Raw genomic sequence first — 80,942 nt, 5'->3', positions numbered from 1 at the left:
CCCCCCCCCCCCCCCCTCCTGCTCTCCCGAAGGAGTCGGCGGGACCCATGCTCAGCCATCATGGGTCCCGCCGTGGCACAGACCGGTGCGTCAACGCTGCAGCCCTCAGCTCGCTTACTCGGTCTGGCTGGTTCATCGCTCGTAGCGATGAACCCACTCTAGGCGAGGCTCACCTAACTAAGCAAGTCCTAATTTATGTGGCATGTCTTACGACGCGTCGTCGTAGCAATCTGCGCCTTCCCGGGTAGAATTCAAGGAATGGCGGCATTGGGAGATCTCGAACGCGCGGTGATGGACCACCTGTGGGCGTCCACCGAACCGCAGACGGTGCGCCAGGTCCACGACGCCCTGTCCCGGGACAGGGAACTCGCGTACACGACGGTGATGACCGTCCTGCAGCGTCTCGCGAAGAAGAAGTTGGTCACGCAGTTGCGCACCGATCGCGCGCACCGGTACACGGCGACTTTCGGCCGGGAGGAACTGGTGGCGGATCTCATGTTCGACGCACTTGCGCAGGCGGAGAACTCGCGTGAGGCGGCACTCGTGCACTTCGTAGAGCGTGTCGGTGCCGACGAGGCCGATGCACTACGCCGGGCGCTCGCCGATCTGGAGGCCGCCCATCCCGACGATCACAGCGGCCGACGCTGATCGCTTCGATAGTCTCGAAGCGTGTCTGCTGTCGTCTTCGGCCTCCTGGCCCTGCTACTCGCGTGGCCGGTGCCGATGTGGCTGTCGCGAGCGAAGTGGGCGATCCGCGCACCGCGTGCCGCGCTCGTTCTCTGGCAGTCCATAGCACTGGCCGCGGTCCTGTCGGCGTTCAGTTGCGGACTCGTCATCGCGAGTCGGCTGTTGGTCCCCGGCCCCGATGGACGCCCCACCACAGACCCGATCGCCGAGATCCGTGAGCTGGGGCTCGTGCCGTGGCTGATATCGGTGGCCGTCTTCGCGCTCACGCTGGTGATCGGCGCGCGTCTCATAGCGACCACGATCGGCGTCGCCGTTCGAACGCGCCGCCGGCGGGCGCACCACCGCACCGTCGTCGACATGTTGTGTCACGTCAACGAGGGCGACCCGCGGACCGCTGCGGCGGACCTACGTGTCCTCGCAGTCGATGAACCACTCGCCTACTGCCTCCCCGGGCTGCGGCACCGCGTCGTGCTCAGCGAGGGCACCCTCGCGCAGCTCACGCACGAGGAGCTCTCTGCGGTGCTCGCCCACGAGCGGGCGCACCTGCGCGCCCGCCACGATCTCGTGCTCGAAGCATTCACCGCCGTACACCACGCGTTCCCGCAGGTGGTCCGGTACACCAAGGCCCTCGACTCCGTGCGGCTGCTCATCGAGTTGCTCGCCGACGACCACGCCGTGTCCGCAACCGGCCCCCGCCCGCTGGCCCGCGCGCTGGTGACCTGCGCGGGCGGCTCCGCGCCCCGCGGCGCGCTCGCCGTCGGCGGGACCGGCACGCTACTGCGCGTCGAGCGCCTGCGCCAGGACCGCTCGTCGGCGCTGTTCAACGCCGGGGTCTACCTGGTGGCCGGCGCGATCCTCGTGATCCCCACGGTGTCCGTCGCCGTCCCGTGGCTGACCGAGCTGCACGCATTGCTGGCGGGCCGCTGACGCGTTCACGAGGTCTGGATCACCAGGTCGTTCGCCGCCTTGTCGTGCCAGCCCTGCATGCGCCCCGAGTTGTCCATGAGCGGCGACAGGAAGACCAGGAGTTGGCCCACGCCGCAGAAGAACGATCCGAGGTAGGGGATCAACTGGCGGATGAACGCCCGGCCCAGGCCGATCGGCCGCCCCGTCGCCTGGTCGACCACCTTCAGCCGCAACGCCATCTTGCCCAGCGTCGCCCCCACGAGGCCGATCATCAGCCACTCGTACAACAGCCCGAACAGGCCCGCGAGGAGCATGATCCCGAACAAGGCGACGTAGCCGGCGCTGTTTCCGCCCGTACAACTCGTCTCGTAGGTGTTCGGATCGGTCGTACACGTCGGCGCGGACGAGAACACCGCCGCGAACGCGACGCCGAAGCACACCGCGTACACGACGGCATAGATCACCGCGTCGATCAGCCGCGCGAGGAAACGCTGCCCGAAGCCGGCGACCCGAACGTTGCCCAGACCGGGAATCGCGACGAAGCCGGAGTCGGCCTGCGGTATGAAACCAGCCGGCGGCTGGCCGAGCCCGCCGCCGTACTGCTGGCCGAACCCGCCGCCGTACTGCTGGCCGGCCTGCGGCGCCTGACCGTACGGCGGCAGCGGCTGCCCGTACTGGTAGGGCCCGGCCCCGCCCGACCCGAACCCGCCGGTCTCCCCTCGGCCGTAGTCCTGCCGCGGATCGACGCCGTGCCCGGCGCCATGTGGACTCGGTGGGACCCGGTTCGGGTCGTATGGATCGGTCATGACAGTTCCTCCCCCAGCACTGTGACAATCGCATCACGGACCATATACCCACTAGACTCGCGCTACGTGCAGTTCATCGGCGACAACAGCCCGACCCACGACCTGACGTACGACGATGTCTTCCTGGTCCCGAACCGCTCCGACGTGAGTTCCCGATTCGACGTGGACCTGTCCACCGTCGACGGGACGGGCACCACCATTCCAATCGTCGTCGCCAACATGACCGCTGTGGCGGGACGTCGGATGGCCGAGACCGTCGCGCGGCGGGGCGGCATAGTCGTTCTCCCGCAGGACCTGCCCCTCGCGGCGGCCGCGGACACGATCGCCTACGTCAAGAGCCGCGACCTCGTCGCCGACACTCCGCTCACACTCGGGCCCGACGATTCGGTGAGCGACGCCCTGGCGCTGCTGCCCAAGCGCGCGCACGACACCGTCGTGATCGTCGACGACGGGCGCCCGGTGGGCGTTGTCAGCACCTCGGACTGCGCGGACGTAGATCGGTTCGCGCGGCTGCGGGACGTCATGCACACGTCGTTCGTCTGGGCACCGTCGGGCACCGCGCCGCGGGACGTCTTCACCCTGCTGGAGGAGGGGCGCGCGAGCGTGGCGATCCTCGTGGACGGCGACGGTGCACTGCACGGCCTGCTTACCCGCACCGGCACCGTCCGGGCCGGGATCTACTCCCCTGCCGTCGACCCGCGTGGCCGCCTGCGGATAGCCGCCGCGGTCGGCATCAACGGCGACGTGCGAGCGAAGGCGACTGCGCTCGCCGAGGCCGGGGCCGACGTGCTCGTCGTCGATACGGCGCACGGACACCAGGAGAGGATGTTCGACGCACTCGAGCAGGTCGCGGCCGCCGACCTCGGACTCCCGATCGCCGCGGGCAACGTGGTATCGGCGGCCGGCACACGCGACCTCGTGAACGCGGGCGCGAGCATCGTCAAGGTAGGTGTGGGCCCCGGCGCCATGTGCACGACCCGCATGATGACCGGCGTCGGCCGACCGCAGTTCTCCGCCGTGGCCGAGTGCTCGGAAGAGGCGCGCGCACTCGGCGCGCACGTGTGGGCGGACGGCGGCGTCCGGCACCCGCGGGACGTCGCCCTCGCTCTGGCGGCCGGCGCCGCCAACGTGATGGTCGGATCCTGGTTCGCCGGGACGTACGAATCCCCCGGCGACATGAAGTACGCCACCGACGGTTCGGCGTACAAGGAGAGCTTCGGCATGGCGAGCAAGCGCGCGGTCGCCGCGCGCACCGCGAACGAAGGCGCTTTCGACCGCGCCCGCAAGGCTCTGTTCGAGGAGGGGATCTCCAGCTCGCGGATTCGCATCGACCCCGAGGCACCGAGCGTCGAGGACCTGCTCGACCACATCTGTTCCGGGGTGCGGTCGGCCGCCACATACGCGGGCGCGCGGACCCTCGAGGAACTGCACGAGCGCGCGACTCTGGGGATCCAGAGCGCGGCAGGCTTCGCGGAGGGCCGACCGCTGCCGACCGGATGGTGACGGTTCGACCGGTATGATCGGCGATGTCTCGGACGGCGCATGTGGCCGCCCGGCCTGCCGCCGACCGCCCCTCGACCCCTCAAGGACCTTGACCCGAATACGCAACGCGACCGCATCGGTGGTCGTCGATGGTTAGCGCGCTCCTCACCGCCGCCGCGGTGATCGGCTTCGTCGCCCTGACCCTCGGCACCGCGGTGTTCGTCGCAGCCGAGTTCTCCCTGACCGCTCTCGAGAAGCCCGCCATCAGCGCGGACGTCCGCGACCGCGGCGACCGCCGCTCGCGGCAGGTACAGCACGCCCACGGAACACTGTCGTTCCAGCTCTCCGGCGCCCAACTGGGCATCACCATCACGACGCTGATCACCGGCTATATCGCGGAGCCCGTACTCGCGAAGTTCCTGCGGCCCGTGCTCGAGTGGATGTCGCTGCCGTCCGGTGCCGTGGCTGCCCTGACCCTGATCCTCGCCCTGGTGATCGCGACCTCACTGTCGATGGTGCTCGGCGAGCTCGCGCCCAAGAACCTCGCCATCGCCCGCCCGCTCGCGACCGCGCGCGCCACCGCCGGCATGCAGGCCGCCTTCTCGGCAGTGTTCCGCTGGGCGATCACCTTCCTGAACTCGAGCGCCAACTCGCTCGTGCGCCGTCTCGGCATGGAGCCGGCAGAGGAGCTCAGCTCCGCGCGGTCCGCACAGGAGCTCGAGGCGCTCGTCCGGAACTCGGCGGCACACGGGTCGATCGACGCGACCACGGCCGAGTTGGTCGGCCGCTCGCTGACCTTCGGCTCCCGCACCGCCGAGGACATCATGACGCCACGCCAGCGCGTCCGTACGCTCGAGGTCGGGGATACCGTGGACGATCTGATGGCCCTGTCCATCGAGACGGGCTTCTCCCGATTCCCCGTCGTCGACGGAGACCTGGACGACACTCTCGGCTTCGTCCACGTCAAAGAGGCGCTCAAGGTACCGCCGGCGAGCCGAGCGCACACCACGATGCGTGTCCTGTGCGGCCCGGCACCGGTGGTGCCCGCGTCCCTGGACGGCGACTCGCTCATGGATCAGCTGCGGGCCAACGGCCTACAGGTCGCCCTGGTAGTCGACGAGTACGGCGGCTCGGCGGGCATCGTCACCGTCGAGGACCTCATAGAGGAGATCGTCGGCGACGTACGCGACGAGCACGACGACGAGATGGCCGATGTGCAGACCACCGACGGCGGCTACCTGTGCTCCGGGCTGCTGCGCATCGACGAGGTCGAGGACTCGACCGGCTACCGCGCCCCAGAGGGCGACTACGACACGCTCGGCGGACTGGTGATGTATCTCCTCGGCCGCATCCCCGACGTCGGCGACACAGTCGAGCTGCCTGAGCATGCCGTCGACGCCGAGGGCGGCCAGGACGCGGCCCCCTGGGTCGCCCGCGTAGCCCGGATGGACGGCCGCCGAGTAGACCTCGTCGAGCTCGCCCGCGCGCAGGCCGAGGGCCCGCCGCGCCCGGCCGAGGAAGGGGCCGACGGATGACGGGCAATCTGCTGGGCGTGCTGCTCACCGTGGTCCTGCTGATCGCGAACGCCTTCTTCGTCGCGGCCGAGTTCGCGCTGATCTCCGCGCGCAAGGACCGCCTCGAAGCCCTTTACGAACAGGGCAAGCACCGTGCGAAGTCCGTGATGGAGGCGTCGGAGAAGCTCTCACTGATGCTCGCCGGTTGCCAGCTGGGCATCACCATCGCCTCGCTGCTGCTCGGCAAGGTGGGCGAGCCCGCCATCGCGCATCTACTGGAGGCGCCGCTGCATCTCGCGCACGTGCCACACGCTCTGCTGCACCCGATCTCCTTCACCGTGTCGCTGGCGCTGGTCGTCGTGCTGCACATCCTGCTCGGCGAGATGGTGCCGAAGAACATCGCGCTCGCCGGTCCGGAGACGGCGGCGATGCTGCTGACGCCGATCCTCCAGGCCTGGTGCCGCGTCGCCCGGCCGCTCATCGCGCTGTACAACTGGCTCGCCAGCCTCGTTCTGCGTGCGCTGCGCATCGAACCGAAGGACGAGCTGGACGCCACCGTCTCGGCGCGCGAGTTGTCGGCGCTGATCGAGGAGTCCGCAGGCGAGGGCCTCCTCGACGAGGAGGAGCAGACGCGGCTGACACGGGCGCTGCGCACCTCCCGCAAGACGGTGCGCGACGTCGCCATCGCCCTTCCGCAGATCCGCGGGCTGCAGACCGAGCGCGGCCCCGACGGCACGGCCGGGCCGACGCTGGGGGCCATCGAGGCGGCTGTAGCCGACACCGGCTTCTCCCGTTACCCCGTGCGCGGCGCGGGCGGCGCTTTCACCGGGTACCTGCACGTCAAAGACGTGCTCCCGGAGATCATGGACTCCGCGGTCGGCCCGGACACCGTCATCGGGGCCGCACGGATCCGCCCGCTGCCGGTGATTGACGGCTCCATGTCACTCGATCATGCGACGGCGTTCATGCGCCGCCACGGCAGCCATCTATCGGCCGTATCCGACGAGCACGGGCGCACCGTAGGGATCGTCGCGCTCGAGGACCTCGTCGAGGAGTTCGTCGGAACCGTACGGGACGGGACGCACCGCGTGTGAGCCCGCGGGCCACGGTGTCGGAAACGCAGCTGCTGGACCGGGAGCTGTGGCGGGAGCGAGCGCGAGCGCACCGGGCCCGGCTCGCGCCTTTCGTCGACGCGCACCTCGAGCGGTGCAGGCGAGGCGAGAAGCATCCCGTGTGGGATTTCCTGTTCACCTACTACGGGCTGCGGCCGGGGCAGCTACTCCGCTGGCATCCCGGCTTCGGCGTGGCTCTCGCGGGCGGCGCCGACGAGTACGGCTCGGCCCGCGGCTATGCCGTCGACGGGGACTCCGCATCCGTCGACACCGCGTGGTGCGCCCGGCGCCGGGACTTCGTCGAATACCTCGAGCGGCTACTTGCCGCCACGGCCTCGCGGCCCGCCGCGCTGGGCTGCTTCGGCCTGCACGAGTGGGCGATGGTCTACCGCGCGCGCGACGTACGTCATCCGGTCCCGCTGCGGCTCGGGCCGGCCGGTGCCGACGCCGTCGTCGACGCGGGATCACTGCGATGCACGCACTACGACGCGTACCGGTTCTTCACGTCCGACGCGGCGCCGAAGAACCTCCTGCCGCTGTCGCGCGAATCGCAGGTCGACTCGGAGCAACCGGGCTGCCTGCATGCCGGCATGGACCTCTACAAGTGGGCGTTCAAGCTGCTGCCGGGCGCACCGTCGGAGCTGGTGGCGGACGCGTTCGATCTGGCGCGCGACGCCCGCGAGCTGGACATGCGGGCAAGTCCATACGACCTCACGGAACACGGCTTCGAACCCGTTCGCGTCGAGACCGCCGCGGGCCGCGCGGAGTACGTGCGCGCGCAGAGCGCACTAGCCGAGCGCGCTGCGCCCATCCGAGACCGCCTACTCGCGTTGTGCCGGACCTGGCCCGCATGACAAGCGGGTCTCACGCCGCGAAGTCGATGCGATCCACGATGTACTCGGCGATGGCCAGGGAACTCGTCGCCGCGGGCGACGGGGCGTTCCGAACGCTCGTCACCCGGGACGCGGAGTGGATCACGAAATCATCGACGAGGCTGCCGTCGGCGCCGAGTGCCTGCGCACGCAACCCGAGCCCGGCCCGCGCGACGTCGGCCGCGCCGATCTCCGGCACGTAGACCTGCGCGGCACGCATGTATGCGCGGACCGAGAGCACGCCCGCTGCCTCGGCGAACCCGGTACGCCAGTGCGTGCCGACGAACCGCCAGAAACCCGGCCATCGCAGGGTGTCGAGGACGTCGGCCGCACCGACGGATGCCCGGCCGTAGCGGCGGCGGCTCAGCGCGAGGAACGCGTTCGGCCCGACCTCGAGCGTGCCGTCGACGCGCCGCGTGAAGTGCACTCCGAGGAACGGATAGCGCGGATCCGGCACGGGGTAGACCATGCCGCGCACGAGTTCCTGCTTCGCCGGGTCGACACGCATGTACTCGCCGCGGAACGGGACGATCCGCGGGTCTGCGGGGCCGCCCGCGAGACGGCCGAGTCGGTCCGATTCGAGCCCGCCGCACAGCACCACCCGGCCGACGGCGCGCGGCTCACCACCGGCAGTCTGGAGCTCGACCCCGCCGTGCGCCCGTCGCAGGCCCGTCACCTCGGTCTGCAGCAGCACGTCACCGCCCTGGGCCCGAACCCCGTCGGCGAGCGCACGGCACACCGCAGGGTAGTCGGTGATCGCGGTGTGCGGCGAGTGCAGGGCAGCGAGACCCGTTGCGTGCGGCTCGATCTCGGTGATCGCGGAGACGTCGACGCGGCGCAGTCCGGGGACCCCGTTGGCGGTGGCCTTGCGCTCCAATTCGTCGAGGCGTGGCAACTCGGCGCTGTCGACGGCCACCACGAGTTTGCCGCATCGCTCGTACGCGATGCGGTGCTCGGCACAGTAGTCGCGCAGCAGATCGCGGCCGCGCGTGCACAGCTGTGCCTTGAGGCTGCCCGGCGCGTAGTAGATTCCGGCGTGCACGACGCCGGAGTTGTGGCCCGTCTGGTGGCGGCCCACATCGTCCTCACGCTCGAACACCACCACCCGCGTGCCCGGGCGTCGCCGGATCACCTCTCGCGCCACCGCGAGCCCGACGATGCCGCCGCCTACGATCCCGACCGTCTCCACCCCGACTCCTAACCGATCAGCGCCAACGCCGTCCGCAACGCCCCGACCATCGGGTCGATCGATATCGTGGGATCGACCGCGCGCTGGATCCCCAAGCCGATCCCCGCACTGAGCAGCAGGTCGGCGATCTGGCCGAGCACCTCGTCGTCGACCGCGGCGTCGCTCTCCGTCCGCAGGCTGCGGAGCAGCTCGACCACGGCCGCGCGGGCGTCGTCGCGGAGCTCCGCGATCACGCGCGTCAGCGCGGCATCGCCCCGCGACAACGTGACGAATTCGAGTTCGAGCATCGTCCAGCCCACGTCACCGACAGTGCGCTCCAGCCACTCGCCCGCCGCCGCGACCCGGTCCTCGAGTGCGAGCTCGCCGCCGGTCAGGGCGGCGAGCTCGCCGATCTTGTCGTGGTGGATCTCATCGAGGACGGCGCGACACAGCGTCGGCTTGTCGGTGAAGTTGGAGTACACGGCCCCCTTGCTGTAACCGGCATGTTCGGCGATGTCCTCGAGACTCGCCGCGCCGTAGCCGACCTGGAGGAACCGCTCGCGTGCCGCATCGATCAGCTCCTGGCGTGTGCGGGCACGCTGCTCGGCACGGGTCAGACGGGACACCCCGCGATGCTACCGCCCCTGAGGGTGTTTACATACCGGAGGAACTCGAATACCGTCGGTATCCAGAATCGAGAAGGGTTGCATCACATGGGAATCTTCAGGCGTGGCGGCGAGCCACGGGACCTCAGCGGCACCGTCGTCGTGGTGACCGGCGGCGGACGCGGCATCGGCGCGGCCACCGCGGCGGCATTCGCCCGTCTGGGCGCCGACGTGTGGATCGGCGACGTCGATCCGGACGTCGCGGCCGCGACCGCCGAGAGGCTGCCACGGGCCCGTGCCGCCACCCTGGACGTGACGGACCGGGCCTCGTGGGCAGCGTTCCTCGACCAGGTAGGTGAGGTGGACGTCCTGGTGAACAACGCCGGCGTCATGCCGCTCGGCGCATTCGACGGGGAGGACGAGGCGACCCGCGACCTGATCCTCGACGTGAACGTGCGTGGCGTGCTGAACGGGATGCAGGCCGTCCTGCCGCAGATGATCGACCGCGGGCGCGGCCACATAGTCAACATCGCATCGATGGCCGGCATGATGCCGCTCCCCGGCATGGTCACCTACAACGCGAGCAAGTACGCCGCGCTCGGCGCCTCGCTCGCCGCCCGGCGCGAGTACGACGGCACGGGCGTGGCCGTGTGCGCGATCCTGCCCGCAGCGGTGCGGACGGAGCTGTCCAGCGGTGCGCAGCTCGGCGGCGGCCTGCCCACCGTCGACCCCGAGGACGTGGCCCGCGCCGTCGTGGGCACGCTGCGTACGCGCGCCGCGCGCACGTCCGTCCCTGGCTGGGTCGCGCCCGGCTGGGCCCTCGTCGAAGCTCTCGTGCCGGAGCCGGTCGAGAAGCTGGCACGGACGCTGCTCCGTGACCGTCGTGCCCTCTCCCTCGATGCCGATGCGCGCAGGGACTACACCGACCGCATCCACCGGCAGGCGCTCGCACACGATCCGGAGGCCGACCGGTGACGCGCGCCCTCGTCATCGGCTGCGGCGGCACCATCGGCGGAGCCTGGATCGTCGCCGCGCTGGCCGCACTCGCCGAGCGCCTCGACTGGGATCCGCGCGAGGCCGACATCCTGCAGGGCACATCCGCCGGTGCCGAACTGGTGGCGATGTTGTCGGGCGGATACGGCATCGACGACCTCGTGGCCATGCAGTCCGGCCGGACCGACGACGGGGTCCTCCGCCGGCACGTCGCCGACACGCCACCCAGCCTCCCCCGCGTTCCGTTTCCCGCGCCCATCGACCCGTCCACCCTCTGGCGCGGGGGCCGCGGGCACAGCCGACTCACGGGCATCGCGCCACGCGGCCGCGGCGACGCGGCATGGCTGCAGCGACTCGCCGAGGCGGTCGCCGGTCCCGACGGATGGCTCCCCCACCCCGGTGCGCGACTCGTCGCATACGATCCCCGCCGGCACGAACGCGTCGCGTTCGGTGCTCCCGGCGCGCCCGCGGCGACCGCCGGCGAGGCGCTGCGCGCGTCGTGGGCGATACCCGCGTGGATGCCGCCCGTACCGATCGACGGCAACCTGTACGTCGATGGCGGCGCCGCCTCCACGGCGTCGGTGGATCTCGTGCCGCCGGACGTCGACGAGGTCTTCGTTCTGGCTCCGATGGCATCGCGTCCGGGCGTGCGCGCCCCGGGCACCGGCGGGATCGCGGAGTATCACCTGCTGCGTAAGCCCATGTCCGCGTTGCTGTTCGACGAGGCCGAGGAGGTGCGGGCGCGCGGCGCCGCGGTCGTGACCATCACGCCGGACGCCGAGGACCTGCGCGGCCTGGGTTCGCACTTCATGGCCCGTGGCCGACGCGCGGACGCTTTCACCGCTGCGCGAAGCACCGCACCCGCGTCGGTCGCGCGGGCTCTCGCCGAGGCCGGGCTGTGAGCCGGGAGCCGCGCGTCGCGATCATCGGCGCCGGGATCTCCGGCATAGCGACGGCGTACACGCTGCGGCAGGCGGGGTTCACCGATGTGGTCGTGCTCGAGAAGGGCAGTGACGTCGGCGGCGTATGGCACTGGAATCGCTACCCCGGACTGACCTGCGACGTCCCGTCCCAGCTGTATCAGTTCTCGTTCGCGCCGAAGGCCGACTGGTCGCGGGTGTGGGCGTCCGGGCGCGAGATCCAGCGTTACCACCGTGACGTGTGTGACCGACTGGGGCTCTCCGAAAGGATCCGGCTGAACACGGAGGTGGTATCCGCCGAGTACGCCGACGGCACCTGGACGCTCACCGACCAGCGCGGCGAGCGCATCGTCGTCGACTTCCTGATCTGCGCGACCGGCGTGCTGCACAACCCCGCGATCCCCGACCTCCCCGGGCTCGGCGATTTCGCCGGCCGACTGGTGCACACGGCCCGCTGGGACGACGAGATCGTGACCGACGGCCGCAGGGTGGGCGTGATCGGTACCGGATCCACCGGCGTCCAGGTGGTGTCCGCGCTCGCCCCGGGAGCCCGTTCGGTCACGCACTTCGTGCGCTCGCCGCAGTGGATCCTCTGGGCACCCATGCGTATCCCGCAGCCGAGGATCGCCGGCAGGGTCCTACGCCGCGCTCCGCGGTTGCACAGCCGTGTCTACGACGCGTTCCTGCGCGCCTCGGGCATCCTCGCCGACATCGTCACGACGCCGTCGTGGCGCCGCCGCGCGGTGCAGGCGTACGCACGCCTGTCGCTGCGGCTGCAGGTCCGCGACCCGCGACTGCGCGAGATGCTCACGCCCGACTACCAGCCGCTGTGCAAGCGCCAGGTGGTCTCGGGCTCGTACTACAGGGCCCTCCAGCGAGCCGACACCGAGTTGGTCACCGACGGAATCGCGCAGGTCACCCCGACCGGCGTCACCACGGTCGACGGGCGCCACCACGAACTCGACGTGCTCGTCCTCGCCACGGGATTCCGTACGCACGACTACATGCGGCCCATGCACGTGGTCGGGCGCGACGGGCTGACACTCGACCAGGCCTGGACGTCCGGGCCGCGCGCATATCGCATGACGGCGATCCCAGGCTTCCCGAACCTGTTCACCGTGCTCGGACCGAACTCGCCGACCGGATCGATCTCGCTGCAGCACTCGGCCGAGCTCACGGCCCGCTACATCGCGCAGTGGCTGGAGCGCTTCCGGCGCGGTGAGGTCGACACTGTCGAGGTCACGGGCGCGGCCACAGAGCGGTTCCAGGAGCAGGTCGCCGGTGCGATGGGCCCGACGGTGTGGAACACGGGCTGCTCGTCCTGGTACCTCACCGAGGGCGGGGCGATCGACCTGTGGCCGTTCGACCGAGCGACGATGGAGCGCATGCTCGCAGCACCTGACGAGTCGGACTTCGAGACCCGCACCCGGCCCTTCGGGCAGGACGCGACACCGCCCGGGTTCGATCGACATACCCCCGGGTAACCTTGGTGTCGGCAGCTTCACTCAAGGAAGCGCGACGACGAAGGGGACTGAAATCATGGTCGAAACCGCCCGGACGTCCGTCAACGGCCTGCAGGTCGCGACGGTGCTCTACGACTTCATCAACAATGAGGCCCTCCCGGGCACGGGCGTAGACCAGGCGGCCTTCTGGACCGGTGCAGCGCAGCTCATCGAGGACCTCGCGCACCGCAATGCGGATCTGCTCGCCCGCCGCGACGACCTGCAGCGCCAGATCGACGAGTTCCACACCGAGAACCCGGGCCCCGTCGATCTCGAGGCGTACAAGCAGTTCCTCACCGATATCGGCTACCTGGTGCCGGAGCCGGACGACTTCCAGATCACCACGGACAACGTCGACACCGAGATCACCTCGACCGCGGGCCCGCAGCTCGTGGTCCCGATCCTCAATGCACGCTTCGCGATCAATGCCGCGAACGCGCGCTGGGGCTCGCTGTACGACGCCCTGTACGGCACCGACGCCATCCCGGAGACCGATGGGGCCGAGAAGGCGCCCGGCGGCAAGCCCGGTTACAACAAGGTCCGCGGCGACAAGGTCATCGCGTACGCGAAGGACTTCCTCGACCAGGCCGTGCCTCTCGAGCACGGGTCGCACGCCGACGTGACGAAGTACTCGGTCGAGGGCGGCGTCCTCCAGGCGACGGTCGACGGCCAGACCGTCGGGCTCGCTGACCCGACCGGGTACGCAGGTCGCATCGGCGACGAGGCATCCCCGTCGGCGATCCTGCTGCGCCACAACGGGCTTCACCTCGAGATCCAGATCGACCCGGAGTCGCCCATCGGCTCCACAGACAAGGCCGGAGTCAAGGACGTTCTGGTCGAGTCCGCGGTCACCACGATCATGGACCTCGAGGACTCCGTCGCCGCCGTCGACGCCGAGGACAAGGTGCTCGGCTACCGCAACTGGCTCGGGCTGAACAAGGGTGACCTCTCGGAGGAGGTCAGCAAGGGCGGCAAGACGTTCACGCGAGTCCTCAATCCCGATCGCACGTACGTCGCCGCGGACGGTTCGGAGCTCACGCTGCACGGCCGTTCGTTGCTGTTCGTCCGCAACGTCGGCCACCTGATGACCACGGACGCCGTGCTCGACGCCGAGGGTAAGGAGATCGGCGAGGGCATCCTCGACGCGATCGTCACCTCGCTCGCGGGTATCCACGGGCTCGGCACCGAGGGGCTGAGCAACTCCCGGACGGGGTCGATCTACATCGTGAAGCCGAAGATGCACGGCCCCGAGGAGGTCGCGTTCACCGTCGAGTTGTTCAGCCGCGTCGAGAAGCTGCTGGGCCTGCCGTCGGCCACACTCAAGGTGGGCATCATGGACGAGGAGCGACGCACGACCGTCAACCTCAAGGCGTCCATCGAGCAGGCACAGGACCGCGTGGTGTTCATCAACACCGGCTTCCTGGACCGCACGGGCGACGAGATCCACACGTCGATGCTCGCCGGCCCGGTGGTGCGCAAGGCGGAGATGAAGTCGCAGACGTGGATCAAGGCGTACGAGGACTCCAATGTCGATATCGGTCTGCACGCCGGGCTGCAGCACCACGCGCAGATCGGCAAGGGCATGTGGGCGATGCCGGACCTGATGGCGGACATGCTGGAGCAGAAGATCGGACAACCCGAGGCGGGCGCCACCACCGCGTGGGTCCCGTCGCCGACGGCCGCGACTCTGCACGCGCTGCATTACCACCTCGTCGACGTGTTCGAGGTGCAGAACGACATCGCCAAGCGCGACCCGGCATCGGTCGACGACATCCTCAGCATCCCGCTGGCCCCGAAGACCGACTGGTCGGACGAGGAGAAGCGCGAGGAACTGGACAACAACTGCCAGTCGATCCTCGGCTACGTGGTCCGCTGGATCGACCAGGGCGTCGGCTGCTCCAAGGTCCCGGACATCCACGACGTCGCGCTCATGGAGGACCGCGCCACCCTGCGCATCTCCAGCCAGCTGCTGGCGAACTGGCTGAAGCACGGGATCGTCACCGAGGACGAGGTCGTCGCGAGCCTCGAGCGGATGGCGCCCGTCGTCGACCAGCAGAACGCGGGCGACCCGGCCTACCGGCCGCTGGCCCCGGACTTCGACGGCAACATCGCCTTCCAAGCCGCGAAGGATCTGATCCTGCAGGGAACCAGGCAGCCGAACGGCTACACGGAGCCGATCCTGCACGCACGGCGTCGTGAGTTCAAGGCCTCAGGCGCCTGACGCGCAGCCCGCCGGGGCCGGGCCGTCGGGCGCGGTGCGCATCACGCCCGACGGTGACCGGCGCGACGCGTTCGCCGTCGAAGTCGACGGCACGCCGCAGAGCTACGTCGATCTGGGCGATCCGGCGAACCTCGTATTCGAGTACGTCCGCCGGATCGGCCATGTCGCGGATCTCGTCGCCCCGGCGGGTCGGCCGATCACCGCGGTGCATCTCGGGGGTGGCGGCATGACGCTCCCCCGGTACATCGCACACACCCGGCCCGGTTCACGACAGCAGGTGCTCGAGAACGACCGCGACCTGATCGCTGCCGTGCGCCGCGACCTTCCGTTCCCGCGCGGTGCGCAGATCCGCGTGCGCTGTGCCGACGCACGGTCTGCGGCCTCGGTCCTTCCCGGCGGAATGCTCGGCGCAGTCGAGCTGCTGGTCGTGGACGTCTTCGCGGGGGCGCGTACCCCGGCCGCGCTCACCACGGTCGAGTTCTTCACCTCCCTCGTCCCCCTACTCGCACCCGGCGCGGCCGTCGCCGTGAACAGCGCCGACGGTGCCGGCCTGCCTTTCGCACGGGCGATGGCCGCGACGGTGGCGCGTGCGCTCGGCCCCGTCGTCGTGCTCGCCGAGCCGGGAGTGCTCAAAGGCCGGCGGTTCGGCAACGTCGTCCTCGTGACCGGAGACGTGGATCAGCAGCAGCTCGCGCGGCGTGTCGCGGGCGACCCGTTCCCCGCGACGGCCCTCGGTGGCGCCCGGTTCGCGAGCGGCGCGCGGGTGCGTACCGACGCCGATGCGGGCGACTCACCCGCGCCTCCGACCGGCCTTTTCGGCTGAACCGTGGGGTAAGTTCGTCGCGATGGGTACACACAGATCGGCCACGAGCAGTCGACGGGTCGCTCCATGGGTGTGGGTGGCGGCCGCGATCGTGGCCGTCCTAGTGCTCGGTGTCATCGGCTACAGGTGGTTGGGCGGGGTGTCGGACCGTGAGGGGAAGACCGCCGCCGCGCAGTGCGTGCGGGGCGATCTCACGGTCCACGTCGCCGTCGATCCCGCCATCGACGAGCCGCTCGCCAAGACGGCCCTCGCATTCAACGCCACCCGGACGGTCGCCGACGACTACTGCGTCAAGATCGATGTCACGGGCGTACCCTCGACGACCGCGATGGCCGGTCTCGTCGGTACCTGGGACAAGCGCTACGGCGAGCGGCCCGCCCTGTGGGTGCCCTCGTCGTCCACCTGGGCGGCGCGGCTGAAGACCTCGAAGGCCACCGCTGTGGCCGGGAACCCGACTCCCCTCGTATCGTCACCCGTCGTGCTCGCCGTCCCGACCGATCTGAGGAAGCCTCTAGACGGCGTGCGATGGATCGACGTCCCAGGGCTGCAGGCGGCCGACGGGCTCGATTCGCGCGCCGAGGGCTGGGGAGCGCTGCGTATGGCGCTGCCGACCGGCGCCTCCAGTGACGGCACCTACCTCGCCGCGCAATCGATCGCAGCGGCTGTGACGCACACGTCCGCCGGCCCCATAGCCGACGCCGCGGCACGCGGCCCCCAGGTCGGAACGACGCTCGCGCGACTGGCGTCGGCCGCACCGACGCCGCGAGCTCCCACCGCCGACGCGGCGCTGACGGTGCTGGCCGGTGAGGGCGACGCGAAGGCGGGCCCCATCCACGCGGTTCCCGTCATCGAGCAGCAGCTCTTCGCATATCTGCAGACACATCCCGGTGCGAAGCTCGCGGCCGTGTCTCCGTCGGGCGCCACCGCGACTGCGACATATCCCGCCGTGGCGCTGGGCGACGGCGTGGACGAGGCGCACAGCCAAGCCGCCGCCGAGTTCGTGTCCTTCCTGGGAACCGGCGACCACGCGAAGGAACTCGCCGCCGCAGGATTCCGCGCTCCGAATCAGCCGACGCCGAGGGCCACGGATGCGGTGCCCTTCGGCCGCTTCGAGCCGCTGCCCACGCCGTCCGAGTCCGCGCTCACTGCTATCGCGGACGCCGTCACCGCCGAGTAGGCGACCGCCGGATCGGTAACGATCAGGCCTCGAACCGAAGAACCGTGTGACGCATGGGGCGCATGGTATCTACCGTGTCGCGCTATGAGACCCCTGAGCAGGGCACTCGCGACCGCATGCCTCGTCGCCTGCCTGGCGTGTACCTCCGCGCCGTCCGCGGGCGCCGCGCCGGCGTCGGGAACCACCGGGACCGGCCCACCCCTGCGTAGCTGGACACCCGCATTCCTCGCGAGCGTCTCGGCACCCGACGCCGCGCCGATCGGTACGAACGATTGGAGCTGCCGCCCGAGCGCGGCGCACCCGTACCCCGTGATCCTGATCCACGGCACGTGGGAGAACGCGCTGTCCACGTGGTCCGGCATGGCCCCCTGGCTGAAACGCGACGGCCACTGCGTCTACGCGATCGACTTCGGCAAGTCGAACCCCCTCGAGCAGGGCGGACCACTCACCATCACACCCGGCGCGTACGGCGCGCGCCCGATCGAGCGCTCCGCCAAGGAGGTCGCTGCATTCGTCCGGCAGGTGCTCGCGCACACCGGCGCTCGCAAGGCGGACCTGGTCGGCCACTCCCAGGGCGGCCTGCTGATCCGGCAGATGCTCCGCTTCGAGGGCCTCGCCGGGAGCACCGACAAGGTTGTAACGATCGCCGCGACCAATCACGGGACCACGATGGACGGACTCGGCGCCTTGGACCGTATCCTCCGCGACCGCCTCGGCATGGACCTCGACCCGGTCCTGAACCACGTGGTGGGTGTCTCGGGGGTACAGCAGATCTACGATTCGCCGCTGCTCCGGACCCTCGCGGCGGGCGGCGACACCGAGCCGGGTATCTCGTACACGGTGCTCGCGACGCGCTACGACGAGGTGTCGACACCGTACGACCGCACGTTCCTGACCGCGGGCCCCGGCGCGACGGTCGACAACGTCACCATCCAGGACGGCTGCCCGCAGGACCTGTCCGAGCACCTGAGCGTCGACTACTCGCCACGCGCCATCGACTGGGTGCGGCGCGCGCTCGACCACGCCCGGATGCCGCTCGCGTCCATCCGCTGCACGGCGACGGTGCCCTTCTTCGGCGACAGCGAGGCCCGCTGACGACCGCCCGCCGCCTGGGCGCTTACGCGAACGCTTCGATCGGCGGGCACGAGCAGACCAGATTGCGATCGCCGTACACCCCATCGATGCGCCGGACGGCCGGCCACACCTTCGCTCGCGCTCCACCGGACGGCAGACCCATGGGGTACACGGCGGTCTCACGCGAGTAGGGGTGATCCCAGTCCGCGACCAGGCACTCCGCCGTGTGCGGTGCGCCGCGCAGAGGGTTGTCGTCGACCGGCCACTCCCCCGATGCGACTCGATCGATCTCGGCCTTGATGGAGATCATCGCATCGCAGAAGTCGTCTATCTCGGCGAGCGACTCGCTCTCGGTCGGCTCCACCATGAGGGTGCCCGCCACCGGGAAGCTCATGGTCGGCGCGTGGAACCCGTAGTCCGCCAAGCGCTTCGCGACGTCATCGATGCTGACGCCCGTGGCCTTGGTGATGCCGCGGACGTCGAGGATGCACTCGTGCGCGACGCGGCCGTTGTCGCCCGTGTAGAGCACCGGGAAGTAGTCGTTCAGCCTCGCGGCGATGTAATTGGCCGACGCGATCGCCGTCAAGGTCGCACGCCGCAGACCATCGGCACCCATCATCCGGATGTACGCCCAGGTGATGGGAAGTATCGACGCGCTGCCATAGGGCGCCGCGCTGATCGTTGGGCCGTCTCCCAGTTCGGGCGCAAGCGGGTGGCCGGGAAGGAACGGCGCGAGGTGCTCGCGGACACCGATCGGGCCGATGCCCGGCCCGCCCCCGCCGTGCGGGATACAGAAGGTCTTGTGCAGGTTCAGGTGGCTGACGTCGCCTCCGAAACGGCCCGGACGGGCAAGTCCCACAAGGGCGTTCAGATTCGCGCCATCGACGTAGACCTGTCCGCCCGCGTCGTGCACGGCGGCGCAGATCTCGCGCACCTCATGCTCGTACACGCCGTGCGTCGATGGGTACGTGATCATGATCGCGGCGAGCTCGGCGGCGTGCGCGGCGATCTTCGCCTCGAGGTCCGCGGTGTCGACGTCCCCGTTCTCACGGCACGCCACCACGACCACCTTCAGCCCGGCCATCACCGCGGACGCGGCGTTGGTGCCGTGCGCGCTCGACGGGATGAGGCAGATCGTCCGGTGCTCGTCGCCGCGGGAGACGTGATATTCGCGGATGGCGAGCAGCCCGGCGTACTCTCCCTGGCTGCCCGCATTCGGTTGCAGCGACACCCGGTCGTAGCCGGTCACGCCGGTCAGCCAGGTCTCGAGATCGGCGACCAGAGCCCGGATCCCGACGGTGTCCGCAGCTGGCGCGAACGGGTGCAACCGGCTGAACGCCGGCCAGGTTATGGATTCCATCTCGGCCGTGGCGTTGAGCTTCATGGTGCAGGAACCGAGCGGGATCATGCTCCGGTCCAGCGCGATGTCCTTGTCCGAGAGGCGGCGGAGGTAACGCAGCATCTCCGTCTCGGTGCGGTAGCGGTGGAACGCCGGATGCGTGAGGAACTCGGACGTGCGGTCGCCGAACTCCGCGGAGAACGGGCGCGAGGGAGCCCCGAACGCATCCAGGACGACGGCAACGTCCTCGTCGGTCGTGGTCTCGTCGCACGCCACCGACACGTGGTCGGCGTCGACACGCCACAGGTTGTACCCCTTGGACTTCGCGGCGGACACGATCTCGTCTGCGCGCCCCGGGACGTTCGCGAGCACGGTGTCGAAGAAGTCGGCGTGCACCACCGCGTCTCCGAGGGCAGCCGCGATCCGGGCCGCGTGACCGTGTACACGGCCCGCGATCGCGGTGAGTCCCTCCGGGCCGTGGTACGAGGCGTACATCGCAGCGAGCACGGCCAGCAGGACCTGGGCGGTGCAGATGTTGGACGTGGCCTTCTCGCGCCGGATGTGCTGCTCGCGGGTCTGTAGCGCCAGACGGTAAGCGAGATCGCCGTCGGCGTCCTTGGAGACGCCCACGAGGCGACCGGGGATCTGCCGGGCGTGCTTCGTGTGCACGGCGAGATATCCGGCATGCGGGCCGCCGAAGCCGAGCGGCACGCCGAACCGCTGCGTCGTACCGAAGCAGGCGTCGGCCCCCTGCTCACCGGGCGGCGTGAGCAGCGTCATCGCAAGTAGGTCTGCGCCGACGGCGACGAGGGCACCGCGCTCGTGCGCCGCCTCGACGACCGCGGCGACGTCGGGGATCCGCCCCGAGGCGCCCGGGGTCTGCAGGACGACGCCGAAGAACTCGCCGTCGGGTAGGCCGCCCGCCAAGTCGGCGACGACGACCTCGATGCCGAGTGGCCGCGCACGTGTCCGGATCACCGCGAGGGTCTGGGGGAACACGTCGGCGTCCACCGCGACCCGGGGCGAGGACGACTTGGTGGCCCGGCGCAGCAGCGTCATCGCCTCGGCGGCGGCGGTCGCCTCGTCGAGCATGGAGCTGTTGGCGACCTCCATGCCGGTGAGGTCGGCGACCATGGTCTGGAAGTTGAGGAGCGCCTCGAGGCGTCCCTGGCTCACCTCCGGCTGATACGGCGTGTACGCGGTGTACCAGGCCGGGTTCTCGAGGATGTTCCGCACCAACACCGGCGGGGTGAGCGTGTCGTAGTAGCCGAGGCCGATCATCGACCGGTCGACGGTGTTGCGCGCCGCCAGCACAGCAAGCTCGGCGAGAGCCTCGTGCTCGGTCGCAGGGGCCGGCAGCACGCCGAGGCCGTTGTCTGTCGGATCGTCCAAGATCGCCGACGGCACCGCCGCGCGCGCGAGATCGTCCAGGCTGTCGACACCGATGACGCGCATGATCTGCTCGAGCTCGACGGTGTCGGGGCCGACGTGGCGGTCGGCGAAGGAATCAGTCACGGGTGACCTCCGGGGCGTCGTTGCCGGACGCACGCTACGCCCGGTACAGCCTCCCCCTCAGTCGCCGGGCGGCTCCAGAGACGCCCAACCCACGTGGTCCGGGTGCCTGAGAGATTGACGGAGAGGTGTTGCTCCTTCGGCGCCTGCGAGCCCTCGACGAGGCCCGCTGGGCTCTCCCACGCGGTGTTGCAGCGCAGGTGTGATTCTAACCCACTTCAACAGAACGGCCGTACCGTGAGTACCCGGACAGCGTCTGACGAACGCCGGGCAATCGATTCCTAGCCCGTGGCGCGGGCGCGGTTGCGGCGACGGTTGGCGAGCTCGTCCTCGGGCGCGGCGTCGGCGTGGCCACCGTCGGCGCGTTCACCCGGGAAGTCGGCGATGGTGCCGGTCAGCTCGCGCATGGCGCCGGAGACGGCGATACCGAATACACCCTGCCCGTGCTGGAGCAGGTCGACGACCTCCTCCGCGCTGGTGCACTCGTACACCGTGGTGCCGTCCGAGAAGAGGGTGATCCGGGCGAGATCCTCGACGCCACGCGAGCGCAGGTGATCGACGGCGACCCGGATGTTCTGCAGTGAGATGCCGGTGTCCAACAGGCGCTTGACGATCTTGAGGACGAGGACGTCCTTGAACGAGTAGAGCCGCTGGCTGCCCGATCCCGCGGCACCGCGGATGGACGGCACGACCAGCGACGTGCGTGCCCAGTAGTCGAGCTGGCGGTACGTGATGCCGGCGATCTGGCAGGCGCTCGGCCCGCGGTAGCCGAGCAGGTCGTCTGGAATCGCATCACCCGGGAAGAGACCGGGCGCGATGTCGTCCAGCGCGCCCTGCGTGCCCACCTCCGGCTTCGGCGAGGCGTGCTCACCGCCGGTGTGCGGCGCGCTGTTAGCCTGATCGGTCACTGGCGGTCTCCCTCTTCGCTCCATGCGCGTCCCCTCCAGGTTACGCGCCCGCCGGTCGGCCTGGTGGGCCGTTTCGCGGTGTCCGAGAAGAACGCTAAGCGGCCGGTCCGAGTGAATCAACGCGACACACCCAAAACTCTGAAGTTGAAGTTGAGGTTGACATCGAACCGTGACCTTCGACCGACAAGGAGACCGCCGACCGCCTCAGGGCTCGTCAGGCGCCTTGAAGTCGTCGGCCGAGATCGTGTCCAGGAACTCCTTGAACTTCTCGACCTCGTCGTCCGGCGCACTCTCCGGCTCATCGCCGCCGGACTCGTCCTCGTCGGGAAGTACCAGGCCCGCCTCGGCGAGCACCTGGTCCTCCGCGTAGATGGGAACCTCGAACCGAACGGCGACCGCAACCGAGTCCGACGGGCGAGCCGAGACCGTCACGTCGCCGTCGAGCACGAGATCGGCGTAGAAGGTGCCGTCCTGGAGGTCGGTGATACGAACCTCAGTGAGGTCTCGGCCCATGCCCTTGATCAGGTCGACGATCAGGTCATGTGTCAGCGGCCGGCGCGGCTCGACCCCCTGCAGACGCAGCGCGATGGCCGCCGCCTCACCCTGCCCGATCCAGATCGGCAGGTACCGCGACCCAGAGCTCTCACGGAGGAGAAGCACCGGATCGTTCTGCGGGGGATCCATCCGGATTCCCACCACACTCATCTCGATCATGAGAACCCGCCTCCTGCATGGTCGTTCGGAAGGTCTTCTCAGTCTACGCGCGCACCATCGCGCCGCATGTGAGGCACCCGGGCCGACACCTGGGCGGTCAGCGCACCGCGTCCTTGACGGCGGCCTTGACCAACTGCGTGTGGAACGCGACGGACAACGCCGCCAGCTCACGGATGAGTTCGGCGGCCCGCTCCGACGCGCCCTCGCCGCCCCTGGCGATCGGATTCGCGATCTGCGCGATGAGCCCTGCCTCGCGGTCGGCCGACGTCTTGAACGCGCGCAGGTGCCGCGCCTCGAAACCGTACTCGGCGAGCGACTTCGCGGCGACGACGAGTTGGACGGAGTCCTCGTCGAAGAACCCCGCCTTGCCAGGGGCCACGAGCGCAGAGCGCTCGAGCTCCCGCAGGAATGCGTCGTCGCAGCCCGCACGGTCGATCAGGTCGGCACGACTGATCCGGGTCTGCCGGCGCGCGAGGAAGTCCCCCGCAGACGCGGACGGCACCGACGCGAGCGAGCGGGGCGCGCGCGGCGCGGGCCCCTCGACGTGATCGCCCCGGTCGTGCGCCTCCAACTGCTCCTTGATGATCTTCAGGGGCAGGTAGTAGTCCCGCTGCGCAGTCAACACGTAGCGCAGCCGCTCGCAGTCCTTCGTCGAGAATCGACGGTAGCCCGACGGCGACCGTCCCGGTGTCACCAGCCCCTCGGATTCGAGGAACCGGATCTTCGAGATGGTGACGTCGGGAAACTCCGCGCGAAGCTGCTCGAGCACGCTCCCGATCGACATCGTCGCGGATTGCGGTTCCGGGCGCGGGGCCGTCACTGGGATCAGCCCGCGGCGTCCGGCTTGGCGGAGGTGTAGAACACCAGGCGGAACTTGCCGATCTGCACCTCGTCCCCGCCTGCCAGCGGTGCCGAGTCGACGGGCTCGCGATTGACGTACGTCCCGTTCAGGCTGCCGACGTCGACGACGGTGAATCCGCCCTCGACACTGCGGAATTCAGCGTGACGCCGACTCACGGTGACATCGTCGAGGAAGATGTCGCTGTCGGGGTGGCGCCCCGCCGACGTCGTCTCCTGGTCGAGCAGGAAACGCGAACCCGCGTTCGGGCCGCGCTTCACGACGAGCAGAGCCGAACCGGCCGGGAGATTCTCCGTGCCCGAAACCGGAGCGTCGCTCTCGGGGCCCCCCGAGGCGTCGAGCTCACGGATGATGTCGGCGCGGAACACCGAAGTGGTCTCTACGGGGGTTTCCTCGCGGCCCTTGTCGTTCTCGCTCACATCGCTCCTTTGTCTGTGGATTTCCCAAGTGAAGATCGCGTCGCCAGGCGCCCGTGGGCTACGGGCCCACGGTACCCCGCGGGGGCGATACTCGGCAGCGGGTTGTCCCCGCCGCCCTAGCTTCCGCTGGTCAGGGCCTTGTAGCCGTCGGCGTCCAGCAATTCGCCGATGGCGGCCTCGAGATCGTCCGGCGAAGCGGCTTCGACCTCGACGATCCAGCCCTCGCCGTACGGATCGGAGTTGATCAACTCGGGGCTCTGATCGAGCGACCCGTTGACGGCGACGACGACCCCGGTGAGCGGCGCGTAGATATCCGACACCGACTTCGTCGACTCGACCTCCGCGAAGGAGTCTCCCGACGACACGTCCGCATGGTCGTCGGGCAGCTGCACGAACACCACGTCGCCGAGCTGGTCCTGCGCGTAATCGGTGATACCGATCCGCACGACCGTGTCGCTCTTCTTCAGCAGCCACTCGTGATCGGGCGTGTACAGCAGTTCTTCAGGCGTGCTGGCGCTCAAGCGAACGGTCCTTTCCCCACGACGGCTGCCACGCGGCCCGCGGCTCGTCCCAACCTAGTGGTCAGCCGTGGCGGTCGGCAACACGGGTCGGCTCGGCTGCCGGCCCCGACCTACGACGCGACAAGGTGTCTCGATCACGCCCTTTCGGGACAGACTTCTCATACGGCCCACGGTTTGATTAGGCTCCCCTCAGATCTCCATTGATTCAGATCTCCATTGATGCAGGAAGGCGATACACCTTGTCCAGACACCTTCGTGTCCTCGTCGCGGCCGTTGCGGCCCTTGGGCTGCTCGCAGGCTGCGGCTCGTCGAACTCGGAGAGCGCTTCCGAGTCCTCGAACACGTCAGCCGTACGTACGGTCGCCACGGTCCAGGGCGAGGTCGCCGTACCGACCGCCCCGAAGCGCGTCGTCGTGCTCAACTACGCCCTGGCCGGGTACGCGTTCCACCTGGGCCTTCCGGTCACCGCCGTGACGGCGCTGGCGTCCGATCAAGACGGCGAACCGGCCGCGGCCTGGGCGGATCAAGCGAAGAAGGACGGGACGCAGATGCTCCGGTGGAACGCACAGGCGTTCAACATCGAGCAGATCACCGCTCTCAAGCCCGATCTCATCATCGCCGGCGGTTGGGGCCTGCCGTTCAAGCTCGCCACGGACGGCTACGCGAACCTGTCGAAGATCGCGCCGACCGTACTCGTCGACAAAGCGCTGACCGACTGGCGCGAACAGTTCCAGTTCCTCGCGGACAAGGCCCTCGGCAAGCCCGAGCTGTATCAAGACGCCGTGAAGGCGTACGAGGCGAAGGTCGCCGAGACCAAAGCCAAGATAACCCTCCCCGAGCTACCGGTCAGCTACGTCTCCATCAGCGGCGGCGCAGCCAATCCCAAGGCCTACGTGGCTATCGAGTCGACGGGGATCCCGAAGGAGTTGTCCGCCGTGGGCCTCACACCCGCCACGGTCTTCGCCGGGTCCGGGTTCAAGCCGTACACCGCCGGCGGTGACACCTTCAACGTGCCCGACGAGGACCTGAGCAGGGTGCTCGATCAGAAGACCGTCTTCGTGACGGGCTTCAACGCCGACAACATAACCCTCGACCAGCTGAAGGCCCGGCCCGCGTGGGCCTCCCTGCCTGCGTTCCAGAGCGGCGGCGCACACCTGCTGCCGTACTGGGTCAACCGTGCAGACTACGACCGGTCGCTCGACACCCTGGACGAGATCGCGAAGATCTTCCCCAAGAAGTAGCCGATCCGGCTCCTTCCGGCCCCGCGGCTCCGGTGGAACCGCGGGGTCAGAAGTGTGCGTGCACCTTCGGCATCCTGCGCACGACGAGCACCGTCTGGTACCAGTACAGGGCCAGGGTCCACAGGTACAGGCCCGTGCCCCAGACGAGGAACGCCCAGCCGAGCGGGTGCATGATCCGGCCGATCCAGTTGTCGAAGGTCCCGGCCAGCGCCATGGGCAGGCCGTACATCAGCGCGAACGTCGCGGCCTTCCCGAGGTACAGGACCGGCAGCGCGATGACACCGCGGCTACGCAGCAGCGGCACCGTCCCCGCAAGCACTACCTCCCGGCCGATCAGGACGGCGACCAGCCACCACGGGACGATGTCACGCATCCCCAGCGCGATCGGAATCGCGAGCATGTAGAGGCGATCGGCGAGCGGGTCCAGCAAGGCACCCAACCGGGACTGCTGATCCAGCAACCGGGCCAGTTTCCCGTCCAGCCAGTCCGTCGCCCCGGCCAGCATCAGCACCACGAGCGCCCATGCATCCTGGCGCGCCCACAGCAGCAGGACGAGGAACACCGGGATCCCGATCAACCGCAGAATGCTGAGCACGTTGGGGATCGTCCAGACCCGGTCGGACGGCTCTCCCCCTGCGCCCTCGCCGTCGGTCACCGGCTCACCCGAACCCGAGCATGCCCGAGAGGCCCTTCGACGCGAACGGGTTGTCGTGCACCATGTAGGTCCACGTCAGCGTCGTCCGGCCGAGGTCGCTCTTCTCCAGGTCGATCCCTTCTGTGGTGATCTCGGCCTCCGCAAGCGTCTCGCGGGCCTTCTCGTCCGCTTCGGCACGAAGCTTCCCGAACTCCTCGACGACCAGCCGGTGGAACTCGTCGAGCGGGTTCTGGCGGCCGAGCGCGCGCAGGTGGATCGTGGACTGGACCTCCGACACGAAGGCGAGGTGATCGGCCCACGCCCGGTCCAGATGGAACAGGTATGCCTCGCGGGCCGCGACCTCGAGCACATCGTCGGACACGCCGGCTGCCGTCAATTCCTCGTACCGCTCGGGCAAGCCCTTGCGGAACTCGTCGAACGCTGCATCGGTGGTCAGCAGCGCCGCCCGCCGGGCGACGACCAGATCGCGCTGCTGGTTCACGACCTGGTTGTACCGCCAGGTGTTGGCGTGGGTCTCGAGCATCGCCCCCTCGGCGACGCGCTGCGCCTGGTCGAGCATGTCCGCCGCTGCCCTGCCTCGCGGGAACTCGCCGGTCTCGGGGTCCGCGTTCGTCGGCGGCTTCTTCAGGGGCAGGTGCCGTTCGACGATCGGGTCCTCGACGCTCGCGAAGATCACCGACGTGCCGGGGTCGCCCTGGCGGCCGGCGCGCCCGCGCAACTGCTGATCGAGACGTTCGGTGTCGTGGAGGCCGGTGCCGACGACGCACAGCCCGCCGAGCTCTGCCACCTCGTCGTGCTCCTTGCTGTCGTCGCCCGCGGCACTGCCACCGAGTTTGATGTCGGTGCCGCGACCGGCCATCTGCGTCGACACCGTGACGGCACCGCGTGTACCCGCTTCGGCGATGATCCGCGCCTCCTCGGCGTCGTTCTTCGCGTTGAGCACGGTGGCCTCGACCCCTGCGATCTTGAGCATGTGTACCAGTTCCTCCGACTCGGCCACGTCATGCGTGCCGATGAGGACGGGCTGGCCGGTCTCGTGCACCTCGCGCACGTACTCGATGATCGCGGCGACCTTGTTGCCCTTGTTGTCATAGACGCGCATGGGCTGGTCGATCCGGATGTTCGGGGTATTCGGCGGGATCTGCGAGACCCCCAGATCGTAGAACTGGCGCAACTGCTCGCCCGCCGCGATCGCGGTACCCGTCATACCGCACACCGTCTGGTACCGCTGCAGCAGAGCCTGCACCGTGATGGTGTCGATGACCTCACCTGAATCCGTCTGCGCCAGGCCCTCTTTCGCTTCGACGGCGGCCTGCAGGCCATCCGGCCAGCGCTGGAGCTCGGCCACGCGTCCCCGCGAGGTGTTGATCAGCTTCACCGCACCGTCCCGCACGATGTAGTGGATGTCCTTCTCCACCAGGGAGTAGGCGTGCAGCGCTATGTTGACCTGCGGCAGGGTAGTGCCCACGTGCAGGTCGCTGTACAGGTCGATGCCGCCGAGTTCGCGCTCGACCAGCTTCGCCCCCTCGTCCGTGAGGAAGGCCGACTTCCCGTCGGTGTCGACCTCGTAGTGCTTGCCTTCGCGCAGGCGCGCGACGACCTCCATGATCGCGGCCTGCGGCACGTCACCCCTGACCGAGCCCGCCAGCACCAGCGGAATGAGCGCCTCGTCCACGAGAACCGAGTCCGCCTCGTCCACGATCGCGACGTCCGGCTTCGGAGACAGCAGATCCTCGGCGGTCGTCGCGAGCTGATCGCGGAGCACGTCGAAACCGATCTCGTTGACCGAGCCGTAGACCACGTCGCGGCCGTAGGCCTCGCGCCGCTCATCGCGTGTCGAGGACTCGGTGACGTAGCCGACCGTCACGTCGAGCAGGTCGAAGAACGGCCGCATCCATTCTGCATCTCGATACGCGAGGTAGTCGTTGGGCGAGATGACGTGGACCGTGCGACCGGACAGTGCGATACCCGCCGCCGCGATCGCGCCCGCGAGTGTCTTTCCCTCACCGGTCGCCATCTCGACGACGTCGCCCTCGAGGATGCGGTCGGCTCCCTGCAACTGCACGTCGAACGGCCGGAGACCGAGCGCGCGCTCCGCCGCCTCCCGCGCCAGCGCGAGGAATCTGCCGCGGTCGTCGCCCTTGGCCTGGTAGACGTCCAGCGCGACGGCGGCGTCGGCGAACTCGGCGTCGTCGAGGCCGTGTGCCCATTCGTCGAATGCCGACGAAGCCTCGACGAGGGCGACCGAGCGGGACTGGTTCCGGGACGCCTGCGCCCCCAGCATCTTCCAGAACTTGTTGTTGAACCTACCCACGTGCCCTCCGAATCGACCGGCCGTTCCAACCTCCGACGAGCGTACCGACCGGCTCCGCCACATTCGGCCCGCGGGCGCTGCCGGTGCGCCGCGGGGCGGTTATCCGCACTGTCCCGCCGGTAGCTCGGCCGCGTGGTCACGCACCCATCGCCCGATCCGGTTCAGCGTCTGCTGGCCCGCTTCGAACGACGCAGCGACCGTCCCGATCGACACACCGATCTCTCCGCGGTCGGTGCGGATCACGGCGAGTTGCCGGACCTGATAGCGGCCGTCCACCGTGGGCCCCCAGCCGCCCTTGACCTGCGCGCCGGGGAATACCGGCTGGACACCCCAGCGCTGGTTGGCGTCGACCTCGCCCATGAGCTTCAGGACGGTCTTCGCCTGCGGCATGCAGGGCAGGTGCGCGGCGAAGACCGCCTGGTCCTTGTAGGTCCAGTCGGTCTGGCCGAACGCGGTGTAGCCGGGCCGGGTCACCTCGGACTGCGTACCGGTCTCGGTGTCACCCCCGTCGTGCAGGACCCGGTCCACGGCCTGCGCGGCGGCGTCGCCGCCGCCGAACCGATCCCACAGAGCCTGGGCTGCGGCGTTGTCCGACGCTTCTATCGCGCGCTGGGACTGGGCCTGCGCGGAGGGCCCGAACCTCTGTAACGCCGCTATGACGAGCGGGACCTTGCTCGTGGACCAGGCCACATCGCCGTCGTCACCGAGGACGATCGCACGCTCACCCGTCGCCCCGCTGCCGACCGGCGCGAACGCCACTCCCACCGTCTCGCCCTGGGCCACCGTCGAGAACGCTTCCGAGAGCTTCGACGGGGGCGGCGGGGGTGGGACCGACACGGACGGTCTCGCAACCGACGGCAGAGTGTCCGACGGTGCGGTCGCCTGCGACGGCGACGCCGCGAGCGAAGGCTTCACCCGTCCGGTGTCGCCCACGGTGCAACCGGAGGATATGAGCGCCGTCCCGAGCAGTGCCACCGCCGGGATCAGCGAGCGACGGCGCATCTCAGCAGTGTCCGGCGGGCAGCTTCGACTGGTTGGCGCGCAGCCATGCGCCGATCCGGTCGAGTGCCTGAGTGCCTGCGGTATAGGACTTCGCCGTCGTGGACATCGCGATGGCGGTCTGGCCACGCCCCGTCTGCACGACGGCGATCTGCCGAACGAAGTAGGCGCCGTCCTTATCCTTCTCGTCGCCACTGGTCGGCATCCATCCGCCCTTCACAGCGGCACCCGGCAGGCTCGCAGCGCCCCATTGCTGCGTGGCGTCGACGCCCTTCATCAACGCGAGCACCGCCTGCCCCTGCGGGACGCAGGCGAGGCCCGCGGCGAAGTTCGACGCGTTCGCGTTGGTCCACGCGGTATCGCCCCACCCCTGGACGGGATCGACGACGGTAGCGCCGTCGCCCCCGGCTCGCAGGACCTTCTGCACCGACGCCGCAGCCTGCGATCCGCGTCCGAGCTTCACCCACAGCCGCTCCGCGGCGTCGTTGTCCGAGTGGACGATCGCCGCGGATACGTCCGCCTGCACCGATCGGCCGAACCTCTGGAGGGCGGCGACGGCCATGGGGACCTTCATCGTCGACCAGGCCGAACCGCCGGCCTCGTCGCCCAGGACCGTGCCGGCGCGTCCCCCGCCCGGCGCGATCGCCACCCCGACGGGCTCTCCCGCCGCCGTCCGGGCCGCCGCGAAACCGGCGGCTAGAGACTGGCCCTCCGGCGCTGCGGACGCAACCGCGGGAACGGCGGCTATCGGCGCCGCCAGCACGGCGGCGACGGACAATCCAACTGCGTTGCGAATCGATACCACGCCTACAAATGAACCATGAATCCGGCGCAGACGACACATGACGGGGCGATCCGGCGCGGCGCGAGCCCGGAATCGTTCGTCGCGGCTGCTCCCCGCGCAGTCCTGTCCGGTGGCCCGTCCGTCCGTTCCGGTGACACGCGACCCGCAGAACGTGGTACGCACGTGGGATGACGGATCTGACCCGGCTCTCCCCTGCCGACCGCCACTACGCCGTAGCCGGGCGCTTCCAGGAGGTCGCCGACGCGGTGACGGACTGGGACGCGCAGACACCCGTCGCCGAGTGGAAGGCCGGCGATGTGGTCGAGCACCTGGTGTCATGGGTCCCCGGCTTCCTAGAGGGCGGTGGGGTCGTCCTCGCCACCGTCACGGGGGATACGCATTCGGAACGGTTCCGGGACCTGACCCAGAAGATCCACGGTTTGTTGGTGGGACCCGACACACCGTTCTCCCACCCGATGGTCGGCGACATGCCGCTCTCGGCGGCGGTCGACAACATGTACACGGCCGACGTCTTCATGCACACGTGGGACCTCGCGCGATCGCAGGGCGTCGACCCGGAACTCGATCCCGCATACTCCGCTGCCCTGCGGACGGGGCTGCAGTCGATGGGCGACGCCCTGCGGCAGTCCGGCCAGTTCGGCGAAGCGGAGGTGCCTGTGCCGCCCGATGCCGGCGAGGTCGACAGACTCATCGGCCTGATCGGCCGGGACCCGAGCTGGACTCCGGCCTGACGCCCATGTCCCGCACGCACAGATTCTCGTCCCCGATCGATGCGGGTCCTGCGCGGGTCTACGCCGCGCTGACGCATGCATCGGAGCTCGCCCTCTGGCTCCCGCCCGCCGGGATGAAGGGGCGGTTCGAGCGGTTCGCAGCCGGTCAGGGGTTCCGGATGATCCTCGCCTACACCGATCCCGCCGAACGCGGCAAGGCGGGCGGAGGACGAGACGTCGTAGACGTGACGATCACGGAAGCCGTCGACGGAGCGAGGATCACGTGGGCGAGCGAATTCGAGTCGGACGACCCCGAGTACGCCGGGACGATGACGATGACGTGGGAACTCGAGCCCGACGGCGACCGCACGCGCCTCACGGTGACCGCCCGCGACGTGCCGCCCGGTATCAGCCAGGAGGATCACACCGAGGGCATGCGGACGTCGGTGATGCAGTTGAACGAGTACCTGTCCCGGGGATTCATCGGCTGAAGGTCGTCGCGCGCCCCGTTCGGGTAGCGTCACCCACGGGACGAGGGGAACTGTGATGGCGAAGTACTAGAAGCAGTTGCGGGGAGACTTCACGCACGTGCTCGATACGGTTCACCAGGGGGTGCTGTCGGGCAGCGCGTCGGCAAGCTACGAGGACGGCAGCGACATCACGGTCGGCGGAGTCCGCTGCGCCGTACGGGTGTATGAGCGCTACAGCTTCAGCGGCAGCAACCGGTTGAGCCTGACGCTGACGCTCCTGGCGTCGGCGGACGACCTCTACCTGTCGGCGATAACCTCGGGCGGCAGTCAGGCGGTCATGTTCAAGCTCAACACGTTCGGCGAGCAGGCGTTCCTCGACAAGGTCGTGAGAATCGTCGACCGCCTGTGACTTCTTATCAGGCGTCGACCCTGCGCCGCGTACGCCGCCAGAAGTGCGTGCGCATCGGCGGCCGCGGCGGCACCGGAATCAGCAGTTCCTGGAAGCGATTCGCGAAGCCGGCGACCGCGCGCTGCTCGTCGTCGAGCAGATTGCGAACGCCGCTCGACACCTCGATTCCGACGGGGGTCCCCGGTCCGATCGCCAGATCCTCCCAACACATGGGCAGGTTCTGAGCCAGGATCCGGCGGCGACCGACCACCACATATATGCGCGACGAGTACCTCGTGGTCTCCCACCGCAACAGATCCGCGCGGTCGGCGTCCAACACGCCGGAGGCCACGATCCTGTCGAGGTACATGATCAAACGGTAGACTGCGTCACCCGGACATTCTTGTCGGCGCCTCGAATTGCGGACGATTTGCCCGGAAAAGCCTTATTCTTCCGGCCCTGGTCCGAACTGCAAGCAGCGCACACGACACCACGGCGCCGCCGCCGAGTGCCGTCTGCCACGTGATCCGCTCCCCGAGTAGCACCATCGCCCAGCCGATCGTCAACACGGGCTGCACCAGCTGAACCTGACTGACGCGCGCCATAGGGCCGATCGCGAGCCCTCGGTACCAGGCGAAGAACCCGAGGAACATGCTGACGACTCCCAGGTAGGCGAAGGCGGACCAGGCCGCGACGCCCACATGCGGCATCTGTCCGTCGACCGACAGCCAGGTGAGCACCGACATGACGGGCGCCGACAGCACGAGCGCCCATGAGACGGTCTGCCAGGCGCCCAGCTCACGGGCGAGCAGTCCGCCCTCGGCGTAGCCGATCGCGGCCGCGAGCACGGCACCGAACAGCAGCAGATCGGCGGCGCCCACTCCCCCGAAGCCGCCCTGGACCACCGTGAAGGCGACTGCCGCACACGCGCCGCCGAGGGCGGCCGCCCAGAACAGCCGGCCCGGCCGCTCCCCGACGCGCAGCACGGCACACACGGCGGTCACCGCGGGCAGCAGGCCGATGACGACTGCACCGTGGCTCGCGGGCAGCGTTCGCAGAGCCACCGAGGTCAGCAACGGAAACCCGAGAACGACCCCGCAGGCGACCACCGCGACGCGCGACCACTGGTACCCGCGCGGGAACCGCTGCCGGGTGACGGACAATGCCAGCGTCGCGAGCACCGCGGCGACCACCGCACGGCCCGCACCCACGAACAACACCGGCATGGCGTCCGACCCGCCGCCCACAGCGACGCGGGTCAGGGGAACGGTCAAGGAGAAGGCCACGACACCGACGAATCCCCAGCCGACCCCTGTCGATAGCGGACTTGGCGCGCTTTCGATAGCGCTATCATCATGCTTCATGTCCGACGATAGCAGTACCCGGATCGTGGCGGACCTACGCCGCTGGATCGCCAGCGTGCCGCCAGGTACCCGGTTGCCATCGTCGCGGGAGCTGCGGCAGCGCCACCGCGCCGGTCCCGCTACCGTCCAGAAGGCGCTGCACGCCCTCGCCGCGCAAGGACTGGTGGAGTCCCGACCCGGCGTGGGGACCTTCACCCTTGCGATACGCACGCCACGCACCGTCGACTTCGGCTGGCAGACAACCGCTCTCGGAACGGCAGGCTTCCGCGACGGACATGGCCCCACGTCACTCGAGACGATCCCGAACTCCGTCATAGGGATGCACTCGGGTTATCCGTGCCGGGAGCTGCTCCCCGAGAAGCTGGTGCGCGCCGCCTTCGCGCGGGCAACGCGCGCCGAGAACCTGATGGGCCGGCCGCCGGTCGCGGGGCTGCCCGACCTGCAGTCCTGGTTCGCAACAGAGCTGGCCGGCGCCACTCCGGACGGGGTCGCCCCGGTATCGCCCAGCGATGTCGTCGTGATCCCCGGCAGCCAGAGCGGCCTTGTCACAGCGTTCCGTGCGCTCGCCGGCGCGGGGCGCCCGATACTCGTCGAGTCGCCCACGTATTGGGGCGCGATGCTCGCCGCCAGGCAGGCGGGCGTGCAGGTGGTGCCGGTGCCGAGCGGCCCCGCGGGCCCTTCCCCCGAGGCCGTCGCGGAGTCGCTCGGCCGCACCGGCGCCCGCGTCTTCTATGCTCAGCCCACGTTCGCGAATGCGACCGGGTGGCTGTGGCCGCGCGACCGCGCGGATGCCGTGCTCGACGCGGTCCGCGCGGCAGGCGCGTTCCTGATCGAGGACGACTGGGCGCACGACTTCGCGATCGACGCCGCGCCGCAGCCACTCGCCTCCCGCGACGACGCCGGCCACGTCGTCTACCTGCGCTCGCTCACGAAGTCGGTGGCGCCCGCTACGCGCGTCGCCGGCCTCGTCGCCCGCGGCCCCGCGCGCGATCGCATCCTGGCCGATCACGGGGCCGAGGCGCTGTATGTGAGTGGGATCCTGCAGACGGTGGCGCTCGACGTCGTGACGCAGCCCGCGTGGCGCACGCACCTGCGCCGTGTCACCGAGCAACTCCGGGGCCGGCGGGATCTGCTACTCGAAGCGCTGGTCCGGCACGCACCGCAGGCGCGCGTCGAGGCCGTGCCGCGCGGCGGTCTCAACGCGTGGGTCCGCCTGCCCGACGACGCCGTGGTCGCCGACGTCGTGGCGCGGTGCCGGGCCGATGGCCTCACGGTCGGCGACGGCGGCGAATGGTTTCCCGCGGAGCCCGCAGGCCGGTACGTACGGATGAACTACGCGGCGGCCGAACCGTCCCAGCTCGGGCGCGCTGCGGAGATCCTGGGCGCAGCGCTGCGGTGAGATATCAGGCTGCGGACCAGGATTCGCGCGCCACGCGCAGAAAGTTCCCGCCCAGAACGGCGGTGATCGCCGCGTCGTCCCAGCCCTGCCCGGCGAGGTGGGTGCCGAGCGTCACGAACACCTCCGGCGGCATCCACTGGATCGGCCCCCAACGCGTGTAGGACTCGTCGTACAGCTCGGGACTCGCGAGGATCGTCCGGACGAACTCCTCGTGGTCGAACGAGAAGTCGCTGCTGACTCCGACGTGGTCGACGCCGACGAGCTCTACCGCGTACTCGATGTGCCGCGTCATCGCCTCGAGGGTCGGCGTGTTGGGACCCAGGAAGATCCCGACGCCGGTGATCCCGACGACTCCCCCTGTCTCGGCGCACGCCCGAGCCTGGTCGTCGGTGATGTTGCGCGGGTGATCCCACACGGCACGCATACACGAGTGGCTGTACACGACGGGCCGCGTCGAGCTCTCGCACAGCCCCAGACCCGTGCGAATGCTGCAGTGCGACCCGTCGGGCACCATCCCCACGCGGTTCATCTCGGCCACCAGCTCGCGGCCCCACCGGGTAAGCCCACCGTCGTCGGCGTCGAGGCAGCCGGAACCGGCGGCGTTCGCATGGTTGTAGGACGGCAGCATCGTGCGGACCCCGAGGTCGAAGTACTCCTTGACCGCGTCCAGGCGGCCGCCGAGCGGCCCGGAGTCCTCGAGATCGAACGCGACCGCCATACACCCCGTCGCTGTGACCGCCTCGATGTCCGCAACGGTGCTGGCGAGCGCCAGCGACGGTGTGCGCGTGACCCGTTCGCGGAACTCCCGCAGCAACGCCATCGAGAACTCGTACGAATGCGGCGAGTACCCCACGTTCACCGATACGAAGCCGCGCTCGAGCGGCGCATATCGCTCCAACTCGGCGACGTCTGCGTCCAGGTCCAGAGCCAGGCACGTGTGCTGGTCCCACAGGAGCGTCATGGCTCGACCGTGCCACACGCGGCCGGGCCTGTCAGCAGTGCCCGCTGGGCAGCCTGGTCAGATTGGTCCTCAGCCACGCACCGACGCGGTCGAGCACGGCGGTGCCCGCGTCCATGGTGCGAGCCCGGGTACTCATCGCGATACCCGTCTGCCCCTTGGGGGTCTTCACCACCGCCAGCTGGCGCACGACGTAGCCGCCGTCGTCACCGGGGCTCCAACCGCCTTTGACGGCGACACCGTCGAGGTCGGCCACACCCCACCGCTGCGTGTCGTCGGTCTGCCGCATCAGCGACAGGACCGGTCCCGCGCCGCGGATGCAGGCCAGGTTCGCCGCGAAGACAGCCTGGTCGGCGTCGGTCCAGTCGGTGGCGCCCCAACCGTTGAGCGGGTCCGGCACGGTCGTGTCGTCGTTCCCGGCTCGCAGCACTTCACGGACCGCCGCGGAAGCATGGTATCCCCTGCCGAGGTCGGCCCAGAGCTCGTCCGCGGCGTCGTTGTCGGAATGCACGATCGCGTCCGACATATCGGATCGGAGATCCGACGGCAGGTCGTCCCCGTACTTGCGCTGCACCGTGACGGCGATCGGAACCTTGATGGTCGAGTAGGCGTCGCCACCGACATCGTCACCGAGGACCCTCGCCTTGGTACCACCGCCCGCTACGAACGCCACGCCCACGGGGGCGCCTGCGGCCCTACGTACCGACGCGAAGCTCGCCTCGAGCGACGAGGTGTGGACGGGGCGCACGACGGCGCGAGTGGGTGCAGCACGCCGGGTGGGGCGCGCCTTGGTCGGCGTCGAGCTCTCAGTGGTGGGCGCCGCACTCGTCGTGGGTGGGGCCGCGACCGGCGCCGGCTCGGAGGTCGGGTTCGGCATCGGGGCGAGCATGGCCACGAGGAACAGACCTACGACATTGAAAATCGGGAACACGTTCACTATGAAACATGGAACGAGCCGATATAGCACGTCAACGTGACGTTCGAAGACGAATCACCCGAATCTCGGCGCTTCACCACACGGGTCACGGATCCCGCCCCGTTGCCGGTCCCGTGTGGGACGCGCCGCGGACACCGAGGTCGTCTCGGAGGGCCGTGACCTCGTTGCGAAGGGCGCGGACCTCGTCGGCCAGCGCGCGCACCGTGGCCCGCGTCTCGTCCTGGTTGTCGGACGTCGACTCGACCTCGGCTACCAGCCAGGACGCGAACGTACCGGTCAGCACGCCCAACAGCGCCACGCCACCGAGCATCAGGCCGGCGGCGATGCATCTGCCCTCGATCGTGACCGGAACCCGGTCGCCGTAACCCACGGTGGTCATCGTGGTGATCGCCCACCACAGCCCGTCGCCAACGCTGCCGATCGTCGATCCTGGACGCCCACGCTCCGCCTCGGTGATCGCGAGCGACGACACGATCAGCAGCATCACTGCGCCGCCGACGGCATACGAGATGACCCGCCCGCGCAGGGTCGGCGCCCCGAGCCGGTGCACCACCGACAGCAGACCCACCACGCGCAGCAGGCGCAACGGGCGCGCAAGGGGCAGGATCAGCACGATCAGGTCGAAGACGTTGCCGCGCAGAAACTTCAGTCGATCGCTGCTGAGTGCGAGCCGCACGACGTAGTCCACGCCGAACGCCGCCCATACCGCCCACGTGACTGCGTCGCAGACCTCGTGCCAGTCATGAGATATCCGCGGGTTCACGATGGGCCATGCGTAGGCCACCAGGAAGACCAGCGACGCGACCATCAGGAGGATCTCGACGTGGTCGGTCCAGCGCTCGACACGATGCTCGGTCTCCACTGTCCCTCCCTGGCTTATCGGCCCCGATCCAGATCCTGCCACCATCGGTCGCCGCAGGCGCGCTATCGAGCGCCGGCCGCCCATCCCTCTTCCGGCCCCTTTATAGCCCCGACAATCCGCGATAACGGATACCTTCTGAAAGCGAACGATAGGGGCGTTCACCGTGGCAGGGAGGGGGAGATCACATCACAAAGCCCGCTCGCGAGATTTCGGAGCCGCATCGATCGGATTACAGTTCGTGAATATGCGCGGAGAGCTGTTTCTGGTGGGTGAGAAAGTCATGGCCGAGGGCCCGGCACGCGTCTGGAACGCGACCGTCCTCGGACGCCACACCGACGGCGCCGTCCGTGTTCGTTTCGAGGACGGCGATATCGCCCTCCTGGAACCCGATGCTCTGCTCGCCCGTCGGCGCCCGCACACCGAAGGCGCCCTGCGCGGCATCGACGCCGTCGGGGACGTCGTCGAGATGCCCCGCCGCACAGTGCTCGCCCGGCTCACCCGCCGGCGCCGTGCCGCCGGTCACTCGAGGGGGCACCGCCAGGCGGTCTCGCGTTCGGCCGACCGGAAACGCGCGCACCACGGCTGATACCGTCACGGACGGCCCGACCGGCCACCGGACGAGGCGCACCGTACCCGGCCCACGACAAGACGGTTGCTTCACGAGGAGGGCACGTCATGGCGTGGGTCGTTCTGGTTCTGTCGGGCTGCCTCGAAGCCGTGTGGGCGACGGCGCTGAGTCGCTCGGAAGGCTTCTCCCGCATAGGCCCGACGGCGTCGTTCGCGGTGGCCCTCGCCTTGAGCATGGCCGGGCTCGCATACGCGATGCGCACACTTCCGGTGGGCACGTCGTATGCCGTGTGGGTCGGCATCGGTGCGGCGCTCACCGTCGTCTACGCGATGGCGACGGGAGCAGAGTCCGCCACACTGATCAAGGGCCTGTGCATCGCGGCGATCGTCGCCGGCGTGATCGGGTTGAAGCTGGCGCACTAGCGCCGGCGGGCGTCAGAACCGGACGCGCCGGGGGTTCGCGGTGGCGCGACCGACCTGGTAGAGCAGTATCGGGACGACGAGGCAGAGCACGACGTTGATGACTCCCGTGGACACCCACATCTGCCAGCTCGTCGCGCCGCTGGCCAGCGGCCCCAGGGTTATCACCAGGCCCGCACCGGTCGCGATGAGCACGAAGAAGAGTCCCGGGCGCGGGGCGGACATGATGAGCAGGGCCAGTAGACCCGCTCCGACGAGGGTGAGGAACGCGGCGCCGACGATGGTCAGCGTGAGCGGCCGCTCGGCGGCGGCGAATGCGGGACTGTCTGCGAGACGGTACAGCCAGTTGAGAGCGGCCGTGGTCAGCCAAGCGGCGAGGCCGGCGACGACGGCCACCAGCAACGAGCCCATCACGAACTTCGGGATGTCGAGCGCGGGCGGCTGCTTCGGCTGCGCGGTCGGCGCGTAGCCCGGCTGCGCATGCCCCTGTGTGTACTGCTGCTGGGTGTAGGCATCGTCGTACCCCTGCTGGTACGCGTCGGCGGGGCCGAGGGCGCGCGTGCGGTCGTCGCGGGGGTCGTAGTAACTCATGGGCTCCTCGATCGTGCCGGGTTCGTCACGCCCCAGGGTAGACGCCACCACTCCCCGGCCCAACCGCGTGCGATGCGGCAGCATGGGCGCATGACCGACCACGATCCCGTCGAGTTCTGTTGCCTCCTCTGGGCGCGCCCCGGCGAGGAGGCGGGATTGCGCGCTTACGAGGACGCCGTGCTCGCGCTCGTCCCCGAACACGACGGTGCTGTGCTCGCCCGGGCCGCCGCTGCGGGCGAGGACGACCACCCCCACGAGACGCAGGTCTATCGGTTCGCGAGCCAGGCCGCACTCGACGGCTACCTGGCCGACCCGCGACGACAGGCTCTCACCCAGGAGCGCGACCGCGTCATCGCGCGCACCGAGCTGTTCCCCGTGCGGCTGCTGGCGTGACTGCGACGTTCTCGCCCGACGATGTCGTCGCCTACCGTCTGCGGGCGCACGGGCTGACGTCGCGGCTGGACGCCGGCGAGACCGCGCTCATCGATGCCGCCGGTCGGTGCGGCATCCAGAACAGCCCGCCGGGCGCAGCGCTCCTGGCGCTGCATGCCCGCGTCCGCGGCGTGACGGCCCACGGGCTCGACACAGCCGTGGGAGAGTCGAAGGCGCTGCTACAGACCTGGTCGATGCGCGGTGCGCCGTTCTACTTCCCGACCGCCGACGCGCCGGTCTTCACCGCGGGCGTGCTGCCGCCGACCGAACGCTCGATGCTGCACCTGATCAGGCCCGTCGCACGCCCACTCGCGGCTCTCGGCCTCACGCTCACCGACGCCGTCGGACTGGTCGGCGACCAACTGCACACCGTCCTCGCGGGACGCCGGCTTGCGATCGGCCCCCTCGGCGCGGAGCTGTGCGACCGCGTCGGCGACTCCCTGGCGCCGGCGCAACAGAGGATGTGGAGGTCCGAGGGGGCCTTCGCGCCCGGCCAACCACTGGGCGAGGCCGTTGTGCACTTCTGCGTCCGCATCCTGACCCTGCAGGGTGAGTTGTGCTTCGCGCCGCGCGCGGACGGCACTGCCCCCTTCGTCCTGGTCGACGAGTGGCTCGGCGCCCCTATCCGCATCACCGCACCGGAGATGTCGCGTGCCGAGCTGGTGCGCCGATACCTGCGCCGCTACGGGCCGTCGACCCGGGCCGACTTCGCGGCGTGGATCGGCGTCACCGCGGGCGATGCAGCCGACTGGTGGCGCCTCGTACAGGACGACCTGGTCCCGATCCGGTTCCGGGGGACGTCGTGGATGCTCTCCGAGGACGCCCACCTCCTCGGCTCCGCTCCGCTGCCCACGGGCGTCCGTCTGCTGCCGCCGCGTGATCCGTACACCCAGGCCAGGGACCGAGACACCCTGGTCGACCGGTCTCACGCGAAGCAGTTGTGGATGAACGTCGGCGAACCCGGAGCCGTACTCGCAGACGTTCGTATCGCCGGCGTTTGGCGACCGCGCAAGCGCGGCGCGCGCCTCGCCCTGACGATCACGCCGTTCGCAACCCTGTCCGCGCGTACACGGTCCGCACTCGAGGCCGAGGCCGAGTCGGTCGCGCCGCTACGCGGCGCTTCGGGCGCCTCGGTGTCCTACGACGACTGACCCGGGCCCGTCTCGGGGACGTCACCGCCGGTCCACCCAACGTTCACCGGCTTCGATCAGGTCGACGGCCCCCGCGGTCTCCCGCGCCACGAGCGCCGCGACGTGGTCGTGATCGGCCGCAGGAAGCGCGAGACGCAACGTGAGGCGATCACCGTAGACCGTGTCCAGCACCGTCACACCCGCGCCACGTAGCTCGTTCTCGATCCTGCCCGCACCGTCGTACGGGAGCTCGATCATCCACTCCCCCAGCAACTCCCGCCGCACCGTTCCGACCTCGTCGAGTGCTGTGCGCACCGCATCGGAGTACGCGCGCACCAGTCCGCCCGCACCGAGCAGGGTCCCTCCGAACCAGCGGACGACGACCGCGACGACGTCGGACACACCCTCGTCGGCATACCCGCGCAGCACCTGCAGCATGGGCGCGCCCGCCGTGCCCGAGGGCTCACCGTCGTCGTTCGACCGCTCGACGGTCCCGTGCGGCGGCCCGAGCACGAAAGCGGAGCAGTGATGCCGGGCATCCCAGAAGTCCCTTCGGGCCCGGTCGACGACCGCCCGTGCGGTCGCCTCGTCCTCGACGCGTCGCAGTAGGCACCGGAATCGGGACCGTTTGACCTCGATCTCGGCGTCGCCGTCGTGCGCGATGGTCCGGTACGCAGCTGGGGAGGGGTGCTCGGCGGGCATCCCGCGATTCTCCCCGAGGCCGGCCTGCGACCCGGCTCCCGCGCCACGCGCCGCATGGATGCCATCGGGCCCCATCAGCAAACGCGACGTGGCCGGGCGATTTCATTGCGGCCTAGGCCGTGGGGTAGTCTCGTACAGCACCGCGTGAGCGGAAGCCACGGGCTGTGGCGCAGCTTGGTAGCGCACTTGACTGGGGGTCAAGTGGTCGCAGGTTCAAATCCTGTCAGCCCGACACAGTGAAAACCCCTTCCGACCAGCTCGGAAGGGGTTTTCTTGTTCCTCGGGGTGGGTCGTCTACGTGGCGGATCAGCCGCCAGCTTGCCAAGAACTTGCCAACGGCCCGCAGCGTGCCGAGGTCAGTGCTTCTCGTTGCCGAAAGGCAGACATCCGTAGTGGTCGCAGAACGCCGCGATCATCGCCTTCTCGGTGGGCCTGGCGACCGCTACCGGCGTCTCGCGCCACGCGACGAGGAGGTCCGCGCTGTCGGCGAGTTGCCAGATGCCCTTCCCGCCGCTGTGCGCGGCGGAATGGCTCCCGGCCCCGTGATTTCGGTACTGGTATAGGCGGGAACGGATCGTCTTGGACTTGCCTATGTAGACGATGCGAGCGCCGTCTACCCACCGCGCTGCCAACACCTCGACCGGCCGCGTCGGATTCCGCCCCTTGTAGTGGCCTGCGGGCGAGACGTCGAGGAACCGAGGCGGGCTGTCGCCGGGGCGCACAACGACGTAGACCCCTGCGCCACGCGGCACCTCGGCGATGGACAGGTCTGCGAACGACACCCACCCCGAAAAGCCACTGAGATCGAGTTCGGGCGGCAGATCGCCGCCTGCCGTGTGGCCGTTCATCCGAACAGCGCCGATCCCGCGCGGCGGAGATCGTCTTCTTGAGCACGCGCGTAGTGCGCCAGCGCCACGGTTTCACTGTGGCCGCACCACGCGGCGGCGACGTGCAGCGGGACGTTCCGCGCGAGCATGGCCGACTCGGCCGACGCCCGTAGACCCTTGAGCGTGATCCGTCGCTGACCCGTCGCTGCCCGTAGCCGGTCGAACTCGGCCGAGTACCAGCCGGGGGAGATTGGCTCCCCGTCCTCGCGGACGGCCACGAGGCTGTGCCCCGACCACGGGACACCCACCGCCAGCGCCTCGCGCTTCTGCTGGACCTTGAAGCTGCGCAGCGCCTCGGCGAGGTCGTCCGGCAGTGGCAGAGTGCGATCGGAGCGTTTCGGGGCTTTGGTGCGCCCCTCGATCACCTCGGTGCCGACCGCGACCCGGCCGCGCACGACCGACAGCGTGCCCTGGTCGAGGTCGATCGCGGACCACCGCAGGCCCATCACCTCCGACCGGCGCAGGGCGTACATCGAGAGCAGCCAGAGCGCGTAGATCCGGCTCTCGGCGACCGAGGCGCGGAAGACCTCTACCTCGGCGGGTGACCAGGCGACGTGCGTTCGCGAGCCGCTGTTCTCGGCGGTGTGGTCGTCGTATTCATCCTTCGGTCGTTCGACCAGGGCGATGACGTTCCGAGGCAGTGCGCCCTGGTCGACGTAGGACTGCACCACGGCAGTGAGTGCTCGCAGCGTGGCGCGCGCGCTGATCGGCTTCACCCCACCGCGCGTACTCGCCGATTCCGGCGCAGCCGGTGCGTAGACGCCGCGCGATGGGCGGATCACGCGGCCCGAGCGGACCAGCCCCGCGAGCGCGGTGCTCACGTCATCCCCGGGCTGCGCGGCCTTGATCTCGCTCAGCGTGACCCCGGCGGGGTGCTCGGACACCAGTGCGGTGATCCGACCGGCGAGGGAGTCGGGCCGGTAGTGACGCGGTGAGGTCCGTCCTTCGGTGAGCATCCACTCGACAAGAGCATCGCCGTCGGCTTTCGTGAGCGCGGCGAGCTTCTTGCCGCCGAGGTAGCGCTGCGCGGCCTTGAGTGACTCCGCGTATCCGCGCAGCGTGACCTCGCGTACGCCGCGACGCCCTGCCAGCCACTCCTCGCACGCCTCGGACACGGTGAGGGTCGTCTGGCGGCTGAACCGGCCGGAGGCGACCTCGGCGCTGATCCTGCGGAACTCGGCGGTGGCGAGCTTCTTATTCGGGTAGGTGAACCGCTGGCGGTCACGTGTGCCGTCCGGCTTCGCGCCCACGTCGATCTGGAAGTAGTACGACACTGCGCCGGATTTGGCGGTGTGCTTGTTGATCGGCTCGGCGCGGCGGGTGCGCCTGGCAGCGGGTTCGGGGGTGTCGGTCATGGAGGTGTCCTCTTCGGTCGTGCGGTGGTGCGGTGGGGTCAGACGGTGAGGTCGCGCTGGCGCGGCCCCGGTTTCTTCGGCAGGTCGGCGGGGTCGATCAGCCCAGCGTCCTTGGCCGCGCGGATGATTCGGTCGGCGGTGGGCTTCGACACGTTCAGCTGCGACGCGATCGCCTCGCGCACCGACTTGCCCTCGGATACCGCAGCGCGGGCGATCCGGGCGGCGCGGACGACGCGATCGGGGACGTCCTCGACGGCCTCTGGTCTGGTGTGCGCTGCGGGGCCGTCGTCGGGGAACGCGAGCAGTCCACCGGCGCGGTGGTGCCAGTCGGCAGCGGAGTGGGCGAGCCTGCGCGCGGGGATAGACCGCAGCAGCGCGACGTCGACCGCGTGGCCGGGGTCGGGCTCGATCGTCAGCGCGGCGACGACCGGTCCGGTGTCGGTGGCCTCGACGCGCACCACGAACGTCGCCGGGTAGTCGTGCAACCGAATCCGCACGCGCGCTTCGGGATCGGGGGGCGTACCCGGGGCATGGTCCGGTTCACCGGGGCCGACCTCGACCACATCGCCACGCTGCGGGGCGGTCACCGGTCCCCCGCATACGTCGCCTCGGCGGTCGCTACTCTTCTCGACTTCATGATGATGACACTACAGGCTGGACACTAACCAATGCAACGAGCACATTAGAACACATGACCACCACTCAGCATGCCCATCCCGCCACCGACGCGGACGAACTCCGTTCCCGCGTATCGATTTCCGTGCCCCGAGCCGGGCAGATCCTCGGCGTCAGTCGCGCCACCGCCTACGCGCTCGTGGAGCGGGGCGAGGTCCCCTCGGTCCGTGTCGGCGGGCGCGTCCTCGTGCCCACGGCCGCCCTCCGCGCCCTGCTCGGAGTCGAGGACTAGACCGCACACAGCGGCGTCCGCCACATACAGAGAACGGCGCCGCTGCCACCCTCACCGGGTGGACAGCAGCGCCGTCACCAACCAACAGAGAAACGAGACACCACCACATGCCTCCCCTCAAGGATACCGCGACCGAGGCCGACCACGCGGAGGAGTTCTCCTCCGAGACCGGAATACGACGCGACCCCCGTCCCGATGCCGGCGAGGGCGACGACGAGGCGAGCCCGTTCGGCCCCGCTGCGCGGCCCGGCTTCCTGTCCGGCGCCCCCAGGCACGTCGAGGCCGTCCCGGGTGCGTACCTGGCCGAGGTGCTTCCGGATCTCACGGCTACAGCGAAGCGGCGGCTGCGGAATCTCGCTGCGCCGGTACGCGTGAGCGACCTCGTGGCCCTACGTCTCATGGAGGAATCCGAGCGCCCTACTCAGGAGGACGTCGACAAGGTCCGCCCGGCGGGGGCTCAGGGGTGGGGTATCACCAATGGGCGGCGTGAGTCGCGCGAGAACATCAGGCTCGCCCGGGCCGGGTTCGACACCCGTATGCGGGTGTCGCTGGTGGACCTGCTAGCCGACCCCGCACTGAGGCCGGAGTGGGATGCGCGCGCACGGGACCGCAACCGCGCGGCGCGCGGCGAGCGGTCTTACCGGGCACAACGGCCGACGACGTTCGCACTCGCGGACCTGCTCGCCCGCGGTGCCGACATGAAGGCGCTCGCGACCCTGCCCGCAGCCACCGAGACGACGAGGGCCGCTTCCGTCCTGTTGGTGGAGCGGTGGGACGCCGAGGACCGCAGGCGGGTGGATGCGGCGGCAGCGGAGACCGTCCGGCGTGAGAACCTGCCCGTCGGCGGCGAGACCGAGACCGTGGAGTTCACCAGCCTCACCGACCTCCTCGCCGAGCCCGACGTGGACGAGCCCTGCGCCATCGAGGGGCTCCTCGGGACAGACGGCAAGGCGCTCCTCGCCGCGCAGTACAAGGCGGGTAAGACCACGCTGACGTACAACCTGCTCCGCTCGCTCGCCGACGGCGCCCCCTTTCTGGGCAGGTTCTCCGTCACGCGGCCCGGCCGGCGTGTGGCACTGATTGACGACGAGATGTCGCGGGGGATGATGCGGGCCTGGCTGCGGCGGCAGGGAATCGAGAACACCGACGCCATCGGCCTGGTAGACCTGCGCGGCCGGATCGGCACGTTCGACCTCCTCACGCCCGAGGTGCGCGCAGAGTGGGTCGAGCGGCTACGCGGGTACGACATCGTGGTGTTCGACTGCCTGCGACCGGCCCTCGACGCCCTGGGGCTCTCCGAGGACAAGGAGGCCTCCCGGTTCCTGGTCATGTTCGACGCCGTGCTCCGCGACGCGGGTGTCGGTGAGGCCGTCGTCATCGACCACATGGGCCACGGCGGCGACAGGGCCCGCGGCGACTCCGCGAAACTCGGCTGGTCCGAGGAGAACTGGCGGCTGCTGCGCAAAGGCGAGGCAGACGACTCGCCGCGCACCTTCGCCTCCTTCGGCCGGGTCTCGAACGTCGCCGAAGGCGAGCTTCGCATCGACCCCGAGAACGATCACCTGGTGTACGTCTCGCCCGACGAGGCGCGCGCCGAGAACGGCGGGGAGAAGACGACTACGGCGACGAACTCCCTCCTGGAGCAGGTACGCCACAAGGTGACCGACCGCCCGCTGAATCACGGAGAGGCCGTGACCCACCTTGTGGGCCTCGGGTTCTCGCAGAAGGCGGCGCGGAGCCTGGTGGAAGAGCTGCTGATCAAAGGGGCCCTGGTCGAGCGGAGGCAAGGGCGTGCGCGCCTGCTGCACCTGGGGGTCGATCCGCTGGCGCCACCCGAGAACCTGGTCGACAACGTCCGTGCCGTGGCCGACGAGGCCGACCGGATCGCACAACGCGCCGCCGAGGAACGCGAGGCACAGAAGTCGGCGGAGCGGGAGCAGGCCCGGGACACGCTTATCGAGGAGGCCAAGAACATTCTCCGCCGTCACGACCCGATGACCATCGCCAAGTCGGAGCGGGTCTGCCGAGCCGAGAACCCCAACCTACCCACCGCGATCATCCGTATTGCCCGCGAGCGACTACGCAGCGAGCAGGGCTCCGACGACGCTGCCTGACTTCCCGGGCGCCCGGTCTGATCGGCTCGGAGCTACCGACCGCGCGGTGGATTGGGAACTGCCCGCAGTGCGAGGAATACGCCGCCCGCCATCAGCGGGAAGACGAACAACGGCGAGCCGAGTGCCCGCCCGAGCGGCGTCCCGATGGCCGCCTCTATCACCAGCCACAGCGTCGCGGCGACGAGGCATAAGGGCGGCGACCAGCTCGGAATCCGCGCCACAGTCGCCACCTCCTCACACCTGGGCTCCAGCTCGTTCGTCGCGGCCGACGTTACGTCAGCGGCACCTCGAACGCGAGTGTGCGAATCTCGAGATATAGTCGAACGTGTGAACGTTCGATCAGGTCCGGTGTGGTTCCGGCGGTGCGACCCGCCGACGCCGTGCCGGGTGTGGATCGACAAGGCGTTCCCGGCCATCGAGGGATGGCAGCGACCCGAGGGTGGACCGTGGCCGGAGCCGTCCGAGTTCATGCGCGACAAGGGGCTCCGCTGGGACCTCGCTCAGCCTTCACCGGGTCGGATCCATGGTTGGGCTGCGCTGTGGACCGGGGTCTGGCTCGCCGAGGTCGAGTTCACCCTGCGAACGGCCGACGGCGACGCGGTGCCATTGCGCGCGTGGGTGACTCACAACGCAGTGACGCCCGCCACCGGGCCGATGCCGCGCCGCAGGCGCCGCTCCTAGCCCCCGATGACCGACGGCCCTTCCCTGAGTACCCGGTCGTGGACCCGCAGCTCGCGGGCCGGGGTCGGCCTCCACGACCACGACCGTGTCCGCGACGGCGACCACGACCACGATGGCGGTGCCGACCCCGACCACGACCTGCGAGCTGCGGGACGTTCGACGGCGACCGCAGCTCTCCGTCCACGACCCCGCGGCGCCCCTCCGTCGAGGCCTTCTCACGGCCCCGGAGACCACCCTGTCCCCACGCCTCGCGGCCTCGGAATGTATCTGTCGCGGCAGGGGGTATCCGTTGGGGCCGTGACAGATACACCGGAACGGGCATCCGTTGCATCTGTCGAATCGCGTGACAGATAGAAAACACTCTCTGAACAGGTAATACATCGCTCCCCTCGATGTATCTGTCGCTATCTGTCAGACCTGTGACAGATAGCGACGTATGTATTCGTCAATCTGTCGCGCCCCTAGGGGGGCGACAGATGACGGATACGTTGGATCGACGGTTCGCCGAATACGCGGCCACGACCACCTCGGAGGCTGCGGAGGTGTAGATCGGTCGGATGAGGAGAAGGGCTGTCGTGGGTGTGGTCGGCGCCCACGTAACCGGTGCGATGGGGAGCCATGGCACGGACACCGCCACCGAAAGCTGTTGTTGGACAATGCCTACCATTGTAGGGGAAGTAGAACTGGTGCACCGTCATGAGGCAGGCTTGTGGCATGGCACCTGTTATGCCCACGGCTCAAAGCCGCGAACGTGCTGAACGGGCGAACACTCTGCGCGCTCGCGGCGATTCGTGGAATCAAATCGCACGGCAGCTTGGATACCGCAGCCACGGCGCAGCACAGTTGGCCGTGAAACGGCACAGGCAGCGGAATCCTCCGCCCACCGCCGACGAGGCCCTTGCTGACGTTCTCGAACGCCGCCGCTTCACAGTTCGCGCTCTGATCATTTCGTTGGCCCGGGCCCAGGCGGCGGGGGACGCCGCCGCAGTCGCAAGCCTGTCGCGTGCGATCACAGCGGCCGACGCCGAGACCAGCAAGTTGCACGGGCTGTACTCGCCGGAGCGGATGGATATCACCGTCGGCCGCAGTGCCGCCGAGCTGCGCGCTGCGACCCGCGACGCACAACTGCGGGCCCTGGAGGTACGACAGCAAGTGAGCGGCGGCATCCCTGTGGCGGCATCCGGTACCGAGCCCGCGCCGCTCGATGTGGAGGTCGAGGAATGAGTCGCCCGCTGACCACCGACTCCGACATCGTGAGAACCTCGTACGCGCTGCTCGATGAAGTCGACGCAGGAACCACGACGGCGGCGAACCTCGAGGCCGAGCTGGCCGAGACGATGCGCGCCGAGTTCGGCATTGTCGGCGGCGGATCCGACGACCCGCTGTGGTCGCTCCACCTCGACGTGGCACGCCAGTTCATTGCGGCCGGTGGCCTCACCTCGGCTGAGCTGCGCGAGTGGCTGTCCGTGCGATTGCGGGCCGAGAACGGTGGCGCCCGACCGGAGAACGCGGCGCCCGACGCCCCGGCGACCGACGTCGCGACATCGACCGACGGCGAGCCGGACGACCTAGACGGCCTGCCCGCGTCCGTGCTCACCGAAGCCGAGGCAGCAGCGGAGGCGGTCATCGAACGCTGGCGACGTACTGACACCACTGATCCGATGGAGGAACCATGAGCCTGCTTGCCCGCCTGCGCGCCCGAAGCGCGGCGCCGCACTCGGAGCCCGCCCTCGACGCGCCGGACCCGCAGCGGCGCACACGGCCCTCGAATGAGGTGTCTGTGCCCGATGCCCCTGTGTCGGTCAGGTCTATGGACCCGACAGCGGTGCGGAGCTTCGGCTCCCAGTTCCGCGTCCGCCGATCGCACGACGCCGTGTGTAGCGACCGCGCGGGCGTACACGGCAAGCTCGCCGGATCGCTGCGCCCAGATGACGCCGAGGCACGCGCTCAGCGTCATCTGGGCCGCGAAGTTCTGTTCGGTGAAGCGCCGTGACACAGACGATTTCGCGGCCGGTTGGCACGCTGTTGGCAACCCTGCCAGGTGATCGGCCTGCTACTCGCGCAGGTGAGGGATCGTCGCCGCAGCTCACAGGTGGTACATGCTCAGTGAGAACTACCCAGGACCACTTGATCCGGGATCAAGTTTCCACTGAATACGACCCGATTCGAAGCCGGTCGTGAGCACAGGCAAACAGTCGGCCGGCTCGGACTCGACGCGTACATACGTCGCCGTTCGTGCGCTGCGGACTGCACGCCGCCGTGTACCCGCACCGGGTCCGGCACAACTCGCCCGCCGCCTCGATCCGTCGTATCGGATCGTGCCCGCCACCGCCCTGCTGTCCGACCTCGCCGCGAGGTCCGTCCGCGAGCCCGACCGCCGCGACATCGTTTCGACACCACCTCGCGCTGGGAAGTCCCGACTACTCAGCATCTGGACTGTGGTGTGGGCACTGCACTCGGACCCTGATCGTGAAGTCCTGCTGACCTCGTACAGCGACGAGCTGGCGCAGTCGCACAGCCGCGAGGTCCGCGCCCTGATCCAGGAGCACGGTGCCGAGCTGGGACTCGCCATCGCCTCGGACAAGTCCTCGGTCGGGCGGTGGCGGATCGAGGGCCGACGCGGCGGACTACTTGCGGGTGGCATCAACAGCGGCGCTACAGGTTTCGGAGCGCACGTGCTCATCATCGATGATCCGATCAAGGACGCCGCCGAGGCGGACTCGGCCGCCCATCGCAAGCGCATCCTGAACGAGTTCCGCAGCACGTACTCGACCCGCGTCTATCCCGGCGGGTCCATTCTGTTGGTCCAAACTCGATGGCATGAAGCCGACCTCGCGGGCGCGTTGCTGGCCGACGAGCCAGAGCTGTGGAGCCGCGTCAACATCCCGGCCGTCGCCGAGGTCGGCATCCAGGATGCGCTGGGACGTGAGCCCGGCCAGGCGATGACCTCGGCCCTTGGATTCACTGCCGAGCACTTCGCCTCCGCGCGGCGTACCGCAGGTGAGAGGGCGTGGTGGTCTTTGTACATGGGCGAGCCGTCGTCGCCCGAGGGCGGGCTCGTCAAGCGGGAATGGTTCGATCAGTGGCGCATGGCGACGGCTCCCGTGGACCCGGTTCGCACCGTCGTCGCTGTCGATCCCGCCGACAGTGGACACGGCGACGATGCCGGAATCATCGCCGCGTCGGCCACCCGCGACGGCGTAGTGGCGCTGATCGCGGACCGCAGCGCGCCGATGACGAGCGACGCGTGGGCGCGCACCGCGCTGGAGCTGGCAGTGGAGGTCGGCGCATCGGAGGTCGCGGTCGAGGCGTTCGCGTCGCGCGAGACGTATCGCCGGATCATGCGCGAGGCGATCGAACGCCACCGCCGGAAGCACCCCGACACCGCGCCGATCAGGGTGTCGATGTGGCCCGAGAAGGGGCGCGGCGCGATGGGTGATGCGCTGGCCCGCAGCGGTGCGATGCTCCAGGCGTTCGAGACCGGCACGTGCCGGGTTGCTGGTCATCTTCCGAAGTTCGAGGAGCAGGCGCTGCGGTGGCAGCGGGGGCAGCACCAGCCGGACGGCCTCGCCGCCGCCGTGGTCGCCCACGATCTACTGGCCGCCGGCCAGGGCATGGTGCTCGGCCTGCCAACGAACGCGTCGGAGCGCGCGCGGATGCTGCGCCGCCGGATCACCGGCTGAGTGCCCCGGACGTGCGGCGAGGCTCGTTCTGCCGCAGGGACAGCGACTCCGTGCCGGGGGGCATGACGTTTGCGCACCGCCGGAATCGCTCGAAATACGTGGGTTGTCGGAAAATCGCACGGTGGGCATGTGATACAACTCACGTTCCTATCAAGACGATGGAGGAGGAGTCCGACATGTCCAACCCACCCCAGCAGCCCTACCCCTATCCGCCCCAGCAGCCCCCGCAACCACCGAAGAAGAAGCGGCGCAAGTGGCCGTGGGTACTGCTCGCGATCGTGGTCGTCATCGTCATCATCTCGGTCGCCTCGGGCGGCGGAGACAAGAAGGACGACACCACCACGAACGCGTCGGGCACCGTCGCGTCGGCAGCCCCGGAAGCGACCGGTGCGGCAGTCGCGCAGCCCACAACGAAGGCTGATACCGCAAAGGGCACCGTCGTCTACGAGGTCACAGCCGACAGCGGCGAGGCGAACAACATCACCTACTTCGGTGAGAACGCACAGCAGTCCCAGGCCAACGGCGTCGCCCTACCGTGGCGGTCCAAGCCGTTCAGCAAGTCGAAGACGACCATCAAGGGGGTCACCGCCCAGAACAGCGGCGACGGCACCATATCCTGCAAGATCATCGTGGACGGCAAGGTGCAGGCCGAGAACTCCTCCGAGGGGCAGTACGCGGTAGTGAGCTGCAACGGAAAGCTCTTCTAGCCCAACCGCACTCTGAGTCACGAGAGGCCACCAGACACTCGCCTGGTGGCCTCTCTGCATGTCTAACGCCTTGGATGCCCCGGCGACACACCGTGAAGCGGCACGCCCTGAACGGCACGTAGCCCGACCGCGAACGCGACGCAGCCCGCTGGTTCGGCATGACCCCGAGAACCAGCGGGCTGCGGTGCGTCCGCGCGGGAGGGGGCCTGCCATGCCTGCAGGCGCCGCGCGGAGCTGCGATAGAGACTACCCGCCAACCGCTGCATGATCTCTCCGCGACGCGGAGTTCACCTACCAATGTCGGTGAACTGCATGGCTTTTCGGTTCTGTAGTCCTTGACCTGTGCACTCCTGCGATCTACTCTCAACACCATGAACACACCGACGGTCCACACGGACACCGCGCCGTCGCCGGTCGGTCCGTGGCTGACGACCCCGGAAGCCGCTGAGCGACTACGGGTCTCGCGCTGGACGGTGCACGAGCTGGCACGCCGTGGTCGTCTACAGGCGTTCCGCCTCTCCCCGGGTGGCCCTCTTCGGTTCAAGGTCGCCGACCTCGACGCGCTGCTTGTCAGTGCTCGCCCGACCCCCGACTGACCGCTGACCCGGTTCGGGCCGGGCGGTGCTCGCATGGCGCCGTGCTCTCTCACCCGCGTCGTGCGGGCTCCGGCCGACCCGAATCCACTGCGGCGGCGCGGGTCTGGCCGCACCCGGAGCGGCGGGCACGTCGACTCGATGTTCACTCGCCCGGATGTCCCGCCGCTCCACTCAAACGTCCCTGTCACTACTATCCCCGCTGCTCGGAGCCTCGGCCGCGCGGCGGGAACACAACCGAATCCCACACTGATGCAAGGGAATACACCATGCCTACCGAGCGCACCCCTGACCAGGCCAACACCGGCCGCCACCCCGAGATAGAGGCCGCGATCCTCGCGGCCGTCGCCGAGATCGGCGACTTCGATCTGATCCCGCTCGCACCACTGCGGCGATTCCTGCCGATTCCACCCGGTGCTGATCGCGCGTGGACGTGCACCGAGGCTCTGGCCGATCTCGTTGCGCGCGAGCACATCTACGCCACCAAGATCGGCGGGGCCACGTTCCTGGGCCGGATGACCGAGGCGCACCGCGCACGCCTGCACGCCGCACGCATCCCGTTCAGGAGGGCAGCGTGAGCGCACCCACCGTCGACCGCACCGACACGGTGGCTGACGTGCTCGTGGACGCGTACTGCAACGCTCGGCCGCGACCCTGCCGCGACGCCTTCGCTGCCCGGATGCGCCGGGTGCTCGACCTGCTGCTCGACGGGCACACCGACGCTGCGGCCGACCTTGCTTCCCGCCCGTTCGACACCAGGAGGACCCCATGAGCGCGCCCTACATCCGGCCGCGTGACTACAGCGCGATGCGCGAGCCCGCTATGCCCACCGATCCTGGAGCGCTGCGTGAGCGGCGTCGGCGTCGGCAACCCGTCGTCCTCGGTGGCGGCTGGGACTTGGCCCACGAGGTCGCGGATATCGTGACCCCCTTGGCGCGCCGCGTCGCCGACGAGCCCGCACCCTCCGCGTACATGAGATCAGTTCTCGCAGTGCTCGACGCCAGTGCCGAGGTCGTGCACGTCGCGTCCGCGATCGTCGCGGAATCCGCTGCGCGCCGAGACGTCGCTGTTCTTCCCTACGAGCAGCAGCGCCGTGCGCGGCGTGCCCTGGCGGCACTTGCGCCCAGGCCAGAACTCCCCGTCGTCCATGACCGCGACCTCGCTTCCGGCGACTGGGCCGAGGCGCTCACGGGGTACGCGGCTGCCAACGGCTTGAGCGACCAGTTGGCCGGCGTTCTCGGCCGGGCACGGACGTCGGATCTGAACGGCGAGCCATCGATCTCGGACCGGATCGTCACTGTGCTGCGCGAGCTGGATTCTGCGGGCCTGAGTCTGTCTCGGAAGCTCGACAAGGCCCAGTTCAATCGGGAGACCTACGGCCCCCCGACCCGCCCGAACCCCCAGTCCACCGAGGTCGAGGCCGCTCGCCGCGAACTCCAGGAACTGGGCCTCGAGGCGCCCTCTCCTACGCCTTGAGCCCTCCGGTGCGGCGGCGGGCGTGGCTCCGGGCCCCCGCCGCCGCACCGGCCCCACAACACGACTAGAACAGGACGGGACCCGATGACCACGATGACCGAGCCCCAGGTACGCGCGGCCGTCGAACGCGTACGGCGACAGCAGCGGCTCGCGCTGGCGTACCACGAGGCTGGGCATGCCGTCGCGGCCGTCCTCCTGGGCGGCCAGGGCATCAGCGCGCGGCTGCGCGACGACGACCTGGAAGGCGAGACTGCCATGTCACATCTGGACGAACATCGGCAGCCTGACGTCGGCTGGGCGGGGCCGTACGCCGAAGCCCGGTTCCGTCGCGGCCGCCGACCCGGGTACTACGAAGTGCGGAACCTGCTGGACCAGAACCCGCACGATGAGGCGTTGATCGCGGCGGCGGGTCCGGCCCCCGACTTCGCGTACGTCGAGCAAGTCGTTGATCGATGCTGGCCTGCCATATCCCGCGTGGCACGCGCCCTCGCCAGCGCGGGCGAGGTCGACCACGGCGGCGTGCTGTTCGCCCTGGGCGCCTACGGGTCGCGACGGAAGACGTCGCACACACTGGCTCTCGTCCGCTCGGGCTGGGCACCGGGTGAACTCAAGGTCTCGGTGCGGACGCTGTAGACCTCCGCGCAAAGTCCGCCATACTTGCGCGGTGGACACTTCGCGCAGTTGGTTCGTGCCGCTTGCTGGTCCCGTTACGGCGGCCTCGATTGCCGCTGCGGTTGCGCTCGGACTCGCTCTCGCAGGGCCAGGCCGCTATTTCGGGTGGCGGCTCCAAAAAGTCTTGGATCTGCTCGACAAGATGAAGCTTGATCAACTACCCGAGCTTGCGGTCGAGCGTCGAGAACTGTGCGCTGAGGCGCGCCGCCTCTCTAAACGTGTGGCGGCGTATCACCGAGTCCCGACCGAGTGGTCGATGTACGCGCTCGCGGTCGCTGGCTACGGAATCTTCTTGACAGCCATGGTCGTGCTCCCCCGGTGGAAGCCGTACGGATGGCTGCTCTGGAGCGTGCTGGGCGTCCTCGGCTTCATCGCGGCCGAGAGCATATACGCGTTCAGCAGCTCGGTCATGATGACCCGGGAGGAACGGTTCAGGTTTGTCCGCGAGGGGATGCCCGACGATTTCCGGCGGCGAGACGCACGCCGACCCGCATGGCTGTCACCGAAGCCGAGCCGATGGGAGCAGTCAGAACCTCCACGCTCTGCACCCACATGGTTGTACTGGCTCCCGTGGGTACTGTCATCTGATATCAGGCATGCCAAAGGGCTCGACGGCGAAGAGGAACCGCAGGAGAGACCAGGTGGTTCGGCTGCCTGAGCGACGTCCGGTGGAATCTTGCGCGAAGTTCGTCCCCGCGCCCACCCGCGCGCCATAAGCTCACGGTCCATGACCGAGGACACCTGGAGCACCCGCGACGTACCCGTACTCCGCGCGGTGGTCGAGCTGTACGAACAGACCGGCCAAGCTGTGCAAGTCGGTGAGATCGCGAGAGCCACCGACTTCGACCAGGACACTGTTCAGCGTGCGATACGGGCACTCATGCGGCAGCCGTACTTCGAGAAGACGCAAGGGGCGTCGGGCGGCCAGATCATGCGCGTGGGCGCGCCGACGGGCGATGCGCTGCGGGTCGTCGGGCAGTGGCCGACGCCGGAGAACCAACTTGATCGGCTGATCGCCGCGTTCGAAGCGATGGCGGAGGACGACTCCGAACCTAAGGAGCGGCGGAGCATGGCCAAACAGATCGGGCTCTGGCTGTCCGGCGCCGCGACGCAGGTCGCCCTCGATGCCCTCGGCGGCGCCGGTGGAAACATGCTCTCGGGGTAGCGCTCTCACGCGCCGACAGCGCGCCGCCAGGTTGCCAACAGCTTGCCAAGACACGTCCGAACACCGTGGACACGATGCTACGTACTGAACGCCGCCAACGCCGTGACCTGCACATATTCAAACTGGACGGACGTAGTTGCTCCTCGTTCGGCGCTCTGGGGGTCAAGTGGTCGCAGGTTCAAATCCTGTCAGCCCGACACCAGAACCCCCTCCGACCGATATCGGAGGGGGTTTCGTGTATCTCACGGCACACAGCAGCGCCCGCCGACAGGGTCGCTCGGAACGATCAGGCTCGTCTGCACCGATGTCGCGGGTTGTCACGCCGCTACGCGAAGAGCAGGCTGGGCACATGCCCGTCTCTGAACTGCTGCGCCTCGGCTCGCCACGTCCCATCGTGCGTTGGAGTGCGCCTATCCTGCACGAACCCGCGCGCCCGGTAATGGATTTCGGACCGGAGTTGCAGCAGCTCCTCGCTGATATGTTCGCCACGAACACCGCCGCCCACGGAGCCGGGGTCGCGGCCCAACAGGTGGGCGTCGCGCTCGCGGTGTTCGTATACGACTGCACGGACGAGAGCGGCACCAGGCGCACGGGCGTCGTCTGCAACCCGAAGGTCGACGTCGCGGAGGGCGCGCACCGTCGTCTCGTCGACTACGACGACGGCTGCCTCTCGCTGCCCGGCGCCTATGCCGAGCTCGCGCGGCCCTCGACCGCCACATGTCGCGGCTTCGACCAGTGTGGCGACCCGATCGAGATCACGGCAGGCGGCACCCTCGGACGGTGCTTGCAACACGAGACCGATCACACGAACGGCATCGTGTTCGGCGACCGCCTTTCGACCCGCAGGCGCAAGCGTCTGTACCGCGACCACGAAGGACTCGCTGATATGTACCCGGCCGATTGGCCCGTGCAGGCGACGGACGCAGACTGATACCTGCCGTCGGCTCCGTGACGCTCGCGGGGAGTCCGCTGTGAAACCGCTGCGAGCGCGCCCGCGCGCACCTACCACCGCGTAACGTCGGGCCATGCATCTCGTCCCGGAGGCTGTGCAGTGAGCACGCAGCCCATGCCCGCCGAGCCGACCGGGCCCAGCCCCGCCCCGTCGATGCGAGAGCCCGGCCCGCCTGAGCCGCGGGGTCCACGCCGCTGGCCGTGGATCGTGGGCATCGTCGCCGCATTCGTCGTCGGCCTGGGTATCGGCATCCTGTCGAGCCCGGGCGAGTCGTTCCAGTCCGCGGCCGACGGCGGCCCACCGATGACGGTCACACAGACCGAGGAGGCTGCTCCGACGACCACCTCTCAAGCGACGTCGGACGACGACACGGCCACGGACACGACCGATAGCACCACGACCGACACCACCACGACGGACACGACCACGACCGAAGGCGCCGACCTCTCCGGCGACGGCTACTACACCGTCGGCGACGACATCCAGCCGGGCGAGTACCGGTCCGACGGCGGCGACTCGTGCTCGTGGACCCTGTACTCCGACAGCCGTAGCGGCGGCGAGCAGGTCGTCGACAGCGATACCCCGTCCGGCAGCACGACGGTGACCATCCACTCGTCCGACAGCCGGTTCGAGACCCAGGGCTGCGCTTCCTGGTCTCGGGTGGATTGACCCCGCGTCGCCGCCCGCGGAGCGGCGCACGTGCTGTCGCGAACGGCCACGAGCAGCACCGCACCGTCGACCGAGGCGGGTACCTCCGCGCGTACCCGTAGCCGCCCGCCCGCGCGGCCGCGAAGCACCACCTCGGCCATCCGCGCCCCGGCCAACCGGCACCCGGACCAGGCCAGGTCTACGGCGACGACGCCGGCCGGCAGGGCCCCGTCGACGTCGCACCATACCGTCGCGCCTGCCCGCACGACGCGCACAGTCCGGCACACCACGAGCGGCCCGTATCTGCCGGGTGCCAGCCGCGCGGCCGGCCTCCCACCGACGATCACGTCGTCCCCGTCCATCGCGGTCCCTCGGGGCCACGCGTCTCCGAACGTCCGGGCGACACCGGCTCGGGCCACCGAGGGCAGGATCTCCGACAACGTCACGACCCCAGGTCTACGCGAACATCGCTGCAGCGGAAAGGATCCGGGGCGTCAAGGTTCCGTCAAGACCGCGTCCGCGACTCAGTCGCCCTCACCCGCCGACACGAGCCGCCCCGAGCGCACGGCGGCCTGCGTCGCCTCGTAGTCCCGTTCGTTCTGGTCGGCGTATGCCACGGCGAACGCGCCGATCGCCTCGTCGAACCGCGTGCCCTTGCCGAGGTACCCGGCCGCCACGGCGGCGCGCGGCGACTGCGAGTGGGCGCGAGCGAGCAGGCGCGCGCACACCTCGCAGTACTTCTCGAACAGACTCGGCCCGAGTTCCTCCGTTGCGACCGACCCCTTCATGTCGCGGAACTGCCGCCAGTAGTAGTCATGGCCGGCGATGGTCGGTGTCCAGCCGAGGAAGGGATCCGACTGGGCCTGCAGTACCTGCTGCCCGGCCACGACACGGTAGCTGTGGCGCCCCGCGCTCTCATCTGGAGCCCCGGGGACGACCACGCCCGCGCCCAGTCGCCCATAGGTCTCGAGCACCGACGCCGCCGCCTCCTTGACCTGCAAGAAGAGCGTCTCCCCGGAAGGCCCGCCGAGCAGCACGATCAGGCACCGCGTGCCGACGCTACCGACTCCGACGACACGCAGCGCGACGTCGAGGACCGTGAACTGGCTCATCACCATGGCGGCGTCGGGACGAAGCGATCGCACGTACGCCGCGAACACGTCGTCGAACCGGTCGATCACGCCGTTCGGCGCGGGCACCAGTAGCGGCGGGTCGGCGACGATGTGCCGTCGGCCGTTCTCTGCGACTGTGGTGATCTTCTCGACCACCCGCGCGGACGTCCGTCTACGGGCCTTCGCCGCCGTCTCCTCGACGACCTTCTTCAACGACTTCGAGCCGGCGGCGTCCAACAGCACGTCGACGTCCACGGAGTCGAAGTACCGCGCCAGTACGTCGGTCGCCATCAGTGAGCGGAGCGTAGCGCGGTACTCGCGTGCGGCATCCACGGCCGCATCCAGCGCTTGGTCCTCGCGGAAACCGTTGTCCCGCGCGGAGATCACGGCACTCGCCGCAAGACGCTTCACATCCCATTCGAACGGCGCGAAGCCTGTCTCGTCGAAGTCGTTGAGGTCGAACAGCAGTCGCCGCTCCGGCGACGCGAACAACCCGAAGTTGGCGATGTGTGCGTCACCGCATGCCAGAACGGAAGCCCCCGTCGACGGCCCCGCAGCGAGATCATGCGCCATGAGCGCTGCAGACCCGCGGAAGAAGGCGAACGGCGACTGCAGCATTCGCGCGACACGGACCGGCACCAGCGACGGGATGCGCGTCTCGTTCTGCCGCTCGATGACGGCGACGGGATCGCGTCCGTCGATCACCAGGTCCGCGTGCGCGGACCGCGGCACGTCGGCGCGACGGCCCCTACCATCCCGGCGCGCAGCCTCGTTGTCGGCTGAGGGCGTGGGGGCATCGACGGTCATTCCGTCATGGTATGCACTTCAGGAGTTCTGCTCGACCCATTCATCGACGCGCCGCTTCGCCTCGACCGGATCGACGTCCTCGACGCGTGTGAGGATCGCCCACCGGTGACCGAACGGATCCAGCACGGCGCCGAACCGGTCACCGGTCACGAATGTCGACGGCTCCTCGAAACCCTTCGCGCCGTGCTCGACGGCCTTCGCGAAGACCGCATCGACGTCCGGCACGTAGATCGCATACGAATGGTTGACCGCTGTCGTCCCATCGGGCGGCACGAGTGAGAACGACGGGGCCGGGTCCGACAACTGCAGCCGCCCGGTCCCGAAGTCGAGTTCCGCGTGCGCCACAGTCCCCGCCGGACCGTCGGTGATGTCGATGACGCTGGCGCCGAACACCTCTCGATAGAAGTCGATAGCGTCGCGCGCCGGCGAGACGACGAGGAAAGGGGTGATGGTCGTGTAGCCGTCGGGGCGGAAGTGCGGTGCGTCTGTCATATCGTCCATCGTCGCTAGGCTGACCCTGTGGGGTCTTGGACGAATCCGCCACCCGCCGCGGGGATACTGCGGCCCGAGAACGCGGGCGCGCTGTTCGAACTTCGTACCGCGCCTCCGCCGGCGCGCCTGGGGCGCTACGTCGACCTGTTCTGGTCGGTGCACTGGTCGCTGCGCGCGCCGCAGCAGCAACCCTCACAGGTGATCTCGTACCCCGTCGTCCACGTCACCGCGGAGACGGGTCCCGACCGCTACGGCCACGAGATGCCCGCCGAGCTCGTGCACGGCGTGGTGACGCGGCGCTTCGACATCACGCTGAGCGAATCGGGCTACTGCTACGGGATCCGATTCTCGCCGGGGGGCTTCACGGCCATCACCGGGCGGCCCGCACACCCGCTGACAGACCGCGTCGAACGTCTAGACGCCCCCGAGCTGGCGGCGGTGCACGAGGACCCGTCCCCGGGCGCCGCCCTCGAGCACCTGGTCGCCGCGGTGGACTCCCTGCACACCACCGATGACGACGGGCCCCTCGACATGGTTGCCACCCTGGAGCGAGACATCCGCGAGAACGCTGTGACGACGGTGGCGGACGCGGCCGCGCGGCACGGGCTGAGCGAGCGGACTGTGCAGCGGCTGCTGCGCACGCACGTCGGCGTCGGCGCACGATGGATGATCCGGCGGTGCCGCCTGCACGACGCGCTCACCGAGTTGCACGAGAACGGGGATGTCCGGCTCGCAGACCTCGCCGTCCGACTCGGCTGGTACGACCAGGCACATTTCACGCGAGACTTCACAACTGCCGTCGGCATCAGCCCCCACGCGTACGTCGCCCGCGACCCATCCCATAGGTAACCCTAAGAAGATCGGTAGGGTGGAGTCACATACCCCTAACGCCTAAGAGATTGAGACCGTCTATGACCGCACCGCGCCGTCCCCGGCCGCAGCACGTACTCACCGTCACCAAGTCCGAGGAGGTGAGCCGGCATCTCGTCCGCATCACGGCACGAGGCGACTCCCTCGCCGGCTTCGCCGACCCCGAGATAGAGGGCCTGCCCAACACCGACGCATACGTGAAGCTGCTGTTCGCGGACCCCGCCCTCGGCCTCGAGCCGCCGTACGACCTCGAATCGCTGCCACCCGAGCAGCGGCCGGTGACCCGCACATACACCGTCCGGCGGTTCGACCGCGCCGCCCGGGAACTCGCGATCGAGTTCGTCGTGCACGGCGACGAGGGATTGGCCGGACCGTGGGCCCAGCGCGCACAACCCGGCGACACGCTCGTCCTGATGGGCCCGGGCAGCGGCTACTCCCCCGACCCCGACGCATCCTGGCATCTGCTCGCCGGCGACCTCTCCGCGCTGCCGGCCATCGCGTCCGCGCTGGAGGACCTGCCCGACGGTGCACGCGGCAGCGCACTCATCGAGGTCGCCTCCGCCGACGACGCGATCGATCTGGTCCGGCCCGCCGGCCTCGAGATCGAGTGGCTGGTCAACCCCGACCCGTCGGATGCCGCCTACCTCGGCCAGGCGGTCGCCGACGCCGACTGGCCTGAAGACGTGTCTGAGGTGCACGTCTTCGCACACGGCGAGCGCGAGTCCATCAAGGCCGTACGGAAGGTACTCAAGGAGAAGGGGATCGATCGCGGGCGCCTGTCCATCTCCGGCTACTGGGCCCGCGGACGCGCCGAGCAGGAGTTCCAGGCCGAGAAGCGCACACCGATCGGACAGATCGACTAGACGTGGCCTAGGTGGTCACGCTCCACACGTACCCGTCCGGGCGGACGAGCACCGTCGTGCCCGGGCGGGCGTCGTAAGCCGCGGCAGCGTGCCCACCGGCATCCACGAGATCGCCAGGTTCGGTCGGGCTCCCGGCGGGGACGATCCGGTAGACATCAGGCCCGCCGGGCGCCTCTCCGCCGGGCGCCTCTCCGCCGAACGCAAGCCGCGTCGCGTGCGGGCCGCGGAAGAGCTGGAACAGCCGCACCGTGCCGCCGTCAGCGGTGACCAGGGGCGCATCGGGAGCGCGATCGCCCGACCGGAGCGTGCCCGTCCCCTCGGGTGCGAGCGGGCCGCCCCGGTAGGTGATATCGAGCTGCCGCGTGTCCTCGCCACGCACGTGGGCGTTCTCGTCGCCGTCGACGTACTTCTGGAGCAGCCCGCTCGTGATCCCGAGCATCCGCGCGGCGACCGTGCGCCGCTCGGTCTCGTAGCTTTCCAGGAGTTCGCGTGAACCTTCCGCAAGCTTCCAGCCCAAGTTGTACGCGTCCTGCACCCCGGTGTTCAGACCCTGCCCGCCCGTCGGGGGATGTACGTGCGCCGCGTCGCCGGCCAGGAATACCCGTCCGTCCCGGAAGCGCTGCGCTAGACGCACATTCGGCCGCCACACCGTCGACCACACGAGGTCGGACAGCACGACCCCGCCGCCGGAAACCGCGTCAAGCCTAGCCTGCAGGGCCGGCAGCGCGGTCTCGACGTCGAGCTCCCCGTCGCCCAGCGGCGAGCCGAACTGGAAGTAGGGCGTACCTGGCAGAGGGCTGAACATGATGCCGCGCATGGGATCCTCGGGGCTCCCGAACCAGTGGCCGTGATCCCGGTCGATGCCGTCGGCACTCACATCCCCCAGCAGCATGCGGATCGATTCGTCTGTGTTGCCTTCGAATGCGATCCCGAGCGCTTTACGGACAGTGCTGCGGCCGCCGTCCGCACCGACGAGGTGGTCCGCGCGGACCGTCTCGCCGGTTCCGAGCGTCGCGGTCACACCATCGGCGTCCTGCACGAAGGACACCAGTGGCGTACCGAGCTCGACCCGGATGCCGAACTCGGCCAGCCGGTTCCGCAGGATCGCTTCGGTCTGGGACTGCCCGAGGAACCACGCGCTCGGGTACGGCGTCGACGGTGTGGGCTCAGCCGGCTCGGCCATCTGCCGTTCGCCGACGACGTTGCCGCCCAGATGGATCCGGAACGGGACGGGCGCCATGCCCTCTGCGAGAACGGCGTCGAGCACACCGATGTCTTCGAAGACCTCGAGTGTGCGCGGCTGAATGCCGTCGCCGCGCGAGCCGACGAAGAACCGGTCCGCGCCGTCGACGATGCGCACGTCGACGCCCCGGCGTGCGAGGTCGATGGCGAGGGTGAGACCGGTGGGTCCGGCACCAGCGATGAGTACTTTCATGATCACTCCGATGAATTTATATTCAGTGAATTTGACTTCATCATGCGCTTGTTATCGTTGCCCGTCAAGAGGAGGTGACGATGGCGGGCAGACGGGAGCAGGCGGCGGCCGAGACCGAGGCGGCCCTCAAGGACGCGGCGCGGCGAGTGTTCGCGCGCAAGGGTTATCTCAACACCAAGATCACCGATATCACCGCCGAGGCCGGGCGCGCGGCCGGGTCGTTCTACAACCACTTCGCGAGCAAGGAAGAGTTGCTGCGGGCACTACTCTCCGACATCGCCGCTGCCGGCGACGAGAGCGCGCTGGCGGAAGGACACCTCACAGACTTCAGCGATCCCGCAGCGGTGCGCTGGCACGTGGCGCAGTACTGGAGCTTCTACCGCGAGCATGCGTCAACGATGCGTGCGCTCACGCAGGCCGCTCTCGTCAGCGACGAGTTCGCCCGCACCATGGCCGAATTCGGGACGACACAGGCCGCCGACGTGGCAGACCACCTAGACGGTGTGACCGCCGCGGGCCTGAGGCTACCGACGGGGGTGGAAGAGTCGATCGCTCTCATGTACCGGTTGCTCGACGGGTACGCGCAGATGTGGCTCGGCGGCCCCGCCCCGGCGGGCGCCAGTGCCCCCACGGACGACGAGGCCGTCGAGACCCTGACCCGCTTCGTGTACCGCGGTCTCACCGGCCGCGACTACTGACGGCGACACCGGCAACGGTGAGGCGGCGAGCCCGGGAGACGCCGTAGGCTGTGCGAACACCGTCCGGGAGGGGCGACGATGATGCACCTGTTCAGAGGGCGCAGAAGTGTGCACATCGCCGCCGCCTGCGTCGCCGTTGCAGTCACGACCGGCGGCGCATATCGCCCGGGACCGACTCGAGCGGTGCGGGCTACTCGGCGGACGGCCGCATCGACTGCCCAGGCGCTGCCACGTCCGACTTCGACCTCACCCGCGACAGCGCCACCGTAACTGCGCTGCGCGCCGGCTGGGCCGTCGCGCAGCGGAACGGGCCGAGCCCGTCGTCTACCCCCGCTCCAGCGGCGTCTGTTCCCCCGCGGTGACATCGAACGGCAATCGATTCCCTGCCGGCGGCAGTGGGCACGTCGCGAAATCGATGAACGCGCAGGGCAGGTTGGTCGCCCTGTTGAAGTCGAGTTCGACAGCGCCGCCCCGCGCGATCACGTCGTCGTCGACCGCCACCGCGAGGGTGCGGTTCGCGGCGTAGGTCGTGACCCCGGAGGTGCCGTCCGTGAACAGTACAGAGAGACCGGATCCCTTGCCGTTGAATGCGATCAGGCGGTGCTCGACGCCGGCACGCTCGATCACCAGTTCGCCCGGCGACTCGTACACGTGAGCGAGGCCCTCCGCCACTGCGCCGACGGTGACCGACCGCGGCGTCTCGTACGGCTCGAAGCGTGCGGGCAGCACCCATGCCTCGTCGGGCTCGAATGCCGGAACCCCGCGAAACGCGGCCACGACCGGCCCGGCGGGATCGTGCACGCGGATGAGGTAGCCGTCGCCGCGGCGCGCGACCTCGATCTGCTTCTCCCCCGCAGTCACCAGTTCGCCCGGCCCCGTCGGATGCAAGCGGAACTCGCGCCGTCCTGCGGGGTCGATGCCGTCACCGTCATCGGCGCGCAGGTAGGCGGTGTCGCCGTCGAACCACCAGGTCCCCGGGATCCCGTCGAACTGCTCGGGCTCCGGACCGAGCCACTCGAGCCGGGTGATCGAGAGCCAGCCGAGCGGCGCTGCGAGCGCGCGTTCGCGCTCGGCATGCCACTCGCGCCAGTCGGCTGCGAAACGGGTTGGTGATGCGGTGGTCATCGCGGGCTCCTGCCTAGGGGTCGTATCTCAGAGACAACACCCGCCGACCCCAAACCGCTTCCTATCGACTCACGATGAGTCCAGTCGGGTCGGGCCTCACCCGTGAGTCCAGTCGGGTCGGGCCTCACCCGTGAGTCCAGTTCAGCGGGTCAGCGCGGCGAACCGGTCGAGGTACAGCGGCCAACCGTTGCCCGAGTCGAGCCCGGTGAAGGCCTCCCACCCCTCGCCATGCCGGTCGAGATGCCGATGCTCCACGACGACGCGGGTGCGCTCGGGCGTCTCTGCGATGAACGAGATCTCGACCTCGCTCGCATGGGCGGGATCCGTCTCGAGCTGCCAACGCGGGCTGATGTCCCAGCTGATGAGCAGCCGCTCCGGCGGGTCGTAGGCGAGGACGCGCGCCCAGGCGCAAACGGTTCCGTCGGTGCCGATGTCGTGTACGGTGCCGCCGACACGGGGCTCCAGAACGGTGCGTTCGATGGGAACCGCCAGCAGGTTGTGCTCCCTGGGCTTGATCTCGTCGAATCGCTCGGTGAAGACACGGAACGCATGTTCGGCCGGGACGTCGACGGTGATCTCGGCTCGGACGGCCGTGTTGGTATCGGGTTCGGTGCTCATGGCTGTTGCTTCCCTTCGGTGGGTGTGTAGGTGCGTTCGGCGAGGTCCTTGAAGGTGGTGAGCGTCTGGCTCCAGTAGGTGTCGATCTCACGACATAGGCGTTCCAGCCCGTCAGGCCGCGGGCGGTACACGCGCTCGCGCCCCTTGGGATGGACCTCGACGAGGCGTGCGTCCAGCAGGACCCGCAGGTGCTGCGAGACGGCGGGCCTGCTGACCGGGAGCTCGCGTGCGATGTCCGTGACCGAGCAGGGCTCGCGGGCCACGCGCGCGAACACCCGCCGTCGCGTGGGGTCGCCGAGTGCGTACCAGGGGTCTACGGTCGAGGCGGACACAATACGTAAGTTATCACTTACGCATTGTCGCGTCCAGGGAACTGAACGACACGTCGACATGCGCCCGACTCGCGCGGTTCAGGTGCACCGGCATCGCCGCTGCGCTCAGATAGGCTCGGCGCGAGGCCCATTCGCGACGAGGGGATCACTACCATGTTCCAGTCCACTGCAGGCACTCTCCCTACCGACGGCACTCCGACGATCGCGGGTGTGCAACTGCCGAAGGGCCGCCGGATCACGGCGACCGGCGCCGACCAGCCCAGTCAGGTGGCGTGGGTCAGCGATGACATCCTCCCCGTCGACCAGCTCGAGCCCCTCGTGCGCAAGCTGGCTGCGGCGTTCCCCGACACCGGTCTCTGGCCACTTCGTGCCAGAGGGCTGGACGACGACGACCTCTCCCGCCCCTGGCACGACGGCGAACTCGACGGAGCCGATCCGCGCCAGGGGCTGCAGGCCCTGGCCGTGCTGTCCCGACCGCTCGAGGCGGGTGATGATGAGGAGGAGTGGGAAGAGGCCCAATCCGACGATCCAGAGCCTGCACTCACCCTGGCCGATCCGCTTCCCGGCCCCGATCTGACGGCCGATCAACTCGAGATCGACCACCCGGGTGGTCTGCTACTCGTGCCCGTCGCCCGGCCCGCCGACGTCGCCGCGGCCATCGGCTGGGCGGGCACCGTCAACGCGGGCCTGGGCGGCGGCGAACTCACCGCGGTGTTGCGCTCGTGGGAGGAGCGGTTCGGGGGCGTGCTCGTGGGCCTCGGATTCGACACGATGACAGTGCAGATCGCCCGACTTCCGCAGGGCGCGAACGAGATCCAGGCGATTCTCCGAGAGCATCACGCGTTCTGTGCGGACAACATCGATCAGGGACTCCCCGCCGATCAGTACGCAGAGGGACTGGCCGAGTGGATCCACTGGGACTTCTGGTGGGACTGATCCGCCGCGGTCACCGCAGGATGCGCCCGAACGCCCAGCCGACGCAAACGGCCACGAGCCAAGAGGCGAGGCCGAGCTCGATAGATGCGAGGCGACCCCGCCACGCCGACGAGCAGATCGCCCAGTCGGCGACAAGCCCGGAACAAGTAGAGCCCCCTAGCGTCGCGCTCAGTCCGGGACGCTCCCGGAGCCGGTCCGCTCCTGCGGTCCGGCGCCGCACCGCATCGAAGGGAACCAGAATGAAGCGCATCGTTATCGCCGCCGCCGGCGCCGCAGTGGCACTCGGCATCGTCGCCGCCCCGTCGGCATCCGCCGCTCCCCCGCACCCCCACGGGTGGGCCTGCCGCGGGATAGCGGCGACGGGCGGTTGGGCGAGCTCCTATATCCCGTGGGGCGAGGAATTCACCAACTTCGGTGCCGCGAAGCGCTTCCACCATGACACCGGTGCGCTTCGCGTCACGTGCACCGACCGCTGACGACGGGCACCTGATGGGCGGGTAGCGACGGCCACGAGCGCAGGAACTACACCGCGTCCAACGCCCGATCCCGCGCCGGGCGCACGAGCAGCAGGACAGACAGTCCCGCGATCAGGACGATCAGGATGCCGACGATGCCGGCGCGGTCGGCACCGAACAGGGCGATGAAGGCACCGAACAGCGTGGGCGCGATGAACGATGCAGCACGCCCCGTGGTCTGATACAGCCCGAACATCTGCCCCTCGTGTCCGGGCGGCGTCAGACGGGTCAGGAAACTGCGTGCAGACGACTGCGCGGGACCTACGAAGATCGTCAGCATCAGGCCGAACACCCAGAACATCGCCTCGCCGGACACGAGCAGCAGCGCTATGCCCGCGACGGTCATCGTGATCAGCGACACCACGATCACGGGCTTAGGCCCGTACCGATCGTCGAATCGACCCGCGACGAACGCCCCCGCCGCCGCGAACACATTCGCGACCACCCCGAAGATCAGGACCGTCGACGCAGCCATGCCGTACACCGTGGTCCCCAGCACCGCACCGAAGGTGAAGACCGCGGCCAAGGCGTCCCGGAACAGCGCCTGCGCCACCAGGAACACCACGACGTTACGATCCAGCCGCCACAGCTCGCGGATCGATGCGAACAGGTCCCGGTACGACCCGACGATGCCGAGCCGCGGTGCCGCGACAGGTTTCTCGCGCGGCAACACCAGCAGGACGGGGAGGGCCGAGAGTCCGAACCACAGCGCCGCGAGCACCGCGACCAGGCGGATGTTCAGCCCGTCCGACGTCGTCAGCCCGAGCAGCCCCCCGTCGCCGGCTATGAACCCGAAGTTGCAGACGAGTAGCAGCACGATGCCACCCAGGTACCCGCAAGCCCAGCCCACGCCACTGACCCGCCCGATCGTCCCGGGTGTCGACACCTGCCGCAACATCGCGTAGTACGGAACGTTCGACAGCTCATAGCAGACGGTGCCGAACGCGAGCAGGATCAAACCGAGCCACAGGTAGTGGTAGTCGTCCCGCACGAAGAAACAGCCCAGCGTACAGAGGAACACGAGCAGGCTCCACCAGCCGAGCGACCGCTTCCGGTTCCCGGCCATGTCCGAGCGTCGCCCCATCACCGGTGCGAGAACGGCGACGACGAATCCGGCCGCTGCCATAGACCACGACAACCAACTGGTCGCGCTGACCGGCCCCGGCAGGTCCTTCCCCACCGACGAGGTGAGGTAGACCGTGAAGACGAACGTCGTCATGACCGCGTTGAACGCGGCAGAGCCCCAGTCCCACGTGCACCACGCGGCGACCCACGACCGCGGCGGTGCCTCCTCCGCGGCCGTCACCCGCGAACCGCCGCCCCCGTCCATGCGACTACTTCCGCGCGCGCTTCTCGCGGACGCGGACGTTCACGCGCACCGGCGAGCCGTCGAACCCGAACTCCTCGCGCAGCCGCCGCTCGAGGAACCGCCGATACCCGGCCTCCAGGAAGCCCGTGCTGAACAGCACGAACGTCGGCGGACGCGTTCCGGCCTGCGTCGCGAACAGCACGCGGGGCAGCTTGCCCCCACGCAGCGGCGGCGGAGTCGCGGCCATGACCTCCTTGAGCCAGCTGTTGAGCCGGCCCGTCGAGATCCGCTTGTCCCAGGACTCCAGCGCCGTCTCGACAGCGGGCACCAGCTTCTGCACGGCGCGGCCGGTCTCGGCGGAGATGTTGACGCGCTGAGCCCACGGCAGTTGCACCATCTCGCGGTCGATCTCGCGCTCGAGTTGCAGGCGACGGTCCTCGTCGACGAGATCCCACTTGTTGTAAGCGATCACAACCGCACGGCCCGAATCGATCACCATCGACAGCACGCGCAGATCCTGCTCGGTGAGCGGCTGGGAAGCGTCGATCAGCACGATCGCGACCTCTGCCGCCTCGATCGCACCCTTCGTGCGCAATGATGCGTAGAACTCGTGGCCGCTCGCGTGGCTCACCTTCTTACGCAGCCCGGCGGTGTCGACGAACTTCCACACCTTGCCGCCCAGCTCCACGAGCGAGTCGACGGGATCGACGGTGGTGCCGGCGACGTTGTCCACGACCGAACGATGCTCGCCCGTCAGCTTGTTCAGCAGCGAGCTCTTGCCGACGTTCGGCTTGCCGACGAGCGCGACACGGCGCGGCCCGCGGCCGCCGGTGCCCTCTCTGGGCGTCTCGGGCAGCTTCTCCAGGATCAGGTCGAGCAGATCGCCGGTACCGCGCCCATGCGTCGCCGAGATCGTATGCGGCTCACCGAGACCCAGTGACCACAGCGCGGCGGCCTCGGCCTCCAGTTTGTCGTTGTCCACCTTGTTCGCGACCAGGATCACCGGCGCCTTGGAGCGCCGGAGGGTGCGAGCGACGGCCTCATCGGTCGCGGTCGCACCGACGACTGCGTCCACCACCACGACGATCACATCGGCCGTACGCATCGCCACCTCGGCCTGGGCGGCGACGGACTGCTGCAGCCCCTTCGCATCCGGCTCCCACCCGCCCGTGTCCTGGACCAGGAACCGGCGCCCCGCCCAGTTCGCCTCGTACGAGATCCGGTCGCGGGTCACACCCGGGACATCCTCGACGACGGCTTCGCGGCGGCCGAGGATCCGATTCACCAGGGTCGACTTGCCCACGTTGGGTCGCCCGACGATGGCCACCGTCGGTACCGGCGCCGCGTCGGCCTCCGCCTCGTCGGCCAGCTCGGCGAACTCCTCTGAGCTCCAATCGGATTCGTCGGACCACACGCCGTCCGCGTCGCCGCCGAAGTCCTGCAGCTCGTCGCTCACGACGTCACCCCCGTCCGCTCGTTCACCAATGCGACGATCGCATCTACGGTCTCGTCCAACGTCAGCCCGGACGTGTCCACCTGCTCGGCGCCGTCCGCGGGCCGCAGTGGCGACGCCTTTCGAGTCGAGTCCAACTCGTCGCGGCGCTGCACTGAGGCGAGCACCTCTCCGAGGTCACTCGGCAGGCCCAGCTCGAGGTTCTGCGCGTGCCGTCGCTCGGCGCGGGCCCGCGCAGACGCGGTGAGGTACACCTTCAGTGCCGCGTCCGGGAAGACGACGGTGCCGATGTCGCGCCCCTCGATCACCACGGGCGAATCGTCGTCGCCGGCGATCGCGCGCTGATAGTCGACGAGCCGCTCGCGCAGCGCCGGCACCGCCGACACCGCCGACACGTTCGCCGTCACATCGTCCTCGCGGATCCGGCGGGTGATCGACACACCGTCGAGCTCGACGATCTCCTCGGTGGGGTCGCAGCCCACGGCCAGCGGCAGGTCCCTGGTCGCGGCGTCGACGGCGTCGGCGTCGGCCGGATCGACCCCGGCGTCGAGGACGTGCACCGTGGCCGCGCGGTACATCGCGCCGGTGTCGAGGTAGCGGGCCGCGAGCCGCTCGGCGACGCGACGCGCCACCGTCGACTTCCCGGTCCCGGAGGGTCCGTCCATGGCGATCACGAGCGTGCTCACAGGCTCACCGCCTGGTACAGCGAGCGGACCTCGTCGCGCCCGAGGACCCGGAGTGTGCCGGGACGCTGGTCACCGAGAGCCACACTCCCGACGTGCGTACGCACGAGTCGCTCCACGGGGTAGCCGATCTCGGCCAGCAGCCGCCGCACCACGTGCTTACGCCCCTCGTGCAGAACAAGTCGCACCAGGGACTTGCCCTCCGAGACGTCGAGGACCGAGAACCGGTCGACCGCCACCAACCCGTCCTCCAACTCGACGCCTTTGCGCAGCTTCTTGCCCCACGTGCGATCGAACTCGCCCGTGACCCACGCGAGGTACGTCTTCGGCACCTCGTACGAGGGATGCATCAGGCGATGTGCCAGATCACCGTCGTTCGTCACCAGCAGCAGCCCCTCGGTGTCGGCGTCCAACCGACCTACGTGGAACAGCCGCTGACCTGCGGCGACGCGCTCCGCGACGATGTCGCCGACGCATGGCCGGCCGAGGTCGTCGCTCATGGTGGACTGCCAGCCCCGCGGCTTGTTGAGCGCGAGGTGGACCAAGTTCTCGTTGACGACGACGCGCACGCCGTCGACACGCACCACTGCAGTGTCCGGATCGACCCGGCGCCCCTGTTCGGTGACGATCTCACCGTCGACCTCGACGCGGCCCTCGGCGATCATGTCCTCGGCGACGCGGCGGGAGGCGACGCCGGCCTGCGCGAGCACCTTCTGCAGGCGCACGCCCTCGGCCACCTCGGACTCGGACTTCTGGCGCGGCTCGGGACGAGCACCGGGGTCGACGTTCTGCCGCCGCGCGGGCTTCGCGTTCGAGATGACGGGGACGGACGGCGCTGGACGTTCGACCTGTGCGGGCCGACGCTTCGGCGCGGCACCGCGAGATGCGGCACCGCGAGGCGCGTTCCCCTTGGGCGTGTTCCCCTTGCCGGCGGAACCACGATTCCTGAAGGGGCGGTTGCGATCCGGTGTGCCGTCACGGCGAGCGGGTCTGTTCATTTCTCTTCTCTTATTCGTCTTCTCGTCACGCGTCCGGGTCGAACGCGTCTGAGTCGCCGGGTGTTCCCGCGGCACGGCGCGCAAGGCGCGCGAACCTCGGGTCGGAGTCCAGGTCGCCGGAGAGGTCGTCGATGACGTCCACCTCAGGCAACAGCGGGCCGAGCGGAGGCAGCTCGTCCAGCGATCCCAGGCCGATCCGCTCCAAGAACAGCTCGGTCGTGGCGTACGCCGTCGCCGACGAGTCCGGATCCGTACCCGCCTCCGCGATCAGTCCCCTTGCCAGCAGGGTGCGCATCACGCCGTCGACGTTGACGCCGCGCACCGCGCTGACCTTCGCACGGCTGACCGGCTGACGGTACGCGATCACAGCCAGAGTCTCCAAAGCGGCGCGCGTCAGCTTGGACCGTGCACCGTCCAGGAGCAGCCGCTCGACGTAGGGCGCGTACTCGGCCCGCGTGTACAGACGCCACCCCTCGGCTGTCGAACGCAGGTCCATACCGGAGCCGCGTTCCGCGAGCTCGTCGCGCCACGCCCCGAGCTCCCTGCTGACCCGGTGCGGTGGTTGTTCGAGCGCGGCGGACAGCTGCCCGACGGTGGCCGGAGCGTCCACGACGAGCAGCAGCGCCTCGAGGGCTGCGCGCAGCTCGTCGTCGGCGAGCAGATCCTCCTCCGGCACCTCGGATCCATCGTTGTCCGGGCCGTCGAGATCCACGCCTCGCGACTCGTTCAGCTCGCTCATGACTCCTCGTCCTGCACTTCCACCTCGTCGTCGCGCTCGCCGGACCAGCGCACCCTGAGCTCGCCGAGCGCCTCGGGCTGGTCGAACAGGACGGCACGCTCCCGGTACAACTCCAGCAGCGCGAGAAACCGGGCGACGACCGCGACCCCAGAATCGCACCCCGAGACGAGCTCCGCAAAGCTCGCCCAGTGCCCGGGCGCGGCGCGCAGCATCTCCGTGATGATCTTCGCCTGCTCAGGCACCGACACCTTGGGCTCGTGTAGATGGCCGAGGCCGACCTCGGGCGGCTTCTTGGGAACGAACGCTGCGGCGGCGACGGTGGCGAACTCGGCGACGGACACATCGATCGTCACCTCGGGAACGAGGTTCTCGAACTGCGGCTCCAGTGATACCAGCCGCGGGTAGCGCCGGTTCGCCTTCGCCTCCAGCTGCGCCATGAGCTCGGCGACCTGCTTGTAGGCACGGTACTGCAGCAGGCGCGCGAACAGCAGGTCCCGGGCCTCGAGCAACGCCAGATCCTCGGGATCCTCGACCTCGCCCGCAGGCAGCAGCCGGGCCGCCTTGAGGTCGAGTAGCGTCGCGGCCACGACCAGGAACTCGGTGATGGCGTCCAGGCCCGCCTCGGTCCCCAAGCGCTTGGTATATGCGATGAACTCGTCCGTCACGACGTGCAGCGCCACCTCGGTGACGTCCATCCGGTGCGCGCCGATCAGGTTGAGCAGCAGATCGAAGGGACCCTCGAAGTTCGCGAGCTTGACCCGGAAACCGGTGGGCTCCTCGATCTCCTCGGGGTGCGGCCCGTCCACGACCTCGGCAGCCGTGCCCGGCTCGGTCACCCTTCCTCGCGCTGGATGACCTCGCGTGCCAGGGTGCGGTACGCGTTCGCTCCCGTCGATTTGGGAGCCCACGACGTGATCGGCTCCCCCGCCACCGACGTCTCCGGGAACCGCACCGTGCGTGAGATGGCCGTGTCGTAGACGGTGTCGCCGAACACCTCGACGACCCGCGCCATGACGTCGCGCGAGTGCAGCGTGCGCGAGTCGAACATCGTCACGACGATGCCGGCGAGGTGCAGCCGCGGGTTCAGCCGGTCCCTCACCTTGTCGACGGTGTCCGTCAGTAGCGCCAGGCCGCGCAGCGAGAAGTATTCGCACTCCATCGGGATGATCACCGAGTCCGCACACGCGAGCGCGTTGACGGTCAGCAGCCCCAGGCTGGGCTGGCAGTCGATGAGGATGTAGTCGTACCGGTCGAGTACCGGGTACAGCGCTCGCCCCACGGTCTGCTCGCGGCCGACCTCGTTGACCAGCTGGATCTCGGCTGCCGATAGGTCGATGTTCGACGGCAGGAGGTCGAGACCGTCGATGCGCGTGCGCAGTAGTACATCGTCGGCGGACACCTGCGACTCCATGAGCAGGTTGTGCACCGTGAGTTCGAGTTCGTGGTGCGCCACCCCGAGGCCTGCGGAGAGCGCGCCCTGCGGGTCGAGGTCGACGAGCAGCACCCTGCGCCCGTACGCCGCCAGCGAGGCGCCGAGGTTGATGGTGGTGGTGGTCTTGCCGACGCCGCCCTTCTGGTTACAGACGGCGATCACCTTCGCGGGCCCGTGCGAGTCCTTCGGCCGCGGCTCGGGGAAGTCGCGCAGCGGACGACCGGTGGGGCCGAGCGGCACGTCACCGTCCCCGCGCGCGGGGTGCGTGACATGGCGCAGTTCTCCCAGGTCCAGTCCCGGGTTGTCCGCATCCGGCGCTGTGGTCACCGTTCCCGCACCTCCTGGCCGTCGTTAGCCCCTACGCGCGTCCACCTTAATCGGAAGTGCGAGCGCTTCCAGGGACCCGGGCACCCGAGTCCGCTCACGCGTTCAGTTCGACGATCACCGCGGCCGTGTGATCGCCGCGGGCGATCACAGCCTTCAGGCGACCACCGAGTTCGACGGCCCAGGCGAGAGGGCCGTACTTGGCGCGCAGTTCCGAACGGACCTTGGCCAACTCGGGCCCGTCGAAGACGACGCGCGCGGTGCCCGTCACCGTCGGCGCGCCGGGGCGCACCCGACCGCGCATATCGCACGGAGTCAGCCGCACCTCCGGATTGTTCCGCAGCCGCTTCACCTTGCCCGCGTCCGGCGCAGTCGTCAGCCCCAGCCGCCCCTCCGGCAGAGGCACGATCCACACCGGGCTCGGCACCGCGACGCCGCTCTTGCGAAACGTCTCGAGGGACACGTACTTCTCTCGCGCCAGGCTCATGCCCCCATTGTGCGCGACTCGGCCCCGTGCACGCTGGTTCCGCCGACATATCGCGCTCATCCGCGCACGATCAGCGCAGTGCGCGCGGGTGCGCCTGCGCGTAGACCTCGCGCAGAGCCTGGACGGTGACGAGGGTGTACACCTGAGTCGTCGTGACGGAGGAGTGGCCGAGCAGTTCCTGGACCACACGGACGTCGGCGCCGCCGTCGAGCAGGTGGGTCGCGAAGGAGTGGCGCAGGGTGTGCGGCGACACCGGGGTGTCGATTCCGGCGCGCTCGGCGGCCGACGCGAGCACCTGCCACGCGGACTGCCGCGACAGCCGTCCGCCGCGGACGTTGAGGAACAACGCGGGCTCGCTGCGCCGCACGAGCGCCGGACGCCCCCGCACCAGGTAGGCGTCGAGCGCGGCGACCGCGGGCCTGCCGATCGGGACCACCCTCTCCTTGCCGCCCTTGCCATGCAGCACGACGGCCCGGTTCTCGGTGTCGATGTCGTCCACGTCCAGGGCCGTGATCTCGGAGATCCGCGCACCGCACGAGTAGAGGAGTTCCAGCAGCGCCCGGTCGCGCATCCGCGCGGGGGTGTCGGATGCGTCGCCGTCGCCGCCCGCGGCGTCGAGGATCGCAAGCACCTGCTCGACAGGCAGGGCCTTGGGCAGCCTCCGGCCGGGCGTGGGCGGGCGGATATCGCGCGCGACGTCCGCCGGTGTCATCCCCTCCGCCGCGGCGAACCGGTGCAACCCCCGCACCGCCACGAGGGTGCGCGCCGCCGAACTCGCGGCCAGGGGCGGGTGGTCGCCGTCTCCGGAGCGCAGCGCGACCAGGAAACCCCCGACATCGGCCTCTCCCACCGCTGCGAGATCCTCGATGCCGAGAGCGACGAGGTACTCGGTGTACCTGTCCAGGTCGCGTCGATACGAGAGCAACGTGTTGGTCGCGGCCCCGCGCTCCACGGTGAGGTGGGCCACGAATGCCCGGACCTGCTCCGCGAGCGCGGTCACGTCGCGCATCCCGTCACGAACCGAGTGCCGAGAGCGTCTCTCCCGTGCCTATACGGGATAGGCACTCTCAGACCGAGATTCGTGCGCCGGTCCGCGCGGCGCCGGCGGATCACTCGACCGGGCGGCCCTTGCGGGACGCGAACGCGGTCGGCCGGCACGGCCACGGCGCGTCGGCGGTGCGTAGCGGAGCGTCGTCGTCGGTGACCATGGTCGCGGCGAGGATCGCGGCGACAGAGGTCGAGTTCACGATCTCACCGGAGAGCACCATCTGTACGGCGTCCGGCATGTTGATCCACTCGACGGTCATGTCGAGCTCCTCGTCCTCCTGGTAGTCCGCGATGTGGCAGTACCGCAGGTCGGTAGCGAGGAACACGCGCACCATCTCGTCGGTGAATCCGGGCGACGGCGCCAGATCCACCAGGACGTGCCACTCGCGGGCCCCGAGACCCGTCTCCTCCGCGAGCTCGCGCTGCGCGGCCGCGTGCGGCGTCTCCGCGCCCGAGTGGTCCATCAGACCCGCGGGGATCTCCAGCATCCGGCGCCCCATCGCGTGCCGGTACTGGTTGACCATCGCGATCGCCCCGTCGGGGTTCATCGCGACCACCGCCACGGCGCCGTCGTGCTCGACGATGTCCCGCTTGGCGGTGCCGCCGCCGGGCATGGTCACCTCGTCGGTACGGACCGCGAAGATCGGGCCCTCATAGACCACGTCGCTCGTGACGGTCTCGAAATCGTGCAGTACGTCAGGCATCGTCGCCCTCTCCGCGTGGAACCTTGTCACCCTCCACGGTAGACCCGGCGCCGTCGTCCGCGCCGCCGTGTACATCCACGGGCAGGACCTCCTCCGCCTTGTACCTCAGTGCGGCGCCGACGAACGCTGCGAACAGCGGGTGGGGGCGGGTCGGACGCGACTTCAGCTCGGGGTGCGCCTGCGTTCCGACCAGGAACGGGTGCACGTCCTTGGGGTACTCGACGAACTCGACGAGATGTCCGTCGGGGCTGGTGCCGGAGAACTGCAGACCGGCCTTGGCGATGTCGTCGCGGTACGCGTTGTTCACCTCGAACCGGTGCCGGTGGCGTTCGGACACCTCCGTCGCACCGTACGCCTGCGCGACGATCGAACCACGTGTCAGATGTGCCGGGTACGCACCGAGGCGCATTGTGCCGCCCAGGTCGGCCTCGCCCGCGACGGCCCGCTCCTGATCGGCCATCGTCGAGATGACCGGGAACTTCGTGTCAGGATCGAACTCGGCCGAGGAGGCGTCACCCAGCCCGGCCTCCCGCGCAGCCTCGATGACGATGCACTGGAGGCCCAGGCACAACCCCAGCAGCGGGATGCCCCGGCGGCGCGCGTACCGGATCGCCCCGACCTTGCCCTCGATCCCGCGGATGCCGAAGCCGCCGGGGATCAGGATGCCGTCCACGTCTCGCAGCGCCGCCGAGGCGCCGGTCTCGGTCTCGCACTCGTCGGAGGGGACCCAGTCGATCTCCACTCGGGCCCAGTGCGCGAACCCACCGGCGCGCAGCGCCTCGGTCACCGACAGGTACGCGTCGGGGAGGTCGATGTACTTGCCCACCAACGCGATCCGCACGACCTCGCGCGGCTCGTGGACACGCCGCAGCAGGTCACCCCAGACCGTCCAGTCCACGTCCCGGAACGGTAGCCCGAGCTTGCGGACCACGTAGGCGTCGAGCTGGTTACGGTGCAACACCTTCGGCACGTCGTAGATCGACGCGGCATCCGGCGTCGAGATCACGCCGTCGACTTCCACGTCGCACATGAGCGCGATCTTGTTGCGCTGCCCCTCCGGGACCTCCCGATCGCAGCGCAGGATCAGCGCATCGGGCTGGATGCCGATGCTGCGCAGCGCGGCGACCGAGTGCTGTGTGGGCTTGGTCTTCAACTCGCCGGACGCGGCGAGATAGGGCACGAGCGACACGTGCAGGAAGAAGACGTTGTCGCGGCCCACGTCGTGACGCACCTGTCGCGCTGCCTCGAGGAAGGGCTGCGACTCGATATCGCCGACGGTGCCACCGATCTCGGTGATCACGACGTCCGGAGTGATGCCGTCCTCGTCGGCGTCGGCCATCGCGAGGATGCGCGCCTTGATCTCGTCGGTGATGTGCGGGATGACCTGCACCGTGTCCCCGAGGTACTCGCCGCGCCGCTCCTTGGCGATGACGGACGAGTACACCTGCCCCGTGGTGACGTTCGCGTAACCGGAGAGGTTCCGATCCAGAAAGCGTTCGTAGTGACCGACATCGAGGTCGGTCTCGGCGCCGTCCTCCGTGACGAAGACCTCGCCGTGCTGGAACGGATTCATGGTCCCCGGGTCCACATTGAGGTACGGATCCAGCTTCTGCATCGTGACGCGCAGGCCGCGCGACGTCAGCAACTGGCCGAGGCTGGAGGCGGTGAGCCCCTTCCCCAGCGAGGAGGCGACGCCCCCGGAGACGAAAATATGCTTCGTGGCTACACGAGCGAGGGGACGCGACAGAGGCAACGAGACTCCCGTGATTGAGCGGACAACCTGCATCATCTACGGGACTTCAGAGTAACACCTTCCGTGCAGAACGGTCCCCGCGGCGCGGCGCGGGAGGTGTCGCGCTCGTTACTTCACGGTCGGCGCCACACCCGAAGCGCCCTTACCCGTGCCGTAGGCGCCGTACCGTCCGTCGGCCGCCGAGGCCAGCGCGAGGGCCGTCGCCACGCGTCCGACGGCCGTATCCACGTCGTCGACTGTGCTCAGTGACCGGGTCAGGGCGCCGTCGCCGCGCACGACAGGAATAGGACCGCCGCCGTCGGCGGAGCCCGTACGTCCGGCGAGGACCGCGCCCGCGCCGTGGGCCGATATCGCCGACGCGAGCCGTCCGACGGCCTGCCCCTCGGATCCGCCGGCCGCGTCGACGCCACCACCGCTCACGACGACCGCGATCCGCCCGGGTGCGACGTTGTCGCCGTCGTACGTCACGAATCCCCCGTCGCGCAGCGCCGCCAGGGCATCGCGCCGCTCCCCCGCAGACGGCGCCTGAGCGCCCTGCTTCGCGAGCAGCAGCGCGCCGAGCAGGTCGCCCGCACGCGCCGCAGGATCGGCGCCCTTCAGAGTCGTCCCTTCGGGCGCGACCTGGTCGGCCACGCCGCGCAGACGCTCTGCCTGCCCGTCCGCATACAGGGTCCGGGTCAGCGTCAGCGTGCCCGTGACGTCGCCACCCGCCTGCTTGATGCGGTCGGACACGGCCGTCACGTCGCCGGAATCCGCATCCGCCGCGCGCACTACGACGACGGGGACGCCCTTCAGCCGGCCCGCGAGCAATGCGGCCGAGGTGGCTTCGGCGTATCCGTCACCGGCAGCGGCACGCGACTTCAGCGCGGAGTTCTCGGCTTCGAGCCGATCCACCTGGTCGTGTAGCGACGAGGTGACGCCCCCGTCGCCGGTGAACCGCGAGAGCACCCCGCCGCCGAGCGCGAGGCCGACCGCCAGTGCCACCAGCAGCGCCGCCCAGAACAGAGCCGGGCGGCGGGCACTGGGCCGTTTCAGGCCGGGCACGCTACAGGCGGTGGAACTGGTCCTGGACCCAGAGGGCGAACCGGTTCCACTGGTCGATGGCCCACTGCAGCACGTCGTGACCCTGGTTCGACACCAGCACCGCCACGACCACGGCGACGAGTGCGGCGAGGATGAAGAGGGCGATCGCGCCCGCATGGCCGCGCGACCGGTACAGCGAGGCGACGGCCTTGCCGTCCACGAGCTTCGTGCCGACCTTGAGGCGCGTCAGGAACGTCGACGGCGCGGACTCGCGACGGCTCGCGTCGAAGAACTCCTCCAGCGAAGCCGGATGGCCGACGGTGACGATCAGCGAGGCTCCGTGATGGTCGGCGAGGATCAGCGCGAGGTCGGCAGACGAGCCCGACGCGGGGAACGTCATCGCCCCGATACCGAGGTCCTGGATCCGTTCCAACCCGACGGCGTGCCCGTCGGCGTCGGCGGGCAGCACGACCTGCGCGCCACACCGGAGCGTGTTGGCGGCTACCTGCTCGGGGTCGCCGACGATGAGGTCGGGCCGGTAGCCCGCCTTCACGAGGGCATCAGCGCCGCGGTTCACGCCGATCAGGACCGGCGCGTACTCCTTGATGAAGGGCTTGAGCCGCTTCAGATCGGCTGCGTGGTCCTGACCGTCGGAGACGACGAGGACGTGGCGCTGATTCAGATTGACCTCGACGTCGGGGATGCCGACGCCGTCGATCAGCAGCGGCGACTCGACCCGGATGAACTCGATCGTGTTGCCGGAGAACGCCTCCAGGTGGTCGACCAGCCCGGAGCGAGCGGCGAGCATGCGCTCGGTCACGACGCCGTCGGACAGCGGCTCACCCTCGCCGAGCTCGCGCTCGCCCGCGATGATCCGGCCCTCGTCGACGCGGATCCGCTGGCCGTCCTTGACCTTGCGGAGGATGTCGGCGCCGACGTCGTCGACGAGGACGACACCCGCCGCGCTGAGTACCTCGGGCCCGAGGTTCGGGTAGCGGCCGGAGATGAACGGGGAGGCGTTGACCACGGCGACGACGCCCGCCTCGACCATCACCTCCGCGGTGGTCCGGTCGAGATCCAGGGCGTCGCAGACGACGATGTCGCCGGGGCCGATGCGCCGGAGGAGCCGGGTGGTCTCCTTGTCGACGCGCGCGGTGCCGGAGACACCGGGAAGATCGTCCACGGTGCGGGACAGCATGGCAGGCAACTTCATGCGTGTAATTCTGGCCCAGCAGTCACACGGATCCCAGTAGGCGCGCCGACAACATGAGTGTTTTCCCGCCTCGAGATTCACATCTGTCTCGAGAGCAACCTATGCGCCCGCGTGTGCTCCGGTCTGCGCGAGCTTGTCGTGCTCCGCGGCCTCGAGTAGTTCCTCGGCGTGTGCGCGGCCGGTGTCGGAATCGCCCATGCCGGCCAGCATGCGGGCGAGCTCGGCGATCCGCTCCTCGCGGGTCAGTGCCGTCAGCGTGGACGTCACGGCCCGTCGCTTTGCGGACCCGGTCATCTGCTTCCCGACGCTGAGGTGCGTGTCGGCGAACGCCGCCACCTGCGGCAGGTGGGTTACGACGATGACCTGATGGCGCTGCGCGAGCGCGGCGAGCCGCCGCCCGATCTCCACGGCGGCCTTGCCCCCGACGCCTGCGTCGACTTCGTCGAACACCATCGTCAGGCCCGACTCCGTCTGCGCGAGCACGACCTCGAGCGCGAGCATGACGCGCGACAGCTCGCCACCCGACGCGGACCGGCCGATCGGCAGCGGGTTCGCACCGTCGTGCGCCACGAGCCGGAACTCGACGAGATCCGTTCCCCGCCCGCCCGCGCGCACCGCACCGTCGGCGGCCGGGAGCGTGTGCGGTTCGCTCTCGGCCGCTACGTCCGGAGTCACGGACACGGCTATGGACGCGCCACCCATGGCGAGCTTGCGCAGCTCACCCGTGACCTTCTTGCCAAGCGTCCCAGCGGCCTTCGTGCGAGCGGCCGTCAGTTTCCTGGCGGACGCCGACACCGCGTCCTCCAGCTCGGTGACACGCGCGGTGAGGGCAGCGAGCCCCTCGGCCGACGTATCGATGCCGTCGAGACGCGCGCGGGCCTCGACGGCCCAGGCCAACACGCCGTCGATATCGGGCGCGTACTTGCGCGTCAGCGTCTTGAGCTCGGCCTGGCGCTGCAGCGTGTTCTCCAGCTCGGACGGATCCGACGGCAAGGCGGACAGATAGGCACCCAGCTCGGTCGCGACGTCGCCCGCGACGGTCGCCGCCTCGTCGAG

Annotated in this window: 87 protein-coding genes, 1 tRNA gene, 1 pseudogene and 2 riboswitches; of the genes and pseudogenes, 45 read left to right on the top strand and 44 right to left on the bottom strand. The window is 69.4% G+C overall.

Translation table 11 applies throughout. The features are described 5' to 3' along the window. Positions 1-258 precede the first annotated feature (258 nt). Entirely contained in the window at positions 259-648 is a 390-nt protein-coding gene (locus tag P0W64_RS15320) for a BlaI/MecI/CopY family transcriptional regulator (protein WP_275481009.1), read from the top strand. A 75-nt stretch (positions 649-723) separates the two neighbouring features. Further along, on the top strand, positions 724-1,614 hold the full coding sequence (locus P0W64_RS15315) for a M56 family metallopeptidase (protein ID WP_275481019.1): 891 nt from the start codon (positions 724-726) through the stop codon (positions 1,612-1,614). A 5-nt stretch (positions 1,615-1,619) separates the two neighbouring features. Here the strand turns inward: P0W64_RS15315 and P0W64_RS15310 are convergent, their stop codons facing one another. Beyond that, positions 1,620-2,399 carry an RDD family protein gene (locus P0W64_RS15310; protein ID WP_275481008.1) on the bottom strand — a complete coding sequence of 260 codons (780 nt, stop codon included), beginning with the start codon at positions 2,397-2,399 and terminating at the stop codon, positions 1,620-1,622. Between the two features lie 66 nt (positions 2,400-2,465). Here P0W64_RS15310 and P0W64_RS15305 point away from each other — a divergent pair, with 66 nt between their 5' ends. From P0W64_RS15305 to P0W64_RS15290, 4 genes are all read left to right on the top strand, one after another. Then, positions 2,466-3,902 (top strand): GuaB1 family IMP dehydrogenase-related protein, encoded by a 1,437-nt coding sequence (locus P0W64_RS15305; RefSeq protein ID WP_275481006.1) that lies wholly within the window; start codon positions 2,466-2,468, stop codon positions 3,900-3,902. A 128-nt stretch (positions 3,903-4,030) separates the two neighbouring features. Further along, entirely contained in the window at positions 4,031-5,416 is a 1,386-nt protein-coding gene (locus P0W64_RS15300) for a hemolysin family protein (protein WP_275481004.1), read from the top strand. Further along, positions 5,413-6,489, top strand: coding sequence for a hemolysin family protein (locus P0W64_RS15295; RefSeq protein ID WP_275481002.1), 1,077 nt, complete (start codon positions 5,413-5,415; stop codon positions 6,487-6,489). The genes P0W64_RS15300 and P0W64_RS15295 overlap by 4 nt, the downstream gene beginning before the upstream one ends. 14 nt (positions 6,490-6,503) lie before the next feature. Next, positions 6,504-7,361: a 3-methyladenine DNA glycosylase gene (locus P0W64_RS15290; RefSeq protein WP_275481000.1), complete on the top strand. Its 858-nt coding sequence runs from the start codon at positions 6,504-6,506 to the stop codon at positions 7,359-7,361. Positions 7,362-7,371: 10 nt separating this feature from the next. Here the strand turns inward: P0W64_RS15290 and lhgO are convergent, their stop codons facing one another. Both lhgO and P0W64_RS15280 read right to left on the bottom strand, forming a co-directional pair. Further along, complete coding sequence (gene lhgO, locus P0W64_RS15285) at positions 7,372-8,568, bottom strand: L-2-hydroxyglutarate oxidase (protein ID WP_275480998.1); 1,197 nt, start codon at positions 8,566-8,568, stop codon at positions 7,372-7,374. An 8-nt stretch (positions 8,569-8,576) separates the two neighbouring features. Continuing rightward, positions 8,577-9,173 (bottom strand): TetR/AcrR family transcriptional regulator, encoded by a 597-nt coding sequence (locus tag P0W64_RS15280; protein WP_275480997.1) that lies wholly within the window; start codon positions 9,171-9,173, stop codon positions 8,577-8,579. Positions 9,174-9,260: 87 nt separating this feature from the next. On the opposite strand from P0W64_RS15280, the gene P0W64_RS15275 reads away from it, so the two are divergent. From P0W64_RS15275 to P0W64_RS15245, 7 genes are all read left to right on the top strand, one after another. Continuing rightward, a complete protein-coding gene (locus P0W64_RS15275) occupies positions 9,261-10,127 on the top strand; it encodes an SDR family oxidoreductase (protein WP_275480995.1) in 867 nt (288 codons plus the stop codon). Continuing rightward, a complete protein-coding gene (locus P0W64_RS15270) occupies positions 10,124-11,047 on the top strand; it encodes a patatin-like phospholipase family protein (RefSeq protein ID WP_275480994.1) in 924 nt (307 codons plus the stop codon). The genes P0W64_RS15275 and P0W64_RS15270 overlap by 4 nt, the downstream gene beginning before the upstream one ends. Further along, entirely contained in the window at positions 11,044-12,549 is a 1,506-nt protein-coding gene (locus P0W64_RS15265) for an NAD(P)/FAD-dependent oxidoreductase (protein ID WP_275480993.1), read from the top strand. The genes P0W64_RS15270 and P0W64_RS15265 overlap by 4 nt, the downstream gene beginning before the upstream one ends. A gap of 55 nt (positions 12,550-12,604) precedes the next feature. Further along, positions 12,605-14,788 (top strand): malate synthase G, encoded by a 2,184-nt coding sequence (locus P0W64_RS15260; RefSeq protein ID WP_275480992.1) that lies wholly within the window; start codon positions 12,605-12,607, stop codon positions 14,786-14,788. Then, positions 14,763-15,611: a fused MFS/spermidine synthase gene (locus tag P0W64_RS15255; protein WP_275480991.1), complete on the top strand. Its 849-nt coding sequence runs from the start codon at positions 14,763-14,765 to the stop codon at positions 15,609-15,611. The genes P0W64_RS15260 and P0W64_RS15255 overlap by 26 nt, the downstream gene beginning before the upstream one ends. 22 nt (positions 15,612-15,633) lie before the next feature. Continuing rightward, positions 15,634-16,788, top strand: a complete 1,155-nt coding sequence (locus tag P0W64_RS15250; protein WP_275480990.1) for a substrate-binding domain-containing protein — start codon at positions 15,634-15,636, stop codon at positions 16,786-16,788. Positions 16,789-16,872: 84 nt separating this feature from the next. Further along, positions 16,873-17,883, top strand: coding sequence for an alpha/beta fold hydrolase (locus P0W64_RS15245; RefSeq protein WP_275480989.1), 1,011 nt, complete (start codon positions 16,873-16,875; stop codon positions 17,881-17,883). Positions 17,884-17,905: 22 nt separating this feature from the next. On the opposite strand, the gene gcvP is transcribed toward P0W64_RS15245, so the two are convergent. The 6 genes from gcvP to gcvH form a co-directional block, all read right to left on the bottom strand. Next, positions 17,906-20,716, bottom strand: a complete 2,811-nt coding sequence (gcvP, locus tag P0W64_RS15240) for an aminomethyl-transferring glycine dehydrogenase (RefSeq protein ID WP_275480988.1) — start codon at positions 20,714-20,716, stop codon at positions 17,906-17,908. Positions 20,717-20,800: 84 nt separating this feature from the next. Further along, positions 20,801-20,905: riboswitch (glycine riboswitch) on the bottom strand. A gap of 89 nt (positions 20,906-20,994) precedes the next feature. Next, positions 20,995-21,558 (bottom strand): MerR family transcriptional regulator, encoded by a 564-nt coding sequence (locus P0W64_RS15235; protein WP_275481018.1) that lies wholly within the window; start codon positions 21,556-21,558, stop codon positions 20,995-20,997. A 267-nt stretch (positions 21,559-21,825) separates the two neighbouring features. Continuing rightward, entirely contained in the window at positions 21,826-22,335 is a 510-nt protein-coding gene (locus P0W64_RS15230) for a bifunctional nuclease family protein (protein ID WP_275480987.1), read from the bottom strand. Positions 22,336-22,432: 97 nt separating this feature from the next. Continuing rightward, positions 22,433-23,119, bottom strand: a complete 687-nt coding sequence (locus P0W64_RS15225; protein ID WP_275480986.1) for a MerR family transcriptional regulator — start codon at positions 23,117-23,119, stop codon at positions 22,433-22,435. 41 nt (positions 23,120-23,160) lie between these two features. Next, positions 23,161-23,613, bottom strand: a complete 453-nt coding sequence (locus P0W64_RS15220) for an FHA domain-containing protein (protein ID WP_275480985.1) — start codon at positions 23,611-23,613, stop codon at positions 23,161-23,163. Between the two features lie 116 nt (positions 23,614-23,729). Beyond that, positions 23,730-24,134, bottom strand: a complete 405-nt coding sequence (gcvH, locus tag P0W64_RS15215) for a glycine cleavage system protein GcvH (RefSeq protein WP_275480984.1) — start codon at positions 24,132-24,134, stop codon at positions 23,730-23,732. Between the two features lie 239 nt (positions 24,135-24,373). Between gcvH and P0W64_RS15210 the strand changes: the two genes are divergently transcribed. After that, positions 24,374-25,375 carry an ABC transporter substrate-binding protein gene (locus P0W64_RS15210; protein WP_275480983.1) on the top strand — a complete coding sequence of 334 codons (1,002 nt, stop codon included), beginning with the start codon at positions 24,374-24,376 and terminating at the stop codon, positions 25,373-25,375. A gap of 46 nt (positions 25,376-25,421) precedes the next feature. On the opposite strand, the gene P0W64_RS15205 is transcribed toward P0W64_RS15210, so the two are convergent. The 4 genes from P0W64_RS15205 to P0W64_RS15190 all read right to left on the bottom strand — a co-directional run bounded on the left by P0W64_RS15205 (position 25,422) and on the right by P0W64_RS15190 (position 30,148). Continuing rightward, entirely contained in the window at positions 25,422-26,030 is a 609-nt protein-coding gene (locus tag P0W64_RS15205; protein ID WP_275480982.1) for a CDP-alcohol phosphatidyltransferase family protein, read from the bottom strand. Between the two features lie 4 nt (positions 26,031-26,034). After that, positions 26,035-28,344, bottom strand: a complete 2,310-nt coding sequence (secA2, locus tag P0W64_RS15200; RefSeq protein WP_275480981.1) for an accessory Sec system translocase SecA2 — start codon at positions 28,342-28,344, stop codon at positions 26,035-26,037. A gap of 99 nt (positions 28,345-28,443) precedes the next feature. Continuing rightward, positions 28,444-29,346 (bottom strand): hypothetical protein, encoded by a 903-nt coding sequence (locus tag P0W64_RS15195; RefSeq protein WP_275480980.1) that lies wholly within the window; start codon positions 29,344-29,346, stop codon positions 28,444-28,446. Between the two features lies 1 nt (position 29,347). After that, positions 29,348-30,148 (bottom strand): hypothetical protein, encoded by an 801-nt coding sequence (locus tag P0W64_RS15190; RefSeq protein WP_275480979.1) that lies wholly within the window; start codon positions 30,146-30,148, stop codon positions 29,348-29,350. 167 nt (positions 30,149-30,315) lie between these two features. Here P0W64_RS15190 and P0W64_RS15185 point away from each other — a divergent pair, with 167 nt between their 5' ends. The 3 genes from P0W64_RS15185 to P0W64_RS15175 all read left to right on the top strand — a co-directional run bounded on the left by P0W64_RS15185 (position 30,316) and on the right by P0W64_RS15175 (position 31,737). Beyond that, positions 30,316-30,879: a TIGR03086 family protein gene (locus P0W64_RS15185; RefSeq protein WP_275480978.1), complete on the top strand. Its 564-nt coding sequence runs from the start codon at positions 30,316-30,318 to the stop codon at positions 30,877-30,879. A 5-nt stretch (positions 30,880-30,884) separates the two neighbouring features. Next, the gene (locus P0W64_RS15180; protein ID WP_275480977.1) at positions 30,885-31,349 is read left to right on the top strand and encodes an SRPBCC domain-containing protein; all 465 of its coding nucleotides are present in this window, start codon (positions 30,885-30,887) and stop codon (positions 31,347-31,349) included. Positions 31,350-31,425: 76 nt separating this feature from the next. Next, positions 31,426-31,737, top strand: a complete 312-nt coding sequence (locus tag P0W64_RS15175) for a DUF6054 family protein (protein WP_275480976.1) — start codon at positions 31,426-31,428, stop codon at positions 31,735-31,737. A gap of 7 nt (positions 31,738-31,744) precedes the next feature. Here P0W64_RS15175 and P0W64_RS15170 read toward each other — a convergent pair whose 3' ends face one another. Beyond that, positions 31,745-32,086, bottom strand: coding sequence for a hypothetical protein (locus P0W64_RS15170; RefSeq protein ID WP_275480975.1), 342 nt, complete (start codon positions 32,084-32,086; stop codon positions 31,745-31,747). Positions 32,087-32,105: 19 nt separating this feature from the next. Then, entirely contained in the window at positions 32,106-33,080 is a 975-nt protein-coding gene (locus tag P0W64_RS15165; RefSeq protein ID WP_275480974.1) for a DMT family transporter, read from the bottom strand. Here P0W64_RS15165 and P0W64_RS15160 point away from each other — a divergent pair. Beyond that, positions 33,079-34,479: a PLP-dependent aminotransferase family protein gene (locus tag P0W64_RS15160; RefSeq protein ID WP_275480973.1), complete on the top strand. Its 1,401-nt coding sequence runs from the start codon at positions 33,079-33,081 to the stop codon at positions 34,477-34,479. The genes P0W64_RS15165 and P0W64_RS15160 overlap by 2 nt on opposite strands. Positions 34,480-34,483: 4 nt before the next feature. On the opposite strand, the gene P0W64_RS15155 is transcribed toward P0W64_RS15160, so the two are convergent. The 3 genes from P0W64_RS15155 to P0W64_RS15145 form a co-directional block, all read right to left on the bottom strand. Beyond that, positions 34,484-35,440: a membrane dipeptidase gene (locus P0W64_RS15155; RefSeq protein WP_275480972.1), complete on the bottom strand. Its 957-nt coding sequence runs from the start codon at positions 35,438-35,440 to the stop codon at positions 34,484-34,486. Positions 35,441-35,471: 31 nt separating this feature from the next. Further along, positions 35,472-36,314 carry a hypothetical protein gene (locus P0W64_RS15150; RefSeq protein WP_275480971.1) on the bottom strand — a complete coding sequence of 281 codons (843 nt, stop codon included), beginning with the start codon at positions 36,312-36,314 and terminating at the stop codon, positions 35,472-35,474. 145 nt (positions 36,315-36,459) lie between these two features. After that, positions 36,460-37,236: a potassium channel family protein gene (locus P0W64_RS15145; protein WP_275480970.1), complete on the bottom strand. Its 777-nt coding sequence runs from the start codon at positions 37,234-37,236 to the stop codon at positions 36,460-36,462. Positions 37,237-37,480: 244 nt separating this feature from the next. Between P0W64_RS15145 and P0W64_RS15140 the strand changes: the two genes are divergently transcribed. Continuing rightward, positions 37,481-37,822 carry a hypothetical protein gene (locus P0W64_RS15140; RefSeq protein ID WP_275480969.1) on the top strand — a complete coding sequence of 114 codons (342 nt, stop codon included), beginning with the start codon at positions 37,481-37,483 and terminating at the stop codon, positions 37,820-37,822. 9 nt (positions 37,823-37,831) lie between these two features. Continuing rightward, positions 37,832-37,895, top strand: a riboswitch (guanidine-III (ykkC-III) riboswitch). A gap of 16 nt (positions 37,896-37,911) precedes the next feature. Continuing rightward, on the top strand, positions 37,912-38,226 hold the full coding sequence (locus P0W64_RS15135) for a multidrug efflux SMR transporter (protein ID WP_275480968.1): 315 nt from the start codon (positions 37,912-37,914) through the stop codon (positions 38,224-38,226). A gap of 12 nt (positions 38,227-38,238) precedes the next feature. Here P0W64_RS15135 and P0W64_RS15130 read toward each other — a convergent pair whose 3' ends face one another. Continuing rightward, entirely contained in the window at positions 38,239-38,814 is a 576-nt protein-coding gene (locus tag P0W64_RS15130; RefSeq protein WP_275480967.1) for a hypothetical protein, read from the bottom strand. A gap of 90 nt (positions 38,815-38,904) precedes the next feature. On the opposite strand from P0W64_RS15130, the gene P0W64_RS15125 reads away from it, so the two are divergent. Together P0W64_RS15125 and P0W64_RS15120 are read left to right on the top strand one after the other, a co-directional pair. Beyond that, complete coding sequence (locus P0W64_RS15125) at positions 38,905-39,207, top strand: hypothetical protein (RefSeq protein WP_275480966.1); 303 nt, start codon at positions 38,905-38,907, stop codon at positions 39,205-39,207. Next, positions 39,204-40,397: a winged helix DNA-binding domain-containing protein gene (locus tag P0W64_RS15120; protein ID WP_275480965.1), complete on the top strand. Its 1,194-nt coding sequence runs from the start codon at positions 39,204-39,206 to the stop codon at positions 40,395-40,397. The genes P0W64_RS15125 and P0W64_RS15120 overlap by 4 nt, the downstream gene beginning before the upstream one ends. Before the next feature lie 21 nt (positions 40,398-40,418). Here the strand turns inward: P0W64_RS15120 and P0W64_RS15115 are convergent, their stop codons facing one another. Next, a complete protein-coding gene (locus P0W64_RS15115; RefSeq protein WP_275480964.1) occupies positions 40,419-41,153 on the bottom strand; it encodes a YigZ family protein in 735 nt (244 codons plus the stop codon). 83 nt (positions 41,154-41,236) lie between these two features. On the opposite strand from P0W64_RS15115, the gene P0W64_RS15110 reads away from it, so the two are divergent. Further along, positions 41,237-41,310 (top strand) — tRNA-Pro (locus P0W64_RS15110). A gap of 124 nt (positions 41,311-41,434) precedes the next feature. Here P0W64_RS15110 and P0W64_RS15105 read toward each other — a convergent pair. From P0W64_RS15105 to P0W64_RS15095, 3 genes are read right to left on the bottom strand one after another with little or no spacing between them, the layout of a single operon-like run. Then, complete coding sequence (locus P0W64_RS15105) at positions 41,435-41,926, bottom strand: hypothetical protein (RefSeq protein ID WP_275480963.1); 492 nt, start codon at positions 41,924-41,926, stop codon at positions 41,435-41,437. Next, a complete protein-coding gene (locus tag P0W64_RS15100; protein ID WP_275480962.1) occupies positions 41,923-43,320 on the bottom strand; it encodes a site-specific integrase in 1,398 nt (465 codons plus the stop codon). The genes P0W64_RS15105 and P0W64_RS15100 overlap by 4 nt, the downstream gene beginning before the upstream one ends. 38 nt (positions 43,321-43,358) lie before the next feature. After that, positions 43,359-43,907, bottom strand: coding sequence for a hypothetical protein (locus tag P0W64_RS15095; RefSeq protein WP_275480961.1), 549 nt, complete (start codon positions 43,905-43,907; stop codon positions 43,359-43,361). 104 nt (positions 43,908-44,011) lie between these two features. Between P0W64_RS15095 and P0W64_RS15090 the strand changes: the two genes are divergently transcribed. Next, positions 44,012-44,227 carry a helix-turn-helix domain-containing protein gene (locus P0W64_RS15090; RefSeq protein WP_275480960.1) on the top strand — a complete coding sequence of 72 codons (216 nt, stop codon included), beginning with the start codon at positions 44,012-44,014 and terminating at the stop codon, positions 44,225-44,227. Positions 44,228-44,334: 107 nt separating this feature from the next. Further along, positions 44,335-46,341: an AAA family ATPase gene (locus tag P0W64_RS15085; RefSeq protein WP_275480959.1), complete on the top strand. Its 2,007-nt coding sequence runs from the start codon at positions 44,335-44,337 to the stop codon at positions 46,339-46,341. A 32-nt stretch (positions 46,342-46,373) separates the two neighbouring features. Here P0W64_RS15085 and P0W64_RS15080 read toward each other — a convergent pair whose 3' ends face one another. After that, positions 46,374-46,562, bottom strand: a complete 189-nt coding sequence (locus P0W64_RS15080; protein WP_275480958.1) for a hypothetical protein — start codon at positions 46,560-46,562, stop codon at positions 46,374-46,376. Positions 46,563-46,668: 106 nt separating this feature from the next. On the opposite strand from P0W64_RS15080, the gene P0W64_RS15075 reads away from it, so the two are divergent. The 15 genes from P0W64_RS15075 to P0W64_RS15005 all read left to right on the top strand — a co-directional run bounded on the left by P0W64_RS15075 (position 46,669) and on the right by P0W64_RS15005 (position 56,939). Continuing rightward, entirely contained in the window at positions 46,669-47,022 is a 354-nt protein-coding gene (locus P0W64_RS15075) for a hypothetical protein (protein WP_275480957.1), read from the top strand. A gap of 951 nt (positions 47,023-47,973) precedes the next feature. Continuing rightward, complete coding sequence (locus tag P0W64_RS15070; protein WP_275480956.1) at positions 47,974-48,246, top strand: hypothetical protein; 273 nt, start codon at positions 47,974-47,976, stop codon at positions 48,244-48,246. Further along, positions 48,243-48,698: a hypothetical protein gene (locus P0W64_RS15065; RefSeq protein WP_275480955.1), complete on the top strand. Its 456-nt coding sequence runs from the start codon at positions 48,243-48,245 to the stop codon at positions 48,696-48,698. The genes P0W64_RS15070 and P0W64_RS15065 overlap by 4 nt, the downstream gene beginning before the upstream one ends. Further along, entirely contained in the window at positions 48,695-49,015 is a 321-nt protein-coding gene (locus tag P0W64_RS15060; protein ID WP_275480954.1) for a hypothetical protein, read from the top strand. Before P0W64_RS15065 ends, P0W64_RS15060 begins: the two co-directional genes overlap by 4 nt. Positions 49,016-49,199: 184 nt before the next feature. After that, positions 49,200-50,705 carry a terminase family protein gene (locus P0W64_RS15055; RefSeq protein ID WP_343232864.1) on the top strand — a complete coding sequence of 502 codons (1,506 nt, stop codon included), beginning with the start codon at positions 49,200-49,202 and terminating at the stop codon, positions 50,703-50,705. Between the two features lie 176 nt (positions 50,706-50,881). Next, positions 50,882-51,412, top strand: coding sequence for an MmpS family transport accessory protein (locus P0W64_RS15050; protein ID WP_275480953.1), 531 nt, complete (start codon positions 50,882-50,884; stop codon positions 51,410-51,412). Between the two features lie 371 nt (positions 51,413-51,783). Further along, the gene (locus P0W64_RS15045; protein ID WP_275480952.1) at positions 51,784-52,008 is read left to right on the top strand and encodes a helix-turn-helix domain-containing protein; all 225 of its coding nucleotides are present in this window, start codon (positions 51,784-51,786) and stop codon (positions 52,006-52,008) included. 266 nt (positions 52,009-52,274) lie between these two features. Further along, complete coding sequence (locus P0W64_RS15040; RefSeq protein WP_275480951.1) at positions 52,275-52,583, top strand: hypothetical protein; 309 nt, start codon at positions 52,275-52,277, stop codon at positions 52,581-52,583. Continuing rightward, a complete protein-coding gene (locus P0W64_RS15035) occupies positions 52,580-52,777 on the top strand; it encodes a hypothetical protein (protein WP_275480950.1) in 198 nt (65 codons plus the stop codon). Before P0W64_RS15040 ends, P0W64_RS15035 begins: the two co-directional genes overlap by 4 nt. Beyond that, positions 52,774-53,481 carry a hypothetical protein gene (locus P0W64_RS15030; protein WP_275480949.1) on the top strand — a complete coding sequence of 236 codons (708 nt, stop codon included), beginning with the start codon at positions 52,774-52,776 and terminating at the stop codon, positions 53,479-53,481. Before P0W64_RS15035 ends, P0W64_RS15030 begins: the two co-directional genes overlap by 4 nt. Before the next feature lie 84 nt (positions 53,482-53,565). Then, positions 53,566-54,114, top strand: coding sequence for a hypothetical protein (locus P0W64_RS15025; RefSeq protein WP_275480948.1), 549 nt, complete (start codon positions 53,566-53,568; stop codon positions 54,112-54,114). Positions 54,115-54,145: 31 nt separating this feature from the next. Continuing rightward, positions 54,146-54,811, top strand: a complete 666-nt coding sequence (locus P0W64_RS15020; protein ID WP_275480947.1) for a hypothetical protein — start codon at positions 54,146-54,148, stop codon at positions 54,809-54,811. 69 nt (positions 54,812-54,880) lie between these two features. Then, the gene (locus tag P0W64_RS15015; RefSeq protein ID WP_275480946.1) at positions 54,881-55,318 is read left to right on the top strand and encodes a hypothetical protein; all 438 of its coding nucleotides are present in this window, start codon (positions 54,881-54,883) and stop codon (positions 55,316-55,318) included. A gap of 349 nt (positions 55,319-55,667) precedes the next feature. Then, positions 55,668-56,249: a peptide deformylase gene (def, locus tag P0W64_RS15010; RefSeq protein WP_275480945.1), complete on the top strand. Its 582-nt coding sequence runs from the start codon at positions 55,668-55,670 to the stop codon at positions 56,247-56,249. A 120-nt stretch (positions 56,250-56,369) separates the two neighbouring features. Continuing rightward, on the top strand, positions 56,370-56,939 hold the full coding sequence (locus P0W64_RS15005) for a hypothetical protein (RefSeq protein WP_275480944.1): 570 nt from the start codon (positions 56,370-56,372) through the stop codon (positions 56,937-56,939). Positions 56,940-57,442: 503 nt separating this feature from the next. Here the strand turns inward: P0W64_RS15005 and P0W64_RS15000 are convergent. Both P0W64_RS15000 and P0W64_RS14995 read right to left on the bottom strand, forming a co-directional pair. Next, on the bottom strand, positions 57,443-58,837 hold the full coding sequence (locus tag P0W64_RS15000; RefSeq protein ID WP_275480943.1) for a DUF2252 domain-containing protein: 1,395 nt from the start codon (positions 58,835-58,837) through the stop codon (positions 57,443-57,445). Between the two features lie 18 nt (positions 58,838-58,855). After that, positions 58,856-59,329, bottom strand: coding sequence for a VOC family protein (locus tag P0W64_RS14995; RefSeq protein ID WP_275481016.1), 474 nt, complete (start codon positions 59,327-59,329; stop codon positions 58,856-58,858). 27 nt (positions 59,330-59,356) lie between these two features. Between P0W64_RS14995 and P0W64_RS14990 the strand changes: the two genes are divergently transcribed. Together P0W64_RS14990 and P0W64_RS14985 are read left to right on the top strand one after the other, a co-directional pair. After that, positions 59,357-60,178, top strand: coding sequence for a helix-turn-helix domain-containing protein (locus P0W64_RS14990; protein WP_275480942.1), 822 nt, complete (start codon positions 59,357-59,359; stop codon positions 60,176-60,178). 62 nt (positions 60,179-60,240) lie between these two features. Next, complete coding sequence (locus P0W64_RS14985) at positions 60,241-61,062, top strand: siderophore-interacting protein (RefSeq protein WP_275480941.1); 822 nt, start codon at positions 60,241-60,243, stop codon at positions 61,060-61,062. A 7-nt stretch (positions 61,063-61,069) separates the two neighbouring features. On the opposite strand, the gene P0W64_RS14980 is transcribed toward P0W64_RS14985, so the two are convergent. Continuing rightward, a complete protein-coding gene (locus tag P0W64_RS14980) occupies positions 61,070-62,497 on the bottom strand; it encodes an FAD-dependent monooxygenase (RefSeq protein WP_275481015.1) in 1,428 nt (475 codons plus the stop codon). 80 nt (positions 62,498-62,577) lie between these two features. On the opposite strand from P0W64_RS14980, the gene P0W64_RS14975 reads away from it, so the two are divergent. Beyond that, on the top strand, positions 62,578-63,195 hold the full coding sequence (locus tag P0W64_RS14975) for a TetR/AcrR family transcriptional regulator (protein ID WP_275480940.1): 618 nt from the start codon (positions 62,578-62,580) through the stop codon (positions 63,193-63,195). Between the two features lie 324 nt (positions 63,196-63,519). On the opposite strand, the gene P0W64_RS14970 is transcribed toward P0W64_RS14975, so the two are convergent. From P0W64_RS14970 to P0W64_RS14960, 3 genes are all read right to left on the bottom strand, one after another. After that, positions 63,520-64,320 (bottom strand): DUF1684 domain-containing protein, encoded by an 801-nt coding sequence (locus tag P0W64_RS14970; RefSeq protein WP_275480939.1) that lies wholly within the window; start codon positions 64,318-64,320, stop codon positions 63,520-63,522. 141 nt (positions 64,321-64,461) lie between these two features. Next, complete coding sequence (locus tag P0W64_RS14965) at positions 64,462-64,938, bottom strand: SRPBCC family protein (RefSeq protein ID WP_275480938.1); 477 nt, start codon at positions 64,936-64,938, stop codon at positions 64,462-64,464. Then, a complete protein-coding gene (locus P0W64_RS14960; protein ID WP_275481014.1) occupies positions 64,935-65,273 on the bottom strand; it encodes a metalloregulator ArsR/SmtB family transcription factor in 339 nt (112 codons plus the stop codon). Before P0W64_RS14960 ends, P0W64_RS14965 begins: the two co-directional genes overlap by 4 nt. A 150-nt stretch (positions 65,274-65,423) precedes the next feature. Between P0W64_RS14960 and P0W64_RS14955 the strand changes: the two genes are divergently transcribed. Next, the gene (locus P0W64_RS14955; protein WP_275480937.1) at positions 65,424-66,206 is read left to right on the top strand and encodes a DUF4253 domain-containing protein; all 783 of its coding nucleotides are present in this window, start codon (positions 65,424-65,426) and stop codon (positions 66,204-66,206) included. A gap of 239 nt (positions 66,207-66,445) precedes the next feature. After that, positions 66,446-66,682: a hypothetical protein gene (locus tag P0W64_RS14950; protein ID WP_275480936.1), complete on the top strand. Its 237-nt coding sequence runs from the start codon at positions 66,446-66,448 to the stop codon at positions 66,680-66,682. Positions 66,683-66,728: 46 nt separating this feature from the next. On the opposite strand, the gene P0W64_RS14945 is transcribed toward P0W64_RS14950, so the two are convergent. The 14 genes and pseudogenes from P0W64_RS14945 to P0W64_RS14880 form a co-directional block, all read right to left on the bottom strand. Next, positions 66,729-68,051 (bottom strand): MFS transporter, encoded by a 1,323-nt coding sequence (locus tag P0W64_RS14945; RefSeq protein ID WP_275480935.1) that lies wholly within the window; start codon positions 68,049-68,051, stop codon positions 66,729-66,731. Positions 68,052-68,055: 4 nt separating this feature from the next. Continuing rightward, positions 68,056-69,486 carry a ribosome biogenesis GTPase Der gene (gene der, locus P0W64_RS14940; RefSeq protein WP_275480934.1) on the bottom strand — a complete coding sequence of 477 codons (1,431 nt, stop codon included), beginning with the start codon at positions 69,484-69,486 and terminating at the stop codon, positions 68,056-68,058. Then, positions 69,483-70,148: a (d)CMP kinase gene (gene cmk / locus P0W64_RS14935; RefSeq protein ID WP_275481013.1), complete on the bottom strand. Its 666-nt coding sequence runs from the start codon at positions 70,146-70,148 to the stop codon at positions 69,483-69,485. The genes der and cmk overlap by 4 nt, the downstream gene beginning before the upstream one ends. A gap of 17 nt (positions 70,149-70,165) precedes the next feature. Beyond that, on the bottom strand, positions 70,166-71,164 hold the full coding sequence (locus P0W64_RS14930; RefSeq protein WP_275480933.1) for a pseudouridine synthase: 999 nt from the start codon (positions 71,162-71,164) through the stop codon (positions 70,166-70,168). A gap of 25 nt (positions 71,165-71,189) precedes the next feature. Then, positions 71,190-71,903, bottom strand: coding sequence for an SMC-Scp complex subunit ScpB (gene scpB, locus P0W64_RS14925; RefSeq protein WP_275480932.1), 714 nt, complete (start codon positions 71,901-71,903; stop codon positions 71,190-71,192). After that, the gene (locus P0W64_RS14920) at positions 71,900-72,709 is read right to left on the bottom strand and encodes a segregation/condensation protein A (protein WP_275481012.1); all 810 of its coding nucleotides are present in this window, start codon (positions 72,707-72,709) and stop codon (positions 71,900-71,902) included. Before P0W64_RS14920 ends, scpB begins: the two co-directional genes overlap by 4 nt. A gap of 26 nt (positions 72,710-72,735) precedes the next feature. Next, positions 72,736-73,629 (bottom strand): ParA family protein, encoded by an 894-nt coding sequence (locus P0W64_RS14915; RefSeq protein WP_275481011.1) that lies wholly within the window; start codon positions 73,627-73,629, stop codon positions 72,736-72,738. Between the two features lie 127 nt (positions 73,630-73,756). Then, complete coding sequence (locus tag P0W64_RS14910; RefSeq protein WP_275480931.1) at positions 73,757-74,146, bottom strand: PPOX class F420-dependent oxidoreductase; 390 nt, start codon at positions 74,144-74,146, stop codon at positions 73,757-73,759. A gap of 70 nt (positions 74,147-74,216) precedes the next feature. Continuing rightward, entirely contained in the window at positions 74,217-75,155 is a 939-nt protein-coding gene (gene xerD, locus P0W64_RS14905; RefSeq protein WP_275480930.1) for a site-specific tyrosine recombinase XerD, read from the bottom strand. Between the two features lie 100 nt (positions 75,156-75,255). Beyond that, positions 75,256-75,897 carry an NUDIX hydrolase gene (locus P0W64_RS14900; RefSeq protein ID WP_275480929.1) on the bottom strand — a complete coding sequence of 214 codons (642 nt, stop codon included), beginning with the start codon at positions 75,895-75,897 and terminating at the stop codon, positions 75,256-75,258. Continuing rightward, positions 75,890-77,650, bottom strand: a complete 1,761-nt coding sequence (locus tag P0W64_RS14895) for a CTP synthase (protein WP_275481010.1) — start codon at positions 77,648-77,650, stop codon at positions 75,890-75,892. Before P0W64_RS14895 ends, P0W64_RS14900 begins: the two co-directional genes overlap by 8 nt. Before the next feature lie 108 nt (positions 77,651-77,758). Further along, positions 77,759-78,694 (bottom strand): copper transporter, encoded by a 936-nt coding sequence (locus P0W64_RS14890; protein WP_275480928.1) that lies wholly within the window; start codon positions 78,692-78,694, stop codon positions 77,759-77,761. A gap of 1 nt (position 78,695) precedes the next feature. Further along, positions 78,696-79,886: a putative cytokinetic ring protein SteA gene (gene steA, locus P0W64_RS14885; RefSeq protein WP_275480927.1), complete on the bottom strand. Its 1,191-nt coding sequence runs from the start codon at positions 79,884-79,886 to the stop codon at positions 78,696-78,698. A 99-nt stretch (positions 79,887-79,985) separates the two neighbouring features. Further along, a pseudogene (locus P0W64_RS14880) lies at positions 79,986-80,942 on the bottom strand (DNA repair protein RecN); the annotation flags it as partial.

This window comes from Tsukamurella sp. 8F, assembly GCF_029167375.1.
Classification (GTDB): domain Bacteria; phylum Actinomycetota; class Actinomycetes; order Mycobacteriales; family Mycobacteriaceae; genus Tsukamurella.
This window is presented reverse-complemented; position numbering and strand designations above follow the sequence as displayed.

Excerpts from the sequence above, each read along its gene's own strand:
- P0W64_RS15320 (WP_275481009.1), top strand. The coding sequence starts at position 259 with ATGGCGGCATTGGGAGATCTCGAACGCGCGGTGATGGACCACCTGTGG.
- P0W64_RS15315 (WP_275481019.1), top strand. The coding sequence starts at position 724 with ATGTGGCTGTCGCGAGCGAAGTGGGCGATCCGCGCACCGCGTGCCGCG.
- P0W64_RS15310 (WP_275481008.1), bottom strand. The coding sequence starts at position 2,399 with ATGACCGATCCATACGACCCGAACCGGGTCCCACCGAGTCCACATGGC.
- P0W64_RS15300 (WP_275481004.1), top strand. The coding sequence starts at position 4,031 with ATGGTTAGCGCGCTCCTCACCGCCGCCGCGGTGATCGGCTTCGTCGCC.
- P0W64_RS15295 (WP_275481002.1), top strand. The coding sequence starts at position 5,413 with ATGACGGGCAATCTGCTGGGCGTGCTGCTCACCGTGGTCCTGCTGATC.
- P0W64_RS15275 (WP_275480995.1), top strand. The coding sequence starts at position 9,261 with ATGGGAATCTTCAGGCGTGGCGGCGAGCCACGGGACCTCAGCGGCACC.
- P0W64_RS15260 (WP_275480992.1), top strand. The coding sequence starts at position 12,605 with ATGGTCGAAACCGCCCGGACGTCCGTCAACGGCCTGCAGGTCGCGACG.
- P0W64_RS15250 (WP_275480990.1), top strand. The coding sequence starts at position 15,634 with ATGGGTACACACAGATCGGCCACGAGCAGTCGACGGGTCGCTCCATGG.
- P0W64_RS15245 (WP_275480989.1), top strand. The coding sequence starts at position 16,873 with ATGAGACCCCTGAGCAGGGCACTCGCGACCGCATGCCTCGTCGCCTGC.
- P0W64_RS15230 (WP_275480987.1), bottom strand. The coding sequence starts at position 22,335 with ATGATCGAGATGAGTGTGGTGGGAATCCGGATGGATCCCCCGCAGAAC.
- P0W64_RS15225 (WP_275480986.1), bottom strand. The coding sequence starts at position 23,119 with ATGTCGATCGGGAGCGTGCTCGAGCAGCTTCGCGCGGAGTTTCCCGAC.
- P0W64_RS15195 (WP_275480980.1), bottom strand. The coding sequence starts at position 29,346 with ATGCGCCGTCGCTCGCTGATCCCGGCGGTGGCACTGCTCGGGACGGCG.
- P0W64_RS15185 (WP_275480978.1), top strand. The coding sequence starts at position 30,316 with ATGACGGATCTGACCCGGCTCTCCCCTGCCGACCGCCACTACGCCGTA.
- P0W64_RS15180 (WP_275480977.1), top strand. The coding sequence starts at position 30,885 with ATGTCCCGCACGCACAGATTCTCGTCCCCGATCGATGCGGGTCCTGCG.
- P0W64_RS15170 (WP_275480975.1), bottom strand. The coding sequence starts at position 32,086 with ATGTACCTCGACAGGATCGTGGCCTCCGGCGTGTTGGACGCCGACCGC.
- P0W64_RS15160 (WP_275480973.1), top strand. The coding sequence starts at position 33,079 with ATGTCCGACGATAGCAGTACCCGGATCGTGGCGGACCTACGCCGCTGG.
- P0W64_RS15165 (WP_275480974.1), bottom strand. The coding sequence starts at position 33,080 with ATGAAGCATGATGATAGCGCTATCGAAAGCGCGCCAAGTCCGCTATCG.
- P0W64_RS15155 (WP_275480972.1), bottom strand. The coding sequence starts at position 35,440 with ATGACGCTCCTGTGGGACCAGCACACGTGCCTGGCTCTGGACCTGGAC.
- P0W64_RS15150 (WP_275480971.1), bottom strand. The coding sequence starts at position 36,314 with ATGCCGAACCCGACCTCCGAGCCGGCGCCGGTCGCGGCCCCACCCACG.
- P0W64_RS15140 (WP_275480969.1), top strand. The coding sequence starts at position 37,481 with ATGCGCGGAGAGCTGTTTCTGGTGGGTGAGAAAGTCATGGCCGAGGGC.
- P0W64_RS15135 (WP_275480968.1), top strand. The coding sequence starts at position 37,912 with ATGGCGTGGGTCGTTCTGGTTCTGTCGGGCTGCCTCGAAGCCGTGTGG.
- P0W64_RS15130 (WP_275480967.1), bottom strand. The coding sequence starts at position 38,814 with ATGAGTTACTACGACCCCCGCGACGACCGCACGCGCGCCCTCGGCCCC.
- P0W64_RS15125 (WP_275480966.1), top strand. The coding sequence starts at position 38,905 with ATGACCGACCACGATCCCGTCGAGTTCTGTTGCCTCCTCTGGGCGCGC.
- P0W64_RS15115 (WP_275480964.1), bottom strand. The coding sequence starts at position 41,153 with ATGGGGCCCGATGGCATCCATGCGGCGCGTGGCGCGGGAGCCGGGTCG.
- P0W64_RS15105 (WP_275480963.1), bottom strand. The coding sequence starts at position 41,926 with ATGAACGGCCACACGGCAGGCGGCGATCTGCCGCCCGAACTCGATCTC.
- P0W64_RS15100 (WP_275480962.1), bottom strand. The coding sequence starts at position 43,320 with ATGACCGACACCCCCGAACCCGCTGCCAGGCGCACCCGCCGCGCCGAG.
- P0W64_RS15090 (WP_275480960.1), top strand. The coding sequence starts at position 44,012 with ATGACCACCACTCAGCATGCCCATCCCGCCACCGACGCGGACGAACTC.
- P0W64_RS15085 (WP_275480959.1), top strand. The coding sequence starts at position 44,335 with ATGCCTCCCCTCAAGGATACCGCGACCGAGGCCGACCACGCGGAGGAG.
- P0W64_RS15065 (WP_275480955.1), top strand. The coding sequence starts at position 48,243 with ATGAGTCGCCCGCTGACCACCGACTCCGACATCGTGAGAACCTCGTAC.
- P0W64_RS15060 (WP_275480954.1), top strand. The coding sequence starts at position 48,695 with ATGAGCCTGCTTGCCCGCCTGCGCGCCCGAAGCGCGGCGCCGCACTCG.
- P0W64_RS15050 (WP_275480953.1), top strand. The coding sequence starts at position 50,882 with ATGTCCAACCCACCCCAGCAGCCCTACCCCTATCCGCCCCAGCAGCCC.
- P0W64_RS15045 (WP_275480952.1), top strand. The coding sequence starts at position 51,784 with ATGAACACACCGACGGTCCACACGGACACCGCGCCGTCGCCGGTCGGT.
- P0W64_RS15040 (WP_275480951.1), top strand. The coding sequence starts at position 52,275 with ATGCCTACCGAGCGCACCCCTGACCAGGCCAACACCGGCCGCCACCCC.
- P0W64_RS15030 (WP_275480949.1), top strand. The coding sequence starts at position 52,774 with ATGAGCGCGCCCTACATCCGGCCGCGTGACTACAGCGCGATGCGCGAG.
- P0W64_RS15025 (WP_275480948.1), top strand. The coding sequence starts at position 53,566 with ATGACCACGATGACCGAGCCCCAGGTACGCGCGGCCGTCGAACGCGTA.
- P0W64_RS15015 (WP_275480946.1), top strand. The coding sequence starts at position 54,881 with ATGACCGAGGACACCTGGAGCACCCGCGACGTACCCGTACTCCGCGCG.
- def (WP_275480945.1), top strand. The coding sequence starts at position 55,668 with ATGCCCGTCTCTGAACTGCTGCGCCTCGGCTCGCCACGTCCCATCGTG.
- P0W64_RS15000 (WP_275480943.1), bottom strand. The coding sequence starts at position 58,837 with ATGACCGTCGATGCCCCCACGCCCTCAGCCGACAACGAGGCTGCGCGC.
- P0W64_RS14995 (WP_275481016.1), bottom strand. The coding sequence starts at position 59,329 with ATGACAGACGCACCGCACTTCCGCCCCGACGGCTACACGACCATCACC.
- P0W64_RS14985 (WP_275480941.1), top strand. The coding sequence starts at position 60,241 with ATGACCGCACCGCGCCGTCCCCGGCCGCAGCACGTACTCACCGTCACC.
- P0W64_RS14980 (WP_275481015.1), bottom strand. The coding sequence starts at position 62,497 with ATGAAAGTACTCATCGCTGGTGCCGGACCCACCGGTCTCACCCTCGCC.
- P0W64_RS14975 (WP_275480940.1), top strand. The coding sequence starts at position 62,578 with ATGGCGGGCAGACGGGAGCAGGCGGCGGCCGAGACCGAGGCGGCCCTC.
- P0W64_RS14970 (WP_275480939.1), bottom strand. The coding sequence starts at position 64,320 with ATGACCACCGCATCACCAACCCGTTTCGCAGCCGACTGGCGCGAGTGG.
- P0W64_RS14965 (WP_275480938.1), bottom strand. The coding sequence starts at position 64,938 with ATGAGCACCGAACCCGATACCAACACGGCCGTCCGAGCCGAGATCACC.
- P0W64_RS14955 (WP_275480937.1), top strand. The coding sequence starts at position 65,424 with ATGTTCCAGTCCACTGCAGGCACTCTCCCTACCGACGGCACTCCGACG.
- P0W64_RS14950 (WP_275480936.1), top strand. The coding sequence starts at position 66,446 with ATGAAGCGCATCGTTATCGCCGCCGCCGGCGCCGCAGTGGCACTCGGC.
- P0W64_RS14945 (WP_275480935.1), bottom strand. The coding sequence starts at position 68,051 with ATGGACGGGGGCGGCGGTTCGCGGGTGACGGCCGCGGAGGAGGCACCG.
- cmk (WP_275481013.1), bottom strand. The coding sequence starts at position 70,148 with ATGGACGGACCCTCCGGGACCGGGAAGTCGACGGTGGCGCGTCGCGTC.
- P0W64_RS14930 (WP_275480933.1), bottom strand. The coding sequence starts at position 71,164 with ATGAACAGACCCGCTCGCCGTGACGGCACACCGGATCGCAACCGCCCC.
- scpB (WP_275480932.1), bottom strand. The coding sequence starts at position 71,903 with ATGAGCGAGCTGAACGAGTCGCGAGGCGTGGATCTCGACGGCCCGGAC.
- P0W64_RS14910 (WP_275480931.1), bottom strand. The coding sequence starts at position 74,146 with ATGAGCCTGGCGCGAGAGAAGTACGTGTCCCTCGAGACGTTTCGCAAG.
- xerD (WP_275480930.1), bottom strand. The coding sequence starts at position 75,155 with ATGCGCGACGTGACCGCGCTCGCGGAGCAGGTCCGGGCATTCGTGGCC.
- P0W64_RS14900 (WP_275480929.1), bottom strand. The coding sequence starts at position 75,897 with ATGCCTGACGTACTGCACGATTTCGAGACCGTCACGAGCGACGTGGTC.
- steA (WP_275480927.1), bottom strand. The coding sequence starts at position 79,886 with ATGAAGTTGCCTGCCATGCTGTCCCGCACCGTGGACGATCTTCCCGGT.